The 115343-nt window shown below is 38.5% G+C and carries 102 protein-coding genes, 6 tRNA genes and 2 pseudogenes (1 of these 110 only partly in view); 48 read left to right on the plus strand and 62 right to left on the minus strand.

Annotated features, from left to right (window positions below; translation table 11 throughout):
* The 9 genes from LOS73_RS14575 to LOS73_RS14615 form a co-directional block, all read right to left on the minus strand.
* Nucleotides 1-1728: the 5' portion of an MFS transporter gene (locus LOS73_RS14575; RefSeq protein ID WP_457933901.1), read on the minus strand. The gene continues 174 nt to the left of window position 1, outside the view; only the first 1728 of its 1902 coding nucleotides appear in the window; its start codon is at nucleotides 1726-1728; its stop codon lies beyond the left edge, outside the window.
* Between the two features lie 294 nt (nucleotides 1729-2022).
* On the minus strand, nucleotides 2023-2631 hold the full coding sequence (gene recR / locus LOS73_RS14580; RefSeq protein WP_007375859.1) for a recombination mediator RecR: 609 nt from the start codon (nucleotides 2629-2631) through the stop codon (nucleotides 2023-2025).
* A 7-nt stretch (nucleotides 2632-2638) separates the two neighbouring features.
* Nucleotides 2639-2965 (minus strand): YbaB/EbfC family nucleoid-associated protein, encoded by a 327-nt coding sequence (locus LOS73_RS14585; RefSeq protein WP_002962306.1) that lies wholly within the window; start codon nucleotides 2963-2965, stop codon nucleotides 2639-2641.
* Between the two features lie 60 nt (nucleotides 2966-3025).
* Nucleotides 3026-5614, minus strand: a complete 2589-nt coding sequence (gene dnaX, locus LOS73_RS14590) for a DNA polymerase III subunit gamma/tau (RefSeq protein WP_033028612.1) — start codon at nucleotides 5612-5614, stop codon at nucleotides 3026-3028.
* Between the two features lie 3 nt (nucleotides 5615-5617).
* Nucleotides 5618-6163: an adenine phosphoribosyltransferase gene (gene apt, locus LOS73_RS14595; RefSeq protein WP_007375861.1), complete on the minus strand. Its 546-nt coding sequence runs from the start codon at nucleotides 6161-6163 to the stop codon at nucleotides 5618-5620.
* Between the two features lie 159 nt (nucleotides 6164-6322).
* Nucleotides 6323-6445, minus strand: a complete 123-nt coding sequence (locus LOS73_RS14600; RefSeq protein WP_007375862.1) for a hypothetical protein — start codon at nucleotides 6443-6445, stop codon at nucleotides 6323-6325.
* A 72-nt stretch (nucleotides 6446-6517) separates the two neighbouring features.
* Nucleotides 6518-7270, minus strand: a complete 753-nt coding sequence (locus LOS73_RS14605; RefSeq protein ID WP_007375863.1) for an HvfC family RiPP maturation protein — start codon at nucleotides 7268-7270, stop codon at nucleotides 6518-6520.
* Nucleotides 7271-7306: 36 nt separating this feature from the next.
* The gene (locus LOS73_RS14610) at nucleotides 7307-8164 is read right to left on the minus strand and encodes an HvfB family MNIO-type RiPP peptide maturase (RefSeq protein WP_033028611.1); all 858 of its coding nucleotides are present in this window, start codon (nucleotides 8162-8164) and stop codon (nucleotides 7307-7309) included.
* A gap of 67 nt (nucleotides 8165-8231) precedes the next feature.
* The gene (locus LOS73_RS14615) at nucleotides 8232-8666 is read right to left on the minus strand and encodes an HvfA family oxazolone/thioamide-modified RiPP metallophore (RefSeq protein ID WP_007375865.1); all 435 of its coding nucleotides are present in this window, start codon (nucleotides 8664-8666) and stop codon (nucleotides 8232-8234) included.
* Nucleotides 8667-8891: 225 nt separating this feature from the next.
* Between LOS73_RS14615 and LOS73_RS14620 the strand changes: the two genes are divergently transcribed.
* Nucleotides 8892-9872: a tRNA-dihydrouridine synthase gene (locus tag LOS73_RS14620; RefSeq protein ID WP_007375866.1), complete on the plus strand. Its 981-nt coding sequence runs from the start codon at nucleotides 8892-8894 to the stop codon at nucleotides 9870-9872.
* A 61-nt stretch (nucleotides 9873-9933) separates the two neighbouring features.
* Nucleotides 9934-10260 (plus strand): TraR/DksA family transcriptional regulator, encoded by a 327-nt coding sequence (locus LOS73_RS14625; protein WP_007375867.1) that lies wholly within the window; start codon nucleotides 9934-9936, stop codon nucleotides 10258-10260.
* Nucleotides 10261-10276: 16 nt separating this feature from the next.
* On the opposite strand, the gene LOS73_RS14630 is transcribed toward LOS73_RS14625, so the two are convergent.
* From LOS73_RS14630 to pyrC, 9 genes are all read right to left on the minus strand, one after another.
* The gene (locus LOS73_RS14630; protein WP_457933902.1) at nucleotides 10277-11320 is read right to left on the minus strand and encodes a hypothetical protein; all 1044 of its coding nucleotides are present in this window, start codon (nucleotides 11318-11320) and stop codon (nucleotides 10277-10279) included.
* 61 nt (nucleotides 11321-11381) lie between these two features.
* Entirely contained in the window at nucleotides 11382-12641 is a 1260-nt protein-coding gene (locus tag LOS73_RS14635; RefSeq protein ID WP_007375869.1) for a tetratricopeptide repeat protein, read from the minus strand.
* 11 nt (nucleotides 12642-12652) lie between these two features.
* Nucleotides 12653-13270, minus strand: a complete 618-nt coding sequence (locus LOS73_RS14640; RefSeq protein ID WP_033016273.1) for an energy transducer TonB — start codon at nucleotides 13268-13270, stop codon at nucleotides 12653-12655.
* Nucleotides 13270-13674, minus strand: coding sequence for an ExbD/TolR family protein (locus LOS73_RS14645; RefSeq protein WP_002961710.1), 405 nt, complete (start codon nucleotides 13672-13674; stop codon nucleotides 13270-13272). The genes LOS73_RS14640 and LOS73_RS14645 overlap by 1 nt, the downstream gene beginning before the upstream one ends.
* Nucleotides 13675-13688: 14 nt before the next feature.
* Nucleotides 13689-14213, minus strand: coding sequence for a MotA/TolQ/ExbB proton channel family protein (locus LOS73_RS14650; RefSeq protein WP_002961709.1), 525 nt, complete (start codon nucleotides 14211-14213; stop codon nucleotides 13689-13691).
* The gene (locus LOS73_RS14655; protein WP_033037762.1) at nucleotides 14213-15577 is read right to left on the minus strand and encodes a MotA/TolQ/ExbB proton channel family protein; all 1365 of its coding nucleotides are present in this window, start codon (nucleotides 15575-15577) and stop codon (nucleotides 14213-14215) included. Before LOS73_RS14655 ends, LOS73_RS14650 begins: the two co-directional genes overlap by 1 nt.
* A 6-nt stretch (nucleotides 15578-15583) precedes the next feature.
* Nucleotides 15584-16354 (minus strand): DUF3450 domain-containing protein, encoded by a 771-nt coding sequence (locus LOS73_RS14660; RefSeq protein WP_033016274.1) that lies wholly within the window; start codon nucleotides 16352-16354, stop codon nucleotides 15584-15586.
* A gap of 1643 nt (nucleotides 16355-17997) precedes the next feature.
* Nucleotides 17998-18201 carry a cold-shock protein gene (locus LOS73_RS14665; RefSeq protein WP_002961702.1) on the minus strand — a complete coding sequence of 68 codons (204 nt, stop codon included), beginning with the start codon at nucleotides 18199-18201 and terminating at the stop codon, nucleotides 17998-18000.
* Between the two features lie 423 nt (nucleotides 18202-18624).
* Nucleotides 18625-19677, minus strand: coding sequence for a dihydroorotase (gene pyrC, locus LOS73_RS14670; RefSeq protein WP_457933903.1), 1053 nt, complete (start codon nucleotides 19675-19677; stop codon nucleotides 18625-18627).
* A gap of 207 nt (nucleotides 19678-19884) precedes the next feature.
* On the opposite strand from pyrC, the gene LOS73_RS14675 reads away from it, so the two are divergent.
* The 3 genes from LOS73_RS14675 to LOS73_RS14685 all read left to right on the plus strand — a co-directional run bounded on the left by LOS73_RS14675 (nucleotide 19885) and on the right by LOS73_RS14685 (nucleotide 24383).
* A complete protein-coding gene (locus tag LOS73_RS14675) occupies nucleotides 19885-22254 on the plus strand; it encodes an EAL domain-containing protein (RefSeq protein WP_008138441.1) in 2370 nt (789 codons plus the stop codon).
* A 422-nt stretch (nucleotides 22255-22676) separates the two neighbouring features.
* Nucleotides 22677-23564 (plus strand): LysR family transcriptional regulator, encoded by an 888-nt coding sequence (locus tag LOS73_RS14680; RefSeq protein WP_007375877.1) that lies wholly within the window; start codon nucleotides 22677-22679, stop codon nucleotides 23562-23564.
* 54 nt (nucleotides 23565-23618) lie between these two features.
* Nucleotides 23619-24383, plus strand: coding sequence for a YdcF family protein (locus tag LOS73_RS14685; protein WP_457933904.1), 765 nt, complete (start codon nucleotides 23619-23621; stop codon nucleotides 24381-24383).
* Between the two features lie 78 nt (nucleotides 24384-24461).
* On the opposite strand, the gene LOS73_RS14690 is transcribed toward LOS73_RS14685, so the two are convergent.
* The gene (locus LOS73_RS14690; RefSeq protein WP_457933905.1) at nucleotides 24462-25214 is read right to left on the minus strand and encodes a Nif3-like dinuclear metal center hexameric protein; all 753 of its coding nucleotides are present in this window, start codon (nucleotides 25212-25214) and stop codon (nucleotides 24462-24464) included.
* A 150-nt stretch (nucleotides 25215-25364) separates the two neighbouring features.
* Here LOS73_RS14690 and LOS73_RS14695 point away from each other — a divergent pair, with 150 nt between their 5' ends.
* Nucleotides 25365-25721: a hypothetical protein gene (locus LOS73_RS14695; protein WP_007375880.1), complete on the plus strand. Its 357-nt coding sequence runs from the start codon at nucleotides 25365-25367 to the stop codon at nucleotides 25719-25721.
* Between the two features lie 31 nt (nucleotides 25722-25752).
* Here LOS73_RS14695 and LOS73_RS14700 read toward each other — a convergent pair whose 3' ends face one another.
* The gene (locus LOS73_RS14700) at nucleotides 25753-26229 is read right to left on the minus strand and encodes an HPP family protein (protein ID WP_007375881.1); all 477 of its coding nucleotides are present in this window, start codon (nucleotides 26227-26229) and stop codon (nucleotides 25753-25755) included.
* Between the two features lie 96 nt (nucleotides 26230-26325).
* Here LOS73_RS14700 and LOS73_RS14705 point away from each other — a divergent pair, with 96 nt between their 5' ends.
* The gene (locus tag LOS73_RS14705) at nucleotides 26326-26898 is read left to right on the plus strand and encodes a TetR/AcrR family transcriptional regulator (RefSeq protein ID WP_457933906.1); all 573 of its coding nucleotides are present in this window, start codon (nucleotides 26326-26328) and stop codon (nucleotides 26896-26898) included.
* Nucleotides 26899-26938: 40 nt separating this feature from the next.
* On the opposite strand, the gene LOS73_RS14710 is transcribed toward LOS73_RS14705, so the two are convergent.
* The 5 genes from LOS73_RS14710 to LOS73_RS14730 all read right to left on the minus strand — a co-directional run bounded on the left by LOS73_RS14710 (nucleotide 26939) and on the right by LOS73_RS14730 (nucleotide 35220).
* On the minus strand, nucleotides 26939-30118 hold the full coding sequence (locus tag LOS73_RS14710) for an amidohydrolase family protein (protein ID WP_457933907.1): 3180 nt from the start codon (nucleotides 30116-30118) through the stop codon (nucleotides 26939-26941).
* Between the two features lie 104 nt (nucleotides 30119-30222).
* Nucleotides 30223-31047 (minus strand): M90 family metallopeptidase, encoded by an 825-nt coding sequence (locus LOS73_RS14715; protein ID WP_149591973.1) that lies wholly within the window; start codon nucleotides 31045-31047, stop codon nucleotides 30223-30225.
* A gap of 354 nt (nucleotides 31048-31401) precedes the next feature.
* A complete protein-coding gene (locus LOS73_RS14720; protein WP_457934970.1) occupies nucleotides 31402-32040 on the minus strand; it encodes a CatA-like O-acetyltransferase in 639 nt (212 codons plus the stop codon).
* A 184-nt stretch (nucleotides 32041-32224) separates the two neighbouring features.
* Entirely contained in the window at nucleotides 32225-33265 is a 1041-nt protein-coding gene (locus LOS73_RS14725; protein ID WP_033028599.1) for a Leu/Phe/Val dehydrogenase, read from the minus strand.
* Nucleotides 33266-33693: 428 nt separating this feature from the next.
* On the minus strand, nucleotides 33694-35220 hold the full coding sequence (locus LOS73_RS14730; RefSeq protein WP_007375888.1) for a fumarate hydratase: 1527 nt from the start codon (nucleotides 35218-35220) through the stop codon (nucleotides 33694-33696).
* A 155-nt stretch (nucleotides 35221-35375) separates the two neighbouring features.
* Between LOS73_RS14730 and pabB the strand changes: the two genes are divergently transcribed.
* The 3 genes from pabB (at nucleotide 35376) to LOS73_RS14745 (ending at nucleotide 38794) form a co-directional block, all read left to right on the plus strand.
* On the plus strand, nucleotides 35376-36734 hold the full coding sequence (gene pabB, locus LOS73_RS14735; RefSeq protein ID WP_457933908.1) for an aminodeoxychorismate synthase component I: 1359 nt from the start codon (nucleotides 35376-35378) through the stop codon (nucleotides 36732-36734).
* Nucleotides 36735-36740: 6 nt separating this feature from the next.
* Nucleotides 36741-37316, plus strand: a complete 576-nt coding sequence (locus tag LOS73_RS14740; RefSeq protein WP_457933909.1) for an NUDIX hydrolase — start codon at nucleotides 36741-36743, stop codon at nucleotides 37314-37316.
* A 101-nt stretch (nucleotides 37317-37417) separates the two neighbouring features.
* Nucleotides 37418-38794 carry an L-serine ammonia-lyase gene (locus LOS73_RS14745; protein ID WP_138489333.1) on the plus strand — a complete coding sequence of 459 codons (1377 nt, stop codon included), beginning with the start codon at nucleotides 37418-37420 and terminating at the stop codon, nucleotides 38792-38794.
* 58 nt (nucleotides 38795-38852) lie between these two features.
* On the opposite strand, the gene LOS73_RS14750 is transcribed toward LOS73_RS14745, so the two are convergent.
* Entirely contained in the window at nucleotides 38853-40145 is a 1293-nt protein-coding gene (locus LOS73_RS14750) for an NCS2 family permease (protein ID WP_007375892.1), read from the minus strand.
* Between the two features lie 117 nt (nucleotides 40146-40262).
* Between LOS73_RS14750 and LOS73_RS14755 the strand changes: the two genes are divergently transcribed.
* The 3 genes from LOS73_RS14755 to LOS73_RS14765 all read left to right on the plus strand — a co-directional run bounded on the left by LOS73_RS14755 (nucleotide 40263) and on the right by LOS73_RS14765 (nucleotide 41971).
* Nucleotides 40263-40727, plus strand: coding sequence for a tetratricopeptide repeat protein (locus LOS73_RS14755; protein ID WP_007375893.1), 465 nt, complete (start codon nucleotides 40263-40265; stop codon nucleotides 40725-40727).
* A 292-nt stretch (nucleotides 40728-41019) separates the two neighbouring features.
* Nucleotides 41020-41454, plus strand: coding sequence for a SulA-like leucine-rich domain-containing protein (locus tag LOS73_RS14760; protein ID WP_007375894.1), 435 nt, complete (start codon nucleotides 41020-41022; stop codon nucleotides 41452-41454).
* Nucleotides 41455-41491: 37 nt separating this feature from the next.
* Nucleotides 41492-41971: a YchJ family protein gene (locus LOS73_RS14765; RefSeq protein ID WP_457933910.1), complete on the plus strand. Its 480-nt coding sequence runs from the start codon at nucleotides 41492-41494 to the stop codon at nucleotides 41969-41971.
* 605 nt (nucleotides 41972-42576) lie between these two features.
* Here LOS73_RS14765 and LOS73_RS14770 read toward each other — a convergent pair.
* Entirely contained in the window at nucleotides 42577-42879 is a 303-nt protein-coding gene (locus tag LOS73_RS14770) for a DUF6172 family protein (RefSeq protein ID WP_007375896.1), read from the minus strand.
* 258 nt (nucleotides 42880-43137) lie between these two features.
* Nucleotides 43138-43665, minus strand: a complete 528-nt coding sequence (locus tag LOS73_RS14775) for a VC2046/SO_2500 family protein (protein WP_033023203.1) — start codon at nucleotides 43663-43665, stop codon at nucleotides 43138-43140.
* Nucleotides 43666-43777: 112 nt separating this feature from the next.
* On the opposite strand from LOS73_RS14775, the gene LOS73_RS14780 reads away from it, so the two are divergent.
* Both LOS73_RS14780 and LOS73_RS14785 read left to right on the plus strand, forming a co-directional pair.
* A tRNA-Tyr gene (locus tag LOS73_RS14780) sits at nucleotides 43778-43862 on the plus strand.
* A 49-nt stretch (nucleotides 43863-43911) separates the two neighbouring features.
* Nucleotides 43912-43996, plus strand: a tRNA-Tyr gene (locus LOS73_RS14785).
* Nucleotides 43997-44039: 43 nt separating this feature from the next.
* Here LOS73_RS14785 and LOS73_RS14790 read toward each other — a convergent pair.
* From LOS73_RS14790 to LOS73_RS14800, 3 genes are all read right to left on the minus strand, one after another.
* Nucleotides 44040-44738 carry a M48 family metallopeptidase gene (locus tag LOS73_RS14790; RefSeq protein WP_007375898.1) on the minus strand — a complete coding sequence of 233 codons (699 nt, stop codon included), beginning with the start codon at nucleotides 44736-44738 and terminating at the stop codon, nucleotides 44040-44042.
* 510 nt (nucleotides 44739-45248) lie between these two features.
* Entirely contained in the window at nucleotides 45249-45704 is a 456-nt protein-coding gene (locus LOS73_RS14795; protein WP_457934971.1) for a VOC family protein, read from the minus strand.
* A 16-nt stretch (nucleotides 45705-45720) separates the two neighbouring features.
* Nucleotides 45721-46452 (minus strand): HD domain-containing protein, encoded by a 732-nt coding sequence (locus LOS73_RS14800; protein ID WP_394366551.1) that lies wholly within the window; start codon nucleotides 46450-46452, stop codon nucleotides 45721-45723.
* A gap of 64 nt (nucleotides 46453-46516) precedes the next feature.
* Between LOS73_RS14800 and LOS73_RS14805 the strand changes: the two genes are divergently transcribed.
* Nucleotides 46517-47707: a class I SAM-dependent methyltransferase gene (locus LOS73_RS14805; protein WP_007375901.1), complete on the plus strand. Its 1191-nt coding sequence runs from the start codon at nucleotides 46517-46519 to the stop codon at nucleotides 47705-47707.
* 20 nt (nucleotides 47708-47727) lie between these two features.
* On the opposite strand, the gene LOS73_RS14810 is transcribed toward LOS73_RS14805, so the two are convergent.
* The 11 genes from LOS73_RS14810 to LOS73_RS14860 all read right to left on the minus strand — a co-directional run bounded on the left by LOS73_RS14810 (nucleotide 47728) and on the right by LOS73_RS14860 (nucleotide 63116).
* Complete coding sequence (locus LOS73_RS14810) at nucleotides 47728-48024, minus strand: PilZ domain-containing protein (RefSeq protein ID WP_008135574.1); 297 nt, start codon at nucleotides 48022-48024, stop codon at nucleotides 47728-47730.
* A gap of 8 nt (nucleotides 48025-48032) precedes the next feature.
* Nucleotides 48033-48413 (minus strand): response regulator, encoded by a 381-nt coding sequence (locus tag LOS73_RS14815; protein WP_007375903.1) that lies wholly within the window; start codon nucleotides 48411-48413, stop codon nucleotides 48033-48035.
* A 75-nt stretch (nucleotides 48414-48488) separates the two neighbouring features.
* A complete protein-coding gene (hrpA, locus tag LOS73_RS14820) occupies nucleotides 48489-52376 on the minus strand; it encodes an ATP-dependent RNA helicase HrpA (RefSeq protein WP_457933911.1) in 3888 nt (1295 codons plus the stop codon).
* Between the two features lie 194 nt (nucleotides 52377-52570).
* Nucleotides 52571-53602, minus strand: a complete 1032-nt coding sequence (locus tag LOS73_RS14825) for an isoaspartyl peptidase/L-asparaginase family protein (protein WP_033031341.1) — start codon at nucleotides 53600-53602, stop codon at nucleotides 52571-52573.
* A gap of 291 nt (nucleotides 53603-53893) precedes the next feature.
* A complete protein-coding gene (locus LOS73_RS14830; protein ID WP_007375906.1) occupies nucleotides 53894-54598 on the minus strand; it encodes a SapC family protein in 705 nt (234 codons plus the stop codon).
* A 338-nt stretch (nucleotides 54599-54936) separates the two neighbouring features.
* Nucleotides 54937-55647 (minus strand): 6-phosphogluconolactonase, encoded by a 711-nt coding sequence (pgl, locus tag LOS73_RS14835; protein WP_033031335.1) that lies wholly within the window; start codon nucleotides 55645-55647, stop codon nucleotides 54937-54939.
* A gap of 2 nt (nucleotides 55648-55649) precedes the next feature.
* Nucleotides 55650-57122 carry a glucose-6-phosphate dehydrogenase gene (gene zwf / locus LOS73_RS14840; protein ID WP_007375908.1) on the minus strand — a complete coding sequence of 491 codons (1473 nt, stop codon included), beginning with the start codon at nucleotides 57120-57122 and terminating at the stop codon, nucleotides 55650-55652.
* A gap of 272 nt (nucleotides 57123-57394) precedes the next feature.
* Nucleotides 57395-59041, minus strand: coding sequence for a glucose-6-phosphate isomerase (gene pgi / locus LOS73_RS14845; protein WP_007375909.1), 1647 nt, complete (start codon nucleotides 59039-59041; stop codon nucleotides 57395-57397).
* A gap of 400 nt (nucleotides 59042-59441) precedes the next feature.
* Nucleotides 59442-61697 carry an aminotransferase class V-fold PLP-dependent enzyme gene (locus tag LOS73_RS14850; RefSeq protein ID WP_457933912.1) on the minus strand — a complete coding sequence of 752 codons (2256 nt, stop codon included), beginning with the start codon at nucleotides 61695-61697 and terminating at the stop codon, nucleotides 59442-59444.
* A 137-nt stretch (nucleotides 61698-61834) separates the two neighbouring features.
* Nucleotides 61835-62905, minus strand: coding sequence for an AI-2E family transporter (locus LOS73_RS14855; RefSeq protein WP_008135569.1), 1071 nt, complete (start codon nucleotides 62903-62905; stop codon nucleotides 61835-61837).
* Nucleotides 62898-63116 carry a hypothetical protein gene (locus LOS73_RS14860; RefSeq protein WP_457933913.1) on the minus strand — a complete coding sequence of 73 codons (219 nt, stop codon included), beginning with the start codon at nucleotides 63114-63116 and terminating at the stop codon, nucleotides 62898-62900. Before LOS73_RS14860 ends, LOS73_RS14855 begins: the two co-directional genes overlap by 8 nt.
* Nucleotides 63117-63263: 147 nt before the next feature.
* Between LOS73_RS14860 and LOS73_RS14865 the strand changes: the two genes are divergently transcribed.
* The 5 genes from LOS73_RS14865 to LOS73_RS14885 are packed head-to-tail and all read left to right on the plus strand — an operon-like array spanning nucleotide 63264 to nucleotide 66783.
* The gene (locus LOS73_RS14865) at nucleotides 63264-63929 is read left to right on the plus strand and encodes a hypothetical protein (protein WP_007375913.1); all 666 of its coding nucleotides are present in this window, start codon (nucleotides 63264-63266) and stop codon (nucleotides 63927-63929) included.
* Nucleotide 63930: 1 nt separating this feature from the next.
* The gene (gene bepA / locus LOS73_RS14870) at nucleotides 63931-65388 is read left to right on the plus strand and encodes a beta-barrel assembly-enhancing protease (RefSeq protein WP_033031325.1); all 1458 of its coding nucleotides are present in this window, start codon (nucleotides 63931-63933) and stop codon (nucleotides 65386-65388) included.
* Nucleotides 65389-65441: 53 nt separating this feature from the next.
* Complete coding sequence (gene arsC / locus LOS73_RS14875) at nucleotides 65442-65789, plus strand: arsenate reductase (glutaredoxin) (RefSeq protein WP_457933914.1); 348 nt, start codon at nucleotides 65442-65444, stop codon at nucleotides 65787-65789.
* A complete protein-coding gene (wrbA, locus tag LOS73_RS14880) occupies nucleotides 65789-66343 on the plus strand; it encodes an NAD(P)H:quinone oxidoreductase (RefSeq protein ID WP_457933915.1) in 555 nt (184 codons plus the stop codon). Before arsC ends, wrbA begins: the two co-directional genes overlap by 1 nt.
* Nucleotides 66340-66783 (plus strand): DUF2069 domain-containing protein, encoded by a 444-nt coding sequence (locus LOS73_RS14885; protein WP_007375917.1) that lies wholly within the window; start codon nucleotides 66340-66342, stop codon nucleotides 66781-66783. Before wrbA ends, LOS73_RS14885 begins: the two co-directional genes overlap by 4 nt.
* A 139-nt stretch (nucleotides 66784-66922) precedes the next feature.
* Here LOS73_RS14885 and LOS73_RS14890 read toward each other — a convergent pair whose 3' ends face one another.
* Nucleotides 66923-68260, minus strand: a complete 1338-nt coding sequence (locus LOS73_RS14890; protein WP_007375918.1) for an ankyrin repeat domain-containing protein — start codon at nucleotides 68258-68260, stop codon at nucleotides 66923-66925.
* Between the two features lie 218 nt (nucleotides 68261-68478).
* Complete coding sequence (locus tag LOS73_RS14895; RefSeq protein ID WP_007375919.1) at nucleotides 68479-69072, minus strand: MlaC/ttg2D family ABC transporter substrate-binding protein; 594 nt, start codon at nucleotides 69070-69072, stop codon at nucleotides 68479-68481.
* 243 nt (nucleotides 69073-69315) lie between these two features.
* On the opposite strand from LOS73_RS14895, the gene LOS73_RS14900 reads away from it, so the two are divergent.
* Both LOS73_RS14900 and LOS73_RS14905 read left to right on the plus strand, forming a co-directional pair.
* A complete protein-coding gene (locus tag LOS73_RS14900) occupies nucleotides 69316-69852 on the plus strand; it encodes an acyloxyacyl hydrolase (RefSeq protein ID WP_457933916.1) in 537 nt (178 codons plus the stop codon).
* A 94-nt stretch (nucleotides 69853-69946) separates the two neighbouring features.
* Nucleotides 69947-70093, plus strand: a complete 147-nt coding sequence (locus LOS73_RS14905; protein ID WP_007375921.1) for a DUF2897 family protein — start codon at nucleotides 69947-69949, stop codon at nucleotides 70091-70093.
* 36 nt (nucleotides 70094-70129) lie between these two features.
* Here LOS73_RS14905 and LOS73_RS14910 read toward each other — a convergent pair whose 3' ends face one another.
* Nucleotides 70130-71500, minus strand: coding sequence for a YjiH family protein (locus LOS73_RS14910; protein WP_007375922.1), 1371 nt, complete (start codon nucleotides 71498-71500; stop codon nucleotides 70130-70132).
* Between the two features lie 66 nt (nucleotides 71501-71566).
* Nucleotides 71567-72625 carry an outer membrane protein assembly factor BamC gene (gene bamC / locus LOS73_RS14915; RefSeq protein ID WP_033038476.1) on the minus strand — a complete coding sequence of 353 codons (1059 nt, stop codon included), beginning with the start codon at nucleotides 72623-72625 and terminating at the stop codon, nucleotides 71567-71569.
* A 360-nt stretch (nucleotides 72626-72985) separates the two neighbouring features.
* Between bamC and LOS73_RS14920 the strand changes: the two genes are divergently transcribed.
* A complete protein-coding gene (locus tag LOS73_RS14920; RefSeq protein ID WP_007375924.1) occupies nucleotides 72986-73519 on the plus strand; it encodes a glycine cleavage system transcriptional repressor in 534 nt (177 codons plus the stop codon).
* An 11-nt stretch (nucleotides 73520-73530) separates the two neighbouring features.
* Entirely contained in the window at nucleotides 73531-74010 is a 480-nt protein-coding gene (gene bcp / locus LOS73_RS14925; RefSeq protein ID WP_457933917.1) for a thioredoxin-dependent thiol peroxidase, read from the plus strand.
* 182 nt (nucleotides 74011-74192) lie between these two features.
* Here bcp and LOS73_RS14930 read toward each other — a convergent pair whose 3' ends face one another.
* The 3 genes from LOS73_RS14930 to queE form a co-directional block, all read right to left on the minus strand.
* The gene (locus LOS73_RS14930; protein WP_197173800.1) at nucleotides 74193-76049 is read right to left on the minus strand and encodes a retron Ec67 family RNA-directed DNA polymerase/endonuclease; all 1857 of its coding nucleotides are present in this window, start codon (nucleotides 76047-76049) and stop codon (nucleotides 74193-74195) included.
* A gap of 572 nt (nucleotides 76050-76621) precedes the next feature.
* Nucleotides 76622-77365: a class I SAM-dependent DNA methyltransferase gene (locus LOS73_RS14935; RefSeq protein WP_457933918.1), complete on the minus strand. Its 744-nt coding sequence runs from the start codon at nucleotides 77363-77365 to the stop codon at nucleotides 76622-76624.
* A gap of 226 nt (nucleotides 77366-77591) precedes the next feature.
* Nucleotides 77592-78257, minus strand: coding sequence for a 7-carboxy-7-deazaguanine synthase QueE (queE, locus tag LOS73_RS14940; RefSeq protein ID WP_002960417.1), 666 nt, complete (start codon nucleotides 78255-78257; stop codon nucleotides 77592-77594).
* Nucleotides 78258-78402: 145 nt separating this feature from the next.
* On the opposite strand from queE, the gene queC reads away from it, so the two are divergent.
* Nucleotides 78403-79059, plus strand: coding sequence for a 7-cyano-7-deazaguanine synthase QueC (queC, locus tag LOS73_RS14945; protein ID WP_008136967.1), 657 nt, complete (start codon nucleotides 78403-78405; stop codon nucleotides 79057-79059).
* Nucleotides 79060-79153: 94 nt separating this feature from the next.
* Here queC and LOS73_RS14950 read toward each other — a convergent pair whose 3' ends face one another.
* Entirely contained in the window at nucleotides 79154-79603 is a 450-nt protein-coding gene (locus tag LOS73_RS14950; RefSeq protein ID WP_457933919.1) for a methyltransferase family protein, read from the minus strand.
* A 469-nt stretch (nucleotides 79604-80072) separates the two neighbouring features.
* On the opposite strand from LOS73_RS14950, the gene LOS73_RS14955 reads away from it, so the two are divergent.
* Nucleotides 80073-80315: a hypothetical protein gene (locus LOS73_RS14955; protein WP_010553668.1), complete on the plus strand. Its 243-nt coding sequence runs from the start codon at nucleotides 80073-80075 to the stop codon at nucleotides 80313-80315.
* A 4-nt stretch (nucleotides 80316-80319) separates the two neighbouring features.
* On the opposite strand, the gene LOS73_RS14960 is transcribed toward LOS73_RS14955, so the two are convergent.
* From LOS73_RS14960 to LOS73_RS14980, 5 genes are all read right to left on the minus strand, one after another.
* Nucleotides 80320-81342: a hypothetical protein gene (locus tag LOS73_RS14960; RefSeq protein ID WP_033040296.1), complete on the minus strand. Its 1023-nt coding sequence runs from the start codon at nucleotides 81340-81342 to the stop codon at nucleotides 80320-80322.
* Nucleotides 81343-81443: 101 nt separating this feature from the next.
* On the minus strand, nucleotides 81444-82124 hold the full coding sequence (locus tag LOS73_RS14965; RefSeq protein ID WP_337120138.1) for a tRNA (adenine(22)-N(1))-methyltransferase TrmK: 681 nt from the start codon (nucleotides 82122-82124) through the stop codon (nucleotides 81444-81446).
* Nucleotides 82125-83063, minus strand: coding sequence for a class I SAM-dependent methyltransferase (locus tag LOS73_RS14970; protein WP_457933920.1), 939 nt, complete (start codon nucleotides 83061-83063; stop codon nucleotides 82125-82127).
* A gap of 2 nt (nucleotides 83064-83065) precedes the next feature.
* Nucleotides 83066-85060 carry an excinuclease ABC subunit UvrB gene (gene uvrB, locus LOS73_RS14975; protein ID WP_007378930.1) on the minus strand — a complete coding sequence of 665 codons (1995 nt, stop codon included), beginning with the start codon at nucleotides 85058-85060 and terminating at the stop codon, nucleotides 83066-83068.
* On the minus strand, nucleotides 85057-86436 hold the full coding sequence (locus tag LOS73_RS14980) for an MATE family efflux transporter (RefSeq protein ID WP_007378929.1): 1380 nt from the start codon (nucleotides 86434-86436) through the stop codon (nucleotides 85057-85059). The genes uvrB and LOS73_RS14980 overlap by 4 nt, the downstream gene beginning before the upstream one ends.
* 1041 nt (nucleotides 86437-87477) lie before the next feature.
* Here LOS73_RS14980 and LOS73_RS14985 point away from each other — a divergent pair.
* The 14 genes from LOS73_RS14985 (at nucleotide 87478) to LOS73_RS15050 (ending at nucleotide 98911) form a co-directional block, all read left to right on the plus strand.
* Nucleotides 87478-87554: transfer RNA gene (locus LOS73_RS14985), tRNA-Asn, on the plus strand.
* 21 nt (nucleotides 87555-87575) lie between these two features.
* Nucleotides 87576-87652: transfer RNA gene (locus LOS73_RS14990), tRNA-Asn, on the plus strand.
* Nucleotides 87653-87673: 21 nt separating this feature from the next.
* Nucleotides 87674-87750 (plus strand) — tRNA-Asn (locus LOS73_RS14995).
* A 29-nt stretch (nucleotides 87751-87779) separates the two neighbouring features.
* Nucleotides 87780-87856: transfer RNA gene (locus LOS73_RS15000), tRNA-Asn, on the plus strand.
* 153 nt (nucleotides 87857-88009) lie between these two features.
* Nucleotides 88010-89950 carry an EAL domain-containing protein gene (locus LOS73_RS15005; RefSeq protein WP_008134174.1) on the plus strand — a complete coding sequence of 647 codons (1941 nt, stop codon included), beginning with the start codon at nucleotides 88010-88012 and terminating at the stop codon, nucleotides 89948-89950.
* A gap of 618 nt (nucleotides 89951-90568) precedes the next feature.
* Nucleotides 90569-91150 (plus strand): electron transport complex subunit RsxA, encoded by a 582-nt coding sequence (gene rsxA / locus LOS73_RS15010; protein ID WP_008134172.1) that lies wholly within the window; start codon nucleotides 90569-90571, stop codon nucleotides 91148-91150.
* Between the two features lies 1 nt (nucleotide 91151).
* Nucleotides 91152-91706, plus strand: coding sequence for an electron transport complex subunit RsxB (gene rsxB, locus LOS73_RS15015; RefSeq protein ID WP_007379057.1), 555 nt, complete (start codon nucleotides 91152-91154; stop codon nucleotides 91704-91706).
* An 8-nt stretch (nucleotides 91707-91714) separates the two neighbouring features.
* Nucleotides 91715-94378, plus strand: a complete 2664-nt coding sequence (gene rsxC / locus LOS73_RS15020; RefSeq protein WP_457933921.1) for an electron transport complex subunit RsxC — start codon at nucleotides 91715-91717, stop codon at nucleotides 94376-94378.
* Nucleotides 94375-95433 carry an electron transport complex subunit RsxD gene (gene rsxD / locus LOS73_RS15025; RefSeq protein WP_457933922.1) on the plus strand — a complete coding sequence of 353 codons (1059 nt, stop codon included), beginning with the start codon at nucleotides 94375-94377 and terminating at the stop codon, nucleotides 95431-95433. The genes rsxC and rsxD overlap by 4 nt, the downstream gene beginning before the upstream one ends.
* Entirely contained in the window at nucleotides 95430-96071 is a 642-nt protein-coding gene (rsxG, locus tag LOS73_RS15030; protein ID WP_033031810.1) for an electron transport complex subunit RsxG, read from the plus strand. The genes rsxD and rsxG overlap by 4 nt, the downstream gene beginning before the upstream one ends.
* Entirely contained in the window at nucleotides 96068-96766 is a 699-nt protein-coding gene (locus LOS73_RS15035) for an electron transport complex subunit E (protein WP_457933923.1), read from the plus strand. Before rsxG ends, LOS73_RS15035 begins: the two co-directional genes overlap by 4 nt.
* A 46-nt stretch (nucleotides 96767-96812) precedes the next feature.
* On the plus strand, nucleotides 96813-97445 hold the full coding sequence (gene nth / locus LOS73_RS15040) for an endonuclease III (protein ID WP_007379030.1): 633 nt from the start codon (nucleotides 96813-96815) through the stop codon (nucleotides 97443-97445).
* 189 nt (nucleotides 97446-97634) lie between these two features.
* On the plus strand, nucleotides 97635-98327 hold the full coding sequence (locus tag LOS73_RS15045) for an AHH domain-containing protein (protein ID WP_033040943.1): 693 nt from the start codon (nucleotides 97635-97637) through the stop codon (nucleotides 98325-98327).
* Nucleotides 98324-98911 carry an imm11 family protein gene (locus tag LOS73_RS15050; RefSeq protein ID WP_457933924.1) on the plus strand — a complete coding sequence of 196 codons (588 nt, stop codon included), beginning with the start codon at nucleotides 98324-98326 and terminating at the stop codon, nucleotides 98909-98911. The genes LOS73_RS15045 and LOS73_RS15050 overlap by 4 nt, the downstream gene beginning before the upstream one ends.
* Nucleotides 98912-99132: 221 nt before the next feature.
* Here LOS73_RS15050 and LOS73_RS15055 read toward each other — a convergent pair whose 3' ends face one another.
* The 3 genes from LOS73_RS15055 to LOS73_RS15065 are packed head-to-tail and all read right to left on the minus strand — an operon-like array spanning nucleotide 99133 to nucleotide 102673.
* Nucleotides 99133-101082: a DUF3732 domain-containing protein gene (locus LOS73_RS15055; protein ID WP_457933925.1), complete on the minus strand. Its 1950-nt coding sequence runs from the start codon at nucleotides 101080-101082 to the stop codon at nucleotides 99133-99135.
* Entirely contained in the window at nucleotides 101079-101558 is a 480-nt protein-coding gene (locus tag LOS73_RS15060; RefSeq protein ID WP_033023879.1) for a three component ABC system middle component, read from the minus strand. Before LOS73_RS15060 ends, LOS73_RS15055 begins: the two co-directional genes overlap by 4 nt.
* Nucleotides 101558-102673, minus strand: a complete 1116-nt coding sequence (locus LOS73_RS15065; RefSeq protein WP_457933926.1) for a hypothetical protein — start codon at nucleotides 102671-102673, stop codon at nucleotides 101558-101560. The genes LOS73_RS15060 and LOS73_RS15065 overlap by 1 nt, the downstream gene beginning before the upstream one ends.
* Nucleotides 102674-103348: 675 nt before the next feature.
* On the opposite strand from LOS73_RS15065, the pseudogene LOS73_RS15070 reads away from it, so the two are divergent.
* Nucleotides 103349-103615 (plus strand): annotated as a pseudogene (locus LOS73_RS15070) (transposase); the annotation flags it as partial.
* Nucleotides 103616-103627: 12 nt separating this feature from the next.
* Here the strand turns inward: LOS73_RS15070 and LOS73_RS15075 are convergent.
* Nucleotides 103628-103777, minus strand: a pseudogene (locus LOS73_RS15075) (IS30 family transposase); the annotation flags it as partial.
* Nucleotides 103778-103892: 115 nt separating this feature from the next.
* Here LOS73_RS15075 and LOS73_RS15080 point away from each other — a divergent pair.
* The gene (locus LOS73_RS15080) at nucleotides 103893-104933 is read left to right on the plus strand and encodes an IS481 family transposase (RefSeq protein WP_337149778.1); all 1041 of its coding nucleotides are present in this window, start codon (nucleotides 103893-103895) and stop codon (nucleotides 104931-104933) included.
* A 59-nt stretch (nucleotides 104934-104992) separates the two neighbouring features.
* Here LOS73_RS15080 and LOS73_RS15085 read toward each other — a convergent pair whose 3' ends face one another.
* Both LOS73_RS15085 and LOS73_RS15090 read right to left on the minus strand, forming a co-directional pair.
* Nucleotides 104993-105286, minus strand: a complete 294-nt coding sequence (locus tag LOS73_RS15085) for a type II toxin-antitoxin system RelE/ParE family toxin (protein WP_457933927.1) — start codon at nucleotides 105284-105286, stop codon at nucleotides 104993-104995.
* Entirely contained in the window at nucleotides 105286-105525 is a 240-nt protein-coding gene (locus tag LOS73_RS15090) for a type II toxin-antitoxin system ParD family antitoxin (RefSeq protein ID WP_008137405.1), read from the minus strand. Before LOS73_RS15090 ends, LOS73_RS15085 begins: the two co-directional genes overlap by 1 nt.
* A 526-nt stretch (nucleotides 105526-106051) precedes the next feature.
* Here LOS73_RS15090 and LOS73_RS15095 point away from each other — a divergent pair.
* From LOS73_RS15095 to LOS73_RS15115, 5 genes are all read left to right on the plus strand, one after another.
* Entirely contained in the window at nucleotides 106052-107962 is a 1911-nt protein-coding gene (locus LOS73_RS15095; RefSeq protein ID WP_033023881.1) for an aminotransferase class V-fold PLP-dependent enzyme, read from the plus strand.
* Between the two features lie 439 nt (nucleotides 107963-108401).
* Nucleotides 108402-108959, plus strand: a complete 558-nt coding sequence (locus LOS73_RS15100; protein ID WP_457933928.1) for a GNAT family N-acetyltransferase — start codon at nucleotides 108402-108404, stop codon at nucleotides 108957-108959.
* A gap of 81 nt (nucleotides 108960-109040) precedes the next feature.
* On the plus strand, nucleotides 109041-109508 hold the full coding sequence (locus LOS73_RS15105) for an OsmC family protein (protein WP_007378953.1): 468 nt from the start codon (nucleotides 109041-109043) through the stop codon (nucleotides 109506-109508).
* Nucleotides 109509-109617: 109 nt separating this feature from the next.
* Nucleotides 109618-110658, plus strand: a complete 1041-nt coding sequence (locus tag LOS73_RS15110; protein WP_337149778.1) for an IS481 family transposase — start codon at nucleotides 109618-109620, stop codon at nucleotides 110656-110658.
* A gap of 617 nt (nucleotides 110659-111275) precedes the next feature.
* Nucleotides 111276-112016 (plus strand): FadR/GntR family transcriptional regulator, encoded by a 741-nt coding sequence (locus tag LOS73_RS15115; RefSeq protein ID WP_008137413.1) that lies wholly within the window; start codon nucleotides 111276-111278, stop codon nucleotides 112014-112016.
* Between the two features lie 282 nt (nucleotides 112017-112298).
* On the opposite strand, the gene LOS73_RS15120 is transcribed toward LOS73_RS15115, so the two are convergent.
* A complete protein-coding gene (locus LOS73_RS15120; protein ID WP_457933929.1) occupies nucleotides 112299-115343 on the minus strand; it encodes a TonB-dependent receptor in 3045 nt (1014 codons plus the stop codon).

The raw sequence follows: 115343 nt of genomic DNA on the forward strand, positions 1-115343 counted from the left end.
CCCTAAATGCACAGGAATAACGGGCACAGGTGAGCGTTCAATAATGCGCTCGATTCCACGGCGAAAGATATCCACTGAGCCGTCACTGGTTAGTTTTCCTTCAGGGAAAATACCAACAAGTTCACCTTTATTAAGCGCAGCACCCACTTCATCAAACGCTTTTTTAAACGCTTCAGGATTGGTTTTTTCACTATCAATGGGAATAGCTTTAGCCATTTTAAATAACCAATGCAGAGCTGACGAATAATAAATAGGGGCAAATACCATAAATCGAATAGGCCTTGGTGAGGCGGCTAAAATAAACATCCAATCAACAAAACTCACGTGGTTGCACACAATAACAGCAGCGCCTTCATCAGGTATATTACTTTCACCTTTAGTACGCACTCTGTACATACAAATGGCCAAAATATAAATAACAAAGCGTAAAAAGAATTCAGGTACTTTAGTATAAATATAAGCAGAAATAAGTAAATTTAGCCCCGCAAGTAGCAATAATAGCTCTGAAATACTCCACTGAAAAACAGACAGCGTTACAATACTTAAAACAGCACTACCGACCATAAACAAGGCATTTAATACATTGTTAGCCGCTATAACTCGTGATCGACTCGCTTCTTCAGTCCGTTGTTGAATAAGCGCATATAGCGGTACAGTGTAAAAACCGGCGCCAATGCCTATGCCTGCCATCCATATGAAATGCCACATCATATCGCCTGTTTTCAATACCTGTTCGAGTGTTAATAATTCAGTATTTTGAGGTTTATAGGTACTAATAGCGGGCTCTTGGCTCAGTAAATATAAAAACAAGGTAATTAAAATAGCGCCAAAGGGCACAATGCCTAGCTCAATACGAGAGCGAGATAACTTTTCACACAGTAATGAACCAATAGCAATACTCAATGAAAACACAACCAGTGCACTGGTTACCACCAATTCATCGCCGCCCATTACATGTTTTACATAATTTGGTAGGGACGTTAAAACGATGGCGCCAATTAACCAAAACCAGCTGATCCCAAGCACTGACTTACCAACCGATTCTGTTTGCGAATTAAGTGCTGTAAATACGTTTTTTGTGGATGAAAATATATTATAGGTAAATTTTAAGTTTGGCTCGTTCGCCTCACTAACGGGTATAAAGCGACTGCTTACGTAACCCATAACGGCCAGTACTAATACTGCTATACTTATAAGCGTAGGACCTACCGATTGAGTAATATAGTAAGTGCCAAAAATTGTACCAATCAGTATTGCTACAAACGTGCCCGATTCAACCAAGGCATTCGCTTTTGTTAATTCGCTAGGTGCTACGTGCTGGGGTAAAATAGAGTATTTTAATGGCCCAAAAAACGTACTTTGTACACCCATTAAAAATACGGTGGCTAACATTAACCACACATACTGAGTTAAAATAGAGACTGCCCCTACAACCATAATAGGGATTTCAAATAGTTTTACGATTCTGATAAGTTTGGATTTTTCTGTTTTTTCAGCAAGCTGCCCCGCCATCCCTGAAAATAAAAAGAACGGAAGAATAAATAATCCCGCAGCAATATTAGAATAAAGTGCGCCATCTGCAAGCGTTGCAGCCTGAAATATCAATAGAATAAGCACTGATTGCTTATACACGTTATCGTTTATTGCTGAGAAAAACTGCGTAATAAAAAGCGGTAAAAAACGCTTACTACCCAGTAATGTACCTTGGTAGGGTTGATTATCTTTCATTGTATTCCTTACGAATTAGAGACATAGCCCAAAAATATATTATACCAATTCGTTTAATTAAATGATCTACTTTTAGGGCGGAAAAACGTGTTGATAGCTAGGCAAAAATTCGCTATTTAGTTGCTCTAACTGAGAACTTTTTAACGCAGGTAGCGACACGTTTAGCCCAGCAAAATGATTAAGTATTATTGCGGATTGGTATTAGACTGCTTCTAAGCTTACCTTAAAAACAAAAAGCCTACATAAGTTAATCATGTAGGCTTTTACAATATGTTTTCAAATAGTGACTTTAAGTTAGTCTTGAGTAACAGCGCGTCTGCCACTAAAGGCATGCATCAGCGTTCTACCATCAACCAAATCAAGCTCGCCCCCCACAGGAATACCGTGAGCAATACGCGAGGCATCTACTTTATATTTATGACAAAGCTGCGCAATATAATGAGCAGTAGTTTCACCTTCAACGGTAGGGTTGGTCGCTAAAATAACCTCATTAATACCGCCTTGAGCAAGTTTTTGCTCTAAAACGTCTAAGCCAATTTCTTTAGGGCCGATACCGTCAATTGGCGATAAATGACCCATTAAAACAAAATATAACCCTAAGTACTGGCCTGTTTGCTCTATAGCGAGTACATCAGTAGGCGATTCAACAACACATAATATGCCGCTGTCTTGGCGCTTTGTACTTAAACAAATATCACATTGCGTTTGTTCGCAAAAGGTGCGACAAGACTGGCAATGCCCTATGGCGGTCATTGCTTTAGTCAATGCATTGCCCAGCTGAGTGCCTCCCTTTCGGTCGCGCTCTAATAAATGAAAGGCAATACGTTGCGCTGACTTTGGACCAATGCCCGGTTGACAGCGCAGTGCTTCTATAAGCTGATTTAAACTATCTGAAAGTTGCATTATTTACTTAAAACGGCATTTTCATACCTGGTGGTAATTGCATACCGCCAGTTACTTTACCCATGCGCTCTTGTGTTTCTTCTGCAACACGGCGTACAGCATCGTTACATGCTGCTGCAAGTAAGTCTTCAATCATGTCTTTGTCGTCTTCCATTAAGCTCTCATCAAGCTGAACACGACGTACATTGTGGTTACCAAGCATAGTTACTTTAACTAAACCTGCACCGGCTTCACCAACAACTTCAAGAGTTGCGATTTCGTCTTGGGCTTTTTGCATGCGATCTTGCATTTGCTGCGCTTGCTTCATCATGTTGCCCATTCCACCTTTAAACATAACTTTCTCTCTTTCTTTTAATACATTAATTAACATGAACATAAGGGCGATTGTAAGTAATTACAATGCCTGAATACTGTTTTCGTCAATTTCGGCGCTAAATACTTGCTGAAATTGTACTATGTTTTCATCCGATGTGATCACATCGATTGCTTGTTGATGACGACCTGCATCAATTTTTTGCTGAATAAGATAAGGAGAGTCAATAACTCCCTTAGCAAAATTAATACTTAACGACACGTTATGCTCATAAATACTCGACAATGCGGCATCTAACCTTTGGCGAAGCATCGGTGTATCTAAATGCTTTTGAGATTCATCAACATCTATATGTAAACTGTTGCCTTGCTTGGTAAATATTGAATGCAACGCAAATTGGCGCATACGACCGCCCAGTCCCATACGTTTAATTAAATAAGCCCACTCATCTTGTTGGTGTGCAAACCTAATTTCACTAATTGGACTTTGAAAATCATCAGGCACGGGAATGCTAATTTCCTCGGGCGCTGCTTCAGGTACTTTTTGAGGGTTTATTTGCTCAAGCAGCTCTGGCGCTAGATTTTCAGTAATTGTTTGGTGCTTTGCTTTAAAATCTATTTTTTCAGGTTTGTCAAAACCTTGATTATTAGCCGGTGTTTGGCTCCCCGTTACTGGGAGCGGTGGCTTTTTTTCACTTTCACCTACTGTATCAGTAGCCCAAGGCGGGTTGTCTGACTGTGTAGGTACTGACTTATGGTTTTGTGATACAGCGCTATTTGGCCGCTCAGCTGACTGAGCCACTGTATTTTCATTTTTTGGCACTGCACCGACATTATGAGTACGGCTAATAACAGTACTGTTAGATACGTTTGATGAACTAGCCTTTGCCGTATTTAAGTTTGTCCCAGAAAGCTTTCCTGAGCCTGATATATTACGATCACGCAATATGCGCGCAATAGCCGATTGCGCTTTTGCCTCGCGTTCAACTATCGAAGCATTTTCATCGTGTTGTTGCTGGTTTTGCAAGTCTGATTGCGGGTCAAAACTATTTTTTTCAATACTTGTTGAGTGTTCCGGCAAATGATTTTGCTGATTAGCACTTATATCCTTTTGTGGATTAAACCCCTGATCAACAGCGCTACTCATCACATCATCAAACTGCGCGGCCAATGTTTGCTCTACATCACTGTGTTGCATGTAAGCTTCATCTTCACTTTGATGCTGTGTTTGAGCATCCGAAACAACATTGGTTTGCGGTGGCTCATTAGCTGAAGCCTGTTGCTTTGAAGCGTTTTCACTTTGTTGAACTGGTTGAACTACTGCAACTTGGGCTGGCTCATTATTACTTTGCACGACGTCATTATTTGATGTCTGAGCGGCAGCATTAGGTAAAGGCTCTATCTCAACGGCTCTAGGCTGTTCTGTATTGCTAACTGGCTTAGTATTATTTACTGGAGCACTGCTTTGGCTAGCTACGGTGTCTTGCGATGTTTTGTTTTTATTTAATATATCTCGCAGTGCATTTGCTCGGCCTTGTTTATTTTGGACGGGCTCTTCGTTGGCTGTGTGTACAACTTGTTGGGCATCTGTAGGCTTAAATGCTAATAATCTTAGCATAAGCATTTCAAAACCTAATCTAGGCTCTGGTGCCCATTGTAAATCTTTTTTACCGTTTAAAAGTAACTGGTAATAAATTTGTATTTGTTGCGGACTCGTATGCTGTGCAACGTGCGTTATGTAATCAGCGTTCGTTTCATCAAGCCCTGCTGCCTGTGGTACTAATTGAGTCAGTTGAGTTAAATGTGTTAACGCAATTAAATCATCAAGTAAGGCAATATAGTTTGGGTTTCTGCTCGCAACGTGTGCTATTTCGCTCATTAAAGCTGTGCCATCTTGGGCAAGTAGTGCAGCTAATAGGCTTTGGCTATAATGTGTATCCATCAAACCAAGCATTGTTTGTACTGCTTGATTATTAATATCACCATTTGTTTGTGCTATAGCTTGATCGGTTAAGCTCAGTGCGTCACGCATACTGCCGTCAGCGGCTTTTGCAATAATACTAAGTGCATCATTGTCATAGCTGAGCTGTTCTTGAGTAAGTACGTGCTCAAGCTGTGCTTTAATTTCACTTTGCGACAAGGCATTTAAGTTAAATTGTAAACAACGAGATAAAATAGTAACTGGTAACTTTTGTGGATCGGTCGTCGCTAATAAAAATTTCACATGCTCTGGTGGTTCTTCAAGCGTTTTTAAAAGTGCATTAAAACTGTGCTTTGAGAGCATATGAACTTCATCGATTAGATATACTTTATAACGTCCACGCGTTGGCGCATATTGAACGTTATCGAGTATTTCGCGGGTGTCCTCTACTTTAGTTCGAGAAGCCGCATCTATTTCGAGTAAGTCAATATAGCGTCCTGCTTCTATATCTAAACAGCTGCTACATTGACCACACGGATTTGCAGATATACCTTCGTCGCAATTTAAGCTTTTAGCAAAAATACGCGCAATGGTCGTTTTACCCACACCGCGGGTTCCAGTGAATAAATAAGCGTGATGCAGTCTATTTTGTGTAAGCGCATTTACAAGCGCTTGCTTAACATGAGACTGCCCAACCAATTCATGAAAGGTTTGAGGACGCCATTTTCTCGCTAGAACCTGATAACTCATCGATTACTCGCCTTCAAATTCAACCAATTTTAGGATTTTAATACCCATTTTCTTGATGCGCTGCTCGCCACCTAGTTCTGGTAATGACACAACAAATGCTGCATCTGTAGCTTCGCCACCTAGTTTATGAACTAATTTAGCAGTGGCTTCAATTGTACCGCCAGTAGCTAATAAATCATCCACTAACAATACTTTATCGCCAGGTACAATTGCATCTACATGCAGCTCTAATGTATCTTCACCGTATTCTAGCAAGTAATCTTGACGAATAACTTCGCGCGGCAACTTACCTGGTTTACGTACTGGAATAAAGGGAATGCCTAACGCGTAAGATAACGGCGCACCAAAAATAAAGCCACGCGATTCTGTGCCAATTATTTTAGTAAAACCTTGATCTTTATATTCAGCGATAAAAGCGTCAATTGTGGCTTTAAAGGCTTCTGGATTTGCCATTAAAGTAGTTACATCGCGAAACATAATGCCCGCTTTTGGATAATCAGCAATTGTAGTGATGCTGTTTTTGATAATTGCTGGTGTTACTTGAGTCATAATTTTAACTGCTCAATTATTTATATTACAAAGCAGGTGATTATAACCTTAACTGACCTTTAAATGCGAGTTTGACGTTATTATAGTTTAAGCGGGGTAATTAAAAATAAAGAGGTTCAAGGCTGAAGTAAACAACAGCCTTAATAAACGCTATGCATTTTAGGTTAAGCTAGTGATCCAACCTAAAATTGCATTTAAACAACCAATTCCTGCAAATATAGCTAAAAATGCAAGAAAGTAAGTAGCGTTGAACGGATCTTTAAAGTCTTTATCATCTGACATTGGTACAACCTTTTATTAAGCACGGCAAATAAGGCTGTCATAATAGACGATGTAAAATTATCAATAAAGACCTTAATCTTGATTTTTTGTCACAATGACACCGCGTTCAACCATTGCATTAAGGGTAACCAACGCACCTTGAGCAATTTGCTCTGCATTAAATTGTGGAGCGTGAGCTAATACCTGTTGGCAAACGTTGTCAAATGTCGCACCTTCACTTACCTCTATGATTGACAATAGCAAAGCTGTCATCGCATTTGTTGCTAAAAACTGCACATCATCATTTTCGTCTCTATATACAACAAAGTAATTAGGCTGAGTTGATGGCTCTTTAGGTATAAACTCTGTGCTGATATTTTGAACCGGAAATTGATAACTTAAATTTCTTGCAGCGTTAGATAAATACAAAGCAGAACTAGTGAGTGCTGTTGTTTGTAATTTTTGCGCTTGCTCATCTTCATGTGCAATCGATACATCTAGCTCTACCCATTCGTAATGAGCAAGCTCTAGCATAAACACGGGGTCGTGTTTTTTCATTTTATAATCACTTGATAAGTAATTAATAAACTCCCCTGCTATATCTAAAAAGTACGGCGAATGACAATCATATTCGCTAAAGAACTGACGTACGAGGGAATGCCATTGTTTGTCTGTGTATAAGGTTTTTAACACCGGAAAACCTGATGATACAAAACCTTCAATATTATTAAAAAATAGATCGCGATAAATGGCCATACGTCTATCTTCAATACCGCTGGGCCGTTTATTTTTTTTAGGCTCGCGAATATGCGCCATAAATTCGTTTTGTATTTCAATAAAGCTCATCACTAGGCACTCTTTTAATGTTTATAAAGGCTTATATTAAGCTCGTTGTTTTGAAACACTTGAATTAAGGTATTTAGCTTGCAGCCCATGAATTATATCCAACTCTTTGGTTAACACATTCATAGTAGGGATATTAAAGTCACGCTCAAGCAAAGTTGGAAACACACCATGTACTTCGTACGCCTTATCAAGTAGCTTCCACACAGGATCAATGACATCTGCGCCATGTGTATCAACTATTAAGTCATCAGCCTCATTGTAGTGCCCTGCAACGTGTCCATAAGCAATACGCTCAGAAGGTAACCCTGTTAAAAATGCTTGCGCGTTATAGGCATGATTTATCGAATTAACGTAAATGTTATTCACATCGAGTAAAAGCTTGCAGTCAGCTTGCTCTAAAATAGTATTCGTAAATTCAAGCTCTGATAATTGCTGCCCAGGAGCACCATAATAAGAAACATTTTCTATCGCAATTTGTTGCTCAAGTATATCTTGAACTTGCTTAATACGTGGTACAACGTGTGCTATCGCATCTTGAGTAAACGGAATAGGCATTAAGTCATACATATGGCCCGCGCCAGAGCAGTAACTTAAGTGCTCACTAAAAAATTTTATATTGTGCTCTTTAAAAAAAACTTTTAAAGATTTAACAAATTCAACATCCAGTGGCTCGGGCGAGCCGATAGAAAGTGACAATCCATGGCACACAAAATTATTTGCATCTGTTAATGTTTTAAACTGTTTCTTAAAGCGCCCACCTAATTTTAGCCAATTCTCTGGTGCAACTTCTAAAAAATCTACTTGATTAGGTACGTGTTCAAGCAGTTCATTAAGCATTTCTCGTCGGAGGCCAAGACCAACCATTCCGAAATCTATACTTTTAGTTTGTGTCATAACTACCTCTAACTTAACAAAAAAGGGCCTTAAGGCCCTTTTAGCATACCTTATTTAAAATAAGATATTAACGGCCACCACATTTACCTTCGCCGCACTTACCTTCTTTTTTACCTTTTGCGTCGCCGCCACATTTACCTTCGCCGCACTTGCCTTCTTTTTTACCTTTTGCATCGCCGCCACATTTACCTTCGCCGCACTTGCCTTCTTTTTTACCTTTGGCATCGCCGCCACATTTGCCTTCGCCGCACTTGCCTTCTTTTTTGCCTTTAGCATCGCCGCCACATTTGCCTTCGCCGCACTTGCCTTCTTTTTTACCTTTGGCATCGCCGCCACATTTACCTTCACCACATTTACCTTCAGCAGCATCTAGTTGATAACCTGTCACTAACTGTTGAAACTCAAATGGGTTAGCTTGTACATCAGCAGATACAAAACTTGCAGAGCCAACAACTACTGCACCTAAAGTTAACGCGATTGTATTTTTTCTAACTGTATTCATTTTATGACTCTCTTTAATCAAGGATTGTAAATCTCAGCAATATAAATGTATTTTTAAATTGCTTGTATGCTTAAGTAGACCCGCACAAAAATAAAAACTTTCAATTATTTTCATAATATTTGCTTTTGCACTTACTTCATTAAATATGGTCGGTAATTACAGATTTATCAATGTAAGATTTACAGGTAAACTATGCGTCCTGTTTTTCTCAGAAATAATCACCTTATGAAACTTGTTTTAGCGCCTATGGAAGGTGTTGTCGATTTTAAAATGCGTCAATTACTCACCGACATCGGTGGGTTCGATTTATGCGTTACCGAGTTTGTAAGAGTGGTTGAAACATGTTTACCCGATAAAGTTTTTCACCGCTATTGCCCTGAATTACATAATAATGGTTTTACGCGAGCAGGAACGCCTGTGCGTATCCAACTACTCGGACAAGAAGCGAACCCTTTAGCAGAAAATGCGATTAGAGCTATAGCATTAGGTTCTCACGGTGTTGATCTTAATTTTGGCTGTCCAGCAAAAACGGTTAACCGTAGTCGAGGCGGGGCTGTGCTGCTTAAAGATCCTGACCACATGTATACGATTATTAAAGCAGTCCGAGACGCTGTAGATGATCAGCATGAAGTTAGTGCAAAAATCCGCTTAGGATTTGATGATGATAGTAACAGCCAAGAAATTGTAGATGCGGTTGTCAGTGCTGGAGCAAATAGCATTGCAATACATGCTCGCACCAAACGTGATGGCTATAATCCGCCTGCTTATTGGGAAAAAATTCCACCAATAATAAAAGATAAAAATATTGCCGTTGTTGCCAATGGTGAAATTTGGCAAGTAGAAGACGCAATGCTTTGCCAAAAACGAAGTGGATGTACTAATTTAATGCTTGGTCGTGGCGCCCTTTCGCACCCTGATTTAGCAAAAAAAATTAAAGCTCATGTAAATAATGAACAATACGATGGACTTGAGTGGGAGCATATTATTTATCACTTAATCCACTCTGCTATTCATCAAGACCCTGCAAAGGATGAAAAATATTTTGCGTCACGTACTAAACAATGGCTTGGTTACCTAAAACGCCAATACCCACAAGCTATCGATTTATTTGATGAAATCAGACGTTTAAAAAGTAAAGAAGATGTGGCAAGCGTATTAAATAAATACGCCAAAGCACCGCAACTTGATTCAAATCATAACAGCTAACTTAAAGCCTATAGATAATATCAGTATAACGTAAAGCCAATTTAATAAGGTTGTACTGATAATGCATCATCAACAAAGACTGAACGATGAAATAGCGCAAGTTAAATTAAATATATTAACTATGCTTTCTAAATCAGCCTACCCTGCACATCACCATTTAATACAAATTTTAGATAATAAAGCCAACAATGAATGGTTAGACTGTGCGGCAGAAAAGTTAGGTCCGGAGTATGCTATTTTAATTAGTCGCATGACTAAATTAGAAGCTGCCGTTAGCCAAATAGAGATTGGCCAATATGGTTACTGTTGTGACTGCGAAGAAAAAATATCAGCAAAGTTACTTGAGCAAGACCCTGCAACTCAACGATGTATAAAGTGCGCACCATAAGCGCACTTTCACATCATTACATCATTTGCTTTATAAAACTAAATGATTGCCCAGGGTAGAGAATTATATCTTCAACTAAATACTGAGCCTCTTCTGGACTCATTTTTAGGCGCTTTACAAGGTTCACCTTTGCTTGAGGCAAAGTCCACGCATGATAGTGAATACCTATATCTGATTCCATCATCGCAAGCATCAATGTTTTATCTTTATCAGACATGTCCATATTGCTCGCCATTGCAGGTAAGTCTTGATAGTTAGCCTGCCAATCCAAGCCTTCTATTAATTTTTCATCAGATAAATACTGAACTAAAAACGATTTCTGGTGAGAAGTTGGCTGTTTACTGTCGAATGCAACACGATCTAATACTTTTATTTTTTCATTTAAAAGAGTAACCCATTCTAATGGTGAATGTACTTCGCCACTAAAGTAATTAAGTTTGCTCTGATACCACTGGGTTCCATTTGGCAGGCCTCTTAGACCAACACTCCCCCTGGGCCTGTAACTAGCTAAATAATCGCTAAAAGCCCTTATATGGCTTTTAAGCGCTGGTTGAACGTCGTTAGTGCCTATCGCACTCAATACATAACTTTGTAACAATGCAAGTTCAACTTTATTCAGTTTTAAATTGCTTTGTTTAGCACTGTCTAACGTTTCTTGGGTTAACTTAAGCCAGGTAATAACATTATCCGGTGTGTTTTTTGTGCCTTCAAAAGCAAGCATGTTCTTTAATACATCTACTTGAGCCGGCCAATTAAAATAGCGCTCAGGAAAACGCTCTGCAATAACCAAGTAATTTACTTGCGCTATTTGATTGAGATTAAGCTCCATGCCCATTAAGTTCTGATAAATAGTATGGCGTTTAGCTAAATATGCATCAGAAAAGACCAATTGCTCTTTAGTAATTTTATCTGTTTTATTAGCGCCTGATAGTACAAGCGCCATGTTTAAAGTTTTTAAACCGACTTGTGCATCTTCAAATGACTCGTAAGGTTGAGGCTGCTTTGAACATGCGACTAAAAATAGACACAGTAGTAATGAAAAAGAGAGCTTTTTATACATAGTAATTCCAATAAAAAAAGCCCCAGAGGGGCTTTTTAAAAGTTGCTTTAGCTAATAAAAATTAAATTTTAACACCGTTGCGAGCGGCTTTATCTTTAATGTATGTAGCCCAACCCTTTGCAAACTTGCGAGTGCGTGGGTCATCCATGGCTTTAGTAATAGCAGCATGAGCTTGCTTGTACTTGCCTTGGTAATAATATGCTTCAGCTAAATCTGAGTAAATAGTGCCCTTTTTATCAGAGCCTAGCTCTAATGCTTTGTTCAAACGAACAACAGCAGCACTAAATTTTTCAGACTGTAAAAGTAATGAACCTGCTTTGCGGTAAAGCTCAGCGTCTTCATCAAATTTAGCAGCTTCTTCATAATACTTAGCAGCTTTAACGAGATCTTTAGAACGATGGTAATTACTAGCAATCGCGCTAACGTTTTGCTTAGTACGTTTAACATTCTTTTCTTTAATAGCCTTCTCAAGCGTAACAGCCGCTTTAAAAGGAATTTCATTTAAAGAATAGAAGTTAGACAATACTTTGTAATCGACTTCAGCTTCAAAAAAACCTTGGTTGAATGCTACTTCCATGGTCGAAAGACCTTTTTTGTAGTTTTCAGTTTGTAGGTAATATTTACCTAAACTAACCCAAGCTTTTTTATCATCAGGCCAAACACGAACAATTTCTTCACCAACTTTGACCATATTATTATAGTCTTTAAGCTCGAAATAAGAGCCTAACTTTAATTGGTAAGGAGCTTTGTTCGGCTCCTTTTGAAGCGAAATTGCTTTGTCTGCTGGACCGAAAACATCACGAAATTGTTTCAACTCGTAGTTAGCTTGCGCAATACGTGTGTAAACTTTCGGATCTTCATCGCCCGTAAAATCAATCCATGCTAAATATGCTTTTTTAGCTTCTTGATACTTTTGAGTACCAATAAGTAAATCGCCTAATAACTTAAGGGATTGTTCCTGATCAGCAAAGTTTAAAACATCTGGCGCAACCGCCTGCTTAGTATATTTAATCGCTTCATCATACTTTTCTACCTGCGCGTACATGCTACCTAAGTAACGATTTACAGTCGCCTTATCAAAGTCATTAGATGGATCAATATCTTTTAGCAGAACAATTGCTTCTTCAACTTTTTCTTCACCGTACAAATCAAACGCTTTAATTACCTTTTTACCAGTACGCTCGCCCATGATTTTAGTTTTTGCTTTCTTACGCTCTTCAATCTTTGCGTAGTCTGGCGCCGCTAAAACAGATGCTGTTAATGTAGCACCTGACACAGACATAAGAATCGCAAGAGCAGTTACTTTAGAAAAATTTCTCATTACTCGCCTCCTTAATTGCCTTGGTTAAGTTTAAAGTCTAATTGAACTTGTAAACCCGGTTGTATTTGAGGTTTTCCGTCAATGATCTTAGGACGGTACTTCCACTTACGCAATGCGCGCTTAGCTTCACGGTCAAAGATACGTTTTGGATCGGCGTCAATTACTTCAACGTCAGTCACTCCACCTAACTCATCAATTGTGAACGAAAGTTGAACCCAACCTTCTTTACCATCACGTGCTGCTTGCGTTGGATATTTTGGTTCTATACGAACGATAGGTGTCGCATCACCATCACGTCCAAATGCACCAGGACCACTTAGTCCACCTGCCGAACTACCAACATCAATGCTTCCCATATTAAATGACATAGCACCAGGTGTTGGACTGTTATTTTCCGGCTGTGGCGGCTGCGGTTTAGGCGGCTGCTTTGGTGGCGGAGGAGGCGGAGGCGGTACACGCTTCCTCTCCTGCACCTTAGATTCAGGCGGATTCGTCATTATTTCGACTATGATCTGCTCTTTTTGTTCCGTATTACGGTCAGCCCCACCAGAGATGAGGAAAGCCATGAAGTAGAACAAGCCGAAAGTAACTGCCCCACCTGCAATCAGTGAAAACAGAAAACGAATCATTACTGATCTCCAGCTATTGAAATTCTCAGGTTATCACCCGTCGCTTTAATCTGGTCCATAACTTTAACCACTACGCCATGTTTTGCTTCTTTATCAGCTTGCAAAATCACAACTTCAGTAGGTTGTTCTGCTAATAAACTTTCGATTTTTGCTGAAATACGTTCAACATCAACCTGCTGTTTATCAATCCAGATTTCGCCGTTACTACGGATAGCAATAAAAATGTTAGCATTTTTTTGCTTAGTAGCTTGGGCAGCTTTTGGTTTATTGACCTCGATACCAGCCTCTTTAACGAACGATGTAGTTACGATAAAGAAAATAAGCATGATAAATACGATGTCAAGCATTGGCGTCATATCAACCGCTGCTTCTTCTTCTTCACGAAAACGTTGTTTACGTGCCATATTTAATTCTCTCTCTAGTGATGAGGCATACTATCAATAAGTTTGGCTTTCACCATTTTAGCTTTTGTCTCAAGACGTGAGCTAAAAAATACTCCAGATAGTGCCGCAACCATTCCAGCCATTGTCGGGATTGTTGCCATTGAAATACCTGATGCCATTAATCTTGCGTTACCTGTACCCTGGTTGGCCATGGTTTCGAAAACCGAGATCATACCAGTAACAGTACCAAGTAAGCCTATTAAAGGACAAACAGCTACTAATGTCTTAATCAACAACATACGCTGATCTAATTTTTCAGACGCTTCAGAAATCCATGCTTCACGGATTCTGTGTGCGTACCAAGACGTAGTGTCTTGGCGGGCATCCCACTTTGCTACAATTTCTTTCGCTGTGCGAGGAAACTCTGCAAGTAAGAACCAATAGCGCTCAATCATTAAAACCCACATCAGAAAGAGTGCTATCGCGACCACGTATAAAACCTGGCCGCCTGTGCCAACAAAATCCCTGATAGATTCCCATATCTCCATCAGGACTAGCATTAGGCTTTCTCCTTCTCCGCGTGAGTAGCAACGATACCCGCGCTTTGCTCATCAAGGATGTGTAATACCGACTTACTACGACCAGCTACTAGAGCATGAAGTAGAATTAGTGGTAATGCAGCAATTAGACCTAGCGCTGTAGTTACAAGTGCTAGAGAGATGTTACCTGCCATGATCTTCGGATCACCCGTACCGAACAATGTGATTGTTTGGAACGTTAAGATCATACCGATTACAGTACCTAGTAGACCTAGTAATGGTGCGATTGCAGCAAGAATCTTGATTATATTGATACCAGCTTCGATGCGTGGCGTTTCACGTAGAATCGCTTCATCAAGTTTAAGCTCAAGGTTTTCAACATCTTGGTTCTTGTTGTCATGGTACACTTTAAGAATACGACCCAGTGGGTTATTTGTATTCGGTGTAGCAACATTTTTAAGTTGGCTCTTAATCTTACTTGTAGTAAGCGTAAGGTCAACAAAGCGAATTAGAGTAATTAGCATACCTAGGCCTAGTAAGGCTGTGATGATATAACCAACTACGCCACCTTGATGGAAGTATTCCATAAGGGTCGCTTTTTGAGTATTGATACGTAAGATAGCACCACGAGTCGGGTCAATATAAACACCAGCGTAGTTATCTGGAGATGTATTTTCAAGCGCTGTGATACCGTCTAAAATGTAACCATCTGGTTGCTTACCTAGAGGCTGGATAGACTTAGTCTCTGGTGAATAAATTAAGTAACCATCGTCTGTAACTAAGTTAAAGTTACCGATACGCGTTACTTTCTTCATTGACGGGTTACCATCAAGGCCAGCAACTTCAGTTTCGAATGTTGAAACTTTAGCTGATTCAGTCATTTCTGTTTGTAGTGAAATCCAAAGTTCTTCTAATTCACGAACAGTTGGAAGTTCTTTAGCAGCAGCTAATGAACGTAATATTTCAGCACGACCTGGCTTTTCAGCACTAACAAGTGATGCTTCGATCGAACCGATAGCGTCTTGAGCTGCACGACGTACAACACCAAACATTTCACCTAAAGTACCTTGTGCGCTTTGAAGAGCTTGCTCTTTCTCTGCTAAAGTATTTTCATTTTGTGCATATTGCTTAGCTAAACTAACGCCACGTGCTTTTTCAGAAGCAAGTTGGCTTTTAGCTTTGTTAAGTAATGATTGCTTGTCAGCACGTTCAGATAAGAACTCTTGCTCACGTTGCTTATTAATTTTACCTTCAGAGATACGCTCTTGCTTTACTTGCTCAAGGATTTTATCTAGAGCTCCAGTATTTGCATGTGCATTAAGCGCGGTACCTGCAGAAACAGTTAGTACTGCTGCAACAGCAAAACCTTTAAATAGTTTCTTCATTATTGATTACTCCGCGCCAAAGATAGGTAGTTTAACAAGTTCTAATGTCGCTTGCTTACGCGCCATACGAATAACTTCTTTAACAGGTTTTAGGTATTCTTCACCTAATTCTTTCCACTGTTTAGTGTTGTTATCCCACACCCAAGCATGTTTCAAGTCAAAAGATTGAGCAACGTAAGTTATACGACCTAATTGACCGATATCAACGTTAATGCTCTTACCATCAACTTCTAATGTACCTTGTGAAGCAGATACAAGTGAACTGTATGCTGTTTCAATAGTGTAAGCTTCAAGTACTTGACGGAATTTTTCAGACGTCGTTACAGACGCAGAAACCATGATTTCACGTAGTCTTTCAACACGTCCTAAACGCGTTTCAAGATTAAATGGAACGTCCGCTTTGATGAATTGCTCAAGCGTATCGATCATGCGATACATCAAAGGCACAACGTTTTGTTTAGTGTTATCAATAGTAGCGATTTGACGATCAAACGATTCAATAGACGCATTTTGGCTATCAACCAAGCGTGATACATGATCGTTATACACTTTCATAAGTTCAGTCTCATCAACGATGCTACGGTACTCAGCGATTAGCTCTTGAGTTTGACCATATACATTGTCAATTTTAGTTTGAGACTTAACAGCAGCCTTTTGAATTTGTTGACCTGCTTTTTGCACGTCATTCAAAGGATCTGCAATCACATTGCTGCTTGCAAATGCAAATGCGCCAACCAACGCAGTTGCTACAAGACTCTTTCTGATTTTAACAGACATAGTTCCCAACCAATTAAGTAATGTTACTTTTATAATTTAATTATCAACCCATAAGGAAGACAACCCTGATATCTTTTAATAGATATCAACCTTCCAATAATGCTAAATGCAATAAGCGCTGTCAACTTGATGTTTGCTTATCTCAGTAAATAAATAGCCAGTTCAAAGCTTACACTAAAGGACTGCATACCAAATGTTAACAATATTGTAACCAGTCTTATTCTTAATATTTCTATCAAAGCCTTTTAAGGGGTATGTTTATTGGGTGTCGCCCTTATAAAAACAACAAAAATGCAACATTCAATTGAAAATGAATTCGCCCTGAAAAAAAACAAAAAAAAATATACTTATTTCTTATATAAGTTTTTTTTTGGCCAACTTCATGCCTTTTTAACTGGTTTTAAACGCTTCATCTGAAAAAACAAACCGTTTATCGCACAAGAAAACATCACAAAATGCCTTTATATTGAATTAATATTCACTTCGAATATCGTATATTGATATTTCCATTACCCAATATTAATGGAGAGTAAAGTGGTTGGTTACGAACCAAATGATGCACAGTGTGCAATTAGTTATTAATTTATTACTCTCAGAAGTTGTCCAAATATTTGAATTTATCTTTTGCTGGGCATGTATTAGAGATGGCTAATTTTAGGAACAAGCTTTCAATGAAATACCATACTCCAATCTGAGCAGCTTGAAGTTGTTACTACAATCAACGTTAGTCACCTATCTTGAATATGATCTATTTAATTCAATTACAATTTTTATGGTAGGCTCTGTGAAAACTATATCATTTCACCTCGTTACATAGCTCGCTACTATGCTTTAAAGGTAGTCTTATAATAACTAAAAGCAGTTGAAGTTTAATTTTTTAATTTTAATACCGTAGCTCAATCACACACAGCAATGCTTACTGTAGTGCCGTTATGCTAATAAAGGCGATAACAATGCATAAATGCCAAATACATTTTATTCAAAGGGTCTTGCTAGAGGTAATTGACTCTTTGTTGTATGCTTAGATAAGGGCTGAAAGTAGCAAATGAAGCTTTACTTGTTCGATTTATGATAAAAGTCTGCTTAGAAATGGGGTCAATTTAACGCCAAGAAAATTGCATAATAGCAATTCGCTTAATTAAGTGATCTATTTTGATATAAGAAAATCGTGTCGACAAAAAGAATAAACTTCAAATAGGTTAAATGGTTATTTTATTCGTTGAATTGATAAAGTGCTTATGTAGATCGATATGACTATAAGGAATGTAAGGCTTTAGCCGCTAACGAGAGCACTAGATTAAAAATCGTGTCGCAAAAAATCTCTAAGAATAAAATTTAACTCAGAAAAATAATAAACTTTAATAGCAAAAAGATAACCCTGTCATTTAATACACGTGGTATTTAATACACGTGGTATTTCGCTTGACGACTTGATCAACCAAATGCTCAAAGAATATTGCTAATTGAACAATAAAGATGCATTTAACAAATATCAGCGCTTTAAAATTAATTAATTTAAGTATGCATTGTAATAATTGATAGCTTTATAGGAGATAGTGAGGAAGATTTAATAGTATTAACAAAGGAATTATGGTGAAACAGATAACTGTTTCACCACGTTGAACGAAGGTTCACATAATAAATTATGCTGCTTCTACGTTCTCAGCTTCAGGGCCTTTTTGACCTTGCTTGATGCTGAATGTCACTGCTTGACCTTCGCTAAGAGTGCGAAAACCAGAACCAGTGATTGCGCTGAAATGTACAAACACGTCAGGACCATTTTCTTGTTCAATGAAACCAAAGCCTTTAGCTTCGTTGAAAAACTTTACTTTACCAGTAACCGACATACTAAATTTTCCTGTAAGTCAATAATTAAAATTCAGCCATATTATTATGGCAATATCCTCCCCGAGTCAATGCCCACAAAATGGAGGTATAGTACAGGAAGAAGTAATAACCTAACCGGTAACCTTAAACGCAGCACAATATCCGTAAATTCAATACGCAAAAACTCAAAGCAAGTTAAGATTAACACATTATTTTTTATTTCGCTCTATTAATTAGACATTATTTATTAAAAATATATTTTTTTATTAAATAATGTCTAAACGGCTAATTTTAATACAAAAAAATACTATTCGGTTACTCTTTTTAGAATCAGTCGCGTATTTTAAATGCGAAATATTTGATCAAAACAAAAATTGTACAATGATCAGCGCAAGTAAAAATCACATAAAAATTTATAAAGTTTAAGCTGATTTACTGAATGATTAACTCACTTCCCATTCAATCATGTCTTCGGCTTTAATGGGAACAACATGCGAATCACCTAGCGAGTAGCTAGCGGGAACTCTCCAAGGATTTCTTTGTAGTGTTATTGTATCTTGATTACGCATAACACCATAAAAATCAGGACCAAAGTGACTAGCAAAACCTTCTAATTTATCCAGTGCACCAGCTTCTTCAAATGCCTCGGCGTATAATTCAATCGCAGCGTGGGCTGTGTATGCCCCAGCACAACCGCAAGCAGCTTCTTTTTTGTCTTTATAATGCGGAGCCGAATCAGTTCCTAAAAAGAATTTTTTATTGCCACTTATTGCTGCAGCCATTAATGCTTGTTGGTGTGTATTACGCTTTAATACTGGTAAACAGTAATAATGGGGACGTATCCCCCCTGCTAACATATGATTACGATTATAAAGTAAATGATGAGCTGTAATAGTAGCCGCTACATTATCCGGTGCATTTACTACGAACTCTACCGCATCTTTCGTTGTAATATGCTCTAGTACAATTTTAAGTTCAGGGAAATCGCTAACAACATCACCTAAAATTGTATCTAAAAATACCTTTTCTCGATCAAAAATATCTATCGACGAATCAGTAACTTCACCGTGAACCAATAAAAGCATCCCCACTTCTTGCATTGCTTTTAGTACTGAGTAAATATTTTTAACGGAAGTCACACCGGAGTCAGAATTTGTTGTAGCGCCTGCCGGGTAAAGTTTAGCCGCAACTATTTTACCTGTTTCTTTAGCTTTTTTAATTTCTTCAGGTGTTGTTTTATCAGTAAGATACAAAACCATTAATGGCTCAAAATCACCTTGAGGACCTGCCGCCATAATACGTGCACGGTATTCAAGTGCTGTATCAGTACATGTTGCCGGAGGAACCAAGTTAGGCATAATAATCGCACGACCCATATAACGACTAATATCGCGAACGGTATCTTTTAGCTGATCGCCATCACGTAAGTGTACATGCCAGTCATCTGGTCGAGTTATAGTGAGTGTTGTGATTGCATCTTTAGTTTTACTAATCATTTTTTTATTCCACGGCTGAATTTATCCGATCATAGGCATAGGAGGTTTTCGAGTAAAGACCTTATTAAAAATAATGGACTCAGCTCTACTATTAAATAAAACTTTACAGCTCATAAAAAGCATTCATCGTTTTATTTTGTAGAAAGATAAAGTTTACGTTAACTTAGTTGCTGTGTTTATAAATATAAAGAATAAAATTAGCTGCCTATGTCGAACAAAGTCGATACCAATGAAGCTCTGGAAATAAAAACTGAACAGCTTAGTATCATTAATCAGTTTTCATCTAGTTTATTACAGCTTGATACTCTAGAAGAGTTACTAGAATACGTAACAACTCAAGTCGTTAATAGACTTGGCTTTGTTGATTGTGTTATCTACCTTGCCGATGACTCAGCTTCTATATTAAACCAAGTTGCATCTATGGGGATCCCCCATCAACGCTACAAATATAGAGCGCAACGAAAGGTAATACAGTTTAGTGAGGGAATTTCGGGCTTTGTTGCACGCACTGGTGAAGCAGTGATGCTTGGTGATGTAAGTACTGATAGCCGCTATATAGCAGATGAACGCCCTGCTCAGTCAGAATTATGTGTTCCTCTTATATATAAAGAGCAAATTTTAGGGGTAATTGATTGTGAACATCCCATTAAGAACTATTTTACTAATGCCCATCTTGAAATACTCACCACTGTCGCACATTTACTTAGTGCCAAAATAAACCAAGTTAATACAGTCAATAATTTACAACAAACTGTTGAGCAATTAAATAATGCGCAAAAGCTTGAAAATAGTCTTTTGCAAATAGCTAACTTAACTTATAAAGCCAGTGACCTAGATACTTTTTTTGAATCTCTTCACGCTATAATTAATAGCTTGTTACGTGCAGATAATTTTTTTATTGCACTTTACGATAAACAAGTAGATATACTCGACATTGTCTACATTGTTGAAGAGGGTATTCAAACAAGCACCCATCAAAAATTTTCAAAAGAGCAACTTAAAGACACTGCCTCATATTATTTACTACAAAAAGATCAGCCATTACTTTTTACAAAAAAAGATTACAAACAACAAATAGCAGATGGCCACTTCAAAATGATAGGCCGACAATCCGAGTCTTGGTTGGGCGTACCATTTAAAGCAAATGAACGTATCAGTGGTGTTATTGTTGTTCAAAGTTATGATAAGTCTTTACATTACAGTGAGCATGACAGCTCATTATTAACGTACGTGAGCCGTCAAATTAGCATGGCAATAGATAGGCAACTTGCTCGCCAGGAGCTTGAGCACCGTGCTTTACACGATGAATTAACTGGACTAGCTAATCGTTCACTATTAATAGAACGTGCGAAGCACGCTATATTAAGACTAACACGTGCCAAAAAAGGCACCAGCCATGCGTTGTTATATTTAGATTTTGACCGATTTAAGAGTATTAATGATTCTCTAGGCCATGAAGTTGGTGACCACTTCTTAATTCGAATATGTGACTTAATTAAAGCCACCGTTCGTAATACCGATACCTTTGCCCGTTTAGGTGGCGATGAGTTTGCTATTTTCATGGAAAATATTACGCATCGAAACCAAGTCAACGAAGCGCTTAAACGGATTCAAACTGTACTTTCAAAACCAATCGATGTTGATGGTCATTTATTACAAGCTTCAACCAGTATCGGTATTGCATATAGTGATAATATAAATGATAAAGCTTATATATTACTTCAACAAGCTGACGCCGCTATGTACGAGGCTAAATCGACAGGTCGTGGGCAAGTTAAGTTTTTTAATAATACCATGCGTAAAAAGCTTAAGACTCATGCTGATATCGAAAACGATTTGCAACACGGTATTGAGCACAACGAATTTGAACTCTATTTTCAACCAATTTTTACCATCGCTGAAAGTGAAGTCATTGGTTTTGAAGCCTTAGTTCGTTGGCATCACCCTAAAAAAGGCTTTGTTTCACCGAATGACTTTATTCCTATTGCTGAAACCACTGGGCAGATTATAAACCTTGATTTGCACTTGCTCGATTTAGCTGCCCAACAAATTTCAGACTGGCACCAGCAAGGTCATCGATTCTTAAAAATTACAGTTAATGTATCATCTCGGCATTTTGCTAGTCTTGATTTTGTTGCGCAAATTCATGCTATTTACAACAAATATCAATTGCCTTTGGGTTCTTTATGCCTAGAAATTACAGAATCAGGTTTAATAGAGAATTTAGATCTAGCAACGCAAATTATAGAAGGCCTATCCCCTCTAAAAGTTAAGCTCTGTTTAGATGATTTTGGCACTGGATACTCTGCATTAGGCTATTTACATCAACTTCCGATTCATGTTTTAAAAATTGATAAGAGTTTTATTGACCACCTTCAAGATTCAACTAACCCGTTGGTTGAGGCTATTTTATCTCTGGCGCAATCATTAAAATTTGCTGTCGTAGCTGAAGGGATAGAGACTGTAGAACAACTAACTATATTACAATCGACGCAATGCGATTTTGGGCAAGGATTTTTGAAATCAAAACCTGTCAGCGCAAACGAAGCCATATTATTAATAAATAACCCCCTATAATATAGCCGATTTTACTCTTTGTTAATCGGTTTTACTTATTCTTACATGGATGTAAGCCTCTAAAGTAACGCAGAAGTAGTTATCGAGCTCACTACACAATTCACACCACGATTAAATCATCCTTAGATAACCTGAACTATGGATAATAAATCTATCTCGAACAGTAATTTTCGACGCTAAAAATTACGTCCAGTTAAAATATATATTATTTTTCCTTCCTTTGATTCAACATGAAGCAAACTCATATAAAACTTGTAAAGTCAGTATTAAATGACTTCTATCATTAGAAATTTAAATTTTTAATAAATTTATGACAATAAACAGCAAAACTTTAGCCATCTAGACGTTGAAACGTTTTTTATATAGGCGTAGTATGTAATTAATCTGAGTTAAACTCACTTTTTCCATGAGAATTTTTAAAGATGATTGGTATTAAACATTTAAAAACCATAGCAACCCTAAAAGAAACAGGATCTTTGGTTAATACAGCACGAGAATTATTTTTAACACAGTCTGCTTTATCTCATCAAATCAAAGATTTAGAGAATAAATTAGATTGCCAATTATTCGAACGTAAAACTCAGCCAGTCCGCTTTACGCCCCAAGGAATGTTATTACTTGAGTTAGCTCACGAAATATTACCAAAAATGGAAGCGACTAAATGCCGTTTAAAAGAAAGCTTAAACCAGCCTATTTCTCAACTGCGTTTAAGTGTGGAATGCCATGCATGTTTTCATTGGTTATTACCTACTATTAAAGAATTTAATAACTTTTGGCCTGATATAAAAATTGATTATGAACGTGGCTTTAGTTACGACGCTATTCCTGACCTACTAAACGATGAGCTCGACTTAGTTTTGACGTCTGATATACGTGAACCCGACACATTAGAATACGCGCACTTGTTTGATTTTAAACTGAAGCTTATTGTGGCGCCTGATCATGAGCTTGCTAAAAAAGCATATGTAACAGCGCTTGATTTGAAAAACGAAACCATTATTTCATACCCTATCCCGCGCGAACGCCAAGATATTTTTAAATACTTTATTCAAAATGCACGTTTCGATGGCACCTTAAAAACAGTTGATCAAGGACTCCTTATTTTTCAATTAGTGAGTGCTGGTATGGGTGTTGCTGCATTACCTGATTGGCTAGTTACCCCTTATGAAAGCCAAGGTTTAATAAAGTCCATCCCGCTAGGTGCGCTTGGGCTTACTCGACCGATGTACTTAGCAATGAAAAAAGATATGAAAGATAACCCTGTTTATCGCCATTTTTTAAATACCTGTAAGCTAAATAACGGTCGATAAATCGCAATCTAATGAGTAACATAAAGCAATACTCTTGTTTTTATGTTGCTTATTATGTTTGTTATTAAAAAAATGATTGGTGGTTTACTTATGCCACTACCTCTATTTGGTTTATTTGCCTGTCTAATGCTCTTACTCGCATTTAAAGGCCGCAAATCAGCTCTCTTCTTATCTACTTTAAGCTTAATTGTATTACTTGCATTGAGTACACCCTTTATCGCCAATTTCATTATCCAAAATAATGAACCTGCGTCGCTTGCATTTAATGCCCTAAAGCACCCTAAAATAGACAAAATAGTCGTGCTAGGTTGCGACATAAACCCAAATTCGGCTTTAAGTTCAAATAATCAATTAGGTAATTGTGCGCTAACGCGCTTAGTCGAAGGTGTAAAACTTGCCAAGTACTACCCTAATGCAGAGCTTATAGTTTCAGGCGGGGGCTATCAAAATACCACTAATAGCGGGCTTATGTATCAAACAGCGGTGAGTTTAGGAATTAATAAAAGCCGTATATTCCAAAACCCAAAAGCAATGGATACCGGTGAGGAAGCTAAGTTACTCGCATCAAAATTAGTCGACTTTAAAGTTGCACTAGTAACATCTGTACTGCACATGCCCCGTGCCAAAGACTTATTTAATGCTCAAGGCATTAAAATCATAACCGCAGCCACTGATTACCATAATTTTGCAGCGCTGCCGTGGAGCAAGCAGTTTATTCCAAATGCTCAAGCCTTACTTGTGGTTACGCAATATAGTCACGAAGTAGTAGGAAATACATGGATAAGTTTGCGCCGCTGGATAGATCCAGAGGCGCTGTAACTTATATAGTCCTAACCTGAACTCTGGACAATAAAATCTATTTCAACCAAAGTTCAGGTTAGCTAATAGATAGCCTAGTTAAACTGGGTTATCTATATCTATAAATATCACCTCAAAACCATGCTCTTGCGCTAATAACTCACCCAAAGCTTTTACACCATCGCGCTCTGTTGCATGATGCCCTGCTGCAAAAAAATCAATATTTTGCTCACGAGAGCTATGAATTGTTTGCTCTGATGCCTCACCGGTTAAATACGCGTCAATACCTTGCTCTGCAGCTAAATCAATATACCCTTGCCCTCCACCGGTGCACAGTGCAATAGTTTCAATTTTAGCTGAGCGTACTAAGCTTGTGAGTGGGGCCCGATTAAGTACTTTTGCTATTTTATTTGCAAAATCTTCACCATTTAGAGGCGTTTTTAAACGTCCTTTCATTGCTACGCTATTTGTAACTGGCTCAAGCCCAGCCTCTATTTCAATATCTAATAACTTTGCCAGTTGCGCGTTATTGCCTATTGCCGGGTGAATATCGAGTGGTAAGTGATAGCAAAATAAATTAATATCATTAGCTAGTAGCGCGCCTATACGACGCTTTTTCATTCCCGTTATAGGTTGGGATTCCCCCTTCCAAAAAAAACCATGGTGAACCAAAATAGCATCTGCTTGTTGCTCAATAGCAGAATCTATTAATGCTTGACTCGCGGTTACACCCGTCACAATTTTTTTAATTTCATTTTTACCTTCAACTTGTAAACCATTTGGGCAAAAGTCTTTAATTAAATGAGGCTTTAAAATGTCATTTAGGAGTTGGTTAAATTCTCTACGTTGCATATAACTTACCTTACTTTGCACTGAATTTTGTGCAAATTTTGGCGTTTATAGGCTTAAAATGGAAGGAAAATCGCAAAAAATTGAAAAACTGTTTTAAAATAGGTATAAATACGTCTTCTTTATCTGTGTTCACAACGTATAGGGTCTCTGATGAGCAAACTAGACAAAACAGAAGTGTTATCTGCCTTTGAATCAGCGTACGAAGCTGCCAATGGTAAAAAACCTGAAATCACAACTAAACCTGGCTGGTACAGCATCGATGGCGGTAAAAACTTACGCCTAGCTGATTTAGTAGAGCTAACTGAAGAATTAAGCTCTGGTAAAACGACACCCAAAGCGCCTGCTAAAAAAACTAAAACCAAAGCGGCTGCGCCTGTAAAAGCACAGAAAAAAGCCCCATTCACTGTTGTTACCGAAAATGAAGAAGGCTACACAGCGGAAGAGCTTTGGATTGTAATTTTAGCTCGTAAAGATCATGATTGTCGCTTACCGCGCGGTGTTGTTTAATCAACATTTATGATTTTTAAAAGAAACCGCGTTAAGCGGTTTTTTTATGCCTACTATTTACCGAGAAAGCCAGTAACCATTTTGCAGCAAAGCCACAAATAACAATAAACATCGTCCCGGCTAATACAGGCATAATCAAAAAGTCCCAACTCTGCCCTGATGCAATAATCAGAATAGGATTAGCACCTGCCGCCGGATGTACTGTTTTAGTGAGCATCATTAGTGTAATTGCAATGCCAACGGCCAATGCAATTGATGCACTGCCATCGCCAACATAAGTTACAAAAACGATACCCACAAATGCAGTTAAAAGATGACCAAAAATCACATTTTTTGGCTGTGCTAATGGGCTATTTGGAATACCAAATACAAGTACTGCTGTTGCACCAAAGGGTGCCATTAACCATATCCCATAATCACCCATGTTGTTCAACCACGCTAGAAATCCAAGCACAAGCGCTGAAAAAACACCGGCAACACAGGCTAATTTGATATCACTTAAATTCATTTTAATCTCTTACATCAAAAGTAGACCGACTTGTCTACATGCACAGAGTAGACAAGTCAGTCTACTTGTGTCAACCTTTGTTTTTGAGGAGACTAAATGACTAAACAAGAACATATTGTAAATACGGCACTTACTTTGTTTTACACCAAAGGCTTACATGCTGTTGGCATTAATGAAATTTTAGCAGAATCTAACGTGGCAAAAAAAACACTTTATAATCATTTTGCCAGTAAAGATGAGTTAATTTGCGCGTGCTTAACCAAAAGAGATACACAGTTTAATAGCTGGCTTGAAGAGATCTGCAATAAACCACTAGCTATTGAAGTCGCTATTTCGTTATTTGCTGGGTTAAAACTATGGTTTGCCAACCAAGTACCAAAGCTTGGGCATTTCAATGGCTGTTTTTTTATAAATGCTGCAGCAGAGTATCCTAATGCTCAACACCCTATAGCAAAGCAATGTATGCAACATAAACAAACCATATTAGACATCATTTTAACTGCATTACTTGCTACACCCGAACTCAAAAATAATAAAGTTAAAGCGCTAGAAATTGCACATACCTTACTTACTCTCAAAGAGGGATTAATATGCCAAGCACGTGTAATGCATAACCAATCTCTCGTTATGCCAAGTATTACTTTGCTAAAACACATAACACAAAGCTAAAAAAAGCGGCTAATAGCCGCTTCCAAAAGATCAAAATAAATTACAGTTTTTCAAAATAAAGTGGTTCGCGCTCTTTTTTACCCACTTCATTCATTGTCTCTGCATTGAATAATCGACCATTGATCATGGTGTAATCTACTTTATCCGAATCTCGAATATTTTTAAGCGGATCGCCATCTATAACCATTAAATCAGCCAGTTTACCCACTTCAAGCGAGCCTACGTTTTTATCAAGCCCTAAATACTTAGCCGGATCGAGTGTCGATGCACGTATTGCCTCAAGCGGTGTCATTCCGCCTTGTGCAAACATCCACATCTCCCAGTGTGCACCTAAGCCTTCACGCTGACCGTGTGCACCTAAGTTAACCAAAACACCTAAGTCTTGCAGTTCAGCAGCAACGCGTGCGTTATTAAAGTGATTATAGTGATGATCGGGCGCTTTAATGCGGCGCATAGAGCGTGGTAATAATTGATTTTTTGGCACAAATTTACTTAAACGCGGATGATTCCACACATCAGTTTTATCGTACCAGTAATTTTCACCCCAAATGCCACCATAAGCCACTACAAGTGTTGGTGTATAGCCAACATCACTTTGCGACCATAACTGCTTTACATCGTCGTATATGTTCTCTACAGGGATTGAATGCTCAATACCTGTGTGTCCATCTACAATCATACTTAAGTTATGTTGTAATAATGAGCCGCCTTCAGGGACAACCATCATTTCAAGCATCCGGCCTGCTTCAATAACTTGTTGGCGCTGCTCACGACGTGGCTGGTTATACGATTTAACACTAAACGCCCCTACTTTTTTAAGGCGCTCTAAATGAAATTTAGCATCGTCTAACGAGTCAATGTGCGAAGTATAACCTGGCATATTTGCGCCATATAAAATAGTACCCGTTGAGAAAATACGCGGGCCAACAATCATGCCTGCCTTTTGCATTTCGCTTGCGGTAAATATTTCGGAGGTATCGTTTGATGGATCGTGAATTGTAGTTACACCCAGCGCTAAACCTGCAAAGTTTTTCCAGTTTTGCTCAGGTATAATTTCATCACTTGCTTGCGAGCCATGTGCATGAGCATCAACAATACCAGGCATAATAGTTTTGCCTGTTACATCAATAACCTCAGCACCTTTAGGGATGCTTATATCGCTGGCTGTACCAATTGCTTTGATATGCTTGCCATCAGTAATAATGACGCCATTTTCAATAACCTTTTCGCCATCCATAGTTATAATTTTTGCACCAGTGAGCGCAATCATACCTTTAGGCTCTGCCATTTTTTTACTGAAACCGATATTATCGCCACTTTTCACTTTAAAGTCGGTATCTTCGGCTTTGTTAATAGCAAACATTCCTTCAAGGCTTGCATGATAAAGCTCAGGCCCTAATGTCCAATAAAGTTTGTTGCTCTTTGCACTCCAACTAATGTTTTCACCAGCACGAACCGATAACTGCTCTATTGGAAATTGACTGTCTTTAGGGCCAATATTAATTGTTTTACCACTTTGAACTAACGGCGTTACAAATACTTTAAATCGCTCAGCAAAAGCGAGGTATTGCCCATCTGGTGATACTCTAAATTCAGTAGCATGCTCTGACTCGTATAGTTTGCGAACTTTTTTACTTTCAAGCTCTACTACGCTAAGCGTTGGTTTTGGCCAAGGACTCATAATGAAAACACGATCGTTTGCATCTCCAAATTGTGGTTGATAACCACTTTTTGAAATAAGCTCACTTTTACCGCCTTTAGCGCTTACGCTATAAACCCCCGGATTAAGTGACCACTTAGGGTTTAAAATACTGCCGCCAGTGGCTTTACGATAAACAACCGTTTTACCATCTGGACTAAACGTTGGCTCTACATACTTGCCTGGCTGCGTAGTAATGGTATCGCCACGGCCACTGCGTGCAGACACAACCCTTACGGACCCTTGCTTGTTATCATCCCATGTGGTGTACACTATTTTTTTACCATCGCGAGAGTACTGTGGAAATAATTCGTAATGATCTGTTTGCTTTGTTAAACGCTTAATTTTACCCGACTCTAAATCACGTTTATAAATATGCCCAAGCGCTTCAAAAATTGCCGTTTCGCCATCTGGGCTTACTTGCACATTACGCAGCATTTTTACATCAAACTCGTCGGTATCTAAGTTTTGTGTAAATCGCACTGTTTTTTGAATTTTTTTACTTGTTTGCACTTTAAAAGGTATGGTTTTAACAGATTTGTCTGCAACATCTAGCTTGTGAATTGTGCCACCAGCCCAAAATACCAGTTCTTCATTATCGGGTGTCCATGCAATGGTTGGGTATACACCATGAATAGCCCAGGTTTCTTGCATATCTCGCTCAAGCTTATCGTAAAGCTTAGTGTGCTCACCGCTGGTTAAGTCATATAAATAAAGACTAGTTTGAAAATCATCACGCTTTATATACGCCAGTTTTTTACCATCAGGTGACGGTGTAGGCCTAATGGCACCGCCCATCGTATCGATTATGGTTTCAATTTCACCCGTTTCACGGTCGTAGCGCTTAATTTTATAAATGCCCGCTACAGAATCCTTTGAATAATGAAAGGTTTTACCGGGTGTTGCATCATGTGAGAAGTATACATAACGACCATCAGGTGAAAACATTGGCTCACCTAAATCTTTTTGATCGTTCTCGCGTTTTGTAAGCTGCACGCCTTTGCCACCCGCTTTATGATACAACCACACTTCACCGGCACCTAATGAGCGGCTAGCTGTAAAGTGTTTACGCGCAACTAAGTAGTCGCCATTAGGGCTCCATGCAGGGCTATTTAGTAATCTAAAAGTTTCGTCGGTAACTGCGTGTTGGTTTTCGCCATTTAAGTCCATTATCCAAATGTTATCGCCACCACCTTGGTCGGAGGTAAACGCAATACTTTTGCCGTTAGGACTAAAGCGTGGTTGCATTTGCCATGCAATATCAGAGGTGAGCTTTGTAGCTGTACCACCACTCATTGGCATAGTGTAAATATCGCCAAGTAAGTCAAACACCACGGTTTTACCATCAGGGCTAATATCTATATTCATCCATGTGCCCTGCTCAACGCTAATTGCAGCGTCAACAAATTGCCCCTTAGGTGAATCTACTTGCCATTTTTGTTCGTCTTTTTCAGCGGCATTTACCTGCCCTATCGCTAATGACACCGACAGCGCCAATACTGTATGAAGCATTTTTTTCATGCGTTTCTCGCTTGTTTTTGTTGCTGTAAAACTATTTTACACAATTGCAACAAAAACAAGCGCAACTTGCCAGTGTTATATGATAAAGCGCGGTTTATATAAGTTTAATGCCAAACAATAGGGTCAAATTGATAGTAATTAACGAGCATACTGTAAATTTCAGGATCGTATCGGCGAAGCTCTGCGGGTTTTTCGAGGAAGGTTTCGGTGATAACAGCAAAAAATTCGGCTTCATTAGTTGCACCATAGCTGTGAATAACGTGTGGCATGCTATAAGCAACATGACTTTTCAACTGCGTAAACGCGCGGCTAAATACTCGACCCCACTCTTTGTAATCTGCTGAGCTTTTTAAAAGTGGCGTGCCTGTTGTTTTTCCTGTTTCTTGATCGAGTTGATGCGCAAATTCATGAAAAACTAAATTATGTCCATCACTTGGCAAGCGGTTACCTTCAAGCACGTCATGCCAGCTTAAAACGAGTGTGCCGCCAGGCCATGACTCGCCTAGTCTTACCGTATTATGGTAACTCACAAGTCCTGCACTATCGCGAGTTGATTGCGGAGCATAATAAGCACTTGGGTATAATAAAATTTCTTTTACATTTCTATATAACGGCCACGGTTTATTAAGTACTAATACACACGCATCGGCGGCAACAATTAACTTCATTGCAGACGTTAGCCTTAAGCCATCACAACCGACAAAGCGTTTTTCGTTTAAAAACCACGTTATGTGTCGCTCTAACTTTTCTCTGTCGGCGTCAGTCATTTTTTTATAGATGGGCATGCAACGCAGTAAAATATCTTTTTGCTGCGAATTTAAAGCAAAATCTTTATATTTACTGCGCCATAATCGGTTTTGAATTGATGGCCAACGCCAGAAAATCACCACAAAAAGAATTAAAACAACAATTAACAGTCCATTTATCATGGGGATTTCCTGAGCTAAGGTATGGTATATAAATATGTCCAGCACACGTGCTTTTCAAGCATATAAGGTTATGTATTTAAATATAAAGTAATTCACATCGCATTGCTTATAGATTAGTTAACCTGAACTTTGGTTAAGAGATTTACTAACGTATTGGATCATGGTGATATTTAAATTTATTTTCTCTAGCCAGAGATTTTCAGTGAAAACAAGGCAAATTTACGCGTCAATAGCGGGCCTATTGCAAGTAAATTCAACGCAGTTAGCGCTAAAAATAGCTGCTTAAGATAGATTTATTATCCAGAGTTCAGATTAATTACTACTTTGCACTGCCGTTAAATGATGTGTTTAAAGTTAATTTTTGCAAAAAGTGTCAAATGTATCCTGCAATGTGCTTATAAATTTCGCTACGTGCAAACCATCCATTAATGAGTGGTGTACATCGATAGCTAAAGGCATTGTACCTGTGTGTTTATCAAACTGACCAAATACAAATTTAGGAATGCCTAAACTCTCCCCTGCACTAAATGCATGCGAAAACGCACTAAAATTCAGCCACGGCAAAACAGATATATGAATTAAATCTGCCTGCCCTTCTGTTTGGGCAAATGCATCAGAAAATAACGGCTGTAATTTCGCTTTTTTGCTTACGTCACTTGCATGATTTGCAAACTCTTTAAAATCGCTTGCGCTATTAAAATAACTAAAAACAAACGTATCGTTTTCAGACAACTCAACCACACTAGCGCGAACACTGTTAAGTAGCCATGGCTTACTATCTATAATACGTAGCATTATTGAATCGTACTCATGGCACGCTTTTAAGGTGCAATATACATATGCTTGAAAAAAAGAAAATTGATTGGTTTTGCAATAGTCATACAGCGCTTGAGCATCTAAACGCACACACACATTAAAATAAGGCTGAGAAAAGTGTTTAAATAATTCAAAGTGTTGCTTTCTAGGCCAATTATCTAAATCGATGGGCTGCATGAGAGAAGTTGAGGGAGTCATAATTTGCCGCACAAAATTAAAAATAAAGTGTACCGCTGTTCAGTAATAATTGCATTAGAGTCTGCTGATCTTTCAAGGTTAAATCCGCAAAGATCAACCCCCTTAACTTACAGATAAAAAAAAGGTGCGCAATTGCACACCTTTATATAAATTCAAACTTAGATTACAGACCGTTTTTAATGATCTCTTGGGCTAATTCGTCAGCAATTAAATGCGTTGATTTTTGCTCTTTTTCGCTGCGAGCAAAAATTTCAGTTAACGTATTAAAAATACCTTCAACATGTTTATTAGACGCTGCTGCACTGTAACCATCTGGCGCTGTTTCATAATAAACATTAATAATACCACCGGCGTTAATTACGTAATCTGGTGCATATAAAATGCCTTTTTCACGAATAACTTCACCGTGGCGAGATTCTGCCAGCTGATTGTTAGCACAGCCTGCAATAATAGTCGCTTTTAAACGCGGTATCGTTAAATCGTTAACGGTTGCACCTAATGCACAAGGTGCATAAACATCAACATCTAAGTCGTAAATGTCATCAATGCCAACCGCAGTTGCACCAAAATCACTTACTACACGGTCAATGGCAGCTTGGTTAATGTCAGTTACAAACAACTCAGCGCCCGCATCATGTAAATGTTTACATAAACCATAAGCAACAGCACCTAAACCTTGAACAGCCACTTTTACGCCTGCAAAATTTTGATGGCCACGTTGATGCTGTAGCGCTGCTTTAATTCCTAAAAACGTACCGTATGCTGTAAATGGCGATGGGTTACCACTTTTACCTTCAAGACCCAGTACGTAATTAGTTTCTTTATTCATAATAGCTACATCAGCACATGTGATGTTTACATCTTCTGCTGAGTAATAACTGCCATTTAATCGCTCTAACTGACGGCCAAATGCACGAAATAATTGCTCAGATTTAATTTCTTTCGCATTACCTATAATCACAGATTTACCGCCACCAAACGGTAAGCGCGCAACTGCATTTTTATAAGTCATGCCCTTTGATAAACGTAGCACGTCATAAACAGCATCTTCGTCGTTCGCATAGTCCCACATTCTACATCCGCCAACTGCGGGACCTAGGTTGGTATTATGTACAGCAATAATTGCTTTTAAACCCGACTCTTCATCAGAACAAAAAACCACTTGTTCATGGTTATCAAATTCAACTCGATTAAACACAGCCACTTAAAATACTCCGAAATAGTTAACCCGTGAGAGGGTATGCGCGCTGGAAATTGCCGAGACTTTATCACTTCATATACGTGTTCGCTATACTCACAGATGATAAAACCAATGAAAACATTAAGCTTAAATTAAATAACCTAATTAAAACTTTTATATAGATAAAAAATTCAAAAAACCGTAATTTGTAAGTTTTAAATACTATAAATATAAGAACCTCACTAACTTACGTTTACGTACACGTAATACAGCGTTTGTGTGTAAAGTTTAATATACAAGTGCTACTTGCCCGCCACATACTGCTGCCTATAGGTTTTCAGTAAAAAGTGATCTTTTTTGCAAACTGGTCAGAGCTGTAAACCTGCTAATAACTCTATTTAAAAAACAAAAAGCGAGCACTAGGCTCGCTTTTTAAAAATACAAAACGTACGTTATTTTAGCTTGCTATCAAGCTCTTCTATTTTAGCTTTCCAGATAGCAGGGCCTTGTGTATGCGCATTAGCGCCTTCACTATCTACTGCAACAGTCACTGGCATATCTTCTACTTCAAATTCGTAAATAGCTTCCATACCTAAATCTTCAAAAGCAACTACGCGTGCTTTTTTAATTGCTTTAGATACTAAGTAAGCTGCGCCGCCTACAGCCATCAAATAAACAGATTTATGCTCTTTAATAGACTCAACCGTTGCAGGGCCACGTTCAGCTTTACCAATCATGCCTACAATGCCTGTTTTTTCTAGCATCATATCGGTAAATTTATCCATGCGAGTGGCTGTTGTAGGGCCAGCAGGACCTACTGCTTCATCGCGTACCGCATCCACAGGGCCTACGTAATAAATAAATTTATTATCAAAGTCTACGCCCTCAGGTAAACCTTCACCTGAGTTGATCATATCTTGCAAACGTTTATGCGCTGCATCACGACCTGTTAAAATAGTGCCCGAAAGTAAAACGGTTTCACCCATTTTCCATTCTTGAACATCTTTTTTAGTCAGTGTATTTAAGTCAACGCGACGTGTGCCTTCGCCCACTTCAAATGTTACTTGTGGCCAATCTTCTAGCTTAGGTGCTTTTAAATTAGCAGGGCCAGAACCGTCAAGTGTAAAATGTACATGGCGAGTTGCCGCACAATTTGGGATCATTACTACAGGTTTTGAAGCTGCATGCGTTGGTGCTGTTTTAATTTTAACATCAACAACCGTTGTTAAACCGCCTAAGCCTTGTGCGCCAATACCTAATTTATTAGCACGGTCAAAAATTTCTAAACGCAGTTTTTCTTCAGTTGTCTCTGCGCCGCGTTCCATTAATTCATGGATATCAACCGGATCCATTAACGACTCTTTAGCCATTACTGCTGCTTTTTCAGCCGTACCACCAATACCTATACCTAGCATGCCTGGCGGACACCAACCAGCACCCATTGTTGGTAGTGTTTTTTCTACCCATGCAGCAACATCATCTGACGGGTTTAACATAACCATTTTACTTTTGTTTTCAGAGCCGCCGCCTTTAGCCGCAACCATTACTTCTACTTTTCCACCCGCTACTAAATCAATATGCACAACCGAAGGCGTATTATCTTTAGTATTTTTACGCGTACCAGCAGGGTCTGCAACAATAGATGCACGTAAAGGGTTATCTGGATTCAAATATGCACGACGAGTACCTTCATCAACCATTTGTTGAACGGTTAAATCTGTTTTATCCCACTTAACATCCATACCTACTTTAACAAAACAGGTAATAATACCGGTGTCTTGGCAAAGTGGACGCTTGCCTTCAGCCGACATGCGTGAGTTAATTAAAATTTGTGCAATGGCGTCTTTAGCCGCTTTACTTTGTTCTTTGTTGTACGCTTTTTCGAGTGCTTGAACAAAATCAAGTGGGTGATAGAACGAAATATATTGCAATGCATCTTCAATGCTATCAATAAAGTCTTGCTGACAAATTGTACTCATAGTGGTTCCTTAAGTTACCGTTACGCGTTGTCGCGTAATCTAAATCAAACCGGTGACGGTGGTTTGCACTGTTTTTTGCAGCTTAGTGCTGCCAAAAAATTTGACTTATGATACCCTCCCAGCCCGTTTCGAGCCAGTTCTTAAAGGGGCAGTAAATGCTAAACAATAAAAAAAATTGTATTAAATTAGGCATAACACAAAACTGCATTGACGTTTTTGCGCATTTTTCACATTTGCCCTATGCAATTCTATTAGATTCTGCAAATAGTAATCATATAAACAGTCGTTTTGATATTGTTGCCATTGAGCCGCAAAGTACCCTTGAAGTAAAAAATAATAAAAGCTTTTTAAATAATATAGAAAGTAGTGATAACTGCTTTGAAATTATGAATAATGAGCTTTCGCATCTTGATAAAACAAAAGCCGATTACGATTTACCCTTTAACGGCGGCTGGCTTGGCTACTTTGGCTACGACCTAGGGCGTACAATTGAAAACATCCCCACTCATGCTATTGAAGACATTAATCTTCCCCAAATGGCTATTGGCCTTTATTTAGATGCCCTTATTTACGACAAGCAGCAACAAAGCTGGTTTTATGTATCGCAGCCAAACACCAATAGATTATCGCTTTATGAGCAATATTTAAATACACACGTTAACTCTCAAGTTAATACGCAGTCCTTTGCCCTAAACAGCGACTGGCAATCAAATATGAGTAAAGAAGAATACGCTACAAAATTTGCTCAAATTGAGGAGTATTTAAAAAGTGGCGATTGTTACCAAATTAATTTAGCGCAGCGCTTTAACGCTCAGTTTGAAGGCTCCCCTTGGGCAGCTTATATTAAATTGCGTGAAGCAAATAAAGCGCCGTTTTCGAGCTTTATAAATCACCCTCAAGGGGCTATTTTATCGATTTCCCCTGAGCGCTTTATATCTGTAAATAATAACGTTGTAGAAACCAAACCTATTAAAGGCACACTGCCACGAAAAGCGGATGCACTGGAGGATCAACGCCAAGCCCAAACACTCGCAGCATCAGCTAAAGATCGCGCTGAAAATGTAATGATTGTTGATTTACTACGTAACGACTTAGGCAAAGTAGCAAAACCAGGCAGCGTTCACGTCCCTTCCCTTTTTGCTATTGAAAGCTTTCCGGCAGTGCATCATTTAGTCAGCACGGTCACCTCAGAACTTGATGAAGGTAAAACAGCGGTCGATCAGCTAAAAGCGGCTTTTCCGGGTGGCTCAATCACCGGTGCGCCAAAAATTAGAGCGATGGAAATAATTGAAGAACTAGAGCCGCATCGCCGCAGCATTTATTGTGGTTCAATAGGTTATTTAAGTGCATGTGGAAACATGGACACCAGTATCACTATTCGTACCTTGGTGTGCCACAAAGCGCAAATTTACTGCTGGGCAGGCGGCGGAATAGTAGCTGATTCTAAAGTCGAATTGGAATATCAAGAAACTTACGATAAAGTAAATAAAATCCTCCCTTTATTAAAACAGTAGGTCGCTTTGAATAGTGAACACATTATGGCGCGGTTTCTGTTAAGCCCTACAGCTTCGCCAAACCAGTTAAAAGACACGCGTAAAAAACGTGCTAGCGCTGTTATGCTGCCAATTATTGATATAGACAACCATGCACATATTTTACTGTGTAAACGCCCTACTTATTTACACCATCACCCTGGGGAGATTTGTTTGCCCGGGGGTAAGTTTGAAGTAAGCGACATTACCCTTCGCGCCACAGCCCTTCGCGAACTAAAAGAAGAGCTAAATATTGCCCAAAACAACGTTAATGTATTAGGTCACTTACCTGAGTATTCAACATTAACGGGTTTTAGTATTAGCCCCTATGTGGGTTTACTTAATAAAGGCACCACCTGGGAAAATGACTATAATGAAGTACAAGCGAGCTTTTTGCTCTCGGTCACTGAGTTAAATAACGAAGCTAATTGGCAACCCTTACCTTTTCAACGATTTGGGAAAACGGTTATTTTGCAGGGTTTTAAAACGCCACATGGTTTACTTTGGGGTGCGACTGCAAGCATTATAAAAAACTTTACAAAACAACTCGCCTTACCAGTTTAAATCTTCGTTATTAGTAGTTACACAATCACAATTCCACGTTATCATGCTCGACCGTTCAAAGAGCAGCTTCGTGCTGATAAAACAAAGTAGAGACACACATTATGATCAGTGCATTTGATATGTTTAGCATTGGTATTGGCCCTTCGTCATCACACACCGTTGGCCCAATGCGCGCATCACGCTTATTTGTTAATGACCTACAAGAACAACAATTATTAGCAAATGTGACCGATATTAAAGTAGAGCTTTATGGCTCTTTGGGACAAACAGGTGTTGGCCATGGATCGGGTAAAGCCGTAATTCTTGGTTTAGCCGGTTATGACCCTGAAACTATAGATGCCGATTTAGTCGACGACATTTTAGCGACCATCGAAAAAGATCAGGTTATTTATCTAAACAAAACACACAAAGCTAAGTTTCCAAAACAAGGCGCTATTGTTTTTCATCGTCGCAAAACGCTGCCTAAGCACTCTAATGCAATGGAAATTATCGCCTCAAACAACGGCGAAAAAGTTTACAGCAAAGTATATTACTCTATTGGCGGTGGCTTTATTGTTACTGATGAAGAGTTTGAAAACGAAAAACAAGCAGCCATTGATATTAGAGAAGAAAACCCAGCTCCTTTCCCTTTCAGTAGCGCAAAAGAGCTACTAGAGATGTGTAAAGAGTCAGGGCTTAGTGTTTCAAGCTTGATGATGAAGAACGAAAAAACACTGCGCACTGAAGATGAAATAAAAGACACGCTGTTTCATATCTGGAAAGTAATGATGGCCTGTATTGAGCGTGGTATGCGTACCGAAGGTATTTTACCTGGCGGCTTAAAAGTAAAGCGCCGTGCGCCAAGCTTATACTTAAAACTAAATATAGAAGTCAGTAACGACCCACTTCGTGCAATGGACTGGGTTGATTTATTTGCCCTTGCCGTAAACGAAGAAAATGCGGCAGGTGGTCGTGTAGTTACCGCACCAACTAATGGTGCTGCGGGTATTTTACCGGCTGTGCTTATGTACTATCACACATTTGTGAAAGAAGTAGACCGCGATATAGCCACACGTTATTTATTAACGGCTGCTGCTATTGGTATTTTATATAAAAAGAATGCCTCTATATCGGGTGCTGAAGTAGGTTGCCAAGGTGAAGTTGGCGTTGCGTGCTCTATGGCTGCAGGCGCATTAACAGAAATTGTTGGTGGCAATGTTGTGCAAGTAGAAAACGCAGCAGAAATTGGTATGGAACATAATTTAGGCCTGACGTGCGACCCTGTTGGTGGCTTAGTACAAGTACCGTGTATTGAACGTAATGCAATGGGCGCTATTAAAGCAATTAACGCTTCACGTTTAGCTATACGTGGCAGTGGAGAGCAAAAGGTATCACTTGATAAAGTGATTAAAACCATGCTTGAAACCGGCAACGATATGAAAACTAAATACAAAGAAACCGCTCGCGGTGGATTGGCTGTTAATATTATTGAATGTTAAAAATAACTAAAAAAGGCCATACAAATTTGTATGGCCTTTTTTATCTAACTGTATAAATTTAAGACAAAAATGCAAATTTAATAATAAACAGTGCCGTTAAAATCCATACGCTAATTGTGACTTCGTCTTGCTTACCACACAACACTTTTACTACCGTATAAGATATAAAACCAAGTGCTATACCATGAGCAATTGAAAACGTTAATGGCGTCATCAGTAAAACGACTGTAACGGGAATGGCATCGGTCATATCATCCCAATTAACAAACTTCAGATTTTGTAGCATTAAAACTGCAACATATAAAATGGCTCCAGCGGTTGCGTAAGCTGGTACCATTTGCGCAAGTGGTGCAAAAAACATCATAAGTAAAAAGCAAATACCTACCACAACCGCTGTTAAACCAGTACGCCCACCTACAGATACACCTGCAACAGACTCTATATAAGATGTTGTAGTAGAAGTGCCCAACATAGCGCCTGCAATTGTTGCTGTACTGTCAGCACTTAGCGCTCTTCCTAACCGAGGCATATTTCCTTTTTCATCAGCAAGCCCTGCTTTTTGAGTAACTGCAACTAAAGTACCCGAGGTATCAAATAAATCCACAAACAAAAATGCGAAAATAACGCTCAACATAGATAATTCAAGTGCAGCACCAAAGTCAAGCTGCATAAAAGTAGGTAAAATAGAAGGAGGCGTAGCAACAATTCCATGGTATTCAACAAGCCCTAAAGCCAGTGCGATACCGGTCACTAATAAAATACTAATTAACACACCACTTTTAAAGTTACGATATAAAAGCGCAGCAATAATAAAAAAGCTGAAAATAGCTAATAATGGGCCAGCTGAAGTTATATCACCTAATTGTACTAACGTTGCAGGGCTGGCAACGATGATCCCCGCATTTTTAAGAGCAATTAAAGCTAAAAATGCGCCAATACCCGTTGCAATGGCCCGCTTTAAAACCAAAGGAATGGCATTAATAATCCACTCACGAACTTTAAACAGGCTTAGAAGTAAAAATATACACCCAGACATAAAAACAGCACCTAATGCCGCCTGCCATGTGTAACCCATCCCTAATACAACACCATATGTAAAAAATGCATTTAACCCCATTCCAGGCGCTAATGCTAAAGGATAATTAGCCCACAACCCCATAATAAAACAACCAATAGCAGCTGCAATACAAGTTGCTACAAAAGCAGCTCCCTGATCCATTCCAGCCTCTGCTAACATGGCAGGGTTAACAAATACAATGTAAACCATTGTGATAAATGTAGTAATACCCGCAATGCATTCACGGCGGACTGATGAGCCATTCTCACTAATTTTAAATAAAGCTTCGAGCATAATAGACTTATGGTTGTAAAAAGTGGCAATATTTTAACATAAAAATCATCTTTTACAGGACATTTTACCTTGCGATATACTAAACTATTGACTTAGTTACATAACGAATGAGTGAGCATGATAAAAACAACACCGACAGGCCAAGATTTAGAGCAGCAGTTAGACAATATACTGTCCTTTGTCACGCAACCTAGCGACACTAACTCAACGCCAACTAACGAAAATAGTCAGCAAAATACACTGAACAAAGCACTGTATTATTTAAAAAACAATCAAAATGCACTTGCTGCGAAGTGGATGCGTTTAGCTGCGATGTCTGGAGAACTTCGAGCACAATTTTACTTAGGACTATTTTTTGTAAAAGGCCAAGGTGTTCCGCAAAGTGTATTTCATGCTGTTGCATGGCTAAGCTTATCAAGTAGTCAAGGTCACGAGCCAGCAACTACTGCATTAACTGACTTGCGTAAACACATTGAAACTAAACGCTTTAAAGATGCCCAATGCTACGCTGCAAGTTTATATGAACAAATTCACCAATTGCAGTTTTCTCACCTAATACCAAATAACGCTAACGAAGAGTAAATTACACATACGAAACTATGCGCTGTAATTTACACATGAAATCATTATTTAAAGCTGCCATATCAACCTTCAACAGGTGTATACAGTATTCAACACAATAATGCACAGTTGGAAACAACAACATAAAGGTAAATTTAAATCATTAAATATTAATAACTTAAAAAAATGACAATTTAAAAAAAGTCTAAATCTTAAATTATCGTACAAAAAAATAGCAAAAAACACTTGCACACAAACACTGTATAAACTACTGTATGTAAATACTGTATAAAAACCCAGTGAGTGAAGCGATATGTTACAACCAATTACCGTACGAACAGTTAAAAGCTACCAACAAGACAATAAAAGCGATTGTGTTAATTTAATTGAAATTGAAGATGAAATTTCGGCAACATTTGAGCTATTAAAAGTATTACATCAATACAATAGCTTAAATGCTTGGACATTATTAATCGCACCCGATCACGTCCCTAGTAAAGCGCTACTTGATTCGTGCTCTATCGATACGAGTAAATTACTCGTTATTAGACAAAAACACTTAGTGAATCTAGAGTACGTATTAAATTCGGCTTTACACAACGGTAATTTTGCAGCTGTAATTACTTGGACTGATATAGTTAATAACCAGCTATTAACTAGCTTATCTCTGGATATGAGTAAAACAAATACAAAGTTATATTGCTTCACGAAAAACAAACAAACCACAGAGATATTACTAGCTCAATAATCTTGTTAAACTAACATTTTAGCTTTACACCAAAATTATGACCTCACTGAATAAAACATTATGTCTTTGTGGCAGCCAACAAAATTATGTTGACTGCTGCGAACCTTTTCATTTGGCAATACAGCATCCTCAAACACCAGAGCTACTTATGCGCTCTCGTTATAGTGCTTATGCACTCAAAAATGCTAAGTATATTTATCAAACATATACAACAGATAAACAGCCCGAAAACCCCGTTAAAGAAATTAAAGAATTTGCAGATGGTTGCCGCTTTATAAAACTGACAATTATAGACTCAGGGCACGATGATAGTCAGGGTTTTGTAGAATTTAAAGCGCACTACTTTTATGATAATTTATACTGTGAATTGCACGAACAATCAAAATTCATTAAAGAAAAAAAGCAGTGGAAATATTCTGACGGCGTTATATTACCTGTTGCAGATATAAAAATTGGCAGGAACGATGATTGCCCATGTGGCAGTACTAAAAAGTATAAAAAGTGCCATAGCCTATAAACCTCAACTTACCCAGGCATCAGGTATTTTGAAACACACTAATTAGTTAAATGATATGTACTCTAGTTTTGTACATATTATTTAACTTAATGTGGCGCATACGCACGAAAAGTTATTTATTTCCAAAAAACTCAGCGTCTCTAAATAAAATTTTATACCAATCTGCTTATGTATGGGGTCTATTTAACGTTAAGAAAATTACGCTAGAACTAGGCAAAAGTTTTTGTATCTAGTTGTTCTAAATAAAAAATTTTAACGACGTTATAGTGCAATTTAATTCGTTAAATTGATCAAAGATTTATGCAGGTTGGTATTATAGGGTTATGAGATAATTTATATTGTTCAAATACTTATACCAACTCTTTTAATTAAGTGAGCTATTTTTAGATAACAGAATCGTGTCGATAACAAGACAAAAAATCGTTATTTAATTGTCCTATATCAGAAATTTTTAACGCCGTTAGCGTCAGATTTAATCCCTCAAACTGATTAAGCATGATTGCGGATTGGTTGGTTAGTATTATTCAGATTGATATTAAAACCCACATAACAAAAATGGACCACTTGGGTCCATCTCTACTTTACGAGTACTTAAAATTTAAGAGTTACTCGTCGTCATCTAAATCAGCTTGTTGACGCTGTGCCGGCTTTGCTAAAATCTCTACGTAGAAAGACTTTAAATCTTGCTTTTCGATGTCGCTGATATGATTGCTAATCTCTGCAACGTGCACTACTTGAGCATCTTCAGCTGTATTACCAAACTTACAGTCAAATGCCCAGTAATCAGCATCTTCAGGTAGCGTTTTATTACGTTCTCTTTTCAAATATTTTTTCACTTCGTGCTTTGCAGCATCGACCATACGAGGGTATTTGATTTTCTCGTGATTCAGCGTGAATGTTTTCTTCATTACGTTCCTAATTACCTTGGTTTAATGATAACGGCATTTCATGTCATACCATTTGACATCATTATAGCAATTGCATTAAATTTTTGGATGGTTTTTTTAAACTAAATCAATTTTTAGGCAATTAACATTATAAATAGCTACAAAGCCTCTCTTTTTAGCCATCATTATTATAAAAATGACCATTTAAAGCTTGTTTTACTGGGCCTGACATAAGCTGATTTGAAATCGTAGATAGATAAATTATTTTGTAGGTCAATATTATGCTGTAGCTAAGTGAAGCGGTTGATGTAATGATTCATCATTAAGACCATCATAGAATGAAGCTACGTCCATTTGCGGATGCGATAGCTGAGTCTCTTTGTTCTTAATACGTCTGCGCACAGCTAGCTCACAATTATCAAGCACATTGAGTGGAATATGAGCTAAATCATTTCTTATTGAAAGTGGTTCAGGGTTTAAGCAGTGTCGTAACTTAATATCGCTCATACCTGCATGCTCTCCCACATTTGATAATAAAGCGGCGTTGTGTTGCCCAATCAGCATATTAAATTCATCAGGTGCTAAAGGCTGCTTCGGACCCGAACCAAATTGCTTACGAAGTGTCTCTTCTTCAACAATAGGGTTTTCAATATCTGTTTTTGGAAAATGGAACTGACTAAAATCAAGCGCATCGTGGGATAACATTGCCAATAAAAGAGAAAACTCTCCTCGACGTTGTTCGTGTACACTTTTATTCAACCGTGTACTTAGTTGACTCTCTGTGATTAACAAATCGTCGATTTGCATAGACTTTAGCCGATTATTGTAGGTAATAGATATTTATCGGCTTTATTTCATTTTTCTTTAGCTTTTTTCTTTACTTAAATATAAGTTTTGCTATTATCAGCGCCGTTGCACTGGAGGGGTTCCCGAGCGGCCAAAGGGATCAGACTGTAAATCTGACGGCTCAGCCTTCGCTGGTTCGAATCCAGCTCCCTCCACCACTTTTCTTACCGCTAAGTTAAGTGGGGCCAAGTGTAACAAAATTAGTGTGGAGGGGTTCCCGAGCGGCCAAAGGGATCAGACTGTAAATCTGACGGCTCAGCCTTCGCTGGTTCGAATCCAGCTCCCTCCACCACTTTTCTTCTAAAATACCTTATATTTTAAACTTCAATAATTTTTTAAAATTCCCACTGTAAACTTTGTCCATTATTCTTTAACCAATCTGATGCTATCTTATGATCCGGATAAAACTTAGCTACACGTTGCCAAAATACACGACTGTGGTCTAAGTGACGTAAATGAGCCAACTCGTGGACTATGACGTAGTCTATAATTGATTTTTTGGCTCCAATCAAGAGTAAGTTAAACGTAAGCTCACGTTTACTATTACAACTCCCCCATTTACGTTTATAGATACGTATTCGTAAATCATTCGGTAAAGGTTCCTCCATTAGTTTACAAAAGTGGGCAAGACGCATATCAATATATAATCCTAATTTTTCAGTTAAATACGCCTCAAGTAATGTTTTATACTTCAATTTTTTATGGCTCACTCGAGAAGAACACAATACGCTTAATGTATTCTCATGCTCTATAACTTGAGAATGCAAAGCGTGTTCAAACGTTATGTCTATAAGATTTGAGAAAATTAGAATTTTATGTGTTTCGAGTGGATATTGCTTTGAGTCTGCAATATTAATCTGTTTATCAAGTTGGCTATTTACCCAATCTCGTTTCTCAACCAACCATAAATCCAACTGTTTTTTAGGAACATAATGAGGCGCATAAACGGTTATTGACCGTTGGTGCACTTTAATAGCAACAGTCTTACGTCGGGCACTTCGCTTTAATTGATACTCAAACAACAGTTCTACCACATTTAACCAACACGAAATTTCTAATATTTTATACCAATAGGCTTAAGTATGGGATCTAATTAATAATAAAAAACAGGTCTATAACTAAGTGAAAACTTTATATCTAACTGCTTCAAACGATAATAGAAGACCAAGCCTTGCTGACCTTACAATATTAAAGTTCATTTTATCTAAGAGCGATTTAATCGCTGCGTGAGGTGTGTCACCTAGTGGGGTCGGTAACTTTTCATGCGTTACCTTACTGACTTACATCCATGTGAAAACAAGTAAAAACCTAGCAAAGCTTCTGCGTCCTGATCACGATTTTCACCTATATTTGTGCAGCGACAAAACGTAAATTACCTTTAGGTTGAATCCTAAAAACAGCGCATGTCTGGCACTTATGTTAACTGTACAAGCACAAATAATTGCTAAAAAATACAGTTTCACTTGAAACAAAAAAGCAGCGAATAAACCCCAATTAGATATTATTCAAAGTGATAGCAGTATGATAAAAACTTACACATAAATTCATATAATGGGAATTATAGGATTAACTACATTAGCTTTTTTAGATGAATGCGAACCTAAGTTAACCGATGGATAGTAAAGTTTTATATACGAGTAATCATGAGATGTGATCTCATGGCTATTACCACTGTCATCTTTAAAATACATTGAAAACGTTACACCATGATCAGCAAGAACCGCTTTTATATTTAAACTTTCAAGATGACTAAGCCACTGTATAAATTGCTCCCCTGTTGCCAAAAATGCAATTCCTTTACTGCGCCCCTCACCTTCAAAAAGTGCTAAACGAGTCGTTGAACTAGCATCCTCGAGCGTTAAAGGTCCTCGTCCGTCCTCATTCCAAAAAGCAAGTTCGGGTACTATACTAAAACCTAAAACGCGCTCATACCATTTAACTGCATTCGATAAATTTTCAACATTCAAATGGCAATGATCAATACCTGACAATTTAGGCATATTTTTATTATCCACGTTACTCACCAATTTCTGACTTTAATTGCTCTAAAAACTCATGCATGTAAACTGTACGCCTATTCGCTTCTGCTTTAGCTGATGGGGTATTCATGCTTTGAGCAATATGTAATAGTTTTATAAAAAAATGATCAAGTGTATATTTTTTATCATCAGCTTCTCGTTCAATACAAAAAGGGTCTTCTGGGTTATACAATAACCGAGAAATTGAGCCGCCAACTTTCATACATCGACTCACTCCAATCGCACCTAGTGCATCCATTCTGTCAGCATCTTGTACTATTTGCGCCTCAACTGTTTTAATTTCTATATTTGCGCTAAAGCTATGAGCCGCAATAGCATGATGAATATCATCAAAAAGTGACTCGTCATAATCAATCGATTTTAAAAATTCCAGTGCCTTATCTGCTGCCATAGTAGAGGCTTTTGCACGATCAGGGTGGTTTTTAGCCACCGCCACACAGTCATGCATCCACGCTGCAGGTAATACAACTGACATATTAGCCTGCTCTGCATTACATAGTTTTATTGCAACGCGCACCACTCGCTCTATATGCGTAATATCGTGAGCCACATCGGCATGCACTAAAGAGGTTATCAATTCTCTGCATTGTGAATTAAGTATTTGTAAATCGGGGCTTAAAACGGCGTCAGGCACTTTCAGGTTCCAAAAGCTAATTAATAAGTGAATTATTAGTACTTTACCGTGCTTTATAGCTCTCTTGCAAAACATTCATTGTATGTTGCTCCTTGCTTGACTAAAATACAGCGCTTATTTATTACTACTGAGAAGCCTTATGTCATCTGCCGTTTACCTACAAGCTGGTCGCGATAAATCATTAAAAAGAAAACACCCTTGGTTATTTTCAAAAGCCATCAAAAAAATTAAAGGTAAACCTGGATTAGGCGACACAGTAACGATTCACGATAGCGAAGGTAAGTTTTTAGCAACTGCTGCTTATAGCCCTCATTCACAAATTCGTGCACGTGTTTGGAGTTTTGATGAAAAAGAAATCATCGATCAAAACTTTTTTGAACGCCGTTTACGTCGCTCATTAGAAGCACGGAGCCAAGTAATAGAAGAAGGCGGATTAACAGGCTTTAGATTATGTGCAGCTGAGTCTGATTACTTACCAGGCGTTACAATCGATAAATTTGATAATGTACTAGTTTGTCAGTTACTAAGTGCGGGTGCCGAGCGTCATAAAGGCGAGATTGTTGGCGCGTTAATGGCTATTTTTCCAGGTTCTAGCATATACGAGCGCTCAGACGTAGAAGTACGTACAAAAGAAGGTTTGGAGCCAATTAAAGGTGTTCTTTGGGGTAATGAGCCAACACAACCTGTACTTATTGAAGAAAACGGCTTAAAAATTGAAGTCGATATAATTGAAGGTCATAAAACCGGATTTTACTTAGATCAACGCGATAGCCGTGCTGCACTTGAGCGTTTTTCAAAAGACAAAACGGTACTTAACTGTTTTAGTTACACAGGTACATTTTCGTTGTACGCTTTGCGTGGCGGGTGTGAGCATGTCACTAACGTTGATGTATCGCAACCAGCGTTAGATACTGCTAAACGTAATGTTGAGCATAATAACTTAGACTTAAATAAAGTTGATTTTGTGAAGCAAGATGTCTTTAAGTTACTGCGTCAATACCGCGACGAAGGCAGACAGTTTGATACCATCGTAATGGATCCACCAAAGTTTGCTGATAATAAAGCGCAGCTAACGGGCGCGTGTCGTGGTTATAAAGACATCAACATGATTGCCATGCAAATACTAAAACCAGGTGGAACATTACTGACATTCTCTTGCTCTGGCTTAATGGAGCAAAACCTATTTCAAAAAGTTGTTGCTGATGCGGCTCTTGATGCGGGCAAAGATCTACTTATAATGGAACGATTAAATCAAGCAGCCGATCACCCAATTGCGGGTAGCTACCCTGAAGGCTTTTACTTAAAAGGCTTAATTTGTAAGGTTTTTTAATATCTAATCATTCAATTTAATTAGTTAAACTGAATGATTTCAAGGCCTGCTGTTATTGTGCCATCATCTTCTTTGCTGGCACGTATTACCTTAGCCGTTGCTTTTAACGGTGCAATGCTAGGGTGAGTAGACGCTATATCAACTGTTAAAATAGTATCTGGCTCAAGTAAATCATCCAAATGCAATGATAACCCTGTCGCGCTCAAATCAACACACTCTGCCGTATAATTCAAGCCAGCTACTGGCTCCACTGTTGTTAAATTTGCAGTCGCATTTACCTGCATACGTCTAAAGTTTCGTTTGTCATCTGTGAACATAAATCCCTCTAAACTATTGTATTAATTTGCTCTAACAATACACTCATTGAAAATGGTTTTACTACATAAGCATCGCATCCTGCGTCAAATCCGGCTTTTTTCTCCAACTCCGACTCAAGGCCAGATACCATAACAATAGGTATATTTTTTGTCTCCGGGGTATGTTTTAGCATACGACATGTATCGTAACCATCAAGTCCTGGCATGCACACATCAAGTAAAATTATATCAGGTGGATTAGCAACCGCTGATGCTAAACAACTTTTACCTGAATCAGCATAGCTCACATCAAATTTAGCAGTGAGTGCTGCTTTAAGAATTTCATAATTAAAATACTCGTCGTCGACGACTAGCAGCCGTCGTGTTTTAGGTTCGATCAATGAGGACATGGGTATGCCGTTTCCTTCTCAAAGCAAAAATAAGTCCTCCCATTAAGGTACTAAGCTTAATAGAAAATGCAAGTTTTATTCTATTTCTTTTATTGCATTTAAAATGCGTTTTGATGAAATAGGATAAGGAGTTCCTAATGTTTGGGCAAACAAAGAGACTCTTAGTTCTTGCTGCATCCAAAAAATAGCGGTTACTTCTTGGGGAATTGGCAACCCTTTAGGTGTTTTATTAGTTAATTTCTTATATTCAATTGCCACTTTATCAAGTTCAAGTACGCATAACCTATCTCTGTTTGGATCAACTGGTAATTTTTCTAAGCGTTTTTGAATAGCTTTTAGGTAACGGATTAAATCCGTTATTTTATCTGCGCCATGCGCGCTCACAAAACCTTTAAATATAAGTGACTCAAGCTGTGATTTTATATCGCCGTGCGCCGTTATCATGGTTAAATCAACGCGCCCTTTCATTTTTTTATGCAGCGCGTGAGCAATACTTAATACTTGCTCAACCTGCGTTGCAATCGACACAACAGCATCACCGAGCTCACCGCGTATTTGCTCTTTTACTGTTTCAAATGCTTTTTCGTCACGTATATCACCGTGTTTAACTAATAGGCTATCGACACCTGCGGCTATACAGTCATCAATTAAATCAGCTATTTTACCAAATGGATTAAAGTACAAACCCAGCTTTGCTTTATTCGGTAAGTTTTGTTGTAAATACTTAATTGGCGATGGCACATTTAATAACACTAAACGGCGCAAACCTTGTTGATGTGCTTGCTGCGCTTTTGCTTCGTTATCAAACAGCTCCACTGCAGCGGCTGATTTTTTATCCACCAGCGCAGGGTATGCTTTTATCTCATATTGGCCTTGTTTTTTAACATATGAAGATGGCAGCTCACCAAAATCCCATTGTGTTAGGTCTGATTTTTCAATGCCTTTATCGGCTACTTTAGAGAGTGTTTCGGTTACTTCACCTTGCAGCTCTGCTTTAAGTTTGGCTAAATCAAGTCCACGAGCAAGTAACTTATCGTGTTCATCACGTACTTCAAACTGCAATCTTAAATGCGGTGCAAGCGCGGTTAAATCCCATGCCTCTGGATCAACTTTTACACCTGTCATTCTCAATAAACGCGTCGTTAATGCATCAATTAAGCTCCCTTGCATTGGCTCAATAGCTGCCAGCACTGCATCAGCATAGTTTGGTGCTGGCACAAAATTACGACGAAGCGATTTAGGCAATGACTTTATAAGTCCACTTATTAGCTCATGCCTAAATGCTGGTATGTGCCAGTCAAAACCACTTTCTTGCACTTGATTCAACAGCGCGACCGGTATTTGTACCGCAACGCCATCAACGGCTTGGCCTGGATCAAAATGATAAGCAAGCGGCAATATAATATTGTCTTGCTGCCATGTATCAGGGTAGTCAAACTCGGTTATATTACTTGCACCATGCTGCATTAACTCTTCACGAGTCATGTGTAAGTAATGCTTATTTTGTTGTTTTTGTGTTTTATACCATTTTAAAAATGCAGCGCGGTTATTAATTTCTTTGGGTATTTTTTTATCGTAAAATTCAAATAACGTTTGCTCATCAACTAAAATATCACGACGACGTGACTTATTTTCCAGAACTTGAATATCTTCTATTAGCTCACTGTTAAATGCTAAAAAGCGCTCATTTAAGCCCAGTTCTTGCTCAACTAATGCAGTGCGCACAAAAAGCTCTCGACTCACTTTAGGGTCTATGTTGCTATAAACACAGCGGCGTTTATTTACAACAAGTAAGCCGTATAAAGTTTGCTGTTCAAACGCGATTACCGCACCTGGCTTTTTCTCCCAATGAGGTTCTGTGTAACTACGTTTAACTAAGTGCTGTGCTAATGGTTCTACCCAGTTAATGTCTATTTTTGCATTTGTGCGGGCATATAATTTACTGGTTTCTACCAGCTCTGCCGACATAATCCATTTAGGGCTCTTTTTAAATAAACCTGAACCCGGAAAAATATGAAACTGACTATTACGTGCACCTTTGTATATTTGCTTCTCATCTTTAAAGCCAATGTGGCTCAGCATTCCACTTAGTAACGCTTTGTGAACGAGTTCGCCATCAGCCGCTTGGCTGGTTGCTTTCATGCCCATTTCGTTACACACAGTACTTATTTGATAAACAATATCTTGCCATTCACGCAGGCGCATATAGGCTAAGAAGTCTTTTTGACACAGCTTCCTAAATTGGCTATTAGTCAGCTCGCTTTGCTGCTCTTCTAGGTAATTCCATAAGTTTAAAAAAGCGATAAAATCAGAATCTGGATCATCAAAACGACCGTGCTTTTCATTGGCCGCAGCACGTTTTTCTTGTGGGCGTTCACGTGGGTCTTGAATGGACAATGCTGCCACAATAATAATCACTTCACGCAATGCGCCAAGTTTATGGGCCGTAAGTACCATTTTAGCTAAACGAGGGTCAACCGGTAATCGGCTAAGCTCTCTACCTGAAGCGGTTAAACTCGTTTTGTTATCACGTTTGTCTGGTTTTACTGCTTGTAGTTCTTCTAATAACGATAGACCATCACTTATATTACGGCTATCTGGCGCTTGCACGAACGGAAATTGCGCCATATCACCAAGCCCGAGTGCCAACATTTGCAAAATAACTGAAGCAAGATTAGTACGCAGTATTTCAGGGTCGGTAAACTCTGGGCGCGATAAAAAATCATCCTCAGAGTACAAGCGAATACAAATACCCGCTTCAACACGTCCACAACGACCCATACGCTGATTAGCACTTGCTTGTGATATAGGCTCTATTGGCAAGCGCTGTACTTTTGTACGATAGCTGTAGCGACTTATACGCGCAGTACCTGGGTCTATGACATAACGAATACCCGGCACGGTGAGTGACGTTTCGGCTACGTTAGTCGATAAAATAATATGGCGACGAGAATGTGGCGCAAATATACGGTTTTGCTCTGCGTTAGATAAGCGCGAATAAAGTGGCAATACATCGGTGTGTTTTAAATTACGCTTGCTAAGTGCATCAGCGGTATCGCGTATTTCACGCTCACCATTTAAAAATATGAGAATATCGCCAGGGCCTTCAGCGCACAGCTCATCAACGGCATCAAAAATACCTTGTAGCTGATCGCCCTCCGCTTCCATATCATCTTTATTAATATCAGTAATAGGGTTGTAGCGCACATCAACAGGGAAAGTACGACCCGATACTTCTATAATGGGCGCATCATCAAAGTGCTTTGAAAAGCGCTCAGGATCAATAGTCGCTGAGGTAATTATTATTTTTAAATCAGGGCGTTTTGGAAGTAGGTTTTTTAAGTAACCTAGAATAAAGTCGATGTTTAAACTACGCTCATGCGCTTCATCGATAATAATCGTGTCGTATTGATTTAAAAAGCGGTCTTGCTGAATTTCTGCCAGTAAAATACCGTCAGTCATCAGTTTTACATACGTATTATTAGAAACCTGATCGCTAAAACGTATTTTAAAGCCAACTTGCTGACCAAGCTCACACTTCATTTCTTCAGCAATACGATTAGCCACGGTACGCGCTGCTAATCGACGTGGTTGCGTATGCCCTATTAAACCATCAACACCACGACCAAGCTCTAAACACATTTTAGGTATTTGAGTTGTTTTGCCTGAGCCCGTCTCACCGGCAATAATAACCACTTGGTTATTTGCAATGGCGTCTTTAATTAATTCCTTTTTTTGACTTACTGGCAATTGCTCAGGGTAAGTCACTTTAGGGAGGCCAGCTAAGCGCTTATCGCGTAATTCTTGGCTACGGGTTATATCAGCCGCTATTTTTTCAAGCGCGTTGGCATGCTTGTTTTCATCGGTTATTTTTTTTACGCCATGTAAGCGTTTTTTGAAAATGAATTGATCTTTTTTTAAGCACGTTTTTAGCTCGCCAAACAACTGACCTAGGTTTACCACCCGCATACCTTATAAAATTAGTTAAAGAGCCGTAATTGTATCAAATTAAACGGCTGGGGTTAATCCTACAAAATGCATAACGCGAGGTTGTTTGTTATATAAACGCTGTTATTGAACTAAACGGTGAATAATAAATTTATTTTAAGCAGTTATTTTCAGCGTTAACTACATTGAATAAATTAAATGACGTTGGCTTATTCGTCGTTAAAAATGCCCACGTAGGTCGCTTGCGTATTCGATTTACTAGCTCGATACATGCCAGAGGTATTAAACGGCAAGCTAATATTACCCTTAGTATCAATAATAATGACGCCGCCAGTGCCACCAATGGGCTTAAGCACACCGTTTATAACTTCATCCCCTGCTTCGGCTATGGTTTTACCTTGGTACTTAACGCGCGCACATATATCGCTTGCTACGTTATAGCGAATAAAATATTCACCATGCCCTGTTGCTGATACCGCGCACGATTCATTTTCAGCAAATGTTCCGGCCCCAATTACCGGCGCATCCCCCACGCGGCCATAACGTTTTGCCGTCATACCACCGGTTGATGTACCTGCTGCTAAATTACCATTTTTATCAAGCGCCACTGCGCCAACCGTGCCCATTTTGTAAGAGTTAGGTAATGCTTTGTGCGCGGCTTGGTACTCTTTAGTGGTTGCTTTGGCTTTATCTAATTTTTGTTTTGCTTTTAAAAGTGCTTTGTAGCGAGGCTCGGTATCAAACAAGTTATTTTCGATAAGTTCAACACCTTGCTCTTTAGCAAACTCTTCAGCGCCTTGCCCACTGAGCATTACGTGTACAGAGTTATCCATTACCAAACGCGCTAAATTAATTGGGCTCTCAATATGCTTTACACCCGCAACTGCACCTGCTTCACGGTTTCGACCATCCATTATTGATGCATCAAGCTCATGTCCGCCATCGTAAGTGTATACCGCTCCACGCCCTGCATTAAAATAAGGGGATTGCTCTAATACTGCAATTGCTGCAGTCACCGCATCTAAGCTTTCGCCGCCTTGATGTAATACTTTATAACCTGTCTCTACTGCTTGCGTTAATTTTGCCCGATACTCTTTTTCTTGAGCGGGTGTAAATCGTGCTTTTTCTATTGTCCCTGCCCCACCATGAATCGCAATGGCAAAAGGAGTCTCTGCAGCTAATGCACTATTGCTTAAAGCAACAAGGCTGCTCGCAAAAATGGCTAATAATGGTATTTTCATAATGAGTTCTTTTATGGGGAAGTTATAAACCAATGTGAATGGTTGCGGGCTTAATTTCAACCAAAGTGAGTTTAATGACATAAAAAAAGCGCCTTAAGGCGCTTTTTCAAAATTTAACGTGTTTGTAATACCAATTTTATTAAAAACATGATTATTCTAGCGTATTAAATAGCTCACTAACTACGTTGAAAATTATTTATATAGAACAACTATGTATCATAATTTTAGCCTTGTTATTGAGCTATTTTCTTATTGCTATAATAGAACACTAATTTAATGCAATTGGTATAATTAAGCTTGTTGAGCTTTTAAACGCGCTAAACGTGCTACTTGATGAGTAGACGTTAAGAAAGAATAAATTGGTGCTAAGTAACCACGTTTACGAAGCTCTAGGAAATCAGCATCGCTTAGCTCGTTTAGCTTTTTCTCATCGATAAGGTAAATACCGTTTATGTCTTTTTTCTCGCCTTTAATGTCTACTGTAAGCGTTTGCGCAATTAGTAGCTCTTTATCAGCAAGGAATTTAGTGAACGCTTCAGTTACTTGAGAAAACTCAATAAAAGATACAAGCGCTTCTTTACGACGTTTTAGGTAATCAGTCTCTTCGCCATTTTCGAATAATGCGTTGCCTTCATCTTCACCAACAAGCGCACTTGCTTCATCAATTACAATGCCGAATTGATCTTGCTCTGGGTGCTTAACTAGACCCAGTGGGTAACGAGTAGATGCCATTGGTGCAAATGCTGCTGTCCATTTACCATCTTCTACAAAAAGGTTTTCGCCTGGCTCAAGACCAAACATAGCGACAGCTTGGTAAGTGTCATTTTCGTTATTTTTAACGAATGACATTGGAAACTCGTTTGCTACACGTGCAAACTCATGTGCAACTACTGGCACTAAATGTTGAGTTTTCATGAATTCTACATTGATGCCATTTTTAATTTTAATGTTGGCATGTTTTTCGTTGTGTAAAGGCTGTACTTGTTGCTCCGCCATGTTACTGCTCCGTTTATTTTTAGTTTATGTGTTTCATTTTTAATACCTTAAGGCTAATGCTTTTGAAACCAAAAAGGAAGGGAAACTTTTATGACAGTCGTCATCAAAAAATAAAATTTAACTAAATCCAAGCGTTGCTAAAAAACACACAACCAAAACACATAAAATCAGATTAAAAACAATACACTTAATGACTATTTTTAATACAAGCTACGGATACTCATTCACATTGATTAACAGTCAGAGTGCGTTTATTTATAGTGTTTAGACTTAAATTTGAGCAAATAAAAAAGGCAGCTTATATAAGCTGCCTTTAAAAATCACATTGGTACTTTAATTTAAGGCGCCCAATACACTTCAATATTTATGCTTGGGTGGTTAAGTACAGCGCGAAGTGGCATATCATTAACATCGCCCCCCGCTTTTGCTTGCTTATAAACAGCGAGTTTTTCTTCACCGCTAATTAAAAGCTTAACGACTTTAGATTGCGCAATGGCATTTAAAGTTAGTGTCATTCTCTCAGTAATACTACCGGTTACTTCACTTTGTATCGCGTTAATAGCACACACTGATTGTGTGGTTGTTAAACCATGCTCTAAACCGTTTGCATTTGGGAATAACGACGCTGTATGGCCATCTGGGCCCATACCTAAAATAGTCACATCATATGGTATTTTTAGTTCGCTATAAGCCGTTTCACACTCTTGTGTGCCCTGTTGGGCCGTTGCAGCAGTGTTCTTCATAGTAATAAAGTTAGCAGCACTACCATGATTTTGTAATAATGTACTTTTAATAAATGCTTCATTACTTTTTTCATGGCTTGAGTCTACCCAACGCTCATCAACCATAGCAACATCAACATGTTGCCAATCTAAATCAAGGGTTGATAAATGCTTATAAGCAGGTGCTGGTGATGAACCGCCTGATACCATCAATACAGCACGTCCATCATTTTTAATACCATCACGCAGTGATTGCTCAAGCGTTGCTGAAAGCTCTTTCGTCAACGCATCTTTATTATCAAAAAATTTCTCAACTAATGTTGCCATATTTATGCCTTATCGCCCGCGTTAAACCATACATGGCTCTTCTCTGCCAATAACTCATCGGCATCATCAGGACCCCAGCTACCTGCACGATAAAGTGCCGGTTTGCCTTTTTCTTGCCATCTGTCAATAATTGGATCAATCCATTTCCACGCTTGACGTACTTCATCACGATGAATAAATAACGATGGGTTATCGGCAGCCGCATCAAGCATTAAACGCTTGTATGCATCTGAGTGAAAACCGTTACTGTAAGCTTGTGAAAGCTCAATATTCATCGTTACTGGTTCAAGTTGCATTTCCAAATTATCGAGGCGCTTAGACATAAGCGTTAGTTGAATTGTTTCCTCTGGCTGCAAGCGAATAACAAGGCGATTTGGCTCAATATTACCTACGTTATCTTCGTAAATATTATGAGATACTTTTTTGTATTCAACCACAATTTCTGCACAGCGCTTAGCCATACGCTTACCTGTACGAAGATAAAATGGAACACCAGCCCAACGCCAGTTATCAATGTGTGCACGAATCGCAACAAAGGTTTCTGTTTTGCTAGAGCCTTCTTTTAGTTCTTCAAGATAACCGGGTACAATTTTACCATTTAAGTCACCAGGCACATATTGACCGCGCACAATATTTTCATCAACATCGCTACCATTCAGTGGGCGAAGTGCTTCTAATACCTTTAGCTTTTCATTTCGGATACTGCTGGCGTTAAGTTTATTGGGCGCTTCCATTGCAACTAAACACAGTAGCTGTAACAAGTGGTTTTGAACCATGTCACGAAGTGCACCAGCTTTATCATAAAAACCAGCGCGGCTTTCAAGGCCAACCGTTTCTGATAAGCTAATTTGGATGTTATCAATAGACTTAGCATCCCACATATTTTCAAACAATGAGTTTGAAAAACGCAGCGCCATTAAGTTTTGTACTGTTTCTTTACCTAAGTAGTGATCAATTCGGAAAATTTGCTCTTCATTAAAAAACTCTGCAATTTTTCCGTTAATTGCTTCAGCAGAATCACCGCAATAGCCAATTGGTTTTTCAACAACAACACGTGATGTAGGGGTAATTAAACCTTTCGTAGAAAGTATTTCACAGCAAGTGCCGTATACAGCTGGCGGAAGAGATAAATAAAACACACGCGATTTAGTGCTTTCGTGCTCATCTAGAATGCCTTTTAGCACATCCCAATTATCATCCGCTTCTGTAACATTACTTACTACTGGCACTAAAAAAGTAGAAAACGCTTTCCAATCTTTAGCGTTAAACTCACCTTTGCTTAAAAATTCTTGTAATGCTTTATGCGCTGTTTCTACGTATTCAGCACGTTTAGATTCTTCGCGCACTGTTGGCAGGATACGTGAGCCTTCAGGTAAATTACCTTCTTGATATGCTCTGTACATTGCAGGTAGTAATTTGCGTAACGCAAGATCACCACCGCCCCCAAAAATTATAATATCAAAAGGATTAAGCATAGTTACTCTCTACGTTGTGATACCCAGTACATTTTATAAATGCGCGGGTATGCCTATTTATTGCTAGATTAGATGGCTTTTATAACTGTATTTAAATAAAAGCCTGCTGAATTGTTCTGTATTGATGATTTATTATTATTTATTTTATCATTTGCGCTTATTAAATGAGCCTTAGGGGCCCTGTATCTCCTCTCACAAAAATACAGACCCTAAGCACTCCAGCGCTACCCGTTCAAAGGTACTCGGTTTACTTACTTACGTAAGCGAATTTTTTACTGCGTACGGTTTTGCTTGTAGTACGCCATTAAGCCGTTTGTCGAACTATCATGGGCGTGTTTTACGCTTTCATCAGTGAGTTCACTTTCAATTTTAGATGCTAACCCTTTACCAAGCTCTACACCCCATTGATCAAACGAGCATATTTCTAAAATAATGCCTTGGCAAAATATCTTATGTTCATACAGTGCAATTAAACGACCCACTGTTTTAGCATCTACAGTATCTAATAACATAGATGTTGTAGGACGATTGCCTTGATGAATTTTATGATTTAATAACTCATCAATCTCTGCTTGCGATTTACCCTTAGCGGTTAAATCAGCTGTAACTTGCGCTGCATCTACACCACTCATCATCGCTTCTGTTTGTGCAAAGAAGTTCGATAATAAAATATCGTGATGTTTATCAACATTCACTTGTGGTTTAACTGATGCAATAAAATCTGCAGGTACAATTACATTACCTTGGTGTAAGCACTGATAAAAGGCATGCTGACCATTAATACCCGTCATGCCCCAAATAATTGGAACCGTGGTGTAAGGTACCGTTTCGCCCGCAAAGTTAACGTGCTTACCATTACTTTCCATTTCGCCTTGCTGTAAATAAGCTGGCAACATATGCAGTGCTTGATCGTACGGTAATATAGCTTGCGCTGTATAACCTAAAAAGCTCGTATTCCATACACTAAGCAATGCCATAATTAATGGTATATTTTGCTCAAACGGCGCAGATTTAAAGTGCTCGTCTATTTCAAACGCACCTTCTAAAATTGCTTCAAAGGCGTCGTAGCCTAAATATAAAGCAATGGGTAAGCCTATCGCACTCCAAAGTGAAAAGCGACCGCCAACCCAATCCCACATAGTGAATACGTTTTCGTCGCTGATACCAAAGGCTGCCGTTTTTTCTAAATTTGTACTTACTGCAACAAAATGCTTTGCAATTGTACTTTCATCTTTTGCTGTTTGTAAAAACCAATCAACGGCTGTTTTAGCGTTTGTCATGGTTTCTGACGTAGTAAATGTTTTTGACGAAATAACAAATAATGTTGTTTCAGGATCAATGGCTTTTAAAACAGACGAAATTTGTACACCGTCAGCATTAGATACGTAATGAACATTCAATGTATCATCTGCCAGTGCTTTTAATGCCTCGGTTGCCATTTGCGGACCAAGGTTAGAGCCACCAACACCAATACTTACAACATCTTTTACCGCTTTGCCGGTATAGCCTAGCCATTTTCCGCTACGAACTTTTTCAACAAACACTTTAATTTTAGCTAATTCGTTATCTACTGCTTGTGTCACGTTTTCACCATCAACAATGAGTGGTGTATGAGCACGATTGCGAAGTGCCGTATGCAGTACTGAGCGATTTTCAGTGATATTAATTTTTTCACCACTGAACATTTTATCGCGCCACGATGCAATATCGCAATCTTTAGCAAGCGACATTAAGTTAGCAAAAACATCGTTATCAATAAGTTGCTTAGAATAGTCGAATAATACGCCAGGTACTTGAGTAGAAAACTGAGAAAAACGCGTGTCATCTTGTGCAAATAACGTTTTCAGATGTGTTTGTTTCATCTTAGCTGCACTTTGTTCGAGTGCTTGCCAACTTGCTAGTTGCGTTCGGTTAGACATGAGAATACCCTCTAAATTTTTCAACCAATTGATTTAAAAATGCTTTTTATAAAATAAAAACGATAAAATTTGCTTATTCACACTAAAATAAAACGCCGATAGTATAATTAAAAATGCAAAAAAGGTGCTGTTTTTATAATTTTAGATGCAGATGATAACGCAATTTTTAGCTTTTGACACCGGTATCATAAAGATTTTATAAATTAATTTACCTGTAATTTTAAAGGCACCTGCCATAGCTTAATTGATTAAAATGAAATATTGATGAATTTTCATAAGCACAATAATTACTTTATATAGTTATTCACTAATTACTGTACTTGTTTGCCTTGCGATCAAATCGACCTTAAAAACAAAAAATCGGCCCTAAAGCCGATTTTGTATAAATTACAATCTTTGTTTAATTGCTAAGCGCTAACCCACCATTTAAATTATAAACAGCTTTATAACCCAGCTGCATTAAATTACTAGCAGCAATTTTTGAGCGGTTACCACTGCGGCATAATAAAATGTATTTGTTATTTTTGTTCAACTGTCCTTCAAATACCGCATTCGCCATTCTGCTAAGCGGTATATTTAATGTTTTTTCATCGAGTATATTAAATAACTGGGCAACATTATTTGCGCCGTGTTCGTATGGCTCGCGTGTATCAATTAAATATACATCGCTGGTGTTTAACATTATTTTAGCGTCATCAAAATTTAATTGCAGTGTATCTACTTCAGGTAGCGCATTTACATAACCGCACAGTTGTGTGTTATTCACTTGTTTTGAAGCATCGTACTGCTGCTTTTCAATTACAAATTCATCAACTGAAATACTGCCGCTCACTAACGCATTGAGTAATGGCGTTTGGCTTTGCTGAACGGCCCAGTTCATAGCAAAACATTGTTGGTAGTCGTGCCCTGAGCAAATAATACTAATGTTATTTAGTTGCTCGCTTATTACTAAAATAGAGCGAGCCATAGCTTTTGCATCCCCACCCATAAGGGAAGTATTGCCAAGTCCTGCAGGCAGAATTAAATCACCACAAAAACAATAACGCGTTTCGCCACTACTGTTTTTTAATAAATAACTTACGCTATCTTTGCTATGCCCAGGTGTAGCAACTTTTTCAAGTGCGTCATTTGCTAAGCTAATATTTGCTGCGCCTACAGGCCAACCTAGCGAATCAACCTCACCTTTTACAACTCTTGATGCAAGAACGCTGGTTAACAAATTAGTCGCTGACTCTCGCTCTTGATGAAGATGAGTATTAAGCACCGCTGAAATAGTTAAGTTTTGTGTATTGGCTATTTTTTCAAAACGCGGAATAAGCTCAATAATCGGGTCTATTATAACTGCGTGTTTATCATCGCTCACATAAAGCCAACTACATGCACCTTGGTGCCTAAATTGAGTAAGGCCCAGTGCGCACACTTCTTGCTGTGGTGTCGTACTGTCAGACACGATTAAACAGTTTGCTTGTAATATTGTTCTTAGAGCGCGAATACGACCACAAGCATTATCAATATCTTGCTGTGTTGCCGCTGGTCCAAACGAAAGTCTAATTGCGTTTTCGCTTTGCCATTTGCTTGCACCCATTGCATCTAAAACAAAACTTGTTGATGCCCCCGTACTACAAGCCGAGCCTCCACTTACGCGTATGCCCGCCGCATCAAATAAATCAATCACCTCTTTGCTTGTTAAATCGTTAACAGCAAAATTAAGTGTAGTGGGCACGCTATAAGCAAAGTCGTGATTAAATGTAATATTGCCAAAGGTATCTACAATTGCACTTTGTAATTGACTGCGATAGGAATTAAGTACATCAACTGATTTAAATGTGCTGCCTGATTTATCGAGCAACAGACTAAATAGCTTATTTAGCCCTGCAATACCGGGTAGATTTTCGGTGCCTGAACGCATTCCACTCTCTTGACCGCCACCCGCTATAAAAGGTGTATACGCACTGCCACTACGAATATATAAAAAGCCAATACCCTTGGGCGCATAAAGCTTATGCCCCGAAAAAGGGGCGTAATCTATTGTTGTGTCACTCAGCGCGAGTGCCTGTTTACCAAGCGCTTGCACGCAATCCACCATCCACGATACATTTTTATTGCGGCTACGAATTACCTGCTCAATAGCGGGTAGATCTTGATATACACCGGTCTCGTTATTAACGGCCATGGTGCAAATCATCAATGCATTATTAATATGCTCTGCAATAAAATCTAAGTCTAAAATACCGTTACTATCCACTGGAATAGCAAGCACTTCAGCGTTAATGTCAAGTACGCTATTCCAATGTTTAAGTGTATTTGGCACCGCTTTATGCTCAGTTGCGCCATATAATAATACTGGGTTTTTAACTGGGTATTTTTTAGCATTAATAAGCGTAGAAACTACTGCTGTTTGAATGCCTTCTGTCGCGCCAGACGTAAATAAAATATCGCCATTACTTGCGCCGATAACAGTGCGTGCTTTTTGACGTGTTTGTTCTAATAAATGCTTGGCTTGAATGCCTGTAATATGGGGACTTGAAGGATTACCAAAACAAATTTGCATAGTATGAGAAACAACATCAGCAATACAAGGCAACACAGGTGTGGTTGCGTTTGCATCAAGGTAAACTTGTTTTACTGGCTCATCGTGCAATAAAAAATCTGACATTAAAAAACGCACCTTATTACTAAAAAATATATCTTATTACCAATAGTACATAACTTTACAGGTAATGAGTAATAATCAATTAGCACTAGAGGTGCGTTTACTATTCTTTTTTAAACTAAAAGTCTGTTTACCTAACCTTAACTCTGGTTACTTAACTCTTCATGGGTTGACGACCAGGCTGTTATTAGCGCTTTTACTAATGAAGCCAATGGGATGGCAAAAAACACTCCCCAAAATCCCCATAAGCCACCAAAAAATAATACTGCGACAATTATAAACACCGGATTCAAATCAACCGCCTCAGAAAATAACAGTGGCACAAGTACGTTGCCATCAAGCGCCTGAATAATTCCGTAAATAATTAAAATAGTCCAAAACTGCGTTTCTAGGCCAAATTGAAATAGCGCCACGGCCGCTACGGGTATAGTCACAAGAGCAGCACCCACAAACGGAATTAACACAGAAAAACCAACTAACACACCTAGTAACGCCGCATAACGTAAATCTAAAACGGTAAATGCAATAAACGACACACCACCAACAATCAAAATTTCAAACACTTTACCGCGAATATAATTCATGATTTGCTGATTCATTTCGTTCCATACTTGCAAAATTAAGCGTCGTTGTTGAGGAATGAGTTTAGCTACGCTTCCTGTAAGCTCTAACTTATCTTTAAGCATAAAAAATACAAGTAAAGGTACAAGTACCAAATAAATTAACCAAGCAACCACATCTTTTAAAGAAGTAAGCGAAAACGACAACACCACTTGGCCAAACTCAATAACTTTAGCCTCTACTGTTGCAACAATTGCTTGTACTTGCTCAGTATTAATCAAACTAGGGTATTGTTCGGGTAAAGCCAACAAGTAAGACTTCCCCTGCTCTACCATGTGTGGGGTTTCTTGTACTAAATTACTTGTTTGTTGCCAAAGTACCGGACCTATAACTAAAATAAGCGTCAACATAATGCCGGTAAATACCAACATCACAATGACCGTTGCTGTAAAACGCTTTAAACCAAAGCGCTCTAAATGAAGTACAGGCCAGTCAAGTAAATAAGCGATTACAAGAGCAACCAGCACTGGCACTATTAAGGAGCCAAAAAAATAAAGTAAGGCAACCGATGCCAATAATAAAAATAATAAGGTAACCGAATGAGGATCCGAAAACTTTCTTTCGTACCATGTTTTTACATATTCAAACACGTAATGGCTCCACTAATAACAACCCTTGTTGTTTATTTAAATTGTAACTATAAGCATATTTTTTCAAAAATCGTTCTATATCATCAACGTTTTCATCGTTATTTAAACTAAAAGTGATACTTTCTTGTAATGATAATGCTTTACGCAAGCCCAATTTAAACTGAATAAACTGTTGAGGACACCTATAAATTCGCAAATCTTGTTGTAACATACTCGCTTTACCAATTTATTAAAATGAATAATAAGTCACATAATCACGGTCTTATTTTTATAACACGTGAACAAATGTAACTTTTTCTTAAAACAACCCCTGCAATGGTTTATCCTGTATACCATAGTTAGTAGTAAGGATAAGTTAATGCCTGGCACGCATAATAAAGCGCAACTACCAAGTAATCCAACACTCAAAGAGATTAATTGGTTTAAAAAGCAAATAAATTGGGGGGAGTTACCTCCTTTTTATCATTTAGTTGCTTCCTCAGTCAGCGAATCTGAGGGGATATTAGAGCATGGTTTTGACAACGCTGTTAAACAGCTTATTAATAAACGCAACTGGAATTTAGACTTATTAGAAGGCTATGAAGATAACTTAGGTGAAATCCATACCAAAAATAAGCCTCGAATAGCACTTCATCAAGTGTTTACCGACCGCGGTTTTGAACTTTGGGCGCAACCTTATGCAAAAGACGTAGTCATAGATCAGTATATAAAAGGAAACCGCTTTGTTGAATTTAAAGTATGGGATCCTATTTCAATGAAAAGCCTGATCAGAATAAACCAATTACATAAATTTGTTGGCTTTTATTTTGAAAGTGGCGACAAAGCTGATAAAGCACTTATATTACATGCACACAAAGTAGTTCATAAAATTATTACTTTTTTGCAGCGCGAATTGAACGTTGTAAAGCTTGATGGAGTCACAATAAAAGAACTATACCAATTGTGCGAAAAAGACAGCCGTGCAAGTAGTGACGAAATAGACATTGCCAAAATTGCTATTGGTGAACCAATAAACAAGGAATAAAATGCAGCTAAAATCAGCCTTTATGACTTTATGCAGTGCCGCACTTACATTTGGCCTATTAGTAGGTGAGCCTTTAAAGGCGCAAACTAACTTTACACTTCCTGATTTAGGAACGTCAGCATTACAAGCACTTCCACTCGAAAAAGAACAAGCGATTGGCGAAGTAATGATGATGCAAATAAGAGGCTCATCGCCAGTAATTAACGATCCTGTACTTGATGAGTACCTAACTACGATTGGCCGCAAACTTGTAGCAAATGCTAATGACGTACGCTTTCCATTTTCATTTTTTTGGATAAACAACCCTGAAATTAATGCGTTTGCATTTTATGGCGGACACGTTGGCGTACACACAGGCTTAATTGCTCAAGCCGATAACGAGAGCCAGTTTGCCTCGGTACTCGGGCACGAAATTGCTCACGTAACACAGCGTCACTTAGCACGTAGAATACAGCAGCAACAAGATAACAGTGCCTTGACCATTGCTGGTATGATTGCCGGTATATTGGCAACGGTTGTTGCACCTGATGCAGGTATTGCTATTATTTCAGCGAGCCAAACACAATCAGCTTTTAGCCAGCTAACCCATAGCCGCTCAGCCGAGCAAGAAGCTGATCGTATAGGCATGCAAACACTAAACAATGCAGGCTTTGATGCCCGTGCATCAAGTGAATTTTTAACCAAGCTAGCCGCGCAAATTCGTTACAAATATAAGCCACCTGCATTTTTATTAACTCACCCATTACCTGAAAGTCGAGTATCTGATGTGCGCTTGCGTGCTGAGCAATTTCCGGTGCGTTACCTAACACCGAGTCTTAATTTTAACTTAGCAAAAAGCAGAGTACTAGCTCGCTACGACAATAAGCCTGAAAACGCTGAAGCACTGTTTAGAAAATTAATGCGTGAAAAAAATTACGATAATACAGCATTAAAATATGGCCTAGCTATAAGTTTGCTCGATCAGAAAAAACTTGACGAAGCACAACCTATATTAGATGAACTGTTACAAAGTGATCCTAAAAACCTATTTTACATAGATACAAAGACCGACTTACTCATCGCGCAAGAAAAAGCCGATGAAGCGGTTAAATTTTTAGCCGAGTTAAACAATTACCGCCCTAATAACCAAGTAATTACCCTTAATTATGCTAATTCGGCACTGGAAGCTAAACAATATGAATTAGCAGAGAACATACTTAAGAGTTTTTTACTTGAAAAGCCAGATCATAGCCTAGGTAAACAATTGCTTGCCGACACTTATAAAAAACAAGATAAACTAGCAGCCTACCACGAGGCTAATGCCGATGTATTATCGCAATATGGTGCTTATTTAAAAGCCGCTGACGAAATCCAAAAAGCACTTAACTTCGTAGAATCAACAGAACTTGTAAAGCAGCAACGATTAAAAGCCTTGCTTACCCAATATCGTCGTTTACAAAAAGAGCTTGCAAGGCTTTAAGTCTGCAAGCGCTTGCCCTAAAATAGGCGAAACTTAATATTTGGATACATTTTATGTCTGTTACTCTTTACCATAATTCGCGCTGTTCTAAATCACGCGAAACACTTGCCTTATTACAAAGTAAATCTGTAGAGCCAACTATTGTCGAATACCTAAAAACACCACTGACTCACGAGCAAATTTCAACCCTTGTAAACCAACTTGGTTTTTCATCGGCACGTGAACTAATGCGTACCAAAGAAGATGACTACAAAGCGCTTAACTTAAAAGATGAAACGCGCGAAAATGCACTTATTGATGCCATGGTAAAAAACCCTAAACTGATTGAGCGCCCTATTGTTGTTAACAACGGTAAAGCTGCTATTGGTCGTCCACCCGAAAACGTATTAAGCGTTTTATAATGAGCACAACCATAGTGGTACTTTATCACTCTAGCCACGGTTCAGTTGAAGCTATGGCACATGAAATAGCGGAGTCAGTAGAGCAACAAGGCGCAACTGCACTGCTTCGCACGTTTGTAGCTAAAAACGCACACGATATCGTAATAACCAAAGATGATTTAATTAATTGCGATGGCCTTGCATTTGGAACGCCAACGCGATTTGGCATGATGGCCTCTCAAGCCAAAAGCTTTTGGGAAACCACCAGCGACTTGTGGCTAAAAGGCCAACTAATCGATAAGCCAGCGTGTGTATTTTCGTCATCAAGTAGTATGCATGGTGGAAATGAAGCAACCTTACTTAACTTATCTCTGCCATTATTACACCACGGCATGATACTACTGGGCGTGCCATACGATGTGCCCGAACTACTTGCAACACAAACCGGTGGAACACCATACGGTGCAACACACGTCGCTGGCAGCGCTAACAGTGCACAGCTAAGCAAAGACGAAATTAAAATATGCCAAAGCGTTGGTAAACGCCTTACTCACATTGCGAGAAAACTTAAATGAATACAGCTGACAATCCAGCTAAAAAGCCAATTACGATAAAATTTCAACGTGCCGCACTATTTGGCTATGTAGGTTTGCTTGTTCTAATTCCATTGTGGATGTATTTTGTACCCCCTCTAAACGGTAATGCGAGCTTAGTATCTTTATTTTTGCCCATCATTCCGTTACTGCTGCCACTAAGAGGCATTATTAAAGACAACACTTACACCTATGCGTGGGCTAACTTTATTGTAATGCTGTATTTTATTCACGGGCTTACCATGCTCTGGGCAGCGCCAGCTGAACTGATATGGGTATTATTGGAGCTTGTATTTGCATCCGCCATGTTTATTGGTTGTACATATTATGCACGGCATCGCGGTCAAGAACTTGGTTTAAAAATCCGTAAACTTAAAGAAGAACTTGCAGAAGAAAAAGCGGCAAACGAGCACAATAAATAGCGTAAACCATAAGCAAAAAAAACCGTGTTTAAAGTTAATTAAACACGGTTTTTTTATAAATAATTTGACTGTTTTTACACTTACAAAAACCTGCTTATATAAGGTCAATTTATTCAAATATTTTATAGGTTGGCATTAGCTAAACTAAATCACTCAAAGCAGTGAGGGTCACAATACCAGCTAAACCCAGCTGAGCAACTAAACTAACCAAAGAAAATACCCTAAGTATAAACAAACCCCAAGGGTGTTTTATATGAGGATATAAAGCACAACGCTTTAGAGTGGTTGCAAAGAAAAAACACACCACTGCAATCATGGTTAACGTAAGCGTTAGTTCGCTTTTTATAGTAATTGTTTCATCAAAAAAGAAAAACAATTGTAACGGTAAAAACAACGTCACAATAGCATGTAAAGCATGCACCTTTTTAATACGATCAAATTGACCTTCAGGCGACAACTCTTTAATTCCAAAGTCACGTTCTAAGCATTTAACTAAGTTATTAGCCTTAATATTAACGGCCAAACGGTAGCAGCTTAACCCTTCGTTGTTACGCGCTCTAAAGTCGTAGCCACTTTTAAGTAACAACACCATTAATGATTCATTTTTAGCAAGTACAGCATAATGTAATGCTGTATTCCCTAAATTGTCAGCCGCTTTTTTATCTTGCTTTGAAAGTAATGTTTCCACAACATTTACAAAGCCTTTTTCAGCTGCCCACATAAATGCTGTTTTATTATTTTCATCGGCAAGAACACCGGTAGCACCTTGTTCAATAAAGCGCATAGCCATGGTTTGTTTGGCTGTTTTTTTACGCAAGTGAGTTAATAAAGCTTTCTCTAAAAGAACAACAGAATCAACGTCAGGAGATACCTGCGTAAGCAACGTAAAATAGTCTTTACCCGTTGCCACTTTTTCGCTAGCAAGTTCACAAAGCACATCTAAATCAGCAATAGACTCTGGAATAAATGCACTTAAGCGTTCTCTAAAATCAACTTCTTTCCAGAGTGATAGCGTGTCAACAGCAGAGAGTTTACTGCCATTATTTAAGGCATGTTCAATTAACGTAAAATAACGCTTACTAAAAAACAAACCGAGTAACGACAGAGGCGTACTAATATCATTTTGCGTGGCAATACTTGCGTACTGCTCTAATCGCTCGCAAAGCATTAGCACTAAACTTTCAGGGGTATATTCATTATCGTAGTAGTGGCTTTTAACTGCACTAATATACGCTTGCGCATCTTCGTCATATTCAGAAATATGTTGAAAAAAGCACTCTTCAAAAGGTTCAAGTGGAGTTAGCCACGCCAAATAATAAATAGGCGGCAAAACAGTGGTGCAAACACCATCATCTTCATTAGTAGAACGACAAGCAGGCCAAGCTTCTAACGCATCTAAAATAAAGGCACCGTTTTGTTCTACAAGTCCTTTAATCAGTAACGGGTATTCCTTTGGCCAAATCAGTACATTTTCCATTAAAACAACACAACTCCAGTGTAGCTCGGGTAAGTGGTCAGTTATAACAGTTTTTAGCTGACACCACGCTTAATCAAAGAACTGATATTCTACCACACCTTGATCGCCACGCTAGAGCAAAGTCGATGAATAAATGAAATTATAAAAACAACCAAGTACATAAGTACTTGGCTGTTTTTGAGGTTGGAGTTGGGCTTAATCAGAGCCAGACAAAATCGTTATTTATTTTTTAACTCTTTAGTAACTTGCTCTAAACCTACATCTGAAATACGTTGGATAATCTCTTTTTGCTTAGCGCTTAATAACGAAATACCCTCAGCAACAATATCGTATACTTTCCACTCATTGTTTTTACCTAATCGAAGCTTAAAGCTTAAATCTATTGTTGGTGCATTAGGCTCTATAATTTGTGTATTAACCGTTGCATACTCAGAATCGCTTATTGCATTATTACGTTCAAATACAACCTTTTGACCCGTGTATTTCATCAATGCACCAGCATAAGTACCCGTTAAATAATGCTCTACTGCATCTATAAATTGAACTGCTTGCTCGCGCTCAATCCCTTTAATATGCTTACCTAATAATTTAAACGAGACAAACTTAACATCAATATGTGGCATTAAACGTTTTTCAACAATCTCAGACATTGCTTCTTTACTTGCATTCCCTTTTGCATTTACTTTGCCTATATCGGCGAATAACGTATTAGCAACTGATTCTAAAAGTCGATCTGGGGATTGCTGTTCTTGTGCAAAAAGAGAACTGCTTAAAAATGCAGTGCCTAGCAGTAATAGTTTAATTAGTTTCATAATAAGTTTTGTCTGTGTGATTAATATGATTGTAATTTACGCGAACTATACGCAATAAAAAAGAAGCAAGTAAGCAACTTATTAGTGCCTAAACAGCACCAATAAAATAACTAAATATAATTCAAGTAGTTACTATTTTATATTAACACCTCATAAACAACCGGCATTTTGTCCTCATTGAATTTGTTAACTGCTCGCCCTTATCATTTGGATATCACTTTGAATTAAACAGAATTGGTATCTATGAAAACGTCACTTAAAATATTTTTTATCTCTTTTTTATTAGTAATTTCGTCTTTTGGCAAACTTGCTTTTGCCCAATCGGATCACGGTTACGCTGTAGACTTTCTTAAAGGCGAAGGTAATGTCAATGGCGTAAAAATAGCCTACCAATACCATGCGCCTAGTATGCAAAGCTTCATTGGTGATGCGCGATTTTATTTTGAGACAAGTGTAAATATGTGGGAATATCGGCACGGCGATGAAACACAATCGAACATAGTTTTAGCCATGTCGCCTGTATTACAGTTTCCGGTGTTTAGTTTCAATAACACACCATTTTACGTTGAAGCTGGTATTGGTGTGTCATTGATTGATGAAACTCAATTTGCAGGTAAAAACATCAGCACCCACTACCAGTTTGAAGACCGTATTGGCCTTGTTGCCGACCTTGGAAAAACCAACGTGGCACTTAGAGTTATTCACTATTCAAACGCAGGATTTAAAGAGCCAAACCCAGGCCTTAATTTTTTAACGCTTTCGATCGCTAGGCGTTTTTAAAAGCAATTTATTGGTTGTATTTTTTAGTTATTTTATTGATGTTATAGCGTGAAACGGTCACACTTAAACGTACTAAATATTAAGTGATACTGCGATGCAAACTTGGCATATTGTAATTATTGTCGCCGTTGTTTTTACCATTATCATTGGTAATATTGCGCTGATTAGACTCTCTGCAAAAAAGGAGTTTAAAAAGCCCAACGCCAATATAAAAAATACAACAGATACAAAAAAGCCCTGATTAATCAGGGCTTTTTAATTCATTAAATCGTTCTATTTAACCAACTAACCAATGCGCCATAAAAGCAATAATTGGTAGAGTAATTAACGTTCTCAAAATAAATATCACAAACAATTCAAATATATTAACCGGTATTTTGCTGCCTAACAGCAACGCACCAACTTCAGACATATAAATAAGTTGAGTAACACTCATAGCCGCAATAATAAAACGCGTTACATCGCTCTCAATAGTACCGGCTGCTAATATTGACGGAATAAACATATCAGCAAAACCGACCATAATAGTTTGTGCAGCTGCTTCAGCCTCTGGTACTTGCAGTAATTCTAAAAACGGAATGAATGGCATCCCCAAATACTGAAAAATTGGCGTGTATTCAGCAATAATTAACGCAAAAGTACCCACAGCCATAACCACTGGCAACACAGCAAAAACCATATCCAGTGCATTATGTACGCCCTCTTTAACAGTACCGACAAAACCTGGGGCTTTATCTGCTTTAGCGAGTGCAACATCTAAAGAATGGCCAAACAGTGTTTTACCCGTTGGAACTAACTCCGCGTTAGCATCAGGCTTTGAGCCATCAATTAATACATCCTTTTTAAAGCGTAATGGAGGTAAACGAGGCACAATAATAGCAGCCACAACACCCGCTAAACATACCGTTAAATAAAACGGTGCAAATAAGTACTCAAGTTTAACTTGGCCAATAACTACTAAACAAAAAGTAATAGATACAGCGGAAAAAGTAGTGCCGATAATAGCGGCTTCGCGTTGTGTGTAGTGCTTATCTTCGTATTGGCGAGCCGTCATTAAAATACCTACGCTACCATCACCTAACCACGATGCCACACAGTTAACAGCGCTGCGCCCTGGTACACCAAACAAAGGTCGCATAACTTTCGTTAATAAAGTCCCAACAAGCTCAAGCAAACCAAAATTAAGTAATAAAGGCAGTAACAGGCCAGCAAGTATAAATACCGAAAACAATACAGGCAGTAAATCATTTAACACTAATGCCCCTGTATTTTCAGAAATAACGGCATGTGGCCCTACTTTTAAATGCGTCATTAACACAAACACAGTGCCAAATAAACGCGTAACCAGCCAAATCCAACTAACGTTGAATAAATGATTTAAAAGTGGAATTTTACAAATAACTTGCGGTTTAAATACACTTACAACGAATGAAAGCAAGCCCGTAGCGCAAATAATTAACGTAATAATAGCCTGTGCTGAATCTGCAAAAAAAACTTGCATTGCTTTAGCCATCATAGCGATAGGAATGGTCATTACTTCACCGGTAGAAACCGGTGTCATAAACAAAAAAACACCAATTAGTGAAGGTACTAAAAACGTAAACCAAGTACGCCAATCGTACTGCGTAGAAGTCGGTAATTGAGACATATTTTTAACCTATAAAAACCACAAAAAGAGCTTAGCGCTCTTTTTGTAGTAAAAATTTATTCTTATTTAAATTTTAATGCCGCGCTGAATGAGTGCCGCTTCTAATGCTTGTTGTAAACCGTTCATAGTACCTGGTTCAAGCGTTTCGCCTTTATCATCCATCCACGTTAAGCTTGTACCACCTTCTTTAGTTTTACTCACTAAAATTTGGTATTGCCCTTCATCAATAGGTAATTGAGTAACTTCGTCGCCCCAAATAGAATCCCAAACGCTGCTCTCTGGTGTTTTATAATCAGCTGTGATTAAACCTGTATCTTGGTTAATTTCAACAATAGTGAATGACAAACGCTCTAAAAAGCCAGAGAAACGGTCAAATACTGCATCGTAAGATTGCTCAGTAACCAGTGCCGCATTGCCTTTATTATCAAAGCCCATTTCAAGTGAAATAATACCTTGGCGTTTACGTAAATCGACTTCTAACTGACGGTAACGGTAATCAAATTCACTCACTACTTGGTTAAGCGCGCGCACTTCTAATTGCTGCTTAAGTAAATCGGTTAATGCGTTATCACCTTTAAAATCAATTAAATCAACACGTAAAGACGCAGTTCGCTGATGTGATTTTTCTTCAATAGTAAACTTGAATTTTTCTAAATCAGCATTCTCGTCACTGCCCCAAAGCCAGCTTTCTTCTGTTTTAATAATTGAATACCAATCAGTTTCAATAACACCTAACAGTTTATCTTCTTTGGTTGCACTTACGTTATTGTCAGCTAAAACGGCTTTAATTGAATCCCAAACAAATTCATCTAAATCGTCAATGCCATCATTTTTATCAAAATAAACACGAGCCAGTTTATCTGTTTCTTCAACCCAGCTGCCCTTAGCTACCGTAAGAACCTGAGCAGGTGGACGATAGTTTGTAGCCACAGGGTTATTATCGTATTGACCTATATCCATTTTATAAACGGGATCTTGGGCTGGTTGCGATAGAGACGCTGGCGCTTTAACTGGCTCATGCGTGCGGTAATTACGCTCATTATGTGCATCGTTAGTAAATACACTACACCCTGATAAACTTACCAATACACTTACAGCAAGTGCTTTTGGGATCCAATACTGCACAGATATTTCTCCTTAGCATACCCTTTAATTGTTTTAACAAGTATATGAGTGGGTTATGCCGATTTGGTTCAGTGTAAAATCAATATTAACTTTACATTTATTATTTGGCTGCCTAATTGCAATAAAGTTCAGCACTTCAACTTAGAAAAAATCTAAGTGCAAATAAGCAAATTTTAGCTATGGTACTTTCCTGTGCCAGTAAAAACAAGAAACACCGCACTTTAAAAGCGCTTAATTAGCCCGCATTGTAGTTTATAGAGTGTTTTGTGTTAAACTTCGCCGCCGTGCAACTTCTCAAGTGTATTTAGTTGCGTTGCCCATTGCGTTGTTATAATCCAAGTAACTTAGGTATTTTAACCCATGACTGCATTTTCAAATCATCAAATTGTGTTAACTGCTATTGGCGAAGATAGGCCGGGTATTGTGAGCGAACTTACACAATTAGTTAGCGACTGCCACTGTAATATTATAGATAGCCGTATCGCTATTTTAGGCTGCGAATTTACCTTTATAATGTTACTCAATGGCGACATGTCAGCTATTAGCCGTATTGAACACGTACTCCCTACTAAAGCCATGGAACTTGGCCTGCTTACCATGATGAAGCGCACCGCCAGTCATACACCCAGTGAATTTTGTGCCGGTTATACCCTCGAATACACAGGGATCGACACACCGGGGACACTAAGTAAAGTAACGCGCTTTTTTGCCGACAGCAACATTAGCATTTGCTCACTAAAATCAGATACCTACTCTCAAGAGGACGACATTAAAATGCGTTGTGAACTTGAATTCAATATACCGGTTGATGTAGATATAGATCAATTTAAAATTAGTTTTGAGAGCCTTTCTCACACGCTAAACGTAGATTATATTTTTAAACGAATTCGTTAAGGATGCTAAACATGAACACAATTAGTCCATTACAAGCTGGCGATACAGCACCCGCTTTTAGCCTACAAAACCAAAACGACGAAACAGTAACATTAAGCGAGCTGTTAAAAGAACAACAAGTACTTGTATACTTTTACCCTAAAGCCTCTACACCGGGTTGTACGGTTCAAGCCGAGAACTTACGTGACCAACAAGCAGAGCTTGCTAAATTTAATACCCGCGTTGCAGGTATTAGCCCAGATCCAATTAAGCGCCTTAAAAACTTTGAAACTAAAAAAGAGCTTAATTTTGACCTATTAGCCGATGAAGACCACGCCATTGCTGAAGCGTTTGGTGTATGGGGCTACAAAAAGTTTATGGGTAAAGAGTACGATGGTATTCACCGCCTAACGTTTTTAGTAGGCCAAGACGGTAAAATAAAACACCTATTTGATAAGTTTAAAACCAAAGATCATCATCAAGTAGTGTTGGATTATCTTGCAGCAGAATAAGCTAACGGCTGAGTAAGTTAACTACCAGCTATTAGACAAATACAGAAAAGCGTTGCTCAAGGGCAACGCTTTTTTTATGCTAGTTATTAAATATTTAGTTAAGTGAAAGCAGAATCCAGGGGTAGATTGATGTCTGAAAATAGAGATTTGCATCCCTTCGGCTTAGCTTTGACATACAACCTTTACTTATTTATATCATAATGGTCAATTGCCATCATAATACGATCTAGTAATGGCTTCAGACCATTAAAGTTTATATTCTTCTTTTGTGCTTTTATGATATGTGTCGCAAATGCATCTTTACTAAGGTCTTTGTCAGCGTTTCGTTTAGCCACGGTGTTGAAACATTTTTTAGAGTGTTCTCTAAGTCGGTCCTTGTCAGTAAAGAAGTATTCAATATCGGTATCACAATCTTTAATACCTTTAGGTGTCATTACAATATATAGATTATGAAATAAATGTACGAAGTTTGCACTTCTCAAATCTTTTTTTAAATCCAAAGTTTGAGGATATATTTTTGCTTCCTTTTGATTAGAAATGTAACCAAAGATACCCGCATCTTTTGGCCCAGCATCATTATCAATGATTATAATTACAGGGTGCTGTGGTTTAGCCGCTTTATACTTTTTAAATTGTGTCCGGTAGTTAACAATAAAGTCTTTTAAATAGCTAGCTCCACCATATAGCTCCAGTAAAAATCGGGTCCGCTTTGAGTACTCAACGAAGCGAACTAATAACTTATACTCATTCTTAGCTACTCTTGCTAACTTTGGATAACTAATAACTAACTCACTGATAGCTGATTTAATATAAATATTATCAGTTTTACCTTCGCATAAAATTGTCGGCTTATCATTGCCATAAAATAAACGATAGAATATAAATTGGCTGAACGTTTTCTCTCTGCCCGATAGAAGTAGCTTAGTATTACTTCCTACGTTTTTTAATGCCAGCTCAGGCTTTAAGGGACTTTTTTGCCTAATTCTATTGTAATGATCCACTTGGTCAATAAAGTTGAGCTGCCCTTCCAGTTCATTTATATTTCCAGCAACCACAATATCATTTTTAATTGAAGTGAACTCTCCCGTTTTAAATAGAAAATTACACTTAGCCCGTACTGTGCGCCAATACTCTTTTTTAGTATTCGGTCTTTGGTTTACTATTAAGCCAGTAACATCTTGTCTTGAATCTTTATATTGAATACGTGTTTTTTTATGATTTATTAAAAAGCCAGCACGTTTAATTTCATTAGTTAATTTTTCTCCCGGTATATAACCATGATTATCATCAACTTTACCCCTCATTATTTGAGGTGGAAATACTGATTTTCTAGTAGAAAAGGTAATATCATCAGCATACCTTGTGTAAGTACACTTATAATCCTTTGCTAATGAAGCCAAACGAATATCTAGACTATGAGTAATTAAATTAGTTATTACTGGAGAGCAAGGACTTCCTTGAGGCAAGGTGTCTTTGTAACAAGCAATTTGAGCAATCATTGTTGCTATACTAGGATCTAATCGAAAATTTATATTCTTAATAAAAAAGCTGCGCACGCGACCAAAATTAAAACTATCAAAAAAATCTTTTAAATCGATATTGAGCACATTCTTCTTACCCAAGTGCATCATTGCATTAGTAATAATTGAACGTTCTCTAACAAAACCATGAGATAAGGAAGGTTGTTTATGCTCAGAGCTTGGAATTTTAATTTTTAGAACTTCAGCAATATGATCTTTTTTCTTTGGCGAAAGCATTTTTGGAGAAGCAATCTGAGATTCTGGATATTTATTTTTATTAATCTCATCAATACAATCTAGCAATAAATTAGATAAGGAAGATTGTAAACTTTTCAAGTCATCCGATGGTGCATTTATAAGCCTTTGACCGCCAGACTTTTTATCAATCGAAAACTGATGATATTGATTTTCTGGTCTTACAACATACAAGCAACGAGTTAAGAAGCGAGGGTCTACATTTAAAGCTCTTGCGAAACCGGGCTTCGATGAGACTGTTTTTAAATGAGTAAGTCTTGGCATAAATAAATCCATTTATAAGTGGTGGCTTATGGGCACTCCTAGGCATTATTATATACGGAAGCAACTATGAGAAACTATAAGATGCAATCCAGACGGATAATTGTTTCACTGTTCGCGAAGCGCGAACTAAAAATCTGCCCATAAGCCGAGGAAAACAATAACAGATACATAGATTCAAATATATTCTTATCTTTCTAAAAACAACAATAATAACGTTGACACCCATCCTAATTCCCTTCGAAAGTAACAATAGAATGGGCTTTTAGTTCAGAAATTAGCTTAAGTAGCAGCTTGGCTTGTTCAATTAAGATACCCGCTTTTTTATTGTTAATATTGGCTTGAAATTATGATTTTAATGTAAATAAAAACATAAAAAGTTATATAAACTAGTTATTTATATTTGCCGAAATTCAAATAAGTTACTGTGTCGGATGGCGCTTCGCTTATCCGACCTACGTTTTCAAATATATAATCCGGGGTTATTGGGCCCTGGGTATTGGAGGTTCGTTTGAGCTCGTTGGGTTTCGCTGCGCTCTACCCAAACTTGTATCTCTTCTTTATGAGTGTTTAACTTAAATTTTTACGCAAACAAAAATGGCGTTGCCTGAGCGCTCTGCCCATGGGGTTATTTTGTCGTAGTCATGTTCAAATATGTGGATTTCGAAGTACGGTTTTAAGGCTTCTTTAAGCTCGGTATAACTAAAAGCAACCATTGGGTGCTCGTCGTGCCATACGAGTGTTTTATCTGCGGTGGTTTTTTCTATGCTGAGTTTTAATAACTGTTTGCTGCCAGTGCCACTGTAGTGCCAACCAGAGCGAAATGTGAAGAAGCTATTTTCGCTTGTTGCGGTGTGCTCTACAAATGAATCGCTGTCGATTTTGTTTTTATCAACCGTGTTAAAGCAAAATATTCCACCTACGCTTAACGCACTGTGTACGCTAGCAAGGCATTCTTTTAACTTATTAATACCGTCGCAGTAGTGGATTGAATACAAAAAGCAGGTAATTAAATCTAAGTGCTCGGTTACTTTAAATTCACTCATGTTTTGCAACGAAAATTGCGCTTCTGGACAACGAACTTTTGCTTTATCGAGCATTGGCTGGTTTAAATCAAGCCCACTACTTTTATAGCCGTAATCAATAAAGTGGCGTACATGCGGGCCGGTGCCACATGCTAAATCGAGATGGGTATTTGCGCCATTACCAAAAATTTGGTGCAGCCTGTGAATAGAATTGCTTTGGGCTTGATAATTAATATCTGCGCACATTAAGTCGTAGTAATCAGAAAGGTCGGTGTAAAGTGCATTTGCGGACATATAAGCCTAGTGGTAAGTAGTGGAATATTTTTAAGTCGCGCATAGTAAACTAGTTATGGCTATTAGCGAAGAAGATATGAGCTTTAGGGTTGTCGGATGGCGCTTCGCTTATCCGACCTACGTATTTAAATATTATAAAACGTTATTAGAAAATGGTGCGGAAGTGGAGATTTGTTGGGTTTAGCTTCGCTCTACCCAACATACGTACTATCACTTTAAGCTGGCTTTAACTAATTCCTAAATACTTATGTACTTGTATTGATAAGCGCCAGTTTTTGGCAATACAGGTGTCGATTGCTAATTTTGTTGCTGATACTTTTTGGCTAATTGGCTGTAAATAAACAAGCTTTGGGTTAACGCCTGTTTTTGCAAATAATTCTTCTAACTCTTCTACGTGCTTTTGCATCGCAACGGGGTGTTTAATTTCGTTTGCACGCTTCATGGTGCTGGTAAGTACTTCATAACCGCCGCGCATATTGATTTTTGGCGATACCGTTACCCATGTTTGCTCTGGGGCGAGTATTTCAAACGTGCCGCTGGTTTCTATTTGTGTGCTAAAACCGTGTTCGTGTAATAAGTTACATACTGGGTTTAAATCGAACATACATGGCTCGCCGCCGGTAATTACTACATGCTTTGCGGTATACCCTCGTGATTGAAACAGCGCTAAAATTTGCTCTGCACTGGCGTTAGCCCAATGATCTGAGTCGGCTTTTTTTTCTACGGTTTCATCCAGCGATACTTTATATACATTATCAACATCCCACGTTTGCTTGGTGTCGCACCAAGAGCAGCCTACAGGGCAACCTTGCAGACGTAAAAATATTGAGGGTGTGCCGGTAAAACTAGCTTCACCTTGAATGGTTTCAAACACTTCATTAATTTTGTACAAAAGAGATCTCACTTACTACCTAGCAGCCAAATTGCTACTATTAAAAAACCAAAAAGCGCTGTGCAAAAATTGTTATTTAAGCTGCGGCCGTGTAGTATATCGCGCCCTGATATAAACCTCTATTAAAACTAAGAGCAAAACAGATATGACGCAAAAAGTAGTTGTTATTTATTCCGGCGGTATGGACTCGTTTACCGTACTAAATAAAGCCCTGCAACAAGGCCATGATGTATATGCCCTTTCATTTGACTATGGTCAGCGTCATGTAAAAGAGCTTAAAGTAGCGGCAAGTGTGTGTGAAAAATTAAACGTTCCACATAAAATTGTTGATATTTCGGCGATTAACCAACTTATTGGTGGCTCATCACTTACTGATGATATTGATGTGCCTGAAGGCCATTACGAAGAAGAAAGCATGAAAAGTACGATTGTCCCTAATCGTAATATGATTTTGCTCTCGCTTGCTGTTGGTTACGCGGTATCACTTAAAGCTGGCAAAGTTTATTACGGCGCTCATTCTGGGGATCATGCTATTTACCCTGACTGCCGTCCTGAATTTGTGCAAAAAATGGATGACGTGTGCCGTATTGCTAACTACGACGCGGTAGAAATTTTTAGCCCATACTTAAACAATACTAAAATTGGTATTTTAACCGACGGTATTGAAATGGGTTTAGATTACAGCCAAACGTGGACCTGTTATAACGGCCGTGAAAAGGCCTGTGGTAAATGTGGCGCGTGCCAAGAACGCCTTGAAGCATTTGCACTAAATAACATTACAGACCCGTTAGAATACGAATAAGCCGCAATTAATTAGTAATACAATTGCTGTAAACAAAAAAGGCTATCATTGATAGCCTTTTTTGTTTGTCAGGTTTTTAAGTCAATGGTATTGATTACAGCCAGCGTTTTACGCGCGCTTTATAGGCGGTAAACTCTTCGCCAAATAATTTAGTGAGCGCACGCTCCTCGGGTATTATTTGAAAAAGCGTTAAATAGGCAATAAACCCAACAACACACAATAGCGCCCACAAGGAACTTAACCAAATACCCCACCCTGCTAAAATAAATGCAAAACCCACATACATTGGGTTACGTGAAATTTTATAAATGCCGCTCGTAATAAGTTTTGACGCTTGCTCAGGTTTATTTGGGTTTACTGTGGTGTTTGCTATTTTAAAGCTCGCCACCCCTGCAATACAAAAAACACACCCAATAATGACCAAACTTGCTGCTAAGTAGGTAATAAAGGCGGTGAAATCAATAACACTGTAATGCGCAATAAGCGCCATTATGCCTGCAAAAAACAGCACAACAATAACGGGAGGTATTTTATTATTTAACATGGCAACTCACTGTATTGGCTAAAGTATGTTTATTATATGGTGATTAGGGCGTGTTGTTCTTTGGTGATTGAATTTGCAGCAGTATGTTTGGTTTTTAGGCAAGGCAGAGCCTATGTAGTGTGGCTATCCCCCATAAATAGGCGATAACGCAGCATAAAGACCAAACATGCGCTGCCCTTTGGGTTCTTTCTAGGGACAATTAACTCTTTGTTGCTCGGTTTTTACTTAGCCCACTAGGTTACAAACCTCGCGCCGCGATTTAATCGCCCCTAGATTGAACAAATTTCAATCCACAAAGATTAACACGCCCTAGCTATTAAACAATATCTGAAGTGTATAAATGATGAACACGCTCAAAGCTGAATAAAATAAAGTATACAAATTAAGTTACAATTGTCAGCTTTATCAAAAGCGCTTAAAGGTTATACTTTAACCATAAACGAATAATAAAATGATAAGGAATGAGGTTATGTCTGGAACTACGATGATTGTACTTATTGTGCTAATTTCGGTTGGCTCAGGAGTAGTTTACGATATGTATAAAAAGCATCTTGAGTTTAAACATAAAATGCAAAACAACAACAGCGATGCCCATAAACAATTAGCTGAAACAAACGCACAAGTGCTTGCATTAAAAGAGCGCGTACAAACACTTGAGGCTATTGTTACTGATTCGAGCTTTAACGTTAAAGATGAAATTAATAAACTTTAAATTGTTATAAGTAATTTGGATATAAATGTGCATTTTCTGGCTGCTCAATACCGTGAGCAGCTAAAAACCCACCAATAGCTTGCCCGCAGCCCTGTGGTGCTCGCCCACTGTCTATCTCAAAATTTAACTGGTTAGCATGTTGCTTACCCATAGAGCAAAGCCCTACGGTACTTGGCGAGCGCATAGCGATACTTAGGTTACCTATTTGTTCAACCGCAACGTGCTTACTAAAGCGGGCAAAACCTTTGTATTTAAACTGCTCGTTTACGTAGTCGTTACTTGTGGCCACCAATGCCGCAATTAAGCCGTGTAAAAAGCTATTAACGGATGGATCTGCTGTTAAAAACGCAATTGTTTTTTTATTAAACTCGCTAAGCTGGCAATCCTCACACAACAGCTCAACAGTATATAAATGTTGCTCGGCTACTTGCTGCTGGCTTTTAAGCTCAATGCTTTTTCCTGCAAATACAATGCGTTTAAGCACTTCATCAACGTTACTTGTAACCGCTTCGCTTTTAACAAGTTCAGGGTTTTGCGCCATTACCGGTAAGTCGTGATGGTTATTAAATGGCGTGCTTGTTGCGCCGCTTTGCATTAACTGAAAAAGTTCTCTTACTTCATGTTCTCGCGCTACTTTTAACGCTAAAAATGCGGTTTGAATAAGCTCTGAGGTAGGTAAGTTTTCCTCTACTATCCAGCGTCTGCCAAATAATAGCTTTTTGGCTTTGGCTTCATTAGTAGATGCGCTTTTTTGGTAGTTATCAGGGCTCAGCACTGCTACTTGTAGGTAAATTTCTTCACCTTTTTGTGCAGCAAGCACTCTAAAATGAGCCGAAAATTCAATACTCTCAAGTACTTCGTTTACGCTTTGAAGCGTGTGCTTGTAACGTAAAAAATGCTGTGGCACCACCCAGTTACTATTAGCTAATTGCACAAGGGGTGCATAAGAAATAGGTTGCTCGTAACTGTGTTGCCATTTTTGCTCATTGCTAAGCAAATGATTAATGTGACTCTTGTTATCTGACATAAATAAACCAAATAAACTCGCGTTGTGCGATATAAACTATGAACACATTACGTCGTCAATGTCGTAATTAGATCACATGTACGCCCTACTTTTGGGCTTTTTTAACTATCGGTGAGTTCTTGATAGTCTGTTATAACTTTTTGATAGTATGGCTTATCTTTATTGAGCATTTTATTATAATGATTTATGAGTTGCCGTTGGTACATAACGTGCTCTGTACTAGCAAAGTCCCACATTTTGTTGCCGGTATGGCTAATCTCATTATTGGTACTAAAGCTCACTTCAATCACTTCATAAAAACGTTTGTTGTCGTAAACTATTTGTTCACTTATTAGCCCTAAACCGAGTTGTTTTAAACCCACTCGCAACTTATAAGTGTGATGCACTGGGCATAAAATAAACCGAACATTATTTAAATGCTCAACTGCGTTATTAGCAATAATTTGTTGTACTAAACTTAACAACAGCTCACCGCCAACACCTGCTATTACAACTACTTGGCTTTTTCTTTGAGCAATTTCAATTTTGCCTACATCCTGACATAAGACCTGCCACTGCGGATTTTTATCACAGGTTTTTTGTAATTTATTAATAGATGATAATTGCGCTTCTAAATCGTTCATTAAAGTGGCGACTATATCTACAAAAATAACCTGGCTTGCAGCTGCGCGCTTTAATAGCGCCATGCCTAAATAACCATGGTCGCAGCAACAATCCCAAATAATATCGTGATGCTGCGAAATTAATGTATCAATGGCAGTTAAGCGTTTACTGAGCTTCATTTAAGCAGGTATTTGTGACATTTTATAGACAAGCGCTTTTAAACTTTTATTGCTGTCTACTTCAATAAAACGCTCGGTGGGGGCTAGACGCTCAACAAATTCAATTGCGCCTTGGGTGTGCTCGTTTATTAACGCTTTAAACGCCTCTTCGCTAAGCTCTGGGCTATTAGCACACAATAACAATTGTGTGCTATCGCAAAGTAGCTCTGGCAATCTGCGCAGCACTTTTTGATAGTCTTTAGTTAATATAAAGCTGCCTTTTTGAAAGCTTGGCGGATCAACTATTATTAAATCAAACGGGGCTGCTTTTTTTAGTTTTCCAAACGACTTTAAAATATCGTGAGGTAAAAAACTTACGCCGCGCTCAAAACCATTTAGCTGATGGTTTTGCTTGCCGACTTTAAGTACGCCTTTGCTCATATCCATGTTCATTACATGATCTGCCCCGCCTTGCATGGCTGCAAGCGAAAACCCACATGTATACGAAAACAAATTAAGCACTTTGCCATGCTTGCTGTTGGCCATTACAAACTCACGGCCGCTGCGCATATCGGGAAATATTCCGGTATTTTGGCGGCTCTGTAAATCAACCAAAAAACGAATGCCGTTTTCAGTTACAACATGCGGGTTAGGTAATTGCCCATAAACCACGGTGTTTTGGCTTTGTACGCCAGCACGTTGCTGATACACAAGTGAGCTAATAAGCTCTGGCTGGTTTTTTTGTGCCCACTGCCACACAACATCGGTAAGATCGCTTAGTGTTTGCTCGTCAATTTCGTCGTACGAAACTAAAAATAAACTGGGCGGGTAAAAGTCTAAATTAATATGACTTAACGCTTCGACGCTGTGGCCTCGGCCATGAAAAACACGACACAGTTCATTTTTTAAAATTGGCGCGTCTTCAAGCGCAGTAATAAGAGGAGTAAAGTTTGCTGTCATTTTTAATTAATCAACTGTTGTTGTAGTTCATGTATTTCATCGCGAACAGAGCCCGCTTTTTCAAATTCTAGGTCGCTTGCGTATGCATGCATTTTGGTTTCTAACTGCTTAATTTGCACAGCAATTTCTTTCGCACTAAGTACCTTTTTAGACTCTTTACGAATAAGTTTAAGGTTGTCTTTAGGGCCGGCTTCTTCGCCTACATCCATTACATCGAGTATTTTTTTAGCCAGAGCATGAGGCTCTATGCCGTGCTCAACGTTGTAAGCATGTTGAATTTCGCGTCTGCGCGCAGTTTCGTCCATGGCTTTTGCCATTGATTTTGTAATTCTGTCGCCATATAAAATAGCGCGGCCATCTAAGTGACGAGCAGCACGGCCAATGGTTTGTATCAAAGAGCGAGCTGAGCGTAAAAAGCCTTCTTTATCGGCATCAAGTATGGCAACAAGTGCCACCTCTGGCATATCAAGGCCTTCTCGCAGTAAGTTAATGCCCACTAACACATCAAACACGCCAGCTCGTAAGTCACGAATTATTTCAACTCGTTCTACCGTATCAATGTCTGAATGTAAGTAACGCACTTTTACGCCATGCTCACTTAAATAGTCGGTTAAATCCTCAGACATACGCTTTGTAAGTGTAGTTACAAGTACACGTTCGCCCTTCTCTACACTTTTATAAATCTCTGATAAAAGATCATCAACCTGATCCCCTACTGGGCGCACTTCTATAAGTGGGTCAAGCAACCCTGTTGGACGAATTACTTGCTCAGCAATTTCGCCTACGCAACGCTCTAGCTCAAAGTCGCCAGGCGTTGCCGATACATAAATAGTTTGTGGTGCTATGGCTTCAAACTCTTCAAAACGCAGCGGCCTGTTATCCATTGCTGAGGGCATTCTAAAACCATATTCAACAAGGTTTTCTTTACGGCTTCTGTCGCCTTTGTACATGGCGCCAATTTGCGATACGGTTACGTGCGATTCATCAATAATCATTAATGCGTCGTCTGGGAGGTAATCAAGCAACGTAGGCGGCGGATCGCCTGGCGTGCGACCCGATAAATAGCGGCTGTAGTTTTCTATACCTGAGCAATAACCTAGCTCCCGCATCATTTCTATATCGTATTGCGTACGCTGTGTTACGCGTTGCTCTTCTACTAATTTATTAGCACTGAGTAACTGCGCTCTTCGATCTTTTAGTTCTTCTTGTATTTTATCGATAGCCCCGAGTATTTTCTCACGCGGGGTAACATAGTGTGTTTTTGGGTAGATAGTGGTGCGTACTATGTGCTTTTCGATAGCACCAGTAAGCGGGTCGAAAATACTTAAGCGCTCTATTTCGTCATCAAACATTTCTACGCGTACGGCATAGGTATCTGACTCGGCAGGAAATATGTCGACCACTTCGCCACGCACGCGATATGTACCACGGCTAAAATCTACATCGTTACGGGTGTATTGTATTTCGGCGAGGCGGCGTAGCATATCGCGTTGATCGACTTTTTCCCCGACTTTTAAAAGCAGCATCATTTTCATGTATGATTTAGGGTCACCCAAACCATAAATAGCCGATACCGATGCCACAATAATGGTATCGCGGCGCTCAAGCAGTGCTTTGGTCGCACTTAAACGCATTTGTTCTATATGCTCATTTATCGAAGCATCTTTCTCGATAAATGTGTCGCTTGATACAACATAGGCTTCTGGCTGGTAGTAATCGTAATACGATACAAAGTATTCAACGGCATTTTTAGGGAAAAACTCTTTCATCTCACCATATAACTGAGCAGCAAGCGTTTTATTGTGCGCCATAATTATTGTTGGACGATTTAAATCGTTAATAATATTAGCCATGGTAAAGGTTTTACCTGTACCCGTAGCACCTAATAAGGTTTGGTGTGCAAGCCCCGCTTCTAACCCTTCGCACAGTTGTTTAATCGCGGTAGGCTGATCGCCTGCTGGCTTAAAATGTGATTTTAACTGAAAATGATCGCTCAACTATTGCACTCCCGTAATGATTGACTGCTCAACGCATCGAGCTCTTTCATAAACCATTTATATGCCACCATTGCAGTAAATAAATTACCCAGTGCCGCACCAATAAATAATCCAATTAAACCAGCTAGCTCATTACCTATATAAGCAAACGGTAGGTAAAAAACAAATAAACGAATAGTACTTAAAAACAGTGCATTCATTGGTTTATGTAAAGCATTAAACGAAGAATTAGATAATATGATCACCCCTTGCAAACCGTAGCTAAACGGAATGGTGTAAATAAAGAGTTTTATCACATCAATTACCATTTGTTCTTTACCAAACATTTGACTAATAAAGCCTGAAAAAACAATAAGCAAAATATAAATAGCAAATTGCCAAATCATCACAAATTTTAAGGTACCAATATAAGCATCTTTTACTCTGCATAATTTACCCGCTCCAAAGTTTTGGCTCACAAACGGGGGTAATGTCATCGACAAAGCAAGTACAAGAATACTGGCTATAGATTCTATCCGGCTGCCTACCCCAAATGCGGCGACGGCTTCAGGTCCGTGATGTGCAACCATAGCGGTCATCACAGCCATTGCAACCGGGGTCAACATGTTTGCGCCTGCGGCGGGTAAACCTATTTTTAATATTTTACGAATAGCGCCTACCACCGTTTGCGACCCGGCTTTTAAACTCAACAACCGTTTTTTTACTATTAGTAAATATAAAATAATAACAACAGCAACTCCCCATGCTATTACACTTGCAATAGCGGCACCTTGAATACCTAACGCAGGAATAGGGCCAAAACCAAATATAAGCATAGGATCGAGAACCGCATTTATAAGCCCCGCCCCGCCCATTACAATACTGGGCGTTTTAGTATCGCCACTGGCACGCAGTACCGAGTTACCAATCATTGGGGTTATTAAAAATACGCTACCGATAAACCATACATTCATGTATTCGTGTATTAAAGGAAGTACCTGCTCACCTGCGCCTAATAACGTAAATATGGGGTCGATTAGCAAATAGCCAATAAACGATAAAATAAGCACTAAAACAAAAGCAACCAATATTGAAACGCTTGCGTCAAAACGCGCTTCATCTATTTTGTTGCTACCTAAAGCTTTAGCTATAACTGCCGACGTACCAATACCTAACCCAATGGCTAAGCTAATAACTGTAAACGTAACAGGAAACGTAAAACTAACTGCAGCCAATGGCTCTGTGCCTAATAAGCTGATAAAAAATGTATCAACAATATTAAACATCATTAACGTGATCATGCCAAAAATCATCGGAATGGTCATGGTCTTTAATGTAGGCAAGATAGGATCGTTTAGTAAATCTGGGCGAGTCTGAGTTTTTGAAATTGCGCGCATGAAATAAATAAGCCTCTTTTACTGAGCAAATCATTTTAAAGCATCAAGACAATTCAAGCCACGGATTTATCAACAGATTTGAAGGAAACATAAAACTAACTATTCGACAAAACAGTAAAGATCTATTTTTAGATATTTTTGCTAAAATTGAGCACTAAGCCGCCAAAAAACAATTAAAACACATTTTAGTTACTTTTCTTTACAAACCCCCGTTCATTACTGATGCATTTTCACACAAAGACATGCTTTATTTTATCGTAACGAAAAAATTCTCTCATCGAGTTAGATGATTTAAATTGATAATAGTAACCTGTTGTTTTTTAATGAAATAAAAATAGTGATTTAAAAGCTTGAAATCGTTGTAGCACTCTAAAATGCTGGTGCCGCTGATGTTCTTAAAGTTTCATAAACAGAGTTATCCACAGAAACCGTGGATAACTCATTCAAGCCCGCATTTACAAAGGCTTTTAGAGTGATGCTTTTTTCACTCAGATCTGACTTATTACAAATATTCAATTTATCGCGTTTTTCTGGTTTTAGAGCAAAAACCATCTCGACATATAAATTGCCTTATTAACCTGATTATATTCTTGTGAAAAAAATGAAAGTATAACGCAACGTATTGATTGTATTATTTTTGAGCTCTGACAATATAATCACCATCGTACATATAAGTTGTAAAAAATAATTCACTTCTGTGATTATCGAAAATCAATTTAAAGCTTTTACTTTTTTGACAAAACAGACCAACAATAAAAAATACAAACGTTACTTTTTATATTTTGTGCGTATTTTTTACAGCTAAGCGGTTTAACATTGTATTTTATTTGCTCAAAGAACTAAGAAAGGCGATCTCAAAAATCGGCATATCGTCTAAAATCGTAACTCTATTTTTTAAAAGGTTCTTTAAATGAAGTCACAAAACACGCAGATCGAACATAAAAACAACGAATAACCACCTTTTTTAAATTTATAACTTTTATATGTTGACACTTTGCGGCGCGGTCATTAATATTTCGCCCCGTTGAAAGGCAAGACGCTTCCCCCTTAGCTCAGTTGGTTAGAGCGACGGACTGTTAATCCGCAGGTCCCCCGTTCGAGTCGGGGAGGGGGAGCCAAGTTTTTCAACCATAAACGATTCCCCCTTAGCTCAGTTGGTTAGAGCGACGGACTGTTAATCCGCAGGTCCCCCGTTCGAGTCGGGGAGGGGGAGCCAAGTTTATGTTTATGATGTAGTTCCCCCTTAGCTCAGTTGGTTAGAGCGACGGACTGTTAATCCGCAGGTCCCCCGTTCGAGTCGGGGAGGGGGAGCCAAATCATCATAATAAAATTTCTACTTTAGTTCCCCCTTAGCTCAGTTGGTTAGAGCGACGGACTGTTAATCCGCAGGTCCCCCGTTCGAGTCGGGGAGGGGGAGCCAATTCTAATAATTCATAGACATTGATAGACATTCATTCTAAATTCCACTACCCTCTGTTTTATAAATAAAAAAACAAATCGCGCTAATAATTTGCTCTGATTTACTAATCAGGATTTCATTCCTTCCCTTTTGAACTATTAAAAGACTGAAAAAATGGCTGGCTTTAAAAAACTTATCTTTATACAAATAATTTCTTGGTTATTATGTGTTGCAGCTGGAAGCTATTTCATTTCGGTAAGCTTTGATAATGCAGTAAGTGAAGCTCAAAAAAATGCGCAAGCTAGCGTTACCAACTATATAAACGACCTTTCTTTTGACGATAATTTAGTACAAAATTTAAAAAAATCATTGGCTGATGGTAAAACGTTCTCAAGCTTTACGTTACGAGATTACCAAGGCGCAGAAGTATTTAAAGTTAACTCCCCTATTGACCTGCCACTATTTGCAGATTTTATACAGTCTATTTTTAACTCTGCCCGACCGCAGTTTGCGGTAAATAAGGCTGCAGATATAAAAGTTGAATTTACAGTTAATATTCAACACTTAGCTGAACAACTTCAAATATCACTTTTTATTATTATCTTTATTTCCGCTGTTTTAGTAATTATTCCTATTATTTTGATGCAATCTATTTTTTATCAACTAAATAAAAGTATCAGCATGACCGTCTCTGACGTTATCGATGTTTATATCAACCAAAACCAAGCCGGTGAATTAGAAACAGTGCTAGATAGCTCTAAACTGAAAAGCTTAGGAAAAGATTTAGTACCAAGTTTTAACCGCTTATCGCACTTTCTTAAAACAAAAAATGAATATATACAAAGTGAAGCGCTTAGTATTAAACACGAAGCATATAAAGATGTAATTACCGCGCTAGGTAATCGTAATATGTTTGTTGAGTACTACGAAAAAAATATTGAAAATAGCGAACAAAGTACTTTTGGTTCATTAGCAATGATTCGCTGTAGTGAGCTGCAAGCAATAAATCAAAGCCGTGGCTATCAAAAAGGTGATGAGTACGTAAAGGGTGTGGCTGATATAATTAAACATATAAGTGGCACGTATGCTGGCAGTCAATTATTTAGATTAAATAGTTCTGATTTTGCTGTTGTACTTCCCCATATACCACTTAAAGAAGCCGAACGCTTTGGCGAAAACTTACAATCTCGTTTCACTCAATATCAGCAGAATCAAGAATTAAGCTCAGTGGCTAATACCGGTATTGTTGGTTATGAAAAGGGTAAGCCGTTAGGCGAACTTCTCTCAGTTGTTGATAATGCGATGAGTATGGCGCAGTCTAAGCAAATTAATGCATGGCATGTACAGCGTGAGTCCGATCTTGTAAATAATGTAAGTGCTGGGTTTGGTAATCAAAATTGGCGTAAAGTGATTAACGAGGTTATTGAGTCCAAACGAGTTCATTTGGTTATGCAAAATATTATGCCGCTTGGTAAAAGTATTAAAGCATACGCTGAAATTCAAGTTCGCTTTAAAACAGAAGATAATCAAGTTCTGCCAACAGCTTCATTTTTAGCTATGGCTGAAAAGCTTGGTATGGCAGTTGATATAGATAAATTAATTATCGATTCATCACTTGAAAAAGTTAAAAGTCGTAACCTTTCTGAAAAATATTTTGGTTTAAATGTCACGGCTTCAAGCGCTCATAACGATCAGTTTGTAATTTGGTTAGAGCGTCGCTTATTAAAAGATACCCATATTGCATCAAAACTTATTTTTGAAGTGAGCGAGTTCGGCTTACAACAAAATATTAAAGCAAGTAAGCGCTTTATTGATATGGTTCATCGAGTGGGCGCACGCGTAACTGTTGAACGTTTTGGTGTTGGTTTAACCTCATTTAAGTTTTTCCGCGATTTAAAACCTGACTTTATTAAAATGGATGCCAGTTATACTCGCGGCCTAGAAGATGATAAAAACAATCAGTACTTTATGCGCTTAATGGTCGATTTAGCCCACCGCATTGGTGTTAATGTTTTTGCCGAAGGTGTTGAGAGCCAAGAAGAAAAACATATTATAGAAACCTTGTGCTTAGATGGCGTGCAAGGTTATTACATAGAAAAACCTAAAGATATCTAAACCAATTAAGCAACATTGACTAATTTAAAAAGAGCACTTGTTGCTCTTTTTTGCTTTGTAAATCGTAGTACAGTTATTTGGTGGCACCACTAACACTGCAAAGTAAAATGAATACTATACCAATCTGCTTATGTATGGGGTCTATTTAACGTTAAGAAAATTACGCTAGAACTAGGTTAAAGTTTTTGTATCTAGTTGTTCTAAATAAAAAATTTTAACGACGTTATAGTGCAATTTAATTCGTTAAATTGATCAAAGATTTATGCAGGTTGGTATTACATAACCTGAACACTGGTTAAGGGATTTACTAACGTATTGAGCCATGGTGATATTTAAATTTATTTTCTCTAGCCAGAGATTTCCAGTGAAAACAAGGCGAATTTACACGTTAATAGCCAGCCTATATGCAAGTAAACTCAACGCAGTTAGTGCTTAATTTACTTGCTCGGGATAGATTTATTATCCAGAACTCAGGTTACATACGAATCACAGTATTTTTACATCTTTGTTATTACCCCTTAAATTAATATTGTTTATTTAAATGATAATCACTGCATATGTTGTTAATCACACCAGAAAAAAGGATAATACACAGGATTTTTATAGCGTGAGGCTCGCATGACTGAATATGTCTTGTTATTGATTGGTACTGTTCTGGTTAATAACTTTGTATTAGTACAATTTTTAGGCTTATGTCCTTTTATGGGTGTATCAGGAAAACTTGATACGGCTATTGGTATGTCTTTGGCTACCACTTTCGTGCTTACGCTCGCCTCCGTCACGAGTTATTTAGTGAATCAGTATATTTTAATCCCACTCGACATAGAGTTTTTGCGCACAATGAGCTTTATTTTAGTAATTGCCGTTGTGGTGCAATTTACCGAAATGGTGGTACGTAAAACCAGCCCAACCCTATATCGATTATTAGGAATATTTTTACCACTTATAACCACTAACTGTGCTGTATTAGGTGTCGCTTTACTAAATATCAAAGAAGATCACTCATTTTTACAATCGGCAGTGTATGGTTTTGGCGCTGCGGTTGGTTTTTCGTTAGTGCTGGTATTATTTGCAGCATTACGTGAACGTTTAGCAGCAGCTGACGTACCCACTCCTTTTAAAGGCGCCTCTATTGCCATGATAACCGCAGGATTGATGTCGATGGCGTTTATGGGCTTTACCGGATTAGTGAAATTTTAATATGACCTTGTTTTATGCCTTAATTGCGCTTGGCTCGTTAGCGCTGGTTTTTGGGTTGATTTTAGGATTTGCCGCTATACGATTTCGCGTAGAGAGCAATCCCATTGTTGAGCAAATAGACACCATTTTACCGCAAACCCAGTGCGGACAATGTGGCTACCCAGGTTGTCGCCCCTATGCTGAAGCAATTGCAAATGGCGATGAAATAAACAAATGCCCACCGGGTGGCGAAGCTACCATGAAAAAGCTTGCCGGCTTAATGGGAGTTGATGAAAAACCACTTGCCGGCGGCGAACAAGCAGAGCCAATAAAAACGGTAGCCTACATTCGCGAAGACGAATGTATTGGCTGCACTAAATGCATCCAGGCTTGCCCTGTTGACGCTATTTTAGGCGCGACTCGCCAAATGCACACGGTGTTAATTGATGAATGTACTGGCTGCGATTTATGTGTTGAGCCCTGCCCTGTAGATTGCATTGATATGCTGCCTGTAGCCGAAACTAAACAAAACTGGAAATGGCAGCTAGATGCTATTCCTGTTACACAAATAGATTAGAGGTTTGAGTGGATAAGTTACTTGAACAAATAAAAAAAGGGGTTGTTTGGCCATTTCCTGGCGGCATACACCCACCACAACAAAAATCACTCTCTAATAGTGCTAGTATTACGCGCCTACCATTGCCCGATAAGCTCGTAGTGGCGCTAAAGCAACACATAGGCGCAAACGGTAAGCTGCTTGTAGAAAAAGGACAACGTGTACTTAAAGGCCAAGCTCTAACCTCCCCTGCTGCAAACTGGTCAGTGCCTGTACATGCCCCAAGCTCGGGTATTGTTACTGATATAGCACCAATGCCTTCTGCGCATCCTTCTGCATTACCTGAGCTGAGTGTTGTTATTGAACCAGATGGTAAAGATGAATGGGTGGCACTTAACCCAATTTATAATCCAACAACGCTTACCCACGACGAACTAGTAAATATAATTCATCAAGCCGGTATTAGCGGTATGGGCGGCGCAGGTTTTCCTACTTATGTAAAAGCTGACACAAAGCAACCGATTGAGTTTTTGATAGTCAATGCGGTTGAGTGTGAACCCTATATTACAGCCGACGATACCTTAATGCGTGAGCATGCAATTGAGGTAATTCAAGGCCTTGAACTCATGCAACAGTTGCTAAACCCAACGTTGTGTATTGTGGGCATTGAAGATAACAAGCCTGAAGCTATTGCAGCTATGAGTAAAGCGGCTGAGCATAACAAAAAAATAATTGTGCAAACGGTCCCGACTATTTACCCATCGGGCGGTGAAAAACAACTTATTAAGCTACTCACTAATCGTGAAGTGCCAAGCGCCGGCATACCGGCTGACATTGGCGTACTTGTACAAAACACAGGTACGTTGTTTGCCGTGCAGCAAGCTGTGTACGAAGGTAAGCCACTCATTGAACGGGTAGTCACTGTAACAGGTAATACTATTCATAAACCTGGTAATGTGTGGGCACTACTTGGCACTGAAATAAAACATTTACTTGATTGCCAAGGTTTTTCACCTGTACCACAGCAACGCGTTGTTATGGGCGGCCCGATGATGGGCTTTACTCTGCCAACAGTGCGGATTGGCATAGTTAAAACAACTAACTGTATTTTAGCGCCTGATCATAAAGAGCTAGCAGAACCCGGCCCTGAAAAAGCCTGTATACGCTGTAGTGCGTGTGCTGATGCCTGCCCTGCTTCTTTATTGCCACAGCAATTACAGTGGTTTGCTAAGTCAAAAGAATACGACAAACTACAAGAACACAATTTATTTGATTGTATCGAATGTGGCGCATGTGCCTATGTTTGCCCAAGTGAAATCCCACTTGTACAGTACTACCGTGTCGCCAAAGTGGAAATTAAAGAACAACAGGCTGATAAAATTAAAGCCGATCGCGCAAAAGAGCGTTTTGATGCACGTAAAGAGCGCCTAGATCGCGAGCAAGAAGAAAGACAAAACCGCCATAAACGTAAACCTGCTGCTAAATCGGCTGACGAAAAACAAAAAGTAGCTGATGCTTTAGCCCGCGTTAAAAACAAATCAGATAATGGCGATGAAAAATCAGCTGTTGCTGCCGCTATAGCCCGCGCCAAAGCTAAAAAGCTCGGTGATCAATCTGCGGAATTAGAACCTGATAATAGTGAAGTCGCAAAAGAACGCGCGCTACGTAAAGAACAAGCTAGAAAATATAAAGATCAAAAATCTCAAACAGATGAATCAGCCGATACTGCACCTGTTGATGATAAAAAATCAGCAGTGGCTGCAGCAATTGCTCGCGCTAAAGCTAAAAAAGCAGCGCAAGCAAATGAAGGTACTGAGCCAGTCGTTAATGAAGCGCCACAAAGCGATGCACCAGTTGATGACAAAAAAGCCGCCGTTGCCGCTGCTATTGCACGCGCTAAAGCTAAAAAAGCAGCTAAAGCCTTAGAAAATGCAGAGCCAGTCGTTAGTGAAGCGCCGCAAACCGAAGCACCAGTTGATGATAAAAAAGCCGCCGTTGCCGCTGCTATTGCACGCGCCAAAGCTAAAAAAGCAGCTAAAGCCTTAGAAAATGCAGAGCCTGCCGTTAGTGAAGCGCCGCAAACCGAAGCACCAGTTGATGATAAAAAAGCCGCCGTTGCCGCTGCTATTGCACGCGCCAAAGCTAAAAAAGCAGCTAAAGCACTAGAGAATGCAGAGCCTTCCGTTAGTGAAGCGCCGCAAACCGAAGCACCAGTTGATGATAAAAAAGCCGCCGTTGCCGCTGCTATTGCACGCGCCAAAGCTAAAAAAGCAGCTAAAGCACTAGAGAATGCAGAGCCTGCCGTTAGTGAAGCGCCGCAAACCGAAACTCCTGTTGATGATAAAAAAGCAGCCGTTGCCGCTGCTATTGCACGCGCTAAAGCTAAAAAAGCAGCTAAAGCAAATGAAGGTACTGAGCCAGCCATTAGTGAAGCGCCGCAAACCGAAGCACCAGTTGATGATAAAAAAGCCGCCGTTGCCGCTGCTATTGCACGCGCCAAAGCTAAAAAAGCAGCTGAAGCACTTCAAGATGCAGAAGCACCAAACGCACCCGATAATACCGACAATTCATCTAGCTCTATTGACGCTGACGTACCTAAATCAAGCGACGATAAGAAAAAAGCAGCTGTTGCTGCCGCTATTGCCCGAGCAAAAGCCAAAAAGTTACAAAAAGAAGGAAATGATCAGTCATGAAATTAACCATGGCCAGTTCGCCGCATAACCACAGTCATAAATCGTTAACGCGATTAATGCTTACCGTTATAGCTGCGTGTATTCCTGGACTCATTGCTCAAGTTGTATTTTTTGGCACTGGCGTGCTTATTCAATTAGTACTGGCATTAACTGCAGTTACGGTTTTTGAAGCTGCCATAATGCTGATGCGAAAGCGCCCGGTTTGGCCTGCATTAAGTGATGGCAGTGCATGGCTAACCGCTGTGTTATTAGCGTTAAGTATTCCGCCTTTAGCCCCGTGGTGGATAATTATTATTGGTTGTTTATTTTCTATTATTATCGTTAAACAATTATATGGCGGCTTAGGGTTTAACTTATTTAACCCCGCAATGGCTGCCTATGTGCTGTTATTAGTTTCATTTCCGGTACAAATGACTTCTTGGTTACCTGTGTCTGAACTATCTAACAACGTTATAGGGTTTACTGAACAACTACGTATAATATTTACCGACTTCACCTCCATTGGTTATAGTTTAGATCAAGTCCGCGCAGGTATTGACGGAATCACTATGGCAACGCCTTTAGACACCATTAAAACCGATATTGGTCATGGTTTAACGGTTACCGAAAGCATGCAAAAAACATTATTTAATGAATGGGCAGGCCTTGGCTGGATGTGGGTTAATTTAGGCTTTTTAGCAGGTGGTTTATACCTATTAAAAGAAAAAATAATTAACTGGCATATTCCAGTCAGCTTTATTGCAAGCTTAGCTATATGCAGCGCCATTGGTTATATTGCCACCCCAGGAACCGAGCCTGGCACAATATTTCACTTATTAAGTGGTGCTACTATGATGGGCGCATTTTTTATAGCTACCGATCCGGTATCAGCTGCCACAACTAATAAAGGTCGTTTAATTTACGGTGCTTTAATTGGCCTACTAGTGTATTTAATTCGTACTTTTGGTGGTTATCCTGATGCCGTTGCGTTTGCTGTACTGTTATTAAACATTGCAGTGCCATTGATTGACTACTACACGCAACCACGTACTTATGGCCATGGAGCAGTAAAATGATTATTTCATCAATGGCTAAAAATGGCGCTATTTTAACGGCATTTGCCCTTGTAACCACGGGGCTCGTTGCGTCAATTAATGCATTAACCGCCGATAAAATTGCCGAACAAGAACAGCTACACCTAACGTCTCAGTTGCAAGAAGTGCTTGACCCGAGTACTTACGATAACGCGCTTTCAACCGATTGCGTTATTATTTCAGATGAACGGTTAGGCCCTTATGCTAATCAAATAATTTATCGCGCCCGCAAAAATAACAAACCCGTTGCTCTTGTTGTAAGGCATGTCACACCAAGTGGTTACAGTGGCGATATTAACTTGCTAACGGCCGTTTTAAGTGATGGTACTATTGCAGGCGTGCGCACCACTAAACACGAAGAAACCCCTGGTTTAGGTGATAAGGTAGAAGTTAAAAAATCCTCTTGGATCACCACATTTAAAAGTTTAACAGTGCAAGGCGAAGACGATGCTCGCTGGGCCGTTAAAAAAGACGGGGGACAATTTGATCAGTTCACAGGAGCCACCATTACGCCTCGCGCAGTGGTTGGCTCAGTAAAAAACGCAGTGCTGTTCGCACAGAGTGAATTTGATGCTATTTTTGCCGCGCCTAACGCCAAATGTGCAGAGGTAACTAAATGAGCGAATTAAAAACATTATATAAAGAAGGTGTATGGGTAAATAACCCTGCCCTAGTGCAGCTTTTAGGTCTTTGCCCGTTATTAGCTGTTACCTCTACAATTACAAATGCACTGGGTCTAGGGCTTGCAACACTGCTTGTTTTAGTAGGCTCTAATATTAGTGTATCAATAGTAAGAAACTGGGTACCAAAAGATATTCGTATTCCGGTGTTTGTTATGATCATTGCAGGCTTTGTAACTATAGTGCAGTTACTCATGAACGCTTATACATTTGGGCTTTATCAGTCTTTAGGGATTTTTATCCCGCTGATTGTTACTAACTGCGCCATTATTGGCCGTGCTGAAGCCTATGCGTCTAAAAACCCAATTCACTTATCAGCCTTTGATGGCTTAATGATGGGCTTGGGCTTTATGATTGTGCTGGTCGTTTTAGGCGCAATGCGTGAACTAATTGGCCAAGGTACATTATTCGACAGCGCCGACTTATTATTAGGCCCGTGGGCACAAAGCTTACGCATTGAAGTATTTAGCTTTGATAACCAATTTTTACTGGCCATTTTGCCACCCGGTGCCTTTTTAGGCCTGGGGCTGCTTATTGCGGCTAAAAACCTAATAGACGCACAAATAAAATCAAAACAAATCGCACCGCCAGAGGCTGAAAAAGGCCCTCGAGCACGTGTTACTAGCTTAACTTAAGGGGAAAGCGCATTAACTTAGCAAAAGCTAATGCGTTTTAAGTTGCATGAATAAAGAAAAACGTCACCAAATACTCTCTCGCCTGCGCGACGATAATCCACATCCAGTTACAGAGCTTGAATATTCAAGCCCGTTCGAATTACTAGTCGCAGTAACACTCTCAGCGCAAGCAACCGACGTAGGCGTTAATAAAGCCACTCGTAAGCTGTTCCCTGTTGCTAATACACCCCAAGCTATTTTAGATATTGGCCACGATACACTGCGTGATTACATTAAAACCATTGGCCTATTTAATTCAAAAGCGGCCAACGTTTACAAAATGTGCCAAATATTGGTAGATGAACATAACAGCATAGTGCCAGAAAATCGTGAAGCCCTAGAAGCCCTACCAGGCGTTGGCCGTAAAACAGCTAATGTTGTACTCAATACCGCCTTTGGTTGGCCTGTAATAGCAGTAGATACGCATATATTTCGTGTTTCTAATCGCACTAAGCTTGCCATGGGTAAAGATGTTGTAGCCGTTGAACAAAAACTTGAAAAAGTAGTGCCTGCAGAATTTAAAGTAGACGTACATCATTGGTTGATTCTTCACGGACGTTATACCTGCGTAGCGCGTAAACCTAAGTGTGGCAGCTGTATTATTGAAGACTTGTGTGAGTTTAAAGATAAAACAGAGTAACTATAGGCTGCCTTGAGCGATGAGAGGTCACTCAATTTTGTGTTGTATGAACGAAAATTTTACCGCTGTGTTATTCATTGTTAGCAATAAACTGATTGAAGTTATTAGGTGTGTAACGTTCAGAATTGCACCTAGATAATCTATTTGCTATTTTACGCCCTAACAGAAGGAAAATTTAAGGATTTAAGGATGATTCAACTGCAGCGCTACCCAATGCCAGATCGACCAAGTAACCCTAGCCCTTTAGAAATGGCTATTTATAATTATGAATTACTAGCAAAAAAACACTATGACGATAAGCGTCGTAAATCTCCTGCATCTAAGGAAAAGCTGCAAAGAGATTACGACCATTTGCAAAAAGAACGCAAGCGTTTAGAGCACTTGCTTATTGCACAACAAAGCTTAGAGTCTTACCGTGCAGAAAGCGAAGGTACCTCTATTAAGGAGCTAGCAGAAGAAGAGCATCATCCGACGGAAAAACTTGCTAAGTTTTTACGAGCGGCAGGCGAGCCAAAACCGACTTCATATCATGAGGCGCATCACATTGTGTGTGGTAAGGGGCGATATAGACAACGTCTTACATATGCCACACGTTTAAGAATGCATTCGTTTGGTATTGGTATTAATGATCCTACGAATGGGGTATGGCTAAGAAACTTTGAAAAAAACAAGTCAGATGATTGGGCTACGCCTGACACTGTTTCTCATAGAAGGTTGCATCGTCATAATTATGAAGTTTGGGTGTCTACTAGTTTAAGAACCAAAGTAAATAAACTTGATTTTGTAAATGCATTACGTGGCGTGAAAATAAAAATTAAAAATCATATGGTGCCAGCCAACGTTATGATGCGTAAAGATGCTAATTGGGATGGTAAATCATGAAGTTGTTCTCGTTAAAGCCAGTTACTAATTCTTACGACATGGTTGAGTGGGACATACTTTCATTTTCTGAAAAAATACAACCAATGTTGCCACCTAATCAAGATGCTTGCATGTTTCTACTTGATATCCATATGAATAATGACTCTTTATTAGAGTATTGGCCTCAAAGTTATGAGTTGTCTTTTTTACCTGGTTACCTAAAAGATAACTACGATATAAGTATCATGGATGGATTTATCGCTCTTAGGATGAATGCTTATGAAGCTTTAAAAGATTTATTAGCGCCTCTAGGTGAGTTTATTGAAACAAAAGCTGATGGTGAGCCTATTGTAATTTTTAATTTGCGTACATTTGGACAAGAAGATGAAGCAAAATGTGAACGCGAATATTTAGATGGTTATCCTCTAGATTATATCAAGATTGCTTTCATAAATGATGATGTAAAAAATAAGCCAGTTTTTAAAAGCAAGTTTACAGGTGGTTCTCGTTTTTTTTGTACTGATAAGTTTAAATCTGCTGTAGAAGATAATGGATTGACGGGTGTTTATATTGACGAAGATCTCGATAATATTTTTTCTAATTAAGTTAATTTAGGTGAATAAAATCTTATTCAGAGATATTGTGTAAAACTAAAAAACGACCTTTAAAACCCACTATTCTATTTTAGTTATTTCAAAGCCCACGTGGATGTGGGTTTTTTAACGCCGGTAATCCGGTAATCCCCCGAGTGTTGTTAGCCTTTATTTCATAGATATCATTGGCAGTTAATACTAAGGTCAAACGTTACTGTTTGACCTTAGTAAAATTATATCAACTTTTGACCATTTGAAGACCATCTATATCTAACATACTGATCAAACTCAGGTTCATCTGCATGTTCTAAAACTATAATCTGTGGCTTAAATCCAATTTTTGGATCTCTTTCAAGTTCATTCAAGAACCGCTCAAAAACCTTGAATATATTTATTACTTGTTTAATATTCTCATCAACTTCTTCTTCACCCAATAACTCTTGTTTATTATTAGAAGAAAATCTTCTTGTTACTTTTGGAAAATATACCTGACTAGGTTGATCTAGAAATAATATTGCTGGTATTACAGAGTTTGAGCTTGAGGTTAATTTTAAAATTGACAAGAAAACCGCTAGATGACAAGCCAACCAGTTCGCACCACTACCCATTTCTGATAGTAGTATTTCTTGTTTTTTAAAGTAATAAGCGAATGTGAAATCTTCTGTTTTGAATTTCATCTCACCATCTCGTAAATCATCTTCAAAATCTAAGTCTTTTTTAAGCTCATTCATTGTCTCATTGATGATTGCATTGGCCTCGGAAAATTTATGCTCAAGACCATAGCCTCGAATCAGCCTGATACAGGTTTCTAACTCCTCTTTCATAGCTGAAAGATCGTGGCTAGTTTTTTCTAACTTTTGCCCTTCAATAAAGAACTCTAAGGTGCTCTCTATTCTCCCACGAATATTATTTAGTGAGTCCCTTATATCTAGGTTATCTTTATTTCTGAATAATTTTCTTAATTGTCTTATTTCATTATCTATATTAGCTACGACCTGTTTTTGCTTGTCTCGCCTTAAAAGTAATGAATTAAGAGACTTAGAACTGTCCTGTTTGTAACTACCAACTCGGGACAGTTCATCAAGAAGTAGCTCTCTAGAGCGCTTAACCTCTTCCACTTTAGAAACAAGACTAGTTACTGGTGTGCTACATAACGGGCAACTAACACTGTTTTTAGATACAGACTCATCTTGTGATACTTCTGCAAGGCGTGCCATCGAGTTTGAGTAATCTACTGACTCCTCCTCATTTTCCTTAATAAGACTTATCAATTGATTACATTCATATAAAGACGTTAGCTCTTTATCTTTTGCTTTCTCTAAGGCATTTAGCTGTTTATTGAAGTCAACATTTTGCTCTGCATTCAATGGTACAGAAGGCAGGTTTCTCGCTAAATTTTTTAGCTTTTCCAGTGATGCATCTTCATCCAAAAATTTAAGATTTAACACTCTATAATACTGCCTAATTGGTATAAGTAGTTTTTCTCTTTTTTCTTGAATACCGAGCAAAGCTTTCTTTTTTTCTGTCTCTATCTTTTTTATTTGTTTTTCTAAATCTTCAGATCTTTTCTTCAATCTGTAGTATCTGCTATCAACCCAGCCCATAAAGATAGGAAATTGATCAATTACTGTTCTACTCTTAATGAAATTATCGAACCTATAAAACAAACTATGTTTATTAGCTATTAAATTCTGATGCTGAAAGAATAGTGAAGTAGCATTCCGAATTGAGACTTTCCCTTTCTTAAGTTCATAATCATCATTATTCAATGATGTATCTTCAACCGATAATCCTAAGTGCTCTTCAAAGTCCTTTTGAACCTCTAATCTAGTCCTATTTTTCTTGGACTTAAAATAGTTAGAGTTAATTTCATCATCAACATTGAAATCAGCAGAATATTCAACAGAAAAATAACACTTTGAAGGTTGATTATTTGATCGTCCAATGATTATCTTTTTATTATCATGTTCAAATACGCAACAAAATATGTCTGTGAAATCAGTGACTTTTCCCACTGGGATTGTAGAGCGCTTTGAAAACAAACAAAAATCCACAATCTCTATTAAAGCACTTTTCCCTGTTTTTGAGTCACCTGTTATTATATTCAACCCTCGATCAAAACCAAGAATTTTCAAATCACCATCATGACCAATTAGTATTATATTTTTTAAAAAAGCTTTCATATGCTTGTGACCCTAGATTTAAGAAGAACATTAACATATCCTTCTTTCGCAAAAATAATACCTAAGTTATAAGATGCCTTTATAAACTCTTTTTTATAGTGATTTTTTATTAAGGCTTTTTCTAAATTATTTCCATTCAAAATGAAAGAATCAATTCTAGTTTCACGAATTGAACTGAGGTAGATCACACCATAATTTGTCACAGACTTTGAGTGTTGAACTTTATCATTTATAAAAAACAATCGTTCTTTAATTTCATCATCCTTTAGAAATGCAGTTTGAAATGTGCTACTAGCATTAGAGCTATTCAGTTTTCTCCTTAAAACATCATCCATAACAAAAGGAACAACAAGATAAATCAACTCAAACTTTGCACCTCTTTCGTCAACTCGCCTAGCACCTTCTATAAATGAATATAGTATTTCAGCAACAAAATGGGGAGAGTACTTCAAATCTCTAATAACCTGAGGATTCACTAGTCAATATCCTCTTTATTATATTTCCAAGTATAAGCGGTGTTATTAATAGCCTCGTGTACTTTACCTCTCATGAAGTAAGGTTTCGTACCACTTACCTCAGGTACTTCTAACACCGAACTATTATGGAATTCAAGATATGCTTCACGTGCTGCCTTGTTAGATTTAGAGGTACCTAAATCTTCACAATCTATTTCATAAGAATATTGTCTTTTAAACCCTGTAGCTTTCTCTACTGCATCTACTAAATAGTTATCTATAATTTCGGGCATAATGTCTGGTTTAAGATCTACAAGGCTCTCTTCACTGTTTTTAGCTTTGAAGTAATCATTGAGAGCAACACCTCTATCCCTACCTTTCAAACCTATATCTTTATACTCTAATAAAAACAAATAACCATCAGCATGCTGCTCCGTGTCATAATCCGTGCGGTCTACAGGAAAAGGAATGCTATCTCCACTCCATCTGTTCACTTGAAACTGAAAAGCATCATCAAAATCATTGATATTAACCTTCCAATGTCGGTGGTCTTCGATTGCATTTTTATTGACGTATGAATATATCCAATGGAAGATGCTATCTCTGTATGGCTCCAACACGCACTTCAATTTGCGAGCTTCCAATAAGCTATTCCATTTATCTTCTACATGCTCCCGAGATTGATCAATTGTAAATCGAGACAATATTCTCAATAGCTCGGCATCCGATGCACCTTCAAAAATTTTGTTATACAGAGACTTAATTGAAGGTGATGGTACGTGAGACTTTATGATGTTGAGCTTTTCATCAGCACTTCGTGTGTTCCAACCATGAAATATTGAACTCTCGGAAATGAAAGATGTCGTGTGTAACACAATTTTCTCAAACATTGAAGAGTCTTCAACCACCAAGTTTTTCAAAGTGTTCCAGAAATCTTTTGAGTTACTAGCTAAGTTATGCTCTTCTACGTGGTGTTTTACCTCTGTGAACGTCTTACCATCATAGACATCTCCAAAGCACTCTATCCAAATAGTCTCATTGGGTTTTGCATCAAAGCACTTCTCAATGGCGATTAAGACTTGGTAAACATAGCCTAAATACTTTAGTGTAGCGTTGTTGGCAAAACCTTCTGTCATCCTGTCGATTACTCCTAGATTCACTCTACATTAACTTCGCGCACTGGTAAAAACTCGCGATTTCGTTTTGATCTCGAAACCAATTTCACCACTATTCCAGATCGAAGTAAATAAAATTACCATATTTACCATAAGGTTAGAAAGGATTAATTTTGTACAAATGCTTCATGAATGCAAGTAAAACCTGTTGAATATCGAGCTGTCTAGCTATGATACCTTCTAAAAAGGGGTATTCCTGTGCAATTTTCAAGCAGTTGCAGGGGTGAAACGCAAGGGTTCAGGTCTTACTTTTTTCTCTTATCCATTTTTGTATATCAAAGTTGAATGGACTTTGTTTTATATTGAGAAAGTAAGATTAACTTTTAGAGCTTGACTGGCACGATGTACGACCTGACTCCAGAATTCAATTTGCTTTCCAAACCTGAGCAATCAACGTAAAATCATTGTCAATTAATTGAGGTTTCATAAAGTTTTTAATATGACTAATTTAGAAATTTACGAACAAGCAACGAATGTTCTAACAATGATCACAGCCGATTTAAACGATAGTATTTACCAAAATATGAATGGTAAACTGACTCTATTGTTTGGAACTGATTGTAGTGGTACAGTGATTTTGGCCACCCATTAAGAAAAAAATGTTATGCTAATAATCATACAAATTTGGGTGAAAAAATGACGAAATTAAAACGCGCAACATATTCAGCGGCAATTAAATTAGAAACGGCTCAGCTTGTAGTAGACCAAGGTTATACGCAAGAAGACGCAGCAAAAGCTATGGGGGTGGGTAAATCAACCGTAAGTAAGTGGGTTACTCAATTAAAGCTAGAACGCAATGGTCAGTCACCATCAGCGTCACCAATGACGCCCGAACAAATTGAAATCCGCGAACTTAAAAAGCAAATCCAACGCATTGAATTAGAAAAGGATATATTAAAAAAGGCTACGGTGATATCAAGTGGTCAGTGCAACATGGTTTTTAATCATATCATTAGGAGTTAAATAGTTTAATATCCTTCTTGGTCGATTATTTAGTTTATTAGCGATTTTATCTAAATAACTTTGGTCAAAGCCATGTAGACTTGTCTTTTTGGGGAAGTACTGCCTTATATGTATTAGTTCAGACAAGATCTGACAATTCAACTTGAAAAAGTGAGAGTTACCCGTTTTGATAAAGGTGTCGAATCTTTAAATCAAAACAAACAAAAAGGTAACTCTCATGTTGCATACTAACAATCCAATCATAAAACACAAAGCTGGTTTACTTAACCTTGCCGAAGAACTAGGCAATGTATCAAGAGCCTGTAAAGTCATGGGCGTATCACGAGATACATTTTATCGTTATCAAGAACTCGTTAATGAAGGTGGTATCGATGCATTAATCGAAAAGAACCGCCGTACACCAAATATAAAGAATCGCGTTGACGAAGAAACAGAGCAAGCCGTCATTAACTATGCAGTTGACTATCCTGCTCACGGTCAACATAGAACCAGCAATGAGCTTCGTAAGTTAGGCGTGTTTGTCTCAGGTAGTGGTGTTCGTTCAATCTGGTTGCGTCACGATTTAGAAAACTTCAAAAAACGATTGAAAGCATTGGAAAACAAAGTCGCTAATGAAGGTATTATTTTATCTGACGCTCAAGTTGCTGCGCTAGAAAAGAAAAAACATGACGATGAAGCCTGTGGTGAAATTGAAACAGCGCATCCCGGTTATCTTGGCTCACAAGACACATTTTATGTTGGTAACCTTAAAGGTGTTGGTCGTATCTATCAACAAACCTTTGTGGATACCTACAGTAAAGTCGCCTTTGCGAAGCTCTACACAACGAAAACGCCAATTACAGCGGCTGACATGCTCAATGATAAAGTATTGCCTTATTTCGAAGGTCACAAATTGCCTATGCTTAGAATATTAACTGACCGAGGAACTGAGTATTGCGGGCGAGTTGAGCATCATGATTATCAGCTATATTTGGCAATTAACGACATCGACCATACAAAAACGAAAGCAATGTCCCCGCAAACAAATGGTATCTGTGAGCGTTTCCATAAGACGATTTTGAACGAGTTCTATCAAATCACATTCCGCAAAAAGTTGTACGATTCAATGGAAAAACTACAAAAAGATCTGGACGAATGGATGGATTACTACAACAATGATCGGACTCATCAAGGAAAAGTATGTTGCGGTCGAACACCACTTGAAACATTACTGGATGGAAAAACGGTTTGGGCAGAAAAGAATTTAGCTCAAATCTAAACTAACAGTCACCATTAGAAAAATGGGTAACTGTCAGATCAAGTCTGAGCTAGTACATCTCATAGAGCGCGGTTCACATCCATACTTTTGTGTAAGATGCGGACAATAAGTATCTGATTTTCTTTATGCCCTTTGTAATAAATCACATGGTTAGCATGAGGGTATTTACTACAACCTTCTCTAATACAATCGCAGTTAATTCCTATTTTGGGATCATTTGCTAATAATTGAAATGAGTTATCGAGTATTTTTAAATAACTATTTCGTTGTGCTTGACCCCATGTGAGTTGGGTGTATTTTGCAATTTTTATTAAATCCGATTTTGCTTTAGCTGATAATGCGAATTTATTCATCAATTATTTTCTTTATCAAGCTCGGCAATTAAAGAATCATAGCTATATTCAACGGTGCCACTTTGTTCACCTTGAACTAGCATATTACGCAAATTAAGTCGTTTAGTTTCTTCATCTTCTAATGCTCGCAAACCAGCTCTAAGCACTTCGCTTGCTGAACCGTAACGACCTGAATGAAGTTGCTGGCTTATAAATTGATCAAAATGATCACCTAAAGTAACACTTGTATTTTTAGCCATAGTTAAACCTTTGTTTAGTTAATACCAATATATATTGGATTATGGTATAAAAAATATAACAAGGCAATTAAATCGGACGCATAACGGCGTTTATGGCGGCGTTATAATTTCATGGTAAATATGAGAGCCCTCGTTCTGATTTTAAATTTGCGAGAAAAATACTAAAACCGAAAGCACAATATACCAAGGCAATTGCTCATAACTGTATTTTTGATGTGCTATTCATTGATTTGCCAGTTTTCTTTAAATTTTACCTTAATAAAGATTATTCTGGTGTTACTGCTGACAAGGCAGTGGCTGTATATTGGTCAACAGTAATACCAAATCTAGATCATGTCTCGACTGGATTTAACTTAAACCCTGAGTTGGGTAATTGACTTGTCGAAGAGGCTACTGATACAGATTTACAGTATATTGTTACTGAATTAAAAAAATTATAACAAGGCATTATCAAAGTATTAATTTCACAAGTCTCACTCCTTTGGTTATGCTATTGAGCATTATAAATCTTATTGCGAAAACCTCTATGCTACCTCTACTTCGTATCTTGATAATTGAGCAAGACCCAACCACTTTACATGGGCTTTCAACGAATCTGTCAAAGACTATTCCTAATTTTGAGCGTGATGATATTCATATCGATATTATTGAATGCCTTGAGCTTAAACGCGCGTTGGAACATGTAGCGGAAGATGGTGATATTCAAGCCGTGGTTCTAAGCTGGGATATGCACAATAAAGTGGGTGAGCGTATGTATAGCCGCTTTATTGAAGAGTTAAAGGCTATTCGTCTTGAGCTGCCGGTTTATGTTGTTGGCGACGACACCAAAGGGCTAGAAATCGTTAACGAGTCAGAAGAAATTGAATCGTTTTTCTTTAAAGATGAAGTAATTTCTGACCCTGAAGCAATTTTAGGTTATATGATCAACGATTTTGACGACCGTTCGGAAACGCCATTTTGGACGGCGTATCGTCGTTATGTGGGCGAGTCGAACGATTCATGGCACACACCGGGTCATAGCGGGGGTTCTAGCTTTAGAAACTCTCCTTATATTAAAGATTTTTATCAGTTTTATGGCCGCAATGTATTTGTTGGCGATCTGTCGGTGTCGGTAGACTCGCTAGGCTCATTGTCAGACAGCACGAATACTATTGGTCGCGCTCAAGAATCAGCAGCGGCAACATTTGAAGTTAAGCACACCTACTTTGTTACAAACGGTTCGTCTACCTCAAATAAAATTATTTTACAAACACTCCTGCGTAAGGGAGATAAAGTAATTGTTGACCGTAATTGTCATAAATCAGTCCACTATGGCATTTTGCAATCTGCCAGTTACCCCATTTATTTGGCGAGTATTTTAAATCCAAAATATGGCATTTTCGCGCCACCGTCGTTGGCCGACATAAAGTTAGCAATTGAAAACAATACTGATGCTAAATTACTGGTGCTTACAGGTTGTACTTACGATGGCCTGCTTAGCGACCTGAAGCAAGTCGTAGATTACGCTCATCAATATGGTATTAAGGTGTTTATTGACGAGGCGTGGTTTGCATACTCTTTGTTTCATCCTAGCTTTCGTTATTATTCTGCTATACATGCTGGGGCCGACTACATTACCCACTCTGCACATAAAGTAGTGTCGGCGTTTTCTCAGGCCTCTTATATTCATATTAACGACCCCGATTTTGATGCTGATTTTTTTCGAGATATTTACAGTATCTACGCCAGCACATCGCCCAAATATCAGCTTATTGCGTCTCTTGATGTATGCCAAAAGCAATTAGAGATGGAAGGCTATAAGCTGCTCAATGCGCTGCTAAATCATGTTGACGAATTTAAACAACAGATGGCGTCGCTCAAGCACATTAAAGTGCTAGGTAAGCAAGACTTTATGGATATATTTCCGCACTTTAGCGGTGATAACATGGGTCACGATCCGTTAAAAATACTCATTGATATTAGTGAGCTACCTTATTCATTAAAAGATATTCATAAATATTTACTGGACGAAATTGGTCTAGAAATAGAAAAATACACGCACAGCACTATCTTGGTTTTACTCACGCTTGGCGGCACACGTTCGAAAATAATTCGTTTGTACAATGCATTGAAAAAGCTAGATGGGGGCAAAGTGAAGCTGTCGAAATCGACGCGCAGAGCCCGCTTACCAGAAAATTTACCCGCCATCGATCTCGCGTGTATTCCAAGCGATGCTTTTTATGGCGAGCGCGAATCGGTGCCTATTAGCAAAAGTAACAACCGCATTTGCGCTGGTTTAGTTACCCCATATCCGCCAGGTATTCCGCTTTTAGTGCCGGGCCAGCATATTACTGAAGATCACATTGAATATTTGCAGGAATTGGCAAGCCAAGGGCTGACAATTCAAGGCAGTTTTGATGGTGAAATTTATGTACTTAAGGGAAAGGTTAAGAAGTAACGGTATTCGTTTAGTACTATCGTTATCGCTGGGCAGTAATGTCGCAAGACATTGCTGCTGTATGAAGCGTTATTGCATGAGTGATAATTCCCGATTACACCGATAATTTAATGCAAGCGCGTAATTAACAGTTGTTCCACTTTAATATCATTAATGTTTATGACTTCGCGTTTATGACCGTCATTAACGACATAATCGATGCCTTTTGGTATACGGTTCAATGTATAGATGGGAGTATGGCTGGGTTCGTATTGGGGATGATCAATATCTGAGCCATACAGGGTTGGTTATGCGTAGGTACAAACCACAAACTTGTTATAGCTCGCAGCGAGTGAACACAGCCAAAAACTGGCCTGACATTGACACTAAAGAAAACTAAAAGCATGAGCGCAGCATCAACAGATACATGTGCAATTAATTTATTATAAAAGGAATTTAGATGGTATTTCCATCACTTGAAACTGATCGGCTATTACTCACAGAGCTTCGTGTTGAAGATGAAGCTGAGTTGTTCAATTTATTTTCTAACCCATCTGTAATCGAATACTATGATTTAGATGTTTTTCGTGAACACAATCAAGCTGCTAATTTGATTAACCTTTTTAATGAAAGATACCACGAACAGCAAGGCATCAGATGGGCCATCCGATTAAAACCAACAGGACAATTGATAGGCACTTGCGGGTTTAATTCGTGGAACAGTAAAATGCGTAATGCTGTAATTGGTTACGAGCTACACCCTCAATTTTGGCGATGTGGCTATACTGTGGAAGCAGTCCGCGCAATTGTTGATGCTGGTTTTTCTGGAATATTAGCTTGTGGGAAGTTAAACCGAATTCAGGCTGATACGATACCCGAAAATATCGCATCTGAATCATTATTATTGCGGCTTGGATTTAAAGAAGAAGGACTTCGACGTGAGTGTGGGTTTTGGAAAAATAAATTTCATGACCTCAAGTGCTTCGGCTTACTCCGTTCAGAGTTCAGTTCTATATAAATATGTTTACAATTTTTATTCACAAGACGTTGAGGCTATTTAAGTTGTCCCTTAGGCTACGTCCATCAACATGGAGTGTATATGTCAGAATATTTTGCCAAAATTAATTGGGTAAGAGAAAATAATGAAAGTTATATTGATAATAAATATAGCCGTGGGCATAAATGGATTTTCGATGGCGGTCAAACCGTACTAGCTTCATCTTCCCCTCATGTTGTTCCATTACCTTATTCAATTGAAAAAAATGTCGATCCCGAAGAGGCTTTTGTTGCATCACTTTCTAGTTGCCACATGTTATTCTTTTTATCTATTGCCGCCAAAAAAAAGTATGTAGTTGACTCATATGTAGACGAGGCAGTTGGTATTATGGAAAAAGATAGTGATGGTAAAATTTCAATGACTAAAGTCACACTTAAACCACATGTTCAGTTTTCAGGCGATAAGAAACCAACAATGGAGCAACTTGAGAAAATGCATCATCAATCCCATGAACAATGTTTTATAGCTAATTCCGTAAAAACTGAAGTTGTTACGGAAATTTCAGTTTAACTGTATTAGTTCAGACAAGATCTGACAATTCAACTTGAAAAAGTGAGAGTTACCCGTTTTGATAAAGGTGTCGAATCTTTAAATCAAAACAAACAAAAAGGTAACTCTCATGTTGCATACTAACAATCCAATCATAAAACACAAAGCTGGTTTACTTAACCTTGCCGAAGAACTAGGCAATGTATCAAGAGCCTGTAAAGTCATGGGCGTATCACGAGATACATTTTATCGTTATCAAGAACTCGTTAATGAAGGTGGTATCGATGCATTAATCGAAAAGAACCGCCGTACACCAAATATAAAGAATCGCGTTGACGAAGAAACAGAGCAAGCCGTCATTAACTATGCAGTTGACTATCCTGCTCACGGTCAACATAGAACCAGCAATGAGCTTCGTAAGTTAGGCGTGTTTGTCTCAGGTAGTGGTGTTCGTTCAATCTGGTTGCGTCACGATTTAGAAAACTTCAAAAAACGATTGAAAGCATTGGAAAACAAAGTCGCTAATGAAGGTATTATTTTATCTGACGCTCAAGTTGCTGCGCTAGAAAAGAAAAAACATGACGATGAAGCCTGTGGTGAAATTGAAACAGCGCATCCCGGTTATCTTGGCTCACAAGACACATTTTATGTTGGTAACCTTAAAGGTGTTGGTCGTATCTATCAACAAACCTTTGTGGATACCTACAGTAAAGTCGCCTTTGCGAAGCTCTACACAACGAAAACGCCAATTACAGCGGCTGACATGCTCAATGATAAAGTATTGCCTTATTTCGAAGGTCACAAATTGCCTATGCTTAGAATATTAACTGACCGAGGAACTGAGTATTGCGGGCGAGTTGAGCATCATGATTATCAGCTATATTTGGCAATTAACGACATCGACCATACAAAAACGAAAGCAATGTCCCCGCAAACAAATGGTATCTGTGAGCGTTTCCATAAGACGATTTTGAACGAGTTCTATCAAATCACATTCCGCAAAAAGTTGTACGATTCAATGGAAAAACTACAAAAAGATCTGGACGAATGGATGGATTACTACAACAATGATCGGACTCATCAAGGAAAAGTATGTTGCGGTCGAACACCACTTGAAACATTACTGGATGGAAAAACGGTTTGGGCAGAAAAGAATTTAGCTCAAATCTAAACTAACAGTCACCATTAGAAAAATGGGTAACTGTCAGATCAAGTCTGAGCTAGTACAGTTTAACTAGTAAGTTTAGATACTCCCGACAACTCATGACTCTTTTTAGTCGTTTTAACTGTCGGGTTAATGAGTTTATCCACTGCTATTTTGAGACTATGTACTGGCCTGTAATCACTGAAACATGCATATTTTCGCATTTTATCGTGCTAACTTCGCCTTGAGTAAAAATGCTGTTAAAGTTTACAAAGTAGCCTGTGTAGTATTAACCAGCTTATATACAACACTGATGAGTATTGTACTTACCATACACCCTCTTGCCTGTAAGCAAGATTGTTGTCGGATTATACGATTTATGTGAATTTAAAGACAAAACGCCATAAAATAAAATTTTATCAATAACAAAAAATCGTAAATTAGCTTATGCTCTGTTTTAAAAGAAAAATAAGATAATTCCTTGGCTTACAGTTAGACTAATACTTATTATTTTGACTACTAAAATTTCGTATTTATAATAAAAATTAATTATGCCAAGCTTTAACTGTGTTTCTTTACGTTGTAAGCAGCATAAAATTTGAGTTTAAAGTTAACAAAACCTCCCCACTTTGAGAGATTAAGTAATGCAAAATGTTAAAAAGCGCAGACGTTTCTGGATGGTTGTAGAAAAACTAGAAGCCTTAATTGATCAAGGTATTTATCCAGTAGGTGGCCGTTTGCCTGCAGAGCGTGAAATGGCAGAAGTTTACGATGTTAGTCGCCCTACTATTCGTGAAGCTATTATTGCGCTGGAAGTTAGAAAGCGCGTTGAAGTAAAAACTGGATCGGGTGTATTTGTTACTAGTAGTAAAAAAACAGCGTCTTTAACTCCCCCAATAAGTGCATTTGAACTAACTCAGGCACGCGCATTAGTCGAATCGGAAGCTGCAGCTCTAGCGGCCTCTAAAATTTCAGATAGTGAGCTACAAGCACTTAAGCAAACACTAATAGACATGGAATTTTCTGACAAAGCTGATGAAGCTGATCAACTTTTCCATGAAATTATCGCACAAGCAACTCGTAATAAAGCGCTAGCACTTACCATTAATAACTTTTGGAAGTTACGACGCTCAGAACCACAAATATTATTAGCTCACCAAGGTGTTTGTTCGCAAAATATAAATCAGCGTTTGGCTGAGCACACCACTATCTATGATGCAATAGCTGATCGAAACCCATCCGCCGCAAGAAAGGCGATGCATAATCACTTTAATAGATTGATCAATGCATTATTTGAAGCAAGTGAAGCTAAAGCATTGGAAGAAGTAAGACGAAAAACAGACGAAACTCGTGGGCTTTATTCAATTTCTCACTTAACTAAATAACCTGAACTCTGAATAGTACCAACTTGCATAAATATTTGAGCAAGTTAACGAATTAAATTGCATTATAACGTCGTTAAAAGTTTTAATTTAGAACAAGATACAAAAAATTTGCCTAGTTCAGCGTAATTTTTTAACGTTAAATAGACCCATATATAAGCAGATTGGTATAATAAATCTCTTAACCAGAGTTCAGCTTAGTTAATACACAAACTCACCTAGCTTTAGAATGATAAAAATAGAAAAAAGGCGGTAAACCGCCTTTTCTATTTTTAACTTTATAGTTTAAAGTTTAAAGCTCATGCCTAAGAATAAACGTGGGCCATAATCATTCACTTCACCTAAATTATCTTCAACAAAGAAGTCTTGTGATTTAGGTGCACTAAATAAGTTAATTGCCTCAGCTTTGATTCTAAAGTGCTCATTGATTTTATACGATGCACGCATTTCCCACACACCTACAGCGTCAACATAGCGTAAACGAGTACCATTACTTGTATAAGGTTGGAAATACTCACTACGGTATTTGTAAATAACCGCAGTATCGAAGTCGCCAATTTGGTAGTAAAGTTGACTACTAAATACATGCTTAGAAAAACCAGGAACTGAACCTGGCTCAACAATGCCCTCTTTTAACTGTGTTGTATTACCATCAAGGTCAGTAGTGAATGTATCACCGTATAAGCTATCTTCAAATTCAAAATCAGTGTCAGCGAAGTTATAACCAAACTTTACACCTAAGCCATTATCCCAGCGGTAAGAAAACGAAGCTTCAAGACCGACTATTTCGCTGTCATCGTCTGATGTAACAGAGTTAGTAATAGGCAGAGATATACTTTCGCCATCTATTATAAACTCTTCTAAAATAGTTTGTTTTTCAAAACCACCTTGGAACTGTTTGTAATATAGACTAAACGCTACAATCGAATCTTCATTCGGATACCATTCCACCGCCGCATCATAGTTCCATGACATTAATGGCTGAGTGGCAGGGTTACCAGAACCGTTTACACCTACGACTAAATCAGAAAGTGAAGTGGCTGCACCATCATCGTTACTGTTCGTTGAAAATTCACGGTTAAAGCTCAAATCTGACGGGTCTGCGCGAGACATACCACGGTAAATACCCGCACGCAATAATATATCTTCGCTATAATCTACAACTAAGTTAAAGCTAGGCAAATATTTGGTATAACTAGAGCCGCTTTGAATTTTATCAAGTGTTGTAGAATCTGATACCAATTCAAGAAATCCAGTGTCTGCATCCGTACCAACAGAATAATCTGTTCTGAAGCCAACAGATGTTACTTCAGTATCTACTACACGAAGACCAAAGTTACCACGTATAAATTTACCAAACATCTCTGTATCGTAACTAGCCATTAAATACGCTGAAGTGGTTTTTTCCGTTACATCGACAGTACCAGTATTTTGGTATTCAACGTCAGGATAGGCGAACACACCGTTGTAATCGGCATCAGTTGCTGCAACTGCTTGCGAAAAACAGACGTTGTCGTAGGTTGCCCACGAAGCACCTGTACCTGAACCAATAACGTTACCATCACTATCAACATTAGTTACAATGTTGCCATCAGACACGCTTGATAAAAAGTCTGATTCAGGGAAGTCTATTTGACAGCCTTGCAGAATTTCAAGTGCCGTATCGTCACCTACTGTGTATTCGTTTCTTGAACCATTACCTTGGCTGCCACCGAATTGTATGAAAGAAAGCTCAGATGTTCTGATACCCCCTTCAATTTTAGTGAACATACCACTATCTAATTCATAATCAAAATCTAAACGCGCTGATTTTATTACATTTTCGCGAACATTCTCACGATCTAAACGTGTTCTTAAACTGTCAGTAAAATTAGAAATATCTGTAACATCAAAATCCGTTAATGTGAAATGAGGAATTTCATCGCCCAAATCCCAAGAGAAGAAATTACGATCCGATGTTCTACCGCGGTTTGAAATTTGTAGTTCTTCACGATCTGTTTTTGAATACGCTAAATCAAGATTAACCGTTAATCGGTCAGTTACATTATGTTCAATGTTTAAACCATACCCTTGGTAATTTTCTTCACGTTCAAATTGCTCACCCGCTGATTCAATTCGCTCTTCGCCTTCCCAATGTAAAATACCACCTACATCGTTAGTAACAAGTGTCGGGCCAGTAATACCTGGTGTTGCGCGTTTTTGTAAAAAAATTAAATCGTGGCGCGCTTCTTTTTGTGTTCTATCTGAAATCTGCGTATCAAAATTAATATCCCACGCATCTGAAGGCTGGTATTGCAATGCAAAAAATACTGCGTCACGCTCATCCGATGTTTCATTTTGACGAAAACTGCGACTACTGCCAGTCCACGCATAAGGCGTACCATCACTTTTTGCTTTACCGGTTTCAGAATCAATATCTGTATCATAGCCTTGGTTTTTTAATTTTTCGCCACCGACCTGATCTTCACAGTCACCAGCGCTGCTACGATAAAAACCTTCATTGGTATTGTTAGGATCGTTTAAACACGCCCATAATGAAGAGCCTGACGGGCTTGAGCTTCTATATTCAGCTTCTGGTTGGCTAATATCTTGGCGCTGTACACCAAAAGACACACCAACGGCTTGGCCGTTATCAAATTCAAACTGGTCCACATAACTAAACGTACCACGATAACCTAAATCGCTTTGTAATGAGTTTTCTACATTACTTTCATCAGGGTTATAGTTTAATTTAACTTCCCCTGATACGCGTTGCTTACCAAAATCGAGAGGGGTTACGGTTTCAAGAGCAATAACACCTGCAACACCACCTTCAATCATAGATGCATCTTGCGTTTTATAGATAGCTACTTTTTTTACGAGCTCTGATGGAAACTGTGAAAAGTTAACTGAGCGGTCACCACCACCATTGGTTGCTTCACGACCATTGATATGAGTGGCACTTAAAAATGGTCCAAGACCACGAATAGTAATCTCTGTTGCGCCACCATTTTCACGGTGAGATGCAGCACCTGTAATTGATTCCAGCGCTTCACCGATAGACAGTGCAGGTAAATCACCAATGTCTTCTGATGAAAGGCCATCAACTACAGTGGTAGACTCACGTTTAATAGCAATCTGATCTTGTATTGTTTTACGTGTACCTGTAACGCTAATGATTTCAACATCAGGTTCAACTTCAGTAACCTTTTTTTCAGCTTCCTGAGCTTGCGCAGTAAGTGCACAAGAACCAGCCATACCAGCAATTACCGCTGTTCTTACCCATTTTGCTATTGGACTTAGTACAAATGGTCCCGCTATCGAATTATTATTTTCTGACTTCAACGACAT

Source organism: Pseudoalteromonas sp. SCSIO 43210 (assembly GCF_054133285.1).

Coding starts and splice junctions, on each gene's coding strand:
- LOS73_RS14645 (WP_002961710.1), bottom strand. CDS start 13,674: ATGGCACGTAAACAACGTTTTCGTGAAGAAGAAGAAGCAGCGGTTGAT.
- LOS73_RS14650 (WP_002961709.1), bottom strand. CDS start 14,213: ATGCTAGTCCTGATGGAGATATGGGAATCTATCAGGGATTTTGTTGGC.
- LOS73_RS14710 (WP_457933907.1), bottom strand. CDS start 30,118: ATGAAAAAAATGCTTCATACAGTATTGGCGCTGTCGGTGTCATTAGCG.
- LOS73_RS14865 (WP_007375913.1), top strand. CDS start 63,264: ATGCCTGGCACGCATAATAAAGCGCAACTACCAAGTAATCCAACACTC.
- zwf (WP_007375908.1), bottom strand. CDS start 57,122: ATGCTTAATCCTTTTGATATTATAATTTTTGGGGGCGGTGGTGATCTT.
- LOS73_RS14895 (WP_007375919.1), bottom strand. CDS start 69,072: ATGAAACTAATTAAACTATTACTGCTAGGCACTGCATTTTTAAGCAGT.
- LOS73_RS14715 (WP_149591973.1), bottom strand. CDS start 31,047: ATGATAAATGGACTGTTAATTGTTGTTTTAATTCTTTTTGTGGTGATT.
- dnaX (WP_033028612.1), bottom strand. CDS start 5,614: ATGAGTTATCAGGTTCTAGCGAGAAAATGGCGTCCTCAAACCTTTCAT.
- recR (WP_007375859.1), bottom strand. CDS start 2,631: ATGCAACTTTCAGATAGTTTAAATCAGCTTATAGAAGCACTGCGCTGT.
- LOS73_RS14830 (WP_007375906.1), bottom strand. CDS start 54,598: ATGGCGGAGCAACAAGTACAGCCTTTACACAACGAAAAACATGCCAAC.
- wrbA (WP_457933915.1), top strand. CDS start 65,789: ATGAGCACAACCATAGTGGTACTTTATCACTCTAGCCACGGTTCAGTT.
- LOS73_RS14965 (WP_337120138.1), bottom strand. CDS start 82,124: ATGAAGCTCAGTAAACGCTTAACTGCCATTGATACATTAATTTCGCAG.
- LOS73_RS14910 (WP_007375922.1), bottom strand. CDS start 71,500: ATGTCTCAATTACCGACTTCTACGCAGTACGATTGGCGTACTTGGTTT.
- LOS73_RS15055 (WP_457933925.1), bottom strand. CDS start 101,082: ATGAAAGCTTTTTTAAAAAATATAATACTAATTGGTCATGATGGTGAT.
- LOS73_RS14805 (WP_007375901.1), top strand. CDS start 46,517: ATGTCATCTGCCGTTTACCTACAAGCTGGTCGCGATAAATCATTAAAA.
- LOS73_RS15100 (WP_457933928.1), top strand. CDS start 108,402: ATGGTATTTCCATCACTTGAAACTGATCGGCTATTACTCACAGAGCTT.
- LOS73_RS15050 (WP_457933924.1), top strand. CDS start 98,324: ATGAAGTTGTTCTCGTTAAAGCCAGTTACTAATTCTTACGACATGGTT.
- LOS73_RS14825 (WP_033031341.1), bottom strand. CDS start 53,602: ATGAAAATACCATTATTAGCCATTTTTGCGAGCAGCCTTGTTGCTTTA.
- LOS73_RS14635 (WP_007375869.1), bottom strand. CDS start 12,641: ATGAGAAATTTTTCTAAAGTAACTGCTCTTGCGATTCTTATGTCTGTG.
- LOS73_RS14765 (WP_457933910.1), top strand. CDS start 41,492: ATGACCTCACTGAATAAAACATTATGTCTTTGTGGCAGCCAACAAAAT.
- bcp (WP_457933917.1), top strand. CDS start 73,531: ATGAACACAATTAGTCCATTACAAGCTGGCGATACAGCACCCGCTTTT.
- LOS73_RS14770 (WP_007375896.1), bottom strand. CDS start 42,879: ATGAAGAAAACATTCACGCTGAATCACGAGAAAATCAAATACCCTCGT.
- LOS73_RS14800 (WP_394366551.1), bottom strand. CDS start 46,452: ATGTTTTGCAAGAGAGCTATAAAGCACGGTAAAGTACTAATAATTCAC.
- queC (WP_008136967.1), top strand. CDS start 78,403: ATGACGCAAAAAGTAGTTGTTATTTATTCCGGCGGTATGGACTCGTTT.
- LOS73_RS14885 (WP_007375917.1), top strand. CDS start 66,340: ATGAATACAGCTGACAATCCAGCTAAAAAGCCAATTACGATAAAATTT.
- nth (WP_007379030.1), top strand. CDS start 96,813: ATGAATAAAGAAAAACGTCACCAAATACTCTCTCGCCTGCGCGACGAT.
- LOS73_RS15095 (WP_033023881.1), top strand. CDS start 106,052: ATGCTACCTCTACTTCGTATCTTGATAATTGAGCAAGACCCAACCACT.
- LOS73_RS14935 (WP_457933918.1), bottom strand. CDS start 77,365: ATGTCCGCAAATGCACTTTACACCGACCTTTCTGATTACTACGACTTA.
- LOS73_RS14775 (WP_033023203.1), bottom strand. CDS start 43,665: ATGCAAATCGACGATTTGTTAATCACAGAGAGTCAACTAAGTACACGG.
- bepA (WP_033031325.1), top strand. CDS start 63,931: ATGCAGCTAAAATCAGCCTTTATGACTTTATGCAGTGCCGCACTTACA.
- LOS73_RS14695 (WP_007375880.1), top strand. CDS start 25,365: ATGAGCAAACTAGACAAAACAGAAGTGTTATCTGCCTTTGAATCAGCG.
- LOS73_RS14615 (WP_007375865.1), bottom strand. CDS start 8,666: ATGAATACAGTTAGAAAAAATACAATCGCGTTAACTTTAGGTGCAGTA.
- LOS73_RS15115 (WP_008137413.1), top strand. CDS start 111,276: ATGCAAAATGTTAAAAAGCGCAGACGTTTCTGGATGGTTGTAGAAAAA.
- LOS73_RS15120 (WP_457933929.1), bottom strand. CDS start 115,343: ATGTCGTTGAAGTCAGAAAATAATAATTCGATAGCGGGACCATTTGTA.
- rsxB (WP_007379057.1), top strand. CDS start 91,152: ATGACCTTGTTTTATGCCTTAATTGCGCTTGGCTCGTTAGCGCTGGTT.
- LOS73_RS14970 (WP_457933920.1), bottom strand. CDS start 83,063: ATGACAGCAAACTTTACTCCTCTTATTACTGCGCTTGAAGACGCGCCA.
- LOS73_RS14755 (WP_007375893.1), top strand. CDS start 40,263: ATGATAAAAACAACACCGACAGGCCAAGATTTAGAGCAGCAGTTAGAC.
- LOS73_RS14640 (WP_033016273.1), bottom strand. CDS start 13,270: ATGATTCGTTTTCTGTTTTCACTGATTGCAGGTGGGGCAGTTACTTTC.
- LOS73_RS15085 (WP_457933927.1), bottom strand. CDS start 105,286: ATGAATAAATTCGCATTATCAGCTAAAGCAAAATCGGATTTAATAAAA.
- LOS73_RS14705 (WP_457933906.1), top strand. CDS start 26,326: ATGACTAAACAAGAACATATTGTAAATACGGCACTTACTTTGTTTTAC.
- LOS73_RS14620 (WP_007375866.1), top strand. CDS start 8,892: ATGAAACTTGTTTTAGCGCCTATGGAAGGTGTTGTCGATTTTAAAATG.
- LOS73_RS14860 (WP_457933913.1), bottom strand. CDS start 63,116: ATGTTACAACAAGATTTGCGAATTTATAGGTGTCCTCAACAGTTTATT.
- LOS73_RS14905 (WP_007375921.1), top strand. CDS start 69,947: ATGCAAACTTGGCATATTGTAATTATTGTCGCCGTTGTTTTTACCATT.
- LOS73_RS15005 (WP_008134174.1), top strand. CDS start 88,010: ATGGCTGGCTTTAAAAAACTTATCTTTATACAAATAATTTCTTGGTTA.
- rsxG (WP_033031810.1), top strand. CDS start 95,430: ATGATTATTTCATCAATGGCTAAAAATGGCGCTATTTTAACGGCATTT.
- LOS73_RS14730 (WP_007375888.1), bottom strand. CDS start 35,220: ATGAGTACAATTTGTCAGCAAGACTTTATTGATAGCATTGAAGATGCA.
- LOS73_RS14625 (WP_007375867.1), top strand. CDS start 9,934: ATGCATCATCAACAAAGACTGAACGATGAAATAGCGCAAGTTAAATTA.
- apt (WP_007375861.1), bottom strand. CDS start 6,163: ATGACTCAAGTAACACCAGCAATTATCAAAAACAGCATCACTACAATT.
- LOS73_RS14930 (WP_197173800.1), bottom strand. CDS start 76,049: ATGCCAAGACTTACTCATTTAAAAACAGTCTCATCGAAGCCCGGTTTC.
- LOS73_RS14690 (WP_457933905.1), bottom strand. CDS start 25,214: ATGCAACGTAGAGAATTTAACCAACTCCTAAATGACATTTTAAAGCCT.
- LOS73_RS14955 (WP_010553668.1), top strand. CDS start 80,073: ATGTCTGGAACTACGATGATTGTACTTATTGTGCTAATTTCGGTTGGC.
- LOS73_RS15045 (WP_033040943.1), top strand. CDS start 97,635: ATGATTCAACTGCAGCGCTACCCAATGCCAGATCGACCAAGTAACCCT.
- pyrC (WP_457933903.1), bottom strand. CDS start 19,677: ATGATTAGTAAAACTAAAGATGCAATCACAACACTCACTATAACTCGA.
- LOS73_RS14890 (WP_007375918.1), bottom strand. CDS start 68,260: ATGGAAAATGTACTGATTTGGCCAAAGGAATACCCGTTACTGATTAAA.
- LOS73_RS14585 (WP_002962306.1), bottom strand. CDS start 2,965: ATGTTTAAAGGTGGAATGGGCAACATGATGAAGCAAGCGCAGCAAATG.
- LOS73_RS14750 (WP_007375892.1), bottom strand. CDS start 40,145: ATGCTCGAAGCTTTATTTAAAATTAGTGAGAATGGCTCATCAGTCCGC.
- pgl (WP_033031335.1), bottom strand. CDS start 55,647: ATGGCAACATTAGTTGAGAAATTTTTTGATAATAAAGATGCGTTGACG.
- LOS73_RS14605 (WP_007375863.1), bottom strand. CDS start 7,270: ATGAGCTTTATTGAAATACAAAACGAATTTATGGCGCATATTCGCGAG.
- LOS73_RS15110 (WP_337149778.1), top strand. CDS start 109,618: ATGTTGCATACTAACAATCCAATCATAAAACACAAAGCTGGTTTACTT.
- LOS73_RS14760 (WP_007375894.1), top strand. CDS start 41,020: ATGTTACAACCAATTACCGTACGAACAGTTAAAAGCTACCAACAAGAC.
- LOS73_RS14600 (WP_007375862.1), bottom strand. CDS start 6,445: ATGTCAGATGATAAAGACTTTAAAGATCCGTTCAACGCTACTTACTTT.
- LOS73_RS14660 (WP_033016274.1), bottom strand. CDS start 16,354: ATGTCTGTTAAAATCAGAAAGAGTCTTGTAGCAACTGCGTTGGTTGGC.
- rsxA (WP_008134172.1), top strand. CDS start 90,569: ATGACTGAATATGTCTTGTTATTGATTGGTACTGTTCTGGTTAATAAC.
- LOS73_RS15065 (WP_457933926.1), bottom strand. CDS start 102,673: ATGACAGAAGGTTTTGCCAACAACGCTACACTAAAGTATTTAGGCTAT.
- LOS73_RS14950 (WP_457933919.1), bottom strand. CDS start 79,603: ATGTTAAATAATAAAATACCTCCCGTTATTGTTGTGCTGTTTTTTGCA.
- LOS73_RS14810 (WP_008135574.1), bottom strand. CDS start 48,024: ATGTTCACAGATGACAAACGAAACTTTAGACGTATGCAGGTAAATGCG.
- LOS73_RS14850 (WP_457933912.1), bottom strand. CDS start 61,697: ATGTCAGATTTTTTATTGCACGATGAGCCAGTAAAACAAGTTTACCTT.
- arsC (WP_457933914.1), top strand. CDS start 65,442: ATGTCTGTTACTCTTTACCATAATTCGCGCTGTTCTAAATCACGCGAA.
- LOS73_RS14980 (WP_007378929.1), bottom strand. CDS start 86,436: ATGCGCGCAATTTCAAAAACTCAGACTCGCCCAGATTTACTAAACGAT.
- LOS73_RS15080 (WP_337149778.1), top strand. CDS start 103,893: ATGTTGCATACTAACAATCCAATCATAAAACACAAAGCTGGTTTACTT.
- LOS73_RS15035 (WP_457933923.1), top strand. CDS start 96,068: ATGAGCGAATTAAAAACATTATATAAAGAAGGTGTATGGGTAAATAAC.
- LOS73_RS14610 (WP_033028611.1), bottom strand. CDS start 8,164: ATGACACAAACTAAAAGTATAGATTTCGGAATGGTTGGTCTTGGCCTC.
- LOS73_RS15105 (WP_007378953.1), top strand. CDS start 109,041: ATGTCAGAATATTTTGCCAAAATTAATTGGGTAAGAGAAAATAATGAA.
- rsxD (WP_457933922.1), top strand. CDS start 94,375: ATGAAATTAACCATGGCCAGTTCGCCGCATAACCACAGTCATAAATCG.
- LOS73_RS14675 (WP_008138441.1), top strand. CDS start 19,885: ATGTCGAACAAAGTCGATACCAATGAAGCTCTGGAAATAAAAACTGAA.
- LOS73_RS14655 (WP_033037762.1), bottom strand. CDS start 15,577: ATGAAGAAACTATTTAAAGGTTTTGCTGTTGCAGCAGTACTAACTGTT.
- LOS73_RS14815 (WP_007375903.1), bottom strand. CDS start 48,413: ATGTCCTCATTGATCGAACCTAAAACACGACGGCTGCTAGTCGTCGAC.
- LOS73_RS14960 (WP_033040296.1), bottom strand. CDS start 81,342: ATGTCAGATAACAAGAGTCACATTAATCATTTGCTTAGCAATGAGCAA.
- LOS73_RS14795 (WP_457934971.1), bottom strand. CDS start 45,704: ATGCCTAAATTGTCAGGTATTGATCATTGCCATTTGAATGTTGAAAAT.
- pabB (WP_457933908.1), top strand. CDS start 35,376: ATGCTAAACAATAAAAAAAATTGTATTAAATTAGGCATAACACAAAAC.
- LOS73_RS14685 (WP_457933904.1), top strand. CDS start 23,619: ATGTTTGTTATTAAAAAAATGATTGGTGGTTTACTTATGCCACTACCT.
- LOS73_RS14920 (WP_007375924.1), top strand. CDS start 72,986: ATGACTGCATTTTCAAATCATCAAATTGTGTTAACTGCTATTGGCGAA.
- LOS73_RS14630 (WP_457933902.1), bottom strand. CDS start 11,320: ATGTATAAAAAGCTCTCTTTTTCATTACTACTGTGTCTATTTTTAGTC.
- LOS73_RS14720 (WP_457934970.1), bottom strand. CDS start 32,040: ATGCAGCCCATCGATTTAGATAATTGGCCTAGAAAGCAACACTTTGAA.
- LOS73_RS14900 (WP_457933916.1), top strand. CDS start 69,316: ATGAAAACGTCACTTAAAATATTTTTTATCTCTTTTTTATTAGTAATT.
- LOS73_RS14700 (WP_007375881.1), bottom strand. CDS start 26,229: ATGAATTTAAGTGATATCAAATTAGCCTGTGTTGCCGGTGTTTTTTCA.
- LOS73_RS14745 (WP_138489333.1), top strand. CDS start 37,418: ATGATCAGTGCATTTGATATGTTTAGCATTGGTATTGGCCCTTCGTCA.
- pgi (WP_007375909.1), bottom strand. CDS start 59,041: ATGTCTAACCGAACGCAACTAGCAAGTTGGCAAGCACTCGAACAAAGT.
- LOS73_RS14680 (WP_007375877.1), top strand. CDS start 22,677: ATGATTGGTATTAAACATTTAAAAACCATAGCAACCCTAAAAGAAACA.
- LOS73_RS14665 (WP_002961702.1), bottom strand. CDS start 18,201: ATGTCGGTTACTGGTAAAGTAAAGTTTTTCAACGAAGCTAAAGGCTTT.
- LOS73_RS15090 (WP_008137405.1), bottom strand. CDS start 105,525: ATGGCTAAAAATACAAGTGTTACTTTAGGTGATCATTTTGATCAATTT.